This window comes from Sporocytophaga myxococcoides DSM 11118 (genome assembly GCF_000426725.1).
GTDB lineage: Bacteria > Bacteroidota > Bacteroidia > Cytophagales > Cytophagaceae > Sporocytophaga > Sporocytophaga myxococcoides.
The window spans coordinates 115,344-226,581 of sequence record NZ_KE384561.1 but is presented as its reverse complement, the minus strand read 5'-3'; the positions used below and the strand labels follow the sequence as shown (position 1 = coordinate 226,581).

Annotated in this window: 105 protein-coding genes, 1 tRNA gene and 1 pseudogene (1 of these 107 running past the window's edge); 47 read left to right on the top strand and 60 right to left on the bottom strand. The window is 35.9% G+C overall.

Translation table 11 applies throughout. The features are described 5' to 3' along the window. Nucleotides 1–1,472, top strand: a 1,472-nt coding sequence (locus tag K350_RS30345; protein WP_037577263.1) for an Ig-like domain-containing protein, incomplete at its 5' end; no start/stop codon positions are given. Nucleotides 1,473–1,661: 189 nt separating this feature from the next. Here K350_RS30345 and K350_RS0125025 read toward each other — a convergent pair. Genes K350_RS0125025 through K350_RS0125010 form a run of 4 tightly spaced genes read right to left on the bottom strand, consistent with a single transcriptional unit; the run spans nt 1,662 to nt 9,818 of the window. Continuing rightward, nucleotides 1,662–2,393, bottom strand: coding sequence for a glycosyltransferase family 2 protein (locus K350_RS0125025; protein ID WP_037577260.1), 732 nt, complete (start codon nt 2,391–2,393; stop codon nt 1,662–1,664). An 8-nt stretch (nt 2,394–2,401) separates the two neighbouring features. Further along, entirely contained in the window at nt 2,402–3,967 is a 1,566-nt protein-coding gene (locus K350_RS0125020) for a hypothetical protein (RefSeq protein ID WP_028982253.1), read from the bottom strand. A 3-nt stretch (nt 3,968–3,970) separates the two neighbouring features. Then, complete coding sequence (locus tag K350_RS0125015) at nt 3,971–5,029, bottom strand: PorP/SprF family type IX secretion system membrane protein (RefSeq protein WP_028982252.1); 1,059 nt, start codon at nt 5,027–5,029, stop codon at nt 3,971–3,973. Between the two features lie 4 nt (nt 5,030–5,033). After that, nucleotides 5,034–9,818, bottom strand: a complete 4,785-nt coding sequence (locus K350_RS0125010) for an Ig-like domain-containing protein (protein ID WP_028982251.1) — start codon at nt 9,816–9,818, stop codon at nt 5,034–5,036. 895 nt (nt 9,819–10,713) lie between these two features. Between K350_RS0125010 and K350_RS0125005 the strand changes: the two genes are divergently transcribed. Genes K350_RS0125005 through K350_RS0124995 form a run of 3 tightly spaced genes read left to right on the top strand, consistent with a single transcriptional unit; the run spans nt 10,714 to nt 13,462 of the window. Continuing rightward, nucleotides 10,714–12,372, top strand: coding sequence for a sugar phosphate nucleotidyltransferase (locus K350_RS0125005; protein ID WP_028982250.1), 1,659 nt, complete (start codon nt 10,714–10,716; stop codon nt 12,370–12,372). After that, nucleotides 12,369–12,731 carry an HAD hydrolase family protein gene (locus tag K350_RS0125000; RefSeq protein WP_028982249.1) on the top strand — a complete coding sequence of 121 codons (363 nt, stop codon included), beginning with the start codon at nt 12,369–12,371 and terminating at the stop codon, nt 12,729–12,731. The genes K350_RS0125005 and K350_RS0125000 overlap by 4 nt, the downstream gene beginning before the upstream one ends. Continuing rightward, complete coding sequence (locus K350_RS0124995; RefSeq protein WP_028982248.1) at nt 12,728–13,462, top strand: glycosyltransferase family 2 protein; 735 nt, start codon at nt 12,728–12,730, stop codon at nt 13,460–13,462. The genes K350_RS0125000 and K350_RS0124995 overlap by 4 nt, the downstream gene beginning before the upstream one ends. Here K350_RS0124995 and K350_RS0124990 read toward each other — a convergent pair. From K350_RS0124990 to K350_RS0124965, 6 genes are all read right to left on the bottom strand, one after another. After that, nucleotides 13,459–14,400 (bottom strand): alpha/beta fold hydrolase, encoded by a 942-nt coding sequence (locus K350_RS0124990; RefSeq protein ID WP_028982247.1) that lies wholly within the window; start codon nt 14,398–14,400, stop codon nt 13,459–13,461. The two genes, K350_RS0124995 and K350_RS0124990, sit on opposite strands and share 4 nt — an antisense overlap. Nucleotides 14,401–14,422: 22 nt before the next feature. Beyond that, entirely contained in the window at nt 14,423–15,031 is a 609-nt protein-coding gene (locus K350_RS30340; RefSeq protein WP_051313667.1) for an acyltransferase, read from the bottom strand. Between the two features lie 23 nt (nt 15,032–15,054). Next, complete coding sequence (locus K350_RS30335; protein ID WP_037577257.1) at nt 15,055–15,975, bottom strand: glycosyltransferase family 2 protein; 921 nt, start codon at nt 15,973–15,975, stop codon at nt 15,055–15,057. Beyond that, complete coding sequence (locus tag K350_RS0124975; RefSeq protein WP_028982246.1) at nt 15,968–17,146, bottom strand: sugar transferase; 1,179 nt, start codon at nt 17,144–17,146, stop codon at nt 15,968–15,970. Before K350_RS0124975 ends, K350_RS30335 begins: the two co-directional genes overlap by 8 nt. Before the next feature lie 10 nt (nt 17,147–17,156). Further along, nucleotides 17,157–17,543 carry a response regulator transcription factor gene (locus tag K350_RS0124970; protein WP_028982245.1) on the bottom strand — a complete coding sequence of 129 codons (387 nt, stop codon included), beginning with the start codon at nt 17,541–17,543 and terminating at the stop codon, nt 17,157–17,159. Between the two features lie 505 nt (nt 17,544–18,048). Next, nucleotides 18,049–18,786 (bottom strand): PPK2 family polyphosphate kinase, encoded by a 738-nt coding sequence (locus tag K350_RS0124965; RefSeq protein WP_028982244.1) that lies wholly within the window; start codon nt 18,784–18,786, stop codon nt 18,049–18,051. A gap of 106 nt (nt 18,787–18,892) precedes the next feature. On the opposite strand from K350_RS0124965, the gene K350_RS30330 reads away from it, so the two are divergent. Further along, complete coding sequence (locus K350_RS30330) at nt 18,893–19,267, top strand: DUF7793 family protein (RefSeq protein ID WP_037577254.1); 375 nt, start codon at nt 18,893–18,895, stop codon at nt 19,265–19,267. Nucleotides 19,268–19,270: 3 nt separating this feature from the next. Here K350_RS30330 and K350_RS0124955 read toward each other — a convergent pair whose 3' ends face one another. Both K350_RS0124955 and K350_RS0124950 read right to left on the bottom strand, forming a co-directional pair. After that, a complete protein-coding gene (locus K350_RS0124955) occupies nt 19,271–20,497 on the bottom strand; it encodes a BaiN/RdsA family NAD(P)/FAD-dependent oxidoreductase (protein ID WP_028982243.1) in 1,227 nt (408 codons plus the stop codon). A 21-nt stretch (nt 20,498–20,518) separates the two neighbouring features. Next, a complete protein-coding gene (locus K350_RS0124950; protein ID WP_028982242.1) occupies nt 20,519–22,072 on the bottom strand; it encodes a helicase HerA-like domain-containing protein in 1,554 nt (517 codons plus the stop codon). Between the two features lie 111 nt (nt 22,073–22,183). Here K350_RS0124950 and K350_RS32495 point away from each other — a divergent pair, with 111 nt between their 5' ends. Then, entirely contained in the window at nt 22,184–22,339 is a 156-nt protein-coding gene (locus K350_RS32495) for a hypothetical protein (protein WP_156027193.1), read from the top strand. A 156-nt stretch (nt 22,340–22,495) separates the two neighbouring features. Next, nucleotides 22,496–24,112, top strand: a complete 1,617-nt coding sequence (gene treF, locus K350_RS30325) for an alpha,alpha-trehalase TreF (RefSeq protein WP_051313666.1) — start codon at nt 22,496–22,498, stop codon at nt 24,110–24,112. 8 nt (nt 24,113–24,120) lie between these two features. Here the strand turns inward: treF and K350_RS0124935 are convergent, their stop codons facing one another. The 3 genes from K350_RS0124935 to K350_RS0124925 are packed head-to-tail and all read right to left on the bottom strand — an operon-like array spanning nt 24,121 to nt 26,293. Beyond that, nucleotides 24,121–24,816, bottom strand: a complete 696-nt coding sequence (locus K350_RS0124935) for an SOS response-associated peptidase (protein WP_028982241.1) — start codon at nt 24,814–24,816, stop codon at nt 24,121–24,123. A 32-nt stretch (nt 24,817–24,848) separates the two neighbouring features. After that, nucleotides 24,849–25,814, bottom strand: coding sequence for a YheT family hydrolase (locus K350_RS0124930; RefSeq protein WP_028982240.1), 966 nt, complete (start codon nt 25,812–25,814; stop codon nt 24,849–24,851). Next, nucleotides 25,814–26,293 carry a YkvA family protein gene (locus tag K350_RS0124925; protein WP_028982239.1) on the bottom strand — a complete coding sequence of 160 codons (480 nt, stop codon included), beginning with the start codon at nt 26,291–26,293 and terminating at the stop codon, nt 25,814–25,816. Before K350_RS0124925 ends, K350_RS0124930 begins: the two co-directional genes overlap by 1 nt. A 171-nt stretch (nt 26,294–26,464) precedes the next feature. On the opposite strand from K350_RS0124925, the gene hisG reads away from it, so the two are divergent. The 4 genes from hisG to K350_RS0124905 all read left to right on the top strand — a co-directional run bounded on the left by hisG (nt 26,465) and on the right by K350_RS0124905 (nt 30,118). Next, nucleotides 26,465–27,325 carry an ATP phosphoribosyltransferase gene (hisG, locus tag K350_RS0124920; protein ID WP_028982238.1) on the top strand — a complete coding sequence of 287 codons (861 nt, stop codon included), beginning with the start codon at nt 26,465–26,467 and terminating at the stop codon, nt 27,323–27,325. A gap of 3 nt (nt 27,326–27,328) precedes the next feature. Next, nucleotides 27,329–28,609, top strand: coding sequence for a histidinol dehydrogenase (gene hisD / locus K350_RS0124915; protein WP_028982237.1), 1,281 nt, complete (start codon nt 27,329–27,331; stop codon nt 28,607–28,609). 287 nt (nt 28,610–28,896) lie between these two features. Then, nucleotides 28,897–29,616, top strand: a complete 720-nt coding sequence (locus K350_RS0124910; protein WP_028982236.1) for a PA3715 family protein — start codon at nt 28,897–28,899, stop codon at nt 29,614–29,616. Further along, the gene (locus tag K350_RS0124905; RefSeq protein WP_028982235.1) at nt 29,597–30,118 is read left to right on the top strand and encodes a DUF4348 domain-containing protein; all 522 of its coding nucleotides are present in this window, start codon (nt 29,597–29,599) and stop codon (nt 30,116–30,118) included. Before K350_RS0124910 ends, K350_RS0124905 begins: the two co-directional genes overlap by 20 nt. 81 nt (nt 30,119–30,199) lie before the next feature. On the opposite strand, the gene K350_RS31715 is transcribed toward K350_RS0124905, so the two are convergent. The 4 genes and pseudogenes from K350_RS31715 to K350_RS0124895 form a co-directional block, all read right to left on the bottom strand. Next, nucleotides 30,200–31,510 carry a serine hydrolase domain-containing protein gene (locus tag K350_RS31715; protein WP_425423922.1) on the bottom strand — a complete coding sequence of 437 codons (1,311 nt, stop codon included), beginning with the start codon at nt 31,508–31,510 and terminating at the stop codon, nt 30,200–30,202. Nucleotides 31,511–31,552: 42 nt separating this feature from the next. Beyond that, nucleotides 31,553–31,750: pseudogene (locus K350_RS33150) on the bottom strand (hypothetical protein); the annotation flags it as partial. 2 nt (nt 31,751–31,752) lie between these two features. Then, on the bottom strand, nt 31,753–32,376 hold the full coding sequence (locus tag K350_RS31710) for a hypothetical protein (RefSeq protein ID WP_051313661.1): 624 nt from the start codon (nt 32,374–32,376) through the stop codon (nt 31,753–31,755). Nucleotides 32,377–32,529: 153 nt separating this feature from the next. Next, complete coding sequence (locus tag K350_RS0124895) at nt 32,530–32,955, bottom strand: globin family protein (RefSeq protein ID WP_037577248.1); 426 nt, start codon at nt 32,953–32,955, stop codon at nt 32,530–32,532. A gap of 206 nt (nt 32,956–33,161) precedes the next feature. Here K350_RS0124895 and K350_RS31705 point away from each other — a divergent pair, with 206 nt between their 5' ends. After that, a complete protein-coding gene (locus K350_RS31705; RefSeq protein ID WP_051313659.1) occupies nt 33,162–33,611 on the top strand; it encodes a helix-turn-helix domain-containing protein in 450 nt (149 codons plus the stop codon). Here K350_RS31705 and K350_RS30310 read toward each other — a convergent pair whose 3' ends face one another. Continuing rightward, a complete protein-coding gene (locus K350_RS30310) occupies nt 33,612–34,019 on the bottom strand; it encodes a globin domain-containing protein (RefSeq protein WP_051313657.1) in 408 nt (135 codons plus the stop codon). Between the two features lie 353 nt (nt 34,020–34,372). On the opposite strand from K350_RS30310, the gene K350_RS0124880 reads away from it, so the two are divergent. The 3 genes from K350_RS0124880 (at nt 34,373) to K350_RS0124870 (ending at nt 37,273) form a co-directional block, all read left to right on the top strand. Next, on the top strand, nt 34,373–35,770 hold the full coding sequence (locus K350_RS0124880; protein WP_028982233.1) for a PAS domain S-box protein: 1,398 nt from the start codon (nt 34,373–34,375) through the stop codon (nt 35,768–35,770). A 124-nt stretch (nt 35,771–35,894) separates the two neighbouring features. Then, the gene (locus tag K350_RS0124875; protein WP_211236779.1) at nt 35,895–36,836 is read left to right on the top strand and encodes an isoaspartyl peptidase/L-asparaginase family protein; all 942 of its coding nucleotides are present in this window, start codon (nt 35,895–35,897) and stop codon (nt 36,834–36,836) included. A gap of 50 nt (nt 36,837–36,886) precedes the next feature. Then, the gene (locus tag K350_RS0124870) at nt 36,887–37,273 is read left to right on the top strand and encodes an energy transducer TonB (protein ID WP_081671139.1); all 387 of its coding nucleotides are present in this window, start codon (nt 36,887–36,889) and stop codon (nt 37,271–37,273) included. Here K350_RS0124870 and K350_RS0124865 read toward each other — a convergent pair. From K350_RS0124865 to K350_RS0124845, 4 genes are all read right to left on the bottom strand, one after another. Beyond that, on the bottom strand, nt 37,235–38,227 hold the full coding sequence (locus K350_RS0124865) for a glycosyltransferase family 39 protein (RefSeq protein WP_281169288.1): 993 nt from the start codon (nt 38,225–38,227) through the stop codon (nt 37,235–37,237). The two genes, K350_RS0124870 and K350_RS0124865, sit on opposite strands and share 39 nt — an antisense overlap. A gap of 554 nt (nt 38,228–38,781) precedes the next feature. After that, a complete protein-coding gene (locus K350_RS0124855; RefSeq protein ID WP_028982229.1) occupies nt 38,782–39,426 on the bottom strand; it encodes a YdeI/OmpD-associated family protein in 645 nt (214 codons plus the stop codon). 12 nt (nt 39,427–39,438) lie between these two features. After that, nucleotides 39,439–40,323 carry a helix-turn-helix domain-containing protein gene (locus K350_RS0124850; protein WP_028982228.1) on the bottom strand — a complete coding sequence of 295 codons (885 nt, stop codon included), beginning with the start codon at nt 40,321–40,323 and terminating at the stop codon, nt 39,439–39,441. A 106-nt stretch (nt 40,324–40,429) separates the two neighbouring features. Beyond that, nucleotides 40,430–40,663: a hypothetical protein gene (locus K350_RS0124845; protein ID WP_028982227.1), complete on the bottom strand. Its 234-nt coding sequence runs from the start codon at nt 40,661–40,663 to the stop codon at nt 40,430–40,432. Nucleotides 40,664–40,957: 294 nt separating this feature from the next. Here K350_RS0124845 and hisC point away from each other — a divergent pair, with 294 nt between their 5' ends. The 6 genes from hisC to hisIE are packed head-to-tail and all read left to right on the top strand — an operon-like array spanning nt 40,958 to nt 45,844. Beyond that, entirely contained in the window at nt 40,958–42,007 is a 1,050-nt protein-coding gene (gene hisC / locus K350_RS0124840; protein WP_028982226.1) for a histidinol-phosphate transaminase, read from the top strand. Between the two features lie 24 nt (nt 42,008–42,031). Further along, nucleotides 42,032–43,132 (top strand): bifunctional histidinol-phosphatase/imidazoleglycerol-phosphate dehydratase HisB, encoded by a 1,101-nt coding sequence (gene hisB / locus K350_RS0124835; RefSeq protein ID WP_028982225.1) that lies wholly within the window; start codon nt 42,032–42,034, stop codon nt 43,130–43,132. A gap of 59 nt (nt 43,133–43,191) precedes the next feature. After that, on the top strand, nt 43,192–43,773 hold the full coding sequence (gene hisH, locus K350_RS0124830) for an imidazole glycerol phosphate synthase subunit HisH (RefSeq protein WP_028982224.1): 582 nt from the start codon (nt 43,192–43,194) through the stop codon (nt 43,771–43,773). After that, entirely contained in the window at nt 43,770–44,489 is a 720-nt protein-coding gene (hisA, locus tag K350_RS0124825) for a 1-(5-phosphoribosyl)-5-[(5-phosphoribosylamino)methylideneamino]imidazole-4-carboxamide isomerase (RefSeq protein ID WP_028982223.1), read from the top strand. The genes hisH and hisA overlap by 4 nt, the downstream gene beginning before the upstream one ends. A 1-nt stretch (nt 44,490) precedes the next feature. After that, the gene (gene hisF, locus K350_RS0124820) at nt 44,491–45,246 is read left to right on the top strand and encodes an imidazole glycerol phosphate synthase subunit HisF (protein WP_028982222.1); all 756 of its coding nucleotides are present in this window, start codon (nt 44,491–44,493) and stop codon (nt 45,244–45,246) included. Then, on the top strand, nt 45,233–45,844 hold the full coding sequence (gene hisIE, locus K350_RS0124815) for a bifunctional phosphoribosyl-AMP cyclohydrolase/phosphoribosyl-ATP diphosphatase HisIE (protein WP_028982221.1): 612 nt from the start codon (nt 45,233–45,235) through the stop codon (nt 45,842–45,844). The genes hisF and hisIE overlap by 14 nt, the downstream gene beginning before the upstream one ends. A 73-nt stretch (nt 45,845–45,917) precedes the next feature. On the opposite strand, the gene pstB is transcribed toward hisIE, so the two are convergent. The 4 genes from pstB to K350_RS0124790 form a co-directional block, all read right to left on the bottom strand. Then, nucleotides 45,918–46,721: a phosphate ABC transporter ATP-binding protein PstB gene (pstB, locus tag K350_RS0124810; protein WP_156027192.1), complete on the bottom strand. Its 804-nt coding sequence runs from the start codon at nt 46,719–46,721 to the stop codon at nt 45,918–45,920. 16 nt (nt 46,722–46,737) lie between these two features. Next, nucleotides 46,738–47,586, bottom strand: coding sequence for a phosphate ABC transporter permease PstA (pstA, locus tag K350_RS0124805; RefSeq protein WP_028982219.1), 849 nt, complete (start codon nt 47,584–47,586; stop codon nt 46,738–46,740). A 4-nt stretch (nt 47,587–47,590) separates the two neighbouring features. Further along, the gene (pstC, locus tag K350_RS0124800; protein WP_211236778.1) at nt 47,591–48,499 is read right to left on the bottom strand and encodes a phosphate ABC transporter permease subunit PstC; all 909 of its coding nucleotides are present in this window, start codon (nt 48,497–48,499) and stop codon (nt 47,591–47,593) included. A 441-nt stretch (nt 48,500–48,940) separates the two neighbouring features. After that, on the bottom strand, nt 48,941–49,864 hold the full coding sequence (locus K350_RS0124790; protein ID WP_028982217.1) for a PstS family phosphate ABC transporter substrate-binding protein: 924 nt from the start codon (nt 49,862–49,864) through the stop codon (nt 48,941–48,943). A gap of 754 nt (nt 49,865–50,618) precedes the next feature. Between K350_RS0124790 and K350_RS0124785 the strand changes: the two genes are divergently transcribed. The 3 genes from K350_RS0124785 to K350_RS30295 are packed head-to-tail and all read left to right on the top strand — an operon-like array spanning nt 50,619 to nt 51,900. Further along, a complete protein-coding gene (locus K350_RS0124785) occupies nt 50,619–50,957 on the top strand; it encodes a phage holin family protein (RefSeq protein WP_028982216.1) in 339 nt (112 codons plus the stop codon). 3 nt (nt 50,958–50,960) lie between these two features. Further along, nucleotides 50,961–51,602 (top strand): rhomboid family intramembrane serine protease, encoded by a 642-nt coding sequence (locus K350_RS30300; protein WP_051313655.1) that lies wholly within the window; start codon nt 50,961–50,963, stop codon nt 51,600–51,602. Continuing rightward, nucleotides 51,592–51,900 carry a hypothetical protein gene (locus K350_RS30295; RefSeq protein ID WP_051313654.1) on the top strand — a complete coding sequence of 103 codons (309 nt, stop codon included), beginning with the start codon at nt 51,592–51,594 and terminating at the stop codon, nt 51,898–51,900. The genes K350_RS30300 and K350_RS30295 overlap by 11 nt, the downstream gene beginning before the upstream one ends. Before the next feature lie 92 nt (nt 51,901–51,992). On the opposite strand, the gene K350_RS0124770 is transcribed toward K350_RS30295, so the two are convergent. Both K350_RS0124770 and K350_RS0124765 read right to left on the bottom strand, forming a co-directional pair. Further along, complete coding sequence (locus K350_RS0124770) at nt 51,993–53,333, bottom strand: PhoH family protein (RefSeq protein ID WP_028982215.1); 1,341 nt, start codon at nt 53,331–53,333, stop codon at nt 51,993–51,995. Nucleotides 53,334–53,432: 99 nt separating this feature from the next. Continuing rightward, nucleotides 53,433–54,086 carry a class I SAM-dependent methyltransferase gene (locus K350_RS0124765; RefSeq protein ID WP_028982214.1) on the bottom strand — a complete coding sequence of 218 codons (654 nt, stop codon included), beginning with the start codon at nt 54,084–54,086 and terminating at the stop codon, nt 53,433–53,435. A 49-nt stretch (nt 54,087–54,135) separates the two neighbouring features. On the opposite strand from K350_RS0124765, the gene K350_RS0124760 reads away from it, so the two are divergent. The 3 genes from K350_RS0124760 to K350_RS0124750 all read left to right on the top strand — a co-directional run bounded on the left by K350_RS0124760 (nt 54,136) and on the right by K350_RS0124750 (nt 56,393). Then, a complete protein-coding gene (locus tag K350_RS0124760) occupies nt 54,136–54,627 on the top strand; it encodes a YajQ family cyclic di-GMP-binding protein (RefSeq protein WP_028982213.1) in 492 nt (163 codons plus the stop codon). Between the two features lie 368 nt (nt 54,628–54,995). Then, complete coding sequence (locus tag K350_RS0124755) at nt 54,996–55,943, top strand: NAD(P)/FAD-dependent oxidoreductase (RefSeq protein ID WP_051313652.1); 948 nt, start codon at nt 54,996–54,998, stop codon at nt 55,941–55,943. 57 nt (nt 55,944–56,000) lie between these two features. Then, a complete protein-coding gene (locus K350_RS0124750; protein ID WP_028982211.1) occupies nt 56,001–56,393 on the top strand; it encodes a hypothetical protein in 393 nt (130 codons plus the stop codon). A 739-nt stretch (nt 56,394–57,132) separates the two neighbouring features. On the opposite strand, the gene trxA is transcribed toward K350_RS0124750, so the two are convergent. The 6 genes from trxA to K350_RS0124715 form a co-directional block, all read right to left on the bottom strand. Next, nucleotides 57,133–57,447: a thioredoxin gene (gene trxA / locus K350_RS0124740; RefSeq protein WP_028982209.1), complete on the bottom strand. Its 315-nt coding sequence runs from the start codon at nt 57,445–57,447 to the stop codon at nt 57,133–57,135. Nucleotides 57,448–57,518: 71 nt separating this feature from the next. After that, the gene (locus K350_RS0124735) at nt 57,519–58,709 is read right to left on the bottom strand and encodes an aspartate aminotransferase family protein (RefSeq protein ID WP_037577363.1); all 1,191 of its coding nucleotides are present in this window, start codon (nt 58,707–58,709) and stop codon (nt 57,519–57,521) included. 57 nt (nt 58,710–58,766) lie between these two features. Continuing rightward, on the bottom strand, nt 58,767–60,158 hold the full coding sequence (locus K350_RS0124730) for a vWA domain-containing protein (RefSeq protein ID WP_028982207.1): 1,392 nt from the start codon (nt 60,156–60,158) through the stop codon (nt 58,767–58,769). A 68-nt stretch (nt 60,159–60,226) separates the two neighbouring features. After that, nucleotides 60,227–60,676 (bottom strand): thioredoxin-dependent thiol peroxidase, encoded by a 450-nt coding sequence (bcp, locus tag K350_RS0124725; RefSeq protein WP_028982206.1) that lies wholly within the window; start codon nt 60,674–60,676, stop codon nt 60,227–60,229. Between the two features lie 52 nt (nt 60,677–60,728). Continuing rightward, the gene (locus K350_RS0124720) at nt 60,729–62,642 is read right to left on the bottom strand and encodes a M23 family metallopeptidase (protein ID WP_051313648.1); all 1,914 of its coding nucleotides are present in this window, start codon (nt 62,640–62,642) and stop codon (nt 60,729–60,731) included. Continuing rightward, nucleotides 62,611–63,222 (bottom strand): fumarylacetoacetate hydrolase family protein, encoded by a 612-nt coding sequence (locus tag K350_RS0124715; RefSeq protein WP_028982204.1) that lies wholly within the window; start codon nt 63,220–63,222, stop codon nt 62,611–62,613. Before K350_RS0124715 ends, K350_RS0124720 begins: the two co-directional genes overlap by 32 nt. Nucleotides 63,223–63,314: 92 nt before the next feature. Here K350_RS0124715 and K350_RS0124710 point away from each other — a divergent pair, with 92 nt between their 5' ends. Beyond that, nucleotides 63,315–64,148, top strand: a complete 834-nt coding sequence (locus K350_RS0124710) for a M48 family metallopeptidase (protein WP_245598697.1) — start codon at nt 63,315–63,317, stop codon at nt 64,146–64,148. A gap of 61 nt (nt 64,149–64,209) precedes the next feature. Here the strand turns inward: K350_RS0124710 and K350_RS0124705 are convergent, their stop codons facing one another. The 3 genes from K350_RS0124705 to K350_RS0124695 form a co-directional block, all read right to left on the bottom strand. Beyond that, nucleotides 64,210–66,615 carry a CAP domain-containing protein gene (locus tag K350_RS0124705; RefSeq protein WP_028982202.1) on the bottom strand — a complete coding sequence of 802 codons (2,406 nt, stop codon included), beginning with the start codon at nt 66,613–66,615 and terminating at the stop codon, nt 64,210–64,212. 28 nt (nt 66,616–66,643) lie between these two features. Next, the gene (locus tag K350_RS0124700) at nt 66,644–67,453 is read right to left on the bottom strand and encodes a 3'-5' exonuclease (protein ID WP_037577240.1); all 810 of its coding nucleotides are present in this window, start codon (nt 67,451–67,453) and stop codon (nt 66,644–66,646) included. A gap of 147 nt (nt 67,454–67,600) precedes the next feature. Further along, nucleotides 67,601–68,977 (bottom strand): UDP-N-acetylmuramate--L-alanine ligase, encoded by a 1,377-nt coding sequence (locus K350_RS0124695; protein ID WP_028982200.1) that lies wholly within the window; start codon nt 68,975–68,977, stop codon nt 67,601–67,603. 163 nt (nt 68,978–69,140) lie between these two features. Here K350_RS0124695 and dnaB point away from each other — a divergent pair, with 163 nt between their 5' ends. From dnaB to K350_RS0124680, 3 genes are all read left to right on the top strand, one after another. Then, nucleotides 69,141–70,718, top strand: coding sequence for a replicative DNA helicase (gene dnaB / locus K350_RS0124690; protein WP_028982199.1), 1,578 nt, complete (start codon nt 69,141–69,143; stop codon nt 70,716–70,718). A gap of 17 nt (nt 70,719–70,735) precedes the next feature. Further along, nucleotides 70,736–71,275 (top strand): hypothetical protein, encoded by a 540-nt coding sequence (locus K350_RS0124685; RefSeq protein WP_028982198.1) that lies wholly within the window; start codon nt 70,736–70,738, stop codon nt 71,273–71,275. Nucleotides 71,276–71,369: 94 nt separating this feature from the next. Beyond that, complete coding sequence (locus K350_RS0124680) at nt 71,370–72,011, top strand: class I SAM-dependent methyltransferase (protein WP_028982197.1); 642 nt, start codon at nt 71,370–71,372, stop codon at nt 72,009–72,011. 35 nt (nt 72,012–72,046) lie between these two features. On the opposite strand, the gene K350_RS0124675 is transcribed toward K350_RS0124680, so the two are convergent. After that, nucleotides 72,047–72,409 carry a hypothetical protein gene (locus K350_RS0124675; RefSeq protein WP_162144209.1) on the bottom strand — a complete coding sequence of 121 codons (363 nt, stop codon included), beginning with the start codon at nt 72,407–72,409 and terminating at the stop codon, nt 72,047–72,049. Nucleotides 72,410–72,555: 146 nt separating this feature from the next. Then, on the bottom strand, nt 72,556–72,795 hold the full coding sequence (locus tag K350_RS0124670; protein ID WP_156027190.1) for a hypothetical protein: 240 nt from the start codon (nt 72,793–72,795) through the stop codon (nt 72,556–72,558). 143 nt (nt 72,796–72,938) lie between these two features. On the opposite strand from K350_RS0124670, the gene K350_RS0124665 reads away from it, so the two are divergent. Continuing rightward, nucleotides 72,939–73,012, top strand: a tRNA-Pro gene (locus tag K350_RS0124665). A 182-nt stretch (nt 73,013–73,194) separates the two neighbouring features. Continuing rightward, nucleotides 73,195–73,650 (top strand): lipocalin family protein, encoded by a 456-nt coding sequence (locus K350_RS0124660; protein WP_028982194.1) that lies wholly within the window; start codon nt 73,195–73,197, stop codon nt 73,648–73,650. Between the two features lie 208 nt (nt 73,651–73,858). Here the strand turns inward: K350_RS0124660 and K350_RS0124655 are convergent, their stop codons facing one another. Further along, nucleotides 73,859–74,188, bottom strand: coding sequence for a tetratricopeptide repeat protein (locus K350_RS0124655; protein ID WP_028982193.1), 330 nt, complete (start codon nt 74,186–74,188; stop codon nt 73,859–73,861). Nucleotides 74,189–74,266: 78 nt separating this feature from the next. On the opposite strand from K350_RS0124655, the gene K350_RS0124650 reads away from it, so the two are divergent. From K350_RS0124650 to K350_RS0124605, 9 genes are all read left to right on the top strand, one after another. Then, nucleotides 74,267–75,004, top strand: a complete 738-nt coding sequence (locus tag K350_RS0124650) for an electron transfer flavoprotein subunit beta/FixA family protein (protein WP_028982192.1) — start codon at nt 74,267–74,269, stop codon at nt 75,002–75,004. 40 nt (nt 75,005–75,044) lie between these two features. Further along, nucleotides 75,045–76,010 (top strand): electron transfer flavoprotein subunit alpha/FixB family protein, encoded by a 966-nt coding sequence (locus K350_RS0124645; RefSeq protein ID WP_028982191.1) that lies wholly within the window; start codon nt 75,045–75,047, stop codon nt 76,008–76,010. A 6-nt stretch (nt 76,011–76,016) separates the two neighbouring features. Further along, on the top strand, nt 76,017–76,625 hold the full coding sequence (locus K350_RS0124640; protein WP_028982190.1) for a bifunctional nuclease family protein: 609 nt from the start codon (nt 76,017–76,019) through the stop codon (nt 76,623–76,625). A gap of 371 nt (nt 76,626–76,996) precedes the next feature. Continuing rightward, complete coding sequence (locus K350_RS0124635; protein WP_162144208.1) at nt 76,997–80,962, top strand: PA14 domain-containing protein; 3,966 nt, start codon at nt 76,997–76,999, stop codon at nt 80,960–80,962. 446 nt (nt 80,963–81,408) lie between these two features. After that, nucleotides 81,409–81,933 carry a hypothetical protein gene (locus K350_RS0124625; RefSeq protein ID WP_028982187.1) on the top strand — a complete coding sequence of 175 codons (525 nt, stop codon included), beginning with the start codon at nt 81,409–81,411 and terminating at the stop codon, nt 81,931–81,933. An 87-nt stretch (nt 81,934–82,020) separates the two neighbouring features. Further along, nucleotides 82,021–84,435 (top strand): TonB-dependent receptor, encoded by a 2,415-nt coding sequence (locus K350_RS0124620; protein WP_028982186.1) that lies wholly within the window; start codon nt 82,021–82,023, stop codon nt 84,433–84,435. A 54-nt stretch (nt 84,436–84,489) separates the two neighbouring features. Beyond that, nucleotides 84,490–85,356 carry a heme/hemin ABC transporter substrate-binding protein gene (locus K350_RS0124615; RefSeq protein ID WP_037577357.1) on the top strand — a complete coding sequence of 289 codons (867 nt, stop codon included), beginning with the start codon at nt 84,490–84,492 and terminating at the stop codon, nt 85,354–85,356. After that, on the top strand, nt 85,349–86,389 hold the full coding sequence (locus K350_RS0124610; protein ID WP_028982184.1) for a FecCD family ABC transporter permease: 1,041 nt from the start codon (nt 85,349–85,351) through the stop codon (nt 86,387–86,389). The genes K350_RS0124615 and K350_RS0124610 overlap by 8 nt, the downstream gene beginning before the upstream one ends. A gap of 2 nt (nt 86,390–86,391) precedes the next feature. Continuing rightward, entirely contained in the window at nt 86,392–87,171 is a 780-nt protein-coding gene (locus K350_RS0124605) for a heme ABC transporter ATP-binding protein (RefSeq protein ID WP_028982183.1), read from the top strand. A gap of 132 nt (nt 87,172–87,303) precedes the next feature. On the opposite strand, the gene K350_RS30290 is transcribed toward K350_RS0124605, so the two are convergent. Continuing rightward, nucleotides 87,304–87,576 (bottom strand): hypothetical protein, encoded by a 273-nt coding sequence (locus K350_RS30290; RefSeq protein WP_051313766.1) that lies wholly within the window; start codon nt 87,574–87,576, stop codon nt 87,304–87,306. Nucleotides 87,577–88,027: 451 nt separating this feature from the next. Then, a complete protein-coding gene (locus tag K350_RS0124595; protein WP_028982182.1) occupies nt 88,028–89,371 on the bottom strand; it encodes a sensor histidine kinase in 1,344 nt (447 codons plus the stop codon). A 79-nt stretch (nt 89,372–89,450) separates the two neighbouring features. Here K350_RS0124595 and dacB point away from each other — a divergent pair, with 79 nt between their 5' ends. Next, nucleotides 89,451–90,920, top strand: coding sequence for a D-alanyl-D-alanine carboxypeptidase/D-alanyl-D-alanine endopeptidase (gene dacB, locus K350_RS0124590; RefSeq protein WP_028982181.1), 1,470 nt, complete (start codon nt 89,451–89,453; stop codon nt 90,918–90,920). 198 nt (nt 90,921–91,118) lie between these two features. Here dacB and K350_RS0124585 read toward each other — a convergent pair whose 3' ends face one another. From K350_RS0124585 to K350_RS0124510, 16 genes are all read right to left on the bottom strand, one after another. Continuing rightward, nucleotides 91,119–92,093 (bottom strand): TerC family protein, encoded by a 975-nt coding sequence (locus K350_RS0124585; RefSeq protein WP_028982180.1) that lies wholly within the window; start codon nt 92,091–92,093, stop codon nt 91,119–91,121. Nucleotides 92,094–92,182: 89 nt separating this feature from the next. Then, complete coding sequence (locus K350_RS0124580; protein ID WP_028982179.1) at nt 92,183–92,830, bottom strand: DedA family protein; 648 nt, start codon at nt 92,828–92,830, stop codon at nt 92,183–92,185. 30 nt (nt 92,831–92,860) lie between these two features. After that, nucleotides 92,861–94,249 (bottom strand): NADH-quinone oxidoreductase subunit N, encoded by a 1,389-nt coding sequence (locus K350_RS0124575; protein ID WP_028982178.1) that lies wholly within the window; start codon nt 94,247–94,249, stop codon nt 92,861–92,863. Between the two features lie 3 nt (nt 94,250–94,252). Then, on the bottom strand, nt 94,253–95,719 hold the full coding sequence (locus tag K350_RS0124570; RefSeq protein WP_028982177.1) for a complex I subunit 4 family protein: 1,467 nt from the start codon (nt 95,717–95,719) through the stop codon (nt 94,253–94,255). A gap of 5 nt (nt 95,720–95,724) precedes the next feature. Beyond that, nucleotides 95,725–97,635, bottom strand: a complete 1,911-nt coding sequence (gene nuoL / locus K350_RS0124565) for an NADH-quinone oxidoreductase subunit L (protein WP_028982176.1) — start codon at nt 97,633–97,635, stop codon at nt 95,725–95,727. 16 nt (nt 97,636–97,651) lie between these two features. Further along, the gene (nuoK, locus tag K350_RS0124560) at nt 97,652–97,966 is read right to left on the bottom strand and encodes an NADH-quinone oxidoreductase subunit NuoK (RefSeq protein WP_028982175.1); all 315 of its coding nucleotides are present in this window, start codon (nt 97,964–97,966) and stop codon (nt 97,652–97,654) included. An 18-nt stretch (nt 97,967–97,984) separates the two neighbouring features. After that, nucleotides 97,985–98,488: an NADH-quinone oxidoreductase subunit J family protein gene (locus K350_RS0124555; protein ID WP_028982174.1), complete on the bottom strand. Its 504-nt coding sequence runs from the start codon at nt 98,486–98,488 to the stop codon at nt 97,985–97,987. Nucleotides 98,489–98,490: 2 nt separating this feature from the next. Continuing rightward, nucleotides 98,491–99,021 carry a NuoI/complex I 23 kDa subunit family protein gene (locus tag K350_RS0124550; RefSeq protein WP_028982173.1) on the bottom strand — a complete coding sequence of 177 codons (531 nt, stop codon included), beginning with the start codon at nt 99,019–99,021 and terminating at the stop codon, nt 98,491–98,493. A gap of 7 nt (nt 99,022–99,028) precedes the next feature. Continuing rightward, nucleotides 99,029–100,072 (bottom strand): NADH-quinone oxidoreductase subunit NuoH, encoded by a 1,044-nt coding sequence (nuoH, locus tag K350_RS0124545; protein WP_028982172.1) that lies wholly within the window; start codon nt 100,070–100,072, stop codon nt 99,029–99,031. Next, nucleotides 100,050–101,018, bottom strand: a complete 969-nt coding sequence (locus K350_RS0124540; RefSeq protein ID WP_028982171.1) for an NADH-quinone oxidoreductase subunit G — start codon at nt 101,016–101,018, stop codon at nt 100,050–100,052. Before K350_RS0124540 ends, nuoH begins: the two co-directional genes overlap by 23 nt. Continuing rightward, nucleotides 101,015–102,373, bottom strand: coding sequence for an NADH-quinone oxidoreductase subunit NuoF (gene nuoF, locus K350_RS0124535; protein WP_028982170.1), 1,359 nt, complete (start codon nt 102,371–102,373; stop codon nt 101,015–101,017). Before nuoF ends, K350_RS0124540 begins: the two co-directional genes overlap by 4 nt. Continuing rightward, nucleotides 102,373–102,906, bottom strand: coding sequence for an NADH-quinone oxidoreductase subunit NuoE (nuoE, locus tag K350_RS0124530; RefSeq protein WP_028982169.1), 534 nt, complete (start codon nt 102,904–102,906; stop codon nt 102,373–102,375). The genes nuoF and nuoE overlap by 1 nt, the downstream gene beginning before the upstream one ends. Before the next feature lie 100 nt (nt 102,907–103,006). Continuing rightward, a complete protein-coding gene (gene nuoD / locus K350_RS0124525) occupies nt 103,007–104,215 on the bottom strand; it encodes an NADH dehydrogenase (quinone) subunit D (protein ID WP_051313646.1) in 1,209 nt (402 codons plus the stop codon). 5 nt (nt 104,216–104,220) lie between these two features. Beyond that, nucleotides 104,221–104,724, bottom strand: coding sequence for an NADH-quinone oxidoreductase subunit C (locus K350_RS0124520; RefSeq protein ID WP_028982167.1), 504 nt, complete (start codon nt 104,722–104,724; stop codon nt 104,221–104,223). Beyond that, nucleotides 104,724–105,260, bottom strand: coding sequence for an NADH-quinone oxidoreductase subunit B (locus tag K350_RS0124515; protein WP_028982166.1), 537 nt, complete (start codon nt 105,258–105,260; stop codon nt 104,724–104,726). The genes K350_RS0124520 and K350_RS0124515 overlap by 1 nt, the downstream gene beginning before the upstream one ends. Before the next feature lie 28 nt (nt 105,261–105,288). Continuing rightward, entirely contained in the window at nt 105,289–105,669 is a 381-nt protein-coding gene (locus K350_RS0124510; RefSeq protein WP_028982165.1) for an NADH-quinone oxidoreductase subunit A, read from the bottom strand. A 286-nt stretch (nt 105,670–105,955) separates the two neighbouring features. On the opposite strand from K350_RS0124510, the gene K350_RS0124500 reads away from it, so the two are divergent. From K350_RS0124500 to K350_RS30280, 4 genes are all read left to right on the top strand, one after another. After that, nucleotides 105,956–107,347 carry a hemolysin family protein gene (locus tag K350_RS0124500; protein WP_342665066.1) on the top strand — a complete coding sequence of 464 codons (1,392 nt, stop codon included), beginning with the start codon at nt 105,956–105,958 and terminating at the stop codon, nt 107,345–107,347. Then, entirely contained in the window at nt 107,334–110,198 is a 2,865-nt protein-coding gene (locus tag K350_RS0124495; RefSeq protein WP_028982163.1) for a TolB family protein, read from the top strand. Before K350_RS0124500 ends, K350_RS0124495 begins: the two co-directional genes overlap by 14 nt. Nucleotides 110,199–110,351: 153 nt before the next feature. Further along, complete coding sequence (locus tag K350_RS30285; RefSeq protein ID WP_051313644.1) at nt 110,352–110,846, top strand: hypothetical protein; 495 nt, start codon at nt 110,352–110,354, stop codon at nt 110,844–110,846. Between the two features lie 123 nt (nt 110,847–110,969). After that, nucleotides 110,970–111,238, top strand: partial view of an MGH1-like glycoside hydrolase domain-containing protein gene (locus K350_RS30280; RefSeq protein WP_051313642.1) — the 5' end (the start) only. 2,398 nt of this gene lie beyond the right edge of the window; only the first 269 of its 2,667 coding nucleotides appear in the window; the start codon lies at nt 110,970–110,972; the stop codon falls past the right edge of the window.

Sequence of the window (111,238 nt, the reverse complement as noted above, 5' to 3'; positions counted from 1 at the left end):
CAGGTAATGTTGGTTCTTATGAGGTAACGTTAACTGCAACGGATAGCAAAGGTGGTACAGCTACTCAGCTTATTTCAATACTAGTAAATGCACCAGTTAATCATAATCCAGCGATTGTATCGGTTGCACCTCAGACAGTTACTATTCCTAACAGTCTTACAGTAGGAATTTCTGCAACAGATTCAGATGGAGATGCACTTATCTTATCTGCTAGTAATCTGCCGTCATTCGCTGTATTTACAGATAATGGAAATGGAACAGGAAGCATAGTTGTGAATCCGGTTTCAAATACTGAAGGTTTATACAATGTGACAATTACGGCAAATGATGGGAAAGGCGGCGTTGTTACAGAAGTAGTTACAATCCTGGTAAATGCTCCTGTCGTCCCTGTTAATCACAATCCCGTTATAACTCCAATAGGTGATAAGACAGTAGTTGCTCCAAATACACTTATAGTTAACATATCATCAACTGACCAGGATGGAGATGCAATCACATTATCGGTAGCTGGGTTGCCTTCATTTGCAACATTTACAGATAATTTAAATGGAAGTGGAAGTATAACTTTAACGCCAGCAGCTATTAATGCAGGAACATATACTTTCACTGTTACAGCGACAGATTCTAAAGGCGGTTCAGCAACTCAGCCAGTTTCAGTTACAGTAACAGCTCCAGTAGTTGCGGATCAGGTTCTTTACAGAGTAAATGCAGGAGGAGGAGTTATTTCAGATCCTGTATTAAGTTGGGTTGCAGATAGAAATACAACTCCATGTGCATATTTAGATTTGGCTGCTAATAATACCAATTTGGTTGCAACTGTAACTTATTCCGGAATCAATACTACAGATGCACCTTTAGCTTTATTTGGAACTTACAGATACAGCACTACATTGCCTCTTCAGTTTAATTTCCCGGTTGCAAATGGAAACTATAAAGTGAAGTTATACTTTAAGGCCAATGCTGCCAGCCTGAACAGCAGAAAAGCATCCATTGCTTTGGAAAATGTGGTAGTTGCTTCAAACATGGATTATTATGGAGAAGCCGGAGGAGATTTCCCTTTCCAGAAAACATTTGTTGTTCATGTAAGTGATGGTGTTCTTGATTTAGATTTGATCAGAGTTAGCAGTAACCCATTGATTAACGGAATTGAGATTTCATCGACAAGTGAAAATCCTCCAGTTAGATTTGCTCAATATGCATCATCATCTGAAATAAGCAATAGTCTTAATGTAAGTCTTTCTCCGAACCCTGCATCTGATATTCTAAATGTGGAGTTTAATGAGGAGATTGATGAGCCTGTTAAGATTTCATTGATCGATGAGATGGGGAAAGTTGCTTTTGAAGTTCCGGCAGAAACATATTTAATGGGATCAGTTCGATTAGATCTTTCTAACTTGACTCCAGGAATGTATCTCGTGAATGTAACAACTGAAGATGGAAAAAATAAAGTATTGAAGGTTATCAAAAAATAGATTCAGTTTTAAATCTGAATAGTGCAAAGCCCGGAAGTATAAACTTCCGGGCTTTTTGTTTTATTGTAATTTAAGATAATCCAATAGCTTTTACTGATCATTATTTAGTGTTTCTATGAAGAATTGGGAGTGGGAGAGAGAAGGGTACAAAAAAAGCCTGAATTGGATTCAGGCTTTCTATAATTTATATTAATTAATATTCAGTTTTCTCTTTAGTTCTCTGATATACTTAAAAGTCCTGATGGAGACTTTGATTCTCGTTTTTAAACTACCACCACCTTTGGCTTCTCCGAATTTTCTTGTCTTAAATACAACAGGAATTTCATATATGGTTCCATACCTGGTGGCAAAATACTGAGCATAAAGATCAAGAGAGAAGTCATAAGGAGCTTTATCCTTTAGATAGGTTGTATAGAAGTCTTTGCTGAATACTTTTGGTTGTGCTCCTATATCAACAAGCTTCACCCCTAGTTCTGCTGAGGCTATCAATTGCATCATATAAGTAAAAAATGCAGGCCCCCAGGCTCTGTTCTTTCTTTTACCTTTTACGAATGCTTTGGAATCATTGATTTGTTTAAATTTTTCATATGCTATAATTACATCAATAGGATCGGTTTGAAGGTCAGCATGTGTCCATGCTAGCACATTTCCTTTTGCAGCATTTAATCCTGATAGTATCCCCAATCCATATCCCTTATTAACATCAACTTTGACAGATCTGATCCTGGGATCATTGACTTTATTGAACTCTTCTATCAAGACTTCAGATGAATTATCTGTAGAACCATTATTTACTAATATAACTTCTATATTATGTCTGTCTTTTAAGGCTTCCTTGAATAGCTTAATAATGTGAGGAATGTTTTTTCCCTCATTGTAGCAAGGAAGTATAATTGAAAGATCTATTTCAGGTAAACTCATGAACTATATTAATTTTTCTGGTAAACTTCAATAAATGAATCGCCTTCTTTTCTTGGAGAAGGGAAGGTGTCAATCAATTTATATTTAATACGAAGTATATCTCTTGTTTTTTCAGGATAAAAATTGTCAAGCGATGGTACTTCCTCAAATAAAATAAGATCAAATTCATTATTTAAAATTCGTTGATTCACTTCATTGACTTGTTTGTCAAACATACCTATGTTTAGATGGTACCATAGGGGAAGATTTGTCACCGGTGTATATTTTAGCTCATAGGATAATGGAGTAAGTTCAGACATGTTAAGGACCTTTAAGTCTCGTCCTTTTTTTCCGAAATCCATTTTTAGAATTTTATGAAGGCCTTCAACAGTCTTTTCAGGCATAGAAACCTTTCCAAAGGATTTTAATCCCGTAAGTACCCAAGGACCACTATCTACTTTTTTCTCGTCTTTTACTCCAACAACATTTCCTTCAGATATTTTTAACATTCTTCCCGCATATTTCCAAAACATTGCTGACCACCACAGGAATACGAACAGAATGAATATCGGTAGTACAGTGGCTTTTTCGAATGCTATATTCAGATTAATATTTGTGAGAAAAAATGCAAATGCAAATGCATGAAAGTAAGTAGTTGTATCTGACGGTAGTCTGCTTGTAACTTTAGTAATTAATGTCTCTGCGATTATACCAATTATAATAAGGGTAAAGAATACAGCCTTTTTATCCTTCAGAAAAGCAGATACATCTTTAAGTTTATAAAGAATGATTATTATAAAAATAACAATATAGAATTTCTCCCAATTGGATTCACCAAGTAGTGAATTTAGAAAGTTTATGGCTTTTAATCTTGACTGATGAGGAGGTTGACCATAGTTGAACCAATATCCGAATCCGTATTTGAGAAAGGGTTTTATTACAATAAATCCTGTCAGAAAGGTTGTACCAACATAGATAAAGATTGGTACAATTTTCCTTTCGTAGAAAAGATCTAGAATAATTAATGCAAGGCAAAAGAAGAAAGCCAACCCGCCGTAGTCCTGCTTGGTAAAGAATGAAAGGAATGTAAAGATGGATGCGAAAACCAGGTAACCAATTCTGAATTTACTTTTTTCCTGAAAGATATAATGAAGTATAAATTGGATAGCAAATAATTCGAATACAAAAGCCGTATTGTTATACCATGGCCAGAAAAATATAAATGTATAAGAGAAGCAGAAAACCAGCGTGGAAAAGAGAATTACCGCAGGTTTAACGCCAAGTGTTTTTAATATAGTTCTAAATGACAGAAGTGAAAGGACATTGATTAAAAATTGTGCTTTCAACAAAGATGACAGAAACGGGCCAAAGATTTTAAAAAAGATAGTTGGGAATATAAAGAAGCCAAAACCTAAAGGCATTCCGAAGTCTTTAAATGGGACCTGTCCCAAATAAAGCCTATATGAGCCTTCCCAAGTTAGATATAAATTATCTCTGAATGGCAGCGTGAAAAATAATGGAAATATTGAAAAAGCTATGATAAAGAAAAATTCAATGAAGAAAAGTTGTCTTTCTGTAAATCTGGACTCTAACATTGTTTATATCTTGGGAATATTGAAAATTCTTTTTTTGGGTTTGAATGGTGTAACTATTAATGAAAGTTCATACGCCCCTGTTCCTCTATAGTTTCTGGTAAGCGAAGAGGAATTAAGATCATAGCTTAATCCCATCGAATAATAGTTATTACCAAAACTTACTGTAAATATAAAAGAATCCTTTATTCTATACCACATTCCGAACCTAATCTCGTTGGGGACAAGTGGTTTCGAAGCAGGTTTGTAATAAAATTTTTCGTCAAGAAGGTAATAATGAAGACTTAATCCTAAATTAATTTGTCTGAAGCGTTCTTGTAATTGAATAATTGTATTAGGAAGGATATAAACCCTGTCTTTTAATTTAGTTTCCAGACCTGCATTGATTTTATAAAGGACAGGCAGTCTTTCGTCCGAGGCTTCATATAGTCCTGATTTAGGTCTGTTAAAGTGATAAACTGACATCCCGGCAAAGGAGCTGAAGTAGGCACCTCTTCGTCCATAATTTCTTAACGGATTAAAATAATACATTATGCCTCCAGTCAGATCTGGTCTCATACTTGTATGGTTTCTAAGGTTAACATCTAAGTGGGCGTTGGGATCAATTCCTTCCGGACTATATTGGCTCCCCCACTGCAGCTGGTCATAATTAACGCTTTTTTGAATAAATCCTATCTGTGCTCCGAAAAGTACATGATGCAATGATGCGAGTGGAAGGTCGTACGATCCATTGACACTAGCTCCAACCGTTTTTAGAATTCCGTCTCCGGTTTTATCATTATTGACAGTCAGACCAATCGCTCCATATGGACTTCGTGTTTTACCAGGTCTGAAAAATGGATTTATGATGGATACTTGACTTGTAGAATAAGGAGTTCCAATATTTTTCCATTGAACTCTGTGATTCATGGAAACGGAAAATCCAGTATATGTAGCAGAAAGAGCAGGATTGAGATATAATGCTGCAGGATAAAATTGGGAAAATTGAGCATCCTGAGCTTTACTGATTCTGGTGAATAATACTGTCGCAATAAATAATATGCTTATGCTTAATTTAAATTTCATTATTCTACCTGATTAATGTAATAGTACCAGACTTTTCAACTTTGTTTCCATTATCTTCTTTTCCTTTCAAGACATAGGTATATGTGTCCATTGGGGCGTTATCTCCATCCCAACCAATATTTTTGGCCTCGGCCAAATTAGTTGTGGAGTAAAGAACTTGTCCCCATCTGCTATATATGGTAAAGCTAAAGTCTTCCGGTGCCAATTTTCCGTAAACCTTTATGACTTTATTTTCAGGATTGGTTTCATAAGGACTTAATGCATTTGGCACCCAATAGGATTCCCGTGCCTGCAAAGCGGTATCTTTCACCAGGACTTGCACCTCCTGGGATATTTCGCAACCATTTATATCGGTAAGAATTAGTACAGCTTTATAAAGTCCACCCTGAATAAAATTATGAGCCAGGAATTTTTCTTCTGATGTTGTTCCATCACTTAAAGACCATTCGAAAGCCTTTACTTGTAAAGGATTGAGATCTGATGTATTCAGAAAGTATACAGAGTCCAGGGTTGTGGTTTGTATAGTAATTCCACTGCCTGATTTAAAAGTATCTTTTCCAGATTGGATATCAAATGTCACTACTGGAGTTTCAATAACAGATATCGAAATGCTTGAGTTGCTTTCTCCTCCCTTATTATCATAGGCCGTAGCTGTAATAGTATTTGATCCTGGATCAAGATTTCTCACAGTTATTGTATATGGTGCTGATAAATCTGTGCCAATCACCTGATCATTAACAGAAAATTCAACTTTAGTAACAATACCATCTTCATCAGTTGAAGCTGCTGCCAGCTGTATATCAGAACAGTAGGAGTAAGTAGTGTTTGAGCCAGGTGAAGTGATGGTGATTACAGGTAATTTATTCGGATTGTTAATATTGATCACAACTTTATTAGAAGTGTCCCTTTTTCCAGTACCTTCTAAAACCACTGCATAAACTTCAAAATTACCTGAAGTCGAATTGCTCCAAGTATATTGATATTCGGGAGCAGGGCTTTCACCGATTTTAATATTATTTGCATAGAACTCAATTTTTACAACAGCATTATCCGGATCAGTCACATTTGCAGAAAAGTCAATGGCAGAGCCAAATTCATAAGTACTGTTTATCTCAGGTGAAATCAGAGATACAGTAACTGGTCTCTTGCCTACTGAAATTAGTATAGGAACAGATGCAACTTTGGCTCCATTATTGTCTGTTGCAAATGCTACAATCTCATAATCTCCAATTAGAGCATCGGCCCATGTAAATGAGAAGTCAGGATATGAGCGTGTTGTTGTGAGGACTCCGTTAATATAATATTCTACATTTTTTATTGAACCATCAGGATCATTAGCATTTACATTTAAAACGATTGGTTCAGAAAAGTTGAATGTTGTCCCACTGACAGGTGTAGTTATAGAAATAGAAGGAAGTTTATTACTTACTGTAATCTGAATAGTTTCAGAGTCTTCTTTGCTTAAGTTATCAGTTGCTTTAACTGTTATGTTATATGTGCCAGAGGGAAGTTTATTTAATGCAAGATTATATGGAGCAGTGGTAGCAGATCCTATAAGAGCATCATTAAGGAAAAACTCCACTTTACTGATATTTCCATCGGTATCTGCTATAGTCGTATTGATTAATACCTGATCATCTGAATCAAATGCTTGATTATTTGCAGGAGAGATGATTGTAACTACAGGAGGAGCATTGTAAATAGTTATGGTTATCGGAGCAGATGTATTAGTTTCATTGTCGTTATCTGTAGCTTTTGCTGTAATTACATAAACTCCTTCAGTTAAATTTGTCCAATTGAAAGTATATGGTAAAGACGTGCTTTCTCCAATCTTTGAACTACCATTGAATAATTCTACTAAAACAACATTTCCATCTACGTCAGTTGCATTAACTTCAAAATTAATGTCTCCTGGAGTTAATGTTTGGTTATCTACAGGATTTATAATCGTAACTTCAGGAGGAATATTGGTCGTAACATTGACTATAATCTTAATAGCCGCAGATACGTTTTGTTTTCCAAGATTGTCATAAGCAACAGCTGAAATGCTGTAAGTGCCATTCTGAACATTTTCCCATATATATGAATAAGGACCGTTTAGATCTTCTCCTAGTATAGTTGTTCCATTATAAAAAACAACCTTACTGATCGAGCCGTCAATGTCTAAAGCCTCTGCAGTGATTTCAATATCCGCATCCGTTTCATATACAGATAAGTTGGCTGGTGAAGTGATCTTTACAGTCGGAAGGTTGTTTACTACTGTAATATTAATAGTCTTCGTTGAAATAGCTCCTGCATTGTCTGTAGCCCTTGCTGTTATAGTATAGCTCCCTTCAGGAACATTATTCCAATTAATACTATATGGAACTGTATTGTCAGAGCCAAGCAGGTTGGTGTTGTTATAGAAAAACTCAACTTTAGTAACAATTCCATCTTCATCGGTAGCAGTGGCTTCCAAGGTTATATTTGGTCCTGGAGAAAACTTTGCATTGTTTAGAGGTGCAATTATATTTACAACAGGAGGAGTATTGGTAATTGAAAATTGAATTGGAAGTGATGTCGCTGTAGCACCTATATTATCAGTAGCTTTTGCAGTAATGGTGTAAGTTCCTAAAGGAATATTTTTCCAGATAAAAGAAAATGACGCAGTTGTTGATTCTCCTATTTTTGTAAGGCCATTAAAGTATTCGACTTTAGTAATAGTGCCATCTGCATCCATGGCATTAACCTTAAATTCCACATCTGAAGCAAAAGGAAAAGAACTATTATTAGTAGGAGCAACGATGCTAATGGTTGGTAAAGTATTTGTAACAGTGACTGTGATAGCAGCTTTGGAAATACCTCCATTATTGTCTGTAGCTTTAACAATGATTTTATAAGTCCCGGTAGTTAGGGGAGTCCAGGATACCTGATATGGACTTGCAATTGACGATCCTATCAGTATTGTGTCTTTATTATTTATTGTATAGTAAAATTCAACTTTAGTGACTGATCCATCGCTATCTGTTGCATTTGCTTCGATATTAATTGCTTTACCAGCGGCTGTGCTACTATTATTTAATGGTTTGGTTATAGTTATCGCAGGCAATGCATTTTTAACTACAATTGTAATTGTAGAAGAAGCAGTACTGCCTCCATTGTCTGTTGCTATTACTTTGATTGTATATGTACCTTCCATTGAGGCCGACCAGTCAATACTATAAGGGGAAGTTAGGTCTTCACCTAGTTTCGTTGTGCCATTATAGAATTCTACTTTGGATACTAAACCGTCCGGATCACTTGCATCTGCTTTTATTGATATTATAGAACCAGGTGCAAAAACAGCGTTATTCAATGGCTGCGTGATTTTCACGATAGGAGGGATGTTCCCGAATTCAAAAGCGCCTATGTCAAATGCAACACCTGAAGGTCTGGGAGCAAGATCAAAATCTTTAGTAATGCCAAATGAAGTCAAGTCTTTCCCTTTGTCAATTGCAGGGGAGATAGATTGCAGATGGATGTTATACGGAGCTGTAGCACTTATAAATTTTACATCTTCAATATTGTTAGTGAGATAATTATTGGATTCTTCGAATAAGACGACCTCACCAGCCCTCTTTAGCAGATTTCTACCAGCACCAACCTTTGCAATGATGTTATTGTACACCCTTTTTGGTCCGCCTCCTGGTCCGAAAAAATTAAAACCGTCTAATCCGGCATTAATTATTGTGTTGTTAAAGAAATTATAATAACCAACCCTTACCACAGCAGGGCCATCCCAGCACACAAAGCCATACTCCTGAGGGTTGATCACTACATTGTTAAAGATATCCTGATTACCCATAGCGTGGTTTTGGATACCATTGCCGGTACCATTTTCTATCCAGTTGTTATAGGCTTTTCCGGTGGTTCCTTCTCCAAGTAGAAGCCCTTCATTCTGCGATTCTTCATTTCGCAGACCATAATTTCTTATAATATTATTATAAACCTCACAGTCCTGATCCGTATTTTTGATCTGAATACCGTCAAATCCAGTATTCTCAGTGATATTGTTATAAACTCTTGCGCCAACGATTGAATGGGAATGTACTAAAATGGTGCATGAAGTGGAGGGATCGTTTTCACAAGGACAGGTCATAGATTTTTCCTTGTACCATCCATATCCCATATAGATACCTTCGCCTCCAGTATTGTGTATATAATTATCATGGATGATGGGGTTGTACATAGTCCATACACCTCTTTCTGCAGATCCATCACATAATGGATTTGTTTTTGCTCCAATGCCCGCAAATCCTGCAGTATCGGATGTAGGGTTCATACTTGCACCGGCTACTTCAATATAAGCAATTTCAAAATTCGTGGTGAAGTCTTTTGCATCCAGAAAAAAATTGTTTTTGTTTCTTGCTGTAACTTTAAAGCCATATTTAACAGATGGATCGCCGTTGCCAAGGAATTTAAAGTGCTTTGAGTTACGAAAAATAACACCGTATTCCCTTGTATCTATTACTGTTTGTCCTCCACAGTTTTTGATGATGATGGGCTGACTTTCAGTGCCTGCAAAATTTGATATGATAATCCCCTTGGAATATTGGATATTCTTAAAGCAGAATACATTTCCAGGTTTTATTTTTATATCAATTGCATTAATTGTCCAGGCGTTGGTTAGTGTAATTTCTACACCTCCTTTGCTTAGTACTTTACCGTTGGCTTGTAAAGTGAAATCACATCCGCAATCCTGAGCAGATAAGGAATCAAATATGCTTAGCAGAGTGCATATTAATAATATTAATGAAGCTTGAAATTTCATATTTTAAAAGTGCTATAGAAATAGGAGGATCAAACAATTGGAGCTAATTATAAACACTTCCTCTATAAAGGGTTTATATTTTTATATTTTTTATTCAATTAATTACATTGACTTAAAGATATTACTTTTGTTTTATCTTTTCAATAACAGGCTTATACGAGAATTACATTACATGTGTGAGGTTTCTGTGAAAAGTCAAATTTAATTAATTGATATTTATAAATCTGCAATTGTAATGATAAAGGATAGGTTCAAGAGTGTTACGAATTAAAAGACTGTAAATTAAAATTTTATATTTTAAAAGTTGGTAGTGTGAAAAGTAAAATTCAAAGTTAAACCATGTGTTGATGGTTAGGTAGAATCTTTTATTTGGTATATATTAATATTTAAGATCTTGGAATATTTTTTTGTTTAGTTAGTATTATTTTTTGAGAAGAGAATAGTTTAATAGCGAAACCTTTTCAACTCGATATTTTAAATATTAGAGAGTAAAAAGATGTCGGCCGTCTTTTTATTATCAATAGTTGCCTTTTAATATATCTGCATTTATATCTTACCAGTTTTAAAAAAAGAATTTAAAGTGTAAGATTTAAGCAACACTGGTTGTAACCTTTGCATATTCGGTGTTTAAAAATGCATCTCTAAAAAAATAATAAAATGAGAACTGTTTTTCATGCTTTAAAAATTGAGCTATCAGGTTAATATTTATTATGAAATTATACAGTTTTTCTACTTTTTATTTTATATTTTTACAATAAGGTATAAAGCTGGAAGCTCCCCTTACCAGCTTTATTTAGAGGTATTATTCAACCGGATTAAAGATAATGCTTCGGGACTAACTAAATCTTTTTTAGCTGTTAAATCGTTAAGACCTAGGGGATAATAAGAGTTTAATATGCAACAGAATAAAACTATCATTTTGTGTGGCGGATCTATTGATTTTTTAAATCTTCCCATCAATACAAATCAGTCACATGCAATGATACCTGTTAATGGCAAGCCCGTCATTGGCTGGATTCTCGATGATCTTCTTTCTGAAGGAATAAATGAAGTAATTATAACAAGGAAGGCAACGGATTTTCAACTTTGTGATTTTTTAATCAACTCTTATAGGAAGAGAATGAAAATTACACAAGTACCGCTTCTTTTCAATGGCAATATATTGGATTCCCTTCGCGCAGGATTAGATTTGGCGGCTACAGACGGAGAGGTAAAAGTTATCCTTGGCGATACCTTGATTTATGATTCCTATAAAGAAAAAGGGGATTATGTATATGTTCACGAAGTAAAAGAGTCTCATCGATGGTGTCTTGCAAGTATTGATAAAGAAGGAAAAATAATTGATTACATAGATAAAAAAGAGGATGTACCTGCACCTAATTTTGCATTGTGCGGATATTATAACTTTCAGAGCGGCCAATATTTGAGAAAGGTACTAGTTAAAGCGCTTTCCGATGGGAAAAAGCAACTTAGTGATGTCTTGAGATTGTATGGCGAAAAGCATAGTCTTCAGGCTATTAAAGCTAAGCATTGGTATGACTTTGGCAATATTGATAATTTGGTTTCCTCAAGACAAAGACTTCTGCAGGGGCGTTTTTTTAATTCACTGACTATTGATGGTGTATTGAATACTATTACCAAAAACAGCACTTACAACGAAAAGCTAAGAGATGAACTGAACTGGTATTTTCAGATTCCGGACGAGTTAAAGGTACTTACGCCTCGCATTATCAATCACAGTCATACAGATGAAACCATTAAGATTGTTCAGGAATACTATGGATATTCGACTTTGTCAGAGTTATTTCTGTATGCAGATATTCATATAGAAACCTGGAGATCTATTCTTAATAAATTGTTTAGTATACATGGTAAATTCAGAGAGTACAAAGGCGAGTTGAATAGATCTGATGTAAGTAAAATTTACAAAGGCAAAACCCTTGAAAGACTGGATACCCAGAAGGCGCTTAATAGTTACTGGAATAATCTTTTGTCGAAGGAATTTATTGTCTGGAATGGAAAGAAATTAATAAATGCATTTGAATTGATCGCAACATTGTCAGATGCAATTGAGGAATTGATCGATCATGCGAATATTACTGTAATTCATGGAGACTATTGCTTCTCTAACATTCTTTTTGATATTAATACACAGATTACAAGACTGATTGATCCGAGAGGAAGCTTTGGGAAGAAAGGAATTTTCGGAGATTCAAGATATGATATAGCAAAGTTAAGACACAGTATTTGCGGCCTATATGATTATATCGTATCTGATCTGTTCACAGTACAGGAAGTTAGTGAAGGTGTTTTTGAAACTGCGATTCTTGCTTCCGAAACATCTTTGAGACTAGAAAATATTTTTGATAAATTAATAGTAGAAAACGGATATAAACTGGAAGATATAAAACTCATAGAAGGACTTCTGTTTATCTCCATGCTTCCTCTTCATAAAGACAAACCTGAACGTCAGAAACTGATGTATTTAAGAGGGCTTGCTTTACTGAATGAAGTAGCCACCTTAAAAAAAGAAACTAAAATATCTGCTTTATGAGAATAGTGATAGATCTTGACGGAACTATTTGTCCGATCAAGGAAAAGGGAGAATCTTATGCTGACCTTAAGCCATTTGATGGGGCTAAAGAGAGAATTAAGGAATTGAAAGATGCCGGCCATTATATTATTATCAATACCGCAAGAAATATGGCAACCTGCGAAAGCAATGTAGGTAAGGTAATGAAAAACGTTGGTAAAATAACTCTTGATTGGTTAGAGGAGCATGGAATTGTTTATGATGAAATATTTTTCGGAAAGCCTAATGGCCATGTATACATTGACGATAGAGCTTTAAGGTTTTCAGGTTGGGATACCGTAACACAGCCTTTAATCAACGAAATTGCTAAGGAAAGATGAAAGTAATTTTACCAATGGCAGGTCGTGGTTCCCGCTTCAATGGCAGCGGGTACAATGTGCCAAAACCTTTTATCCCTGTTGAAGGTAAACCTATGTTTGCCTGGGCTATGCAAAGCATTGAAGGAATTGATTGTTCTGAATTGATTGTTATTGCTTTGAGGGAACATGAGGAAATTTATAAACTTACTGAGTTGATCTCTGAATTTGCTCCTGCTAAAACTAGTTTAGTTCTGATTAATGATGTAACCGAAGGACAGCTGTGCACAGTGCTTGCAGCAAGGGATTTAATCAATAATGATGAAGATATTCTTATCATCAGTTCTGATACCATCGTTATTTCAGAAATTGGAAAAGAAATTGGACGCAAGAGAGAAGGGTGTAAGGGGATTATCTCTGTTGCGGATATGCCTGGTGACAGATGGAGTTTTGCCAGATTAAACAAAGATGGTTTTGTTGATTTGGTTGCAGAAAAAGAAAGAATATCTGATCATGCAAGTACAGGAATCTACTATTTTTCCAGTGGAAAGGAATTTGTAGAGATGGCTGAAGAGATAGTCAACAATAAGGAAAAAACAAAAGGAGAGTATTATGTAATTCCCCTTTATCAAAAGCTGATCAACAATGGTTATAAAGTAATGATTTCTGAAGCTTCTGAAATGTGGGACTTAGGAACGCCTGAATCTTTAAATACTTTTTTAAAAACCAAAGGCGACAGGGCAGGTGGAGGTTAGTCCTTCAGAAATCCTGCTATTGCTGCATTTACAACATCAGGCTTTTCATAATTGGATATATGTCCGGCCTGATCTACTTCCTGAAAGTTTATTGAAGGAAGTATTTTTTTGTATTTTTCGCTTGCTGCTATTGGAACTACAGGGTCTTGTTTTCCCCAAATCAATAGTACTTTTTTATTTCTTTCCGCAAGTCTTTCAATAGCTGGAGTAAGATCTTCAGCTAGAATATTTGACCAAGCTGACCTGGTGTCGGCTTTTACACCTTTATATTCTGAAAGGTATTTTAAATGAGATTCATATTCAGCCAGCTTTTTTCCATCAAAAAACTCACCCATTTGCTTTTTTACACATCTCGGATACCAATATACACTAACAAGAAAATTTCCTAATACAGGATTGTCTATGTACCATCTTTTTTTACCAGGATTTACAGCGATTGGAGATATCAGGACAAGCTTTTCTGTTTTTTCCGGATACTTATCGGCAAACCCTGTCGCTATACTTCCCCCCATAGAAACCCCAATGATTTCAAAAGGTCCGGATAGCTTCAGAGAATCTGTTAATTCGTTGATCTGAGATACGAATAAATCAAGCGTCTGAGCTTCATTTACCCTGTCAGAGTACCCTCTTCCATACATATCAAATTTTAACACTCTGAAGCCCGAGTCAATAAGGGCCTTATAATTTTTCTCCCACACATAATCACCTATAACACTTCCGCCATGAAGAAGGATTATTGTTTTAGCTGTATCCGGGCCTTCCAGGTTGTATCTCGTTATTCCTTTAGATAATCTGATGAACTTACCTCCAACTCCTTTTCTCGCAGATGCATCCATTGTTTTTGTTTCCTGACTAAGAGCATAATAACTATAAACCCCTGTCAAGGAAATAATGGCTGTAAGAAAACTGAATATCAGAAATAATTTTATTTTTTTCATTTAAGAAAAAGGAGAAGTACGATTAATGGTGAAGTTTTTTGATCACCTTAGCTGGAACCCCTGCCACTACAGTATATGGAGGTACATCTTTGGTTACAACTGATCCGGCTGCTATAACAGCGCCTTCACCAACTGTAACACCTTTTAAAATCATAGATTTTGTGGCAATCCACACATTGTCGCCAATAGAAACGGACGAAGTTTTGCCATCAGAAAAATGATCAGTGGCACTGTGAAAGTCACTGTCAAGAATAAGTACATAAGGGGCAATACGGACATTTTTCCCGATTGTAACTTCACTTTTTACAGTTATATGAACTCCATTGATTCTGGAATTAGAACCTACAATAAATTTAGCTCCTTTATGCACATATATTTGAGTAGGGTTAAAGTTAGACCAGATTCTAACCTTATCTCCCAAAGAAATAAAACCTTTGTTTTTGATAATAGGCTTACCATTAGTTGAGACCATGGCGCCTATTTTATTGCAATTTCTTAAATAAAACTTAGCAGACACTAGTCTCCAGCCAGCACCTATGATTTCCTGTGTAATCTCAAGAAGAGAATTGTCTTTGTTCTTTTCTTTTAATTGTGAAAATTGGGCTCTAAGTGTACTTGCAGTTGTGGTCATATGCTGTGTTGGTTGAAGAAAATTTAGGCAATCGATTCAGTTAATTCAAAGCTTTCTGTTTCACTTACATTCAAGTGTGTCAGATTCCAGGCTAAAGCTCTGTAAAAGGCTTTCAGATGGTCAAACTCACCTTTTGATATAAACTTTACAGTATTTTTTGGGACCGATATACAAAAGAAAAATAAAAGGCTTATGAGAAGTTTTATGCCGAAGACATTTCTTCTCATAAATACCACTCGGTTTCTGTTCATGTAGTAGGTTTTAAGTATGCTGTTTTTTCCTACAGACATTGATTCCTTATGATAGATCTTGGTTACTCCGGAATAATAGATTTTGAACCCTGCTCTTTTAGCGCTTTCACACCAGTCATGTTCTTCGTAATAAAGAAAAAACAGTTCTGGCATGAGTCCAATGGTTTTTATAAGCTTCCTGGAAACAAGCAGGGCTGCACCATGTCCTAAGAAAGTTTCTCTTACGTCATTATATTGTCCGTTATCAGTTTCCATACTGCCGATTTTTCTTCCTCTTCCTGTAAAAGGATTGATAGAATAAGAACCTGCGTATTGGATGATGTTGGTCCCGAAATAGACAATTTTGGGAGTTACCATTCCGATGTTACTGTTTTTCTCCATCAATGAAACAAGAGGTTCCAGGAAATCTGGTTCGACCTCTGTGTCATTATTCAGAAAAAGAAAATATTCCCCTTTGGCCGCTTTAATACCTAAGTTATTCCCCCCTGAAAATCCAAGATTTTGTTTACTCCTGATTAGTCGAACTTCCGGATATGCAGCTATAGAAGACAGATCTTCAGAAGATGCATTATCTACCACAATAATTTCAATATTGCGGTAATGGACCTTTTTTAGAGATTCGATTAATTCACAAGTAACTTTAGCCTGGTTATAATTAATTGAAATGATTGATACTAAAGGCTGGTCAGACATTTTCTTTCTGGATTAAAGCCGGAATCGTTTTCAAAATAATTTTTATATCATTTACGAAAGAGTAGGTGAGGGCATAGTCGATATCAAGCTGAATACGTTCAGCCTCGGACATCTCGCCGGTTCCTCTTTTTGTAACCTGCCATAAACCTGTAATTCCGGCAGGAGCCAGAAAGCGGGTTGTAAACTGGTCAGTAGTAATTTTTTCAGCTTCGTATAAAGGAAGAGGACGATTACCTACAATGGACATGTCTCCTTTAAGCACATTGAATAATTGAGGTAGTTCATCAATGCTGGTATTCCTGATAAACTTTCCAACACGAGTTACTCTTGGATCATTATTTATTTTGATGAATGTGCTTCCGTTTTTAAGGATTTTATTTTTAAAATGTACCTTTTCACAAATAGCATTTCCATCCAGATAAACAATGGATTGGCAGGATATACGTTGCTCTTTGCATGAGTCGCAAAGCTCATTTTCAGATATTGGTGACGCTGCTCCCTCTTTTTTATTGTATTGATTCAGGTGAGCAATGTCCTTCAATTTATTGTCAGCTCCTGTCCCCATGGAGCGGAATTTGTAAAAGTTGAAGATCTTATATCCGGTTCCTACTCTTTTGGAACTATAGAATATTGGTCCTCTGGATTCAATAACTATAAGTAATCCCAAGATGCAGAAAAATGGGAAAAGGAAAATCAATATTGAAAGAGAAATAACAATGTCAAATATACGCTTTGCAAGCGGAATCTTATAAGCAGCAGGAATACCCGGCTGCTGCTCTATAGATTCACTAATCTCTACAGGGTTTGTAATAAGATAACGAACTCTTTTTACAAAGTTCTCTTTGTCGAAGTTTGTAGAAAAAAGTTCGTTAACACCTTGTTGATGGATTTGCTTCTTTGTCTTAATGTCAATATTATCAGCAATAAGAATAAAAGGAATATTCCTTGAAGCCTTATGCCCTCTCAGTCTTTGAAACAAATTCGTGCCTTTGGGGCTCTCAAAAGGGCCTTCCGTGACGATTGCTTCAAAACCTTCATTCTCTTCTGATATTGCATACAGAAGGCTAATACTATTGTCAAACCAACGAATATTAAATTCGTCCTGTAGTTTATCTGTTAAGCTTTGAATGAGGTCTGAGTTAGTTCCAACAAATGCGATTTTGGATTTCATTCAGTTTAAATTAAGCCAAAGCCCTTTCAGATATTCTTAAAGTGTTTGAAATTCTTAATTCAAGTTCTTCAGGATTGAATGGCTTTACAACATAATCATGAGCTCCTAATCCGAGAAATTTAACTTTTTCGGCGCTGTTGTCCATTGCAGATAGTACAATTACCGGAATATGTCTGTAAAATCCGCTGGCTTGAAGTTGTTCCATAAACTCCTGACCGCCCATTTCAGGCATATTGATGTCGGTAATAATAATATCAGGAATGTTTCCCTGTTGCATCCAATCTAATGCTTCCTTTCCATTATTCTTTTTAATCACCTCATATTTTTCATTAAAGAAATAATAGATGATTGTTAAAATGGATTTCGCATCGTCAACTGCTAGTATAGTTTTTTTCATAAAAATAGATTTTAAAAATTCCCTTTAATTTTTTTACATTTTTATTTGAAACTTTGCAAAAATTCAGATCGTATAGTGTGATTTCCCTCTACAGATCATATTATAAATTTAACTAAAAAACTGTAAGCATTAAACTCCAGAAAAGTATATTTTCCTAATTTTCTATTAAATAGAATTTTCTCCGGATAAATGTAGTGAAAATGCTGGTAAATCAAGAAAAGTTATCTATTTCCCCATAAGTGTTTTTCCTTATGTTATTTAGATTTAAATTTGTATTTTTTCAATTTTTGTTAATGTTTGTCATTGAAATATAGAATGTTGTAACTTTTAAATTTGTGCCTTAAGGGCAGCTTATAAAGTGAAATTTTTTCTTAAAATAGGATAATTTTTTATAAATTATAATATCAATTTTAAAAGAAGTTTTAATTGATGAAAACTTGTAATTCTTTGTTTTTTTATAATCTATAATTTCTTTCAAAAAAACATGAGGGGAATCCCTAAGATTTTATTTTTCCAATCCAGGATATTCCAGATTCATTCCTTCTAATGTTTCTTTTATTTTCTTCGCAACCAGATATTCCTTATACCAATTTTGATCAGAAGGTATAATATTCCATTCGGGAGCTTTACAATGTTTAAAAACTTCCTCATAGGCATCCAGATAATGATCAAATTTTTTGGCAGTCTCCCAATCTCCGTCATTGTGCTTCCAAAATTTCTTAGGATTGGTTTTTCTTTCCTTCAGTCGTTTTTTCTGTTCTTTCTTTGAAACATGCAGGTAAAATTTCAATATTACAGTGCCATTATCCTGAAGGAGTTTTTCAAAATTATTGATATGCTCAAATCTGTTTTTGAGCTCACCCTTGTCAATCCATCCTTCTACAGCGGGAACCAGCACATCTTCATAATGGGATCTATTGAAAATATATATTTGTCCTTTGGGAGGCACTGCATTGTGCACTCTCCATAAAAAGTCATAGGATAATTCTTCTTTTGTAGGTGCTTTAAATGATTTGACATCACAGCCAAGTGGATTAACCCCATGAAAAACAGTACTTACAAGTCCATCTTTTCCAGATGCGTCAAGTCCTTGGAGGATTACTAAAAGGCTATATTTTGATTGAGCGTATAATATTTTTTGAAAACCAGAGATCTCCTCTGATAATTCAGGAATGAGTTTTTTAATTTTTTCTTTTTCAAATTTTTCCGGTGCTGTAGTAGATAAAGAGAGTAATTTCTTCATTTTCTGGTTTTATTATTATAAGGATTGTAATACTAAATAAATTATTTATGGTTTACAGTAGAAAGAAATATTTTTAATGAAATTTTAAGAATAAGAAGAAATTGAGATGGAAATAGTAAGGGAGGAATATTTTCAGCTTTGGTTGGAAGATGGGGTTGTAAAGTATCGGTATCATAAAGGAATGATAATCGACATGGAAATGGCTGAAAAACTTGTGCAATACCGACTAAAATTGATAGAGGGAAAAACATATCCCGGATTTGTCGATGCCAGGGAAACAGTCTATATCTATAATGGGGCTAAAAAATACCTTGCAAGTGATATTGGATTTCTCGGAGCATCGGCTGTAGCTATTTTAATCAAAAGCCATGTTCAGAAAATACTTGGAAATACTTTTATCCTTCTTAAGCCGGCTAAGGTTCCTGTAAAGCTTTTTACAGAAGAGGATAAGGCTTTAAAGTGGCTTGAAGAATACAAGTAAAGATTATTTTTCTGCAATAGATTTTCCGGCAACAAAGCCTGTTGACCACGCAGCCTGAAAGTTGTAGCCGCCGGTAATTCCGTCTATATCCAATACCTCTCCTGCAAAAAATAGTCCTGGGCATGATTTGCTTTCCATAGTATGAATATCGATGCTGTCCAGGCTCACTCCACCACAGGTAACAAACTCTTCTTTGAATGTTGTTTTTCCTTTTACTCCGAATTCACTTCGTAACAGGTTCTCCAAAAGTTTATTCATGTTTTTCTTGGGCATATCAACCCATTTCAGACCTGTAGAAATATCAGACAACTCACATATCCTTTCCCATAGTCTTCTGGGAAGGTTAAAAAAGGGATTTCCTACAACTGTTTTTTTGGGGTGAAGTATTTTTATTTCAGACAAAGTCGATCTTAAGTTTTCTTCATTGCCGGAAATCCAGTTTACATGCGCTATAAAACGGTATGACTCCTGAGCAAGCTCTCGGGCTCCCCATGCTGAAAGTCTTAATACAGCCGGACCGCTAAGGCCCCAATGGGTGATGAGAACAGGCCCTGTTTCCTCCAGTTTAGAACCTGTAACCCTTACTTTGGCCAGAGGGACACTTATACCTTGTAAATCTCTGAAAGGTGAATCAGGAACATTGAAAGTGAATAAAGATGGGACAGGCTCTTTTATTTCATGCCCCAGGTCTTTTAACCACTGATAAGATTCTTGATTTGGATTACCTCCTGTTGCAATGAGTATTTCATCGCAGTATAGTGACTCACCTCCGAAAAGCTGTACGGAGAATCCTCCGTTTTCATTTTTTCTGATACTCTTTGTACCAAAGCCTTCCATTAATTTCACCCCCATAACACGGGCTTCTCGGATGAGGCAATCTATAATGGTTTGTGAATTATCTGATTGGGGAAATATTCTTCCGTCTTCTTCCTGTTTTAATTCTGCACCTCTCGATTCAAACCATCCAATAGTATCTTTTACGGAAAACTGTTGAAAGGTGTACTTAAGTGCTTTACCTCCTCTTGGATAACCTTTAAGAAGGAGATTTATGTCGAAGCATCCGTTGGTAACATTACATCTGCCTCCTCCGGATACTTTTACTTTGGATAAAAATTTAGTGCTCTTCTCAAGCAATGTAATTTCAGCTTCGGGATTAAACCTTGCACAGGATATAGCCCCGAAAAAGCCTGCGGCTCCACCTCCGATAACAACTACTTTTTTAGGCCTCATAACTGAATTGGTAAGTCTTAATTATCTTCTTCTCCTTGATGAGGATTTAACCCCAAGTACTCCTAATAATCCTCTTGTAAGCTCTCTGAATATCGTTCTCCCAATGTCACGGGTTATTTTACTATCCATAACCTCTTCAAGCGTGCTTTTTTCTTTTCTTCTGCTCTTTTCTTTAGTAACCTCAGCCGGTTCTTCTTCCTGATCTGATTCATTATCCTTTGAATGGATTTTTTCCGTGAGCATTTCGTAAGCACTTTTTCTGTCAATAACAGAATTATATTTTTCTACCAGCTGGGAGTTTTTTATAAGCTCATCCGTTTCGGCAGGTGAAAGAATATTCATGCGTGATTGTGGTGACCTTAGCAATACTGCAGCCAGTGGTGTTGGTGTTCCTTTTTCGCTCAGCACTGTTATCATTGCTTCTCCGATTCCTAATGAAGTAAGCAATTCTTCTGTCTTATAAAAATCAGTAAGCGGATAGTTTTCAGCAGTAAGACGAATCATTTTTCTATCATTAGCAGTGAAGGCTCTCAATGCGTGTTGTACCTTCATTCCTAGCTGTCCGAGAATAGCCTGTGGTATGTCTGAGGGATTCTGAGTACAGAAAAATATACCTACACCTTTGGATCTTATAAGCTTAATGATTGCTTCAATCTGATCAAGCAGTGCTTTACTTGCTTCATCAAATATTAAATGAGCTTCGTCAATAAAAAGGACAAGCTTAGGTTTTTCAAGGTCTCCGGCCTCAGGAAAGGTGGCATATATCTCTGCAAGCAGGCTAAGCATGAACGTGCTGAACAATTTTGGCTTGTCCTGTATGTCAGTTAAACGAATGATAGAAACAAAGCCCTTGCCATCTTTATCAAGCCTTACAAGGTCTTCAACTTCGAAGGATTTTTCTCCGAAGAACTTCTCGGCACCTTGCTGCTCAAGCTCGATAATTTTTCTCAGTATTGTTCCTGTTGAAGCAGAGGAGATAGCCCCATATTTTTTCTGAATATTTTCTTTCCCTTCATTGCCTATATGCTGAAGAACAGACTTAAAATCTTTTAGATCAAGAAGTGGAAGGCGTTCATCGTCGCAATATTTAAAGATCAGGGAAACTATTCCGCTTTGAGTATCATTAAGATCAAGGATTTTGCTGAATAATACTGGGCCAAACTCTGAAACAGTAGCTCTTAGTCTTACTCCCTTTTCACCTGAAAGACTTAGTAACTCAACCGGAAATTTTTTAGGTGTAAATGGAATGGCTATCTTTTGTTGTCTTTCTTCTATTTTTGGATTAGTCTCTCCGGCAGCTGCAATTCCGCTAAGGTCTCCTTTGATATCCATCATCAATACCGGCACACCGTGTTCTGACAGGCCTTCTGCAATTGTCTGAAGCGTTTTGGTTTTACCTGTGCCAGTGGCCCCAGCAATTAAACCATGACGGTTCATTGTTTTTAAGGGCAAAGAAACTATTGTTCCATTTACAACTTCTCCATCAAGCAAGGCTGCGCCTAACTTAATCTGTTCACCTTTAAAAGTATATCCAGCCAAAAGTTGAGCTTCAAATTGTTTCAGTCTGTCAGACATTTTTTTCCTTTTTCTGTAAAAATAACAATTATTGCCTTGCAATGGTATCTGTTTATAAAATCATTTTAACTAATTGCTGGTTTAGTGAGTTAACAAAGAAAATGCATTGGTATGAAAAGTCAGAAACCCGTGGTAAAATCCTCTAAAAGTGAAACGATTGAGGTAAGGGAAAAGAGGGATATTGATTTAATAATTAAGGAAAACGAAGAGTTGCAGAAAAGCATAAGAGAAAACAGGCTCAAGTTCTGCAAGCAATACGGGTGTTGATAAAAAGGCCTAAGACATACTCGTTTTCGTATTTTCAAATCTACATATCATGTTCTGAAAATTATGATCCTGACTTTTAGCTTTTGAAAATATACTTCAGTAGGTCTTTGGCCTGGAGTTACTTGAAATTGTACTTCTTTTATCTATAAAAAAAACATGCGCAACTGCTGGTTTTTGTCTTTTTTTATTCTACTGTTTCATAGTGTCTCCGCTCAGAAAAGTCCGGATAAAATTTATGGTGAATTGTTTGAGGTGGTGCAAATGCAACAGGTATTTGAAGACTCCAAAACATTTGTTGATTGTATACCAATATATGATCCGGATACTATTCTAAAAAACTATTATCGCGAAAAAAAATCTCTTGACTTTGATCTTAGTAAATTTGTCTCAATTCATTTTTTAAAACCATGCACGCCTTCCACCGATTATCTGAGCGATACAGCAATGTCAACCAAACAACATGTTGAAGATCTTTGGCCATTGCTTACCCGAACGCCGGATACAATTCTTAACTCTTCACTGATACCTCTTCCATTCTCTTATGTAGTGCCGGGTGGTAGATTCAGGGAAATTTATTACTGGGACAGTTATTTTACCATGTTGGGCCTGCAGGTTTCTAATGACACCCTACTTATACAAAACATGGTGTCTAACTTTTCTTTTCTAATAAAGCATGCAGGCTTTGTGCCAAATGGTAACAGATCCTATTACTTAAGCAGATCACAACCTCCTTTTTTTTCTTTAATGGTTGAATTGCTGGCAAGCCAAAAAAGCGACACGATTCTTAATTTTTATCTTCCGGATCTAGTAAAAGAATATGAGTTCTGGATGAATGGGAAAGACTCGATTACCTCTCGTAACGGCTCATATAGAAGAGTTGTAAAGCTGAATGGAAAACAAGCATTAAACAGATATTGGGATGATTTAGCAGAGCCAAGACCTGAATCTTATAGGGAAGATATTTTATTGTCATTAAACTCTGATAGGAAAAAGGAAGACCTTTTTAGAAATATAAGAGCAGCCTGTGAATCCGGCTGGGATTTTAGCAGCAGATGGCTTGATGAATCTCAAAAACTTGAGACAATTCATACAACAGATATAATTCCAGTTGATCTTAATTGCCTTCTTTTTCATTTGGAACAAACTATAGCTGAAGTTTATACAAATGCAGGGGATAATAAAAAAGCAAAACATTATCACAGCCTTGCGACTGAAAGAAAAAAGGCTATCATAAAATATTGCTGGAATAAAAAACAGAAGTTTTTCCTTGATTACGATTTTAATAAGCAAGCCAATACTTCTGTAAAATCAATGGCCGCAGGTTTTCCACTATTTTTTGAAGTATGTAATAAAAAGAAAGCCAGGCTAGTGAAAGACGAGCTTTTAAATAACTTTTTAAGCAACGGAGGTTTGTTCACAACCTTGAATAAAACGGCTCAGCAATGGGACTATTCTAATGGCTGGGCTCCTTTGCAGTATATGGTCATTAAGGGATTGTCCAATTATGGCTACTCGGCAGAAGCAACTCTAATTGCAGAAAAATGGGTAAAGCTCAATGAGGGAGTTTTTAAAATGACAGGTAAAATGCTTGAAAAATATAATGTAAAAGATCCTGAAATAAAGGGTGGAGGAGGAGAGTATCCTTTACAGGATGGATTTGGCTGGACTAACGGAGTCTTCCTGAAGCTTTCCGAACTCGTCCATAAGAATGATAAGAAGAAACCATTGAAAGCCTTCTCCATGAATAAGCGGAGAAAACTTTCAGGTTATTAATTTTTTGTTTATTCAAATAAGTTAAAACTTTCACCAGGATAGATCTTTGGAGCCATCTGGATGCACTCTGGAGTATCATACATTGCTGAATTTACAGCCCGATGTGCTTTGTAGAAACTCATCTTGTCTGAAGGATAAGGTTTTAATAGCTCAGTAACTTCATTGTCAGATAAGTCCATTTTTATCCATTCTTTTTCTAACTCTCTAGGCAAGATTACAGGCATTCTTTCATGTATTTCAGACATAAGAGAATTAGCATTGGTTGTGATGACTGTAAAGGAGTTAATGATATCCCCTTTCTTATCTTCCCATGAATCCCAAAGGCCTGCAAAGGTAAAGATTTCATCACTGGAGAGTGTGATTCTATGAGGAACTTTTGCTTTTCCTGCTTTTTTCCACTCATAAAAACCATCTGCAGGAATCAGGCAGCGGTGGCTTTTGATGATTTGTTTAAAGGGGCCTTTAGTTAAAATGGTTTCAGATCTGGCATTGATCAAGTTAGTAGAAGTAGAATCATCAAGAGACCAGTTGGGAATAAGTCCCCATTTCATGAATGAAGTTTCAGTCGGATTCCTGTTGGTAATGACCGGTAACAATTGTGTTGGCGCAGCGTTGAACCGTGGTCTGAATTCATCAGTCACTTTTATGTTAAATCGTTTTGCTAATTTTTCTATCGAGGAGGTTAGGGAGTATCTTCCGCACATAAGTTGAGGCGCTCTTTAAAAGCAACAGCAAGTTATAAATAATCAGAGATAAATTCAACGGCTCTTTTCTCAGACCAGTATATACCGCTGATTTTTTTTTCTATAAAGCCAACATGCCCACCTTGTTCAGGCATTTCAAGGAATAGATGAGGATTTTCTTCGGCTTCCCTTACCGGAAAACATTGAGGGGTTAAAAAAGGATCATTACAAGCATTTACCAGTAAGGTGGGAATTTTGATGTCTTTCAAATAAAAGAGAGAACTGCATTTTTCCCAATACTCAAAAGCATTCTTAAATCCGTGTATGGGAGCAGTATACATTTCATCAAACTCCAGAAAATTTCTTATTTTATCGAAGCCTTCAGCACTAATTACCTCTGGCATTATTCTGGATTTTTCAATAACTTTTTTTTCAAGGCTGTTCAAAAATCTTTTCATGTACACATAACTACCCCAGCCCGCAAGCTTTTTCGCGCCTGAAGCCAGGTGACATGGTACAGAAAAGTTAACACTGCAAGTGATCTGTGGTTTGATATTAGCTCCTTGTTCTCCAAGGTATTTGAGGGTAATGTTTCCACCTATGCTAAAGCCAATCAAAGCTATTTTGGAATATTTTTTCTTTCTGATTGCATGATCAATTACAAAGTCAAGATCTCCTGTTTCTCCGCTATGGTAAAACCTGTGAAGTTTGTTGATTTCTCCGCTACATCCTCTATAATTCCAGCTTAAAGTGTCATATCCAAGAGAGTTTAATAGATAAACCATTCCGAGGATATACTGAGTTTTAGAGTTTCCTTCTAGGCCATGAGAAAGGATTATCAGTGTATCGGACCCTTTAAAAGACCAATCCAGATCAAGAAAATCTTGATCTGGTGTGTCTATCCTTTCACGTTGATATTTAATTGGTTCATTCTTCCGAAATAAAGCAGGTATAATCGTTTCCAGGTGTTCCGAAAAAAGAAAATAAGGAGCTTTATACGTAGAATGAATTATTGGCATTAACCAAACAATGCTGTTTTAGAGAAATTTAGCTTTTTAGACTCATATACCTGGAATTTTTCAATTTCTTCCGAAGCATATTTCAGGAACCATGCAAATAAAACTAAATCATCAGCAAATCCCAAAAACGGTAGAAAATCAGGAAATATATCAAACGGAGAAACAAAATATAGAATCACCGCCAGTCCCAGAATTACTTTTACTTTAGGAACATCTGTATATTCGTTTAGCAATGAAGCTCTTATAAGCCTGAACATTGATTTTACTTTTCCCCACATTTCACCAAATGTTCTTTCAGCATTTTGATTAGTTGCTTTATTGTAAGCCACTGTCAGGATTTTATTCAACTCATCAGGGTTTCTGACATAGTACTTTGCTTTCTCCACAAACTTTTCATACTTAGGGGATTTTGAAATTAAGGCTCCCAGCTTGGCCTTGATCAACAATGCGTTGATCGATCTCTTTTTTCTTCTTTCCATATGATTAAAGTGTTTCTTGCCCACTAATAATTAAATAATTTTTCAAAAAAAAAGTTAAAGAAACGTTTAAAACTGTTGATATGTAGATGGTTATGTGTGTTGTAATCTTTCGGGAAAGAATAGGGCTGAACCCAGTATTTTTATTTATTTTTGCCAAAAAAAAGTCAATTTATGAGCGAGATTTTACGCCTTGCTGTGCAGAAGTCTGGAAGGCTAAGTGAGGATTCACTAAAACTTATCAAGGAATGTGGGATTGAGTTTAGCAACGGAGGAGGAAAACTAAAATCTACTGCTTCTAATTTCCCTGTTGAATTACTCTTTTTAAGAGATGATGATATTCCGGGATATGTTGCAGATGGTGTAGCAGACATTGGAATTGTTGGTGAAAACGTTTCTGTTGAAAAGAAAAAGAAAGTTGAACTTGTAGAAAAACTTGGATTTTCTCATTGCAGACTGTCTATCGGAGTACTTAAGTCTTATGACTATAAGGATGTTAGTAATCTGAATGGATTAAAAATAGCGACTTCTTATCCTAACATACTTTCAGATTTCCTTTTTGAAAATAAAGTACGTGCATCAATTCATGAAATAAGCGGTTCTGTAGAAATTGCTCCAAGCATTGGTCTTTCTGATGCTGTTTGCGATATCGTAAGTTCCGGAAGTACTCTTATAAGTAATGGATTAAAAGAAGTAGAGGTAGTATTCCGTTCTGAAGCAATACTTATTTCTTGTCCTCAGCTATCAGCTGCAAAAACTAAAATTCTGAATGACCTTTTATTCAGAATTCATGCTGTGAAGAATGCAAGAAATACAAAATACATTCTTTTAAACGCTCCAAATCATTCCATTGACAGAATTATTAGTTTACTTCCAGGGGTTAAAAGTCCGACTGTAATGCCGCTTGCAGAGGAAGGCTGGAGTTCTTTGCACTCTGTGGTGAGAGAAAATGAATTCTGGGGAGTGATAGAAAAGCTGAGAGAAGCAGGAGCAGAGGGCATACTTGTAGTACCAATTGAAAAAATTATTAAGTAATTAATGAAAATTATCAAATATCCCGAAACCACTCAGTGGAAAGATCTTTTAAAAAGACCTGTTTTTGAAACGGCCAGTCTGGAAGCAAGAGTTGTTCCTGTGCTTGAGGCTGTAAAGAAAGAGGGGGATATTGCATTAAAAAAATTTACATCTCAGTTTGACGGTGTTGATATAGCGAACATTAAGGTTTCTTCAATTGAAATAGACGAAGCAAACCTGTTGGTTGATGAAGAGTTGAAAATCGCTATACGCGCTGCCAGGCAAAACATAGAGAAGTTTCATTCTTTTCAGAAGGAGGAAACTAAAGTTGTAGAAACAACTCCAGGAGTGACTTGTTGGAGAAAATCAGTGCCTATTCAAAAAGTAGGTTTTTATATTCCTGGAGGCACCGCTCCATTATTTTCTACAATTCTGATGCTAGCTATTCCTGCTGATATTGCAGGTTGTGAGCAAAAGGTTCTGTGTACACCTCCCAATAAAGAAGGCAAAATACATCCTGCAATATTATTTACTGCTAATCTGTTAAATATTAAGAATATTTACAAAGTTGGAGGCGCTCAGGCTATTGCTGCTATGGCATATGGTACAGAGACTGTTCCTCAGGTGTATAAAATTTTTGGTCCGGGCAATCAATATGTAACTGCTGCAAAGCAGCTCGTATTTAAAGATGGAGTGGCAATAGACATGCCAGCCGGGCCTTCTGAAGTAGCTGTAGTAGCTGATGATTCTGCCAATCCTGCATTTGTTGCTTCTGATTTGCTTTCACAAGCAGAACATGGTGTTGATAGCCAGGTAATGCTTTTTACCAAGTCAGAAAAGAAAGCTATGGAAGTACTGGAAGAAGTAAAGAAACAGACAGAAGAACTTTCAAGAAAAGGTTTTGCTGAAAAGTCTCTTGAGAATAGCAAGTGTATTATATTGAAGAATGATGAAGAGATCATGCAGATGGTAAACGAGTATGCACCGGAGCACCTTATTCTTCAGACTTCCAATGCGGAAGAGCTTGCAGGTAAGGTAATCAATGCAGGTTCTGTTTTTATTGGTCATTATACACCTGAATCTGCTGGTGACTATGCTTCAGGAACCAATCATACGCTTCCTACAAATGGGTATGCAAAGGCATACTCAGGAGTTTCTGTAGATTCTTTTGTGAAGAAAATAACATTCCAGTCTATAAGTAAAGATGGTATAAAATGTCTGGGGCCTGTTATCGAGACAATGGCAGCAGCAGAAGCACTGGACGCGCATAAGAATGCGGTGTCAGTGAGATTGAAGAGTTTGTAAGGATTAAGTATTTATAAAGGGAAACCTCATGAATGGTAAGATATGCTGTTCATGAGGTTTTTTTATTGTCTGAACTGGGATGCTAAGGGATTAAAGGATAGACAGGATTTTTTTATTATAATTTTAGTTGTTTCTTAATTTCAATGGTTACTCTTTTTGACATTTTCTGATACTTAAGAAAAAAATGGGGATTGCTACATTTTTGAATGTATCTTGAGAACGAAGAAATATTTATAGCAATCGCTGCAAATGGGGTAAGCAAAAAGTCTTATTAATATAAAACCAATATGTTTCGAAAAAATCTATTTACATTTTTATTTGTATCAATAGTATACATTTCAAGCTATGCACAAAGTAAAAACTTAAAGTCTGTTTTGCTGCAGCTCAACATCAAAGAATCGGACTGTTATAAAGAGTTGGTGGTTGAAAAAACTATTCCTTATGCACCTGGAAAATCAGTTTTAATTGTGCCTAAAATAGTGGAACGAGAAGAAGATGATTATTTTCTGCTTGATAGTTACATCCTCATAATTGATAGCAATACGGGTAAAATTTTAAATAAATTTTTTGAAAAGGAAGCCTGGACTTCAGATGCAATAGTCCTGAAAGAAATCAGGATTGATTTTGCTCCGTATAAAATAAGTACCAATACTAGAGCTTTTGGAGTTAGAATAAAGTTTGAAGGTTCGAGTCGTTATAATCCTTATGTAACAGAAAGCATATCTCTGTTTGTTCCGGAAGGAAGTGTCCTTAAAAGAGTTTTAAAGAGTGCAGAAGTTTACTCATATCAGGGAGAGTATACCGATAACTGTAAGGGTGAAATCAGTGAGGAAAAGAAGGTTATAATTATCTCAGAAAACAAGACTAATAATTATAATGATTTAACTATAAAGTCTACTAGTAAGGTAACAACAATCTCAGGATCCAATGGGGATTGTAAGTACAAGGATATTCCAGGTAAGCCCATAGTTACTACACTTAAATTCAATGGAACAGAATATAAATAGATTCTATAACTTGATTAAGTTTTATGAGACTTTTACATTCGTCTATTGCTGTATCGTTGGTTCTATTGGGATGTCAACTCATAATGAAGGAACATCAAATGTAGTATCTCAACCTTTGGATTCTATTGGTAAGGTTGAAGTTTATTCAGAACCTGAACCTTACGATTTTTCAAAATTTGTTTTTGTTTCAAAAGACTTTGAATCGTTCTATGAAAAATTTCAAAGCGATTCAGTATTTCAAATATCCAGAGTAAAATTCCCAATAAAAGGCCAATATCAGGATTATGATGACCAGCATAATTGGACAAAAAAAGAATGGCCATTAATGAAATGGGATTTCAGAAAATCAGTTGAAAGTAGTGACAGTATTTCAATACAGCAAGACTCTGTTAAATTCTTTTATGGTGCCTATTGTCGTGGATGCGGCTTTTTTTTTGAGATGCAGTTTGATAAAATAAAAGGGGAGTGGTCCCTTACTTATCGGCAAGAAAATAATTATTAATCATATTCTGTAATTCCGATTCGGACAAAAAAGGGAAGCTTGTAGCTTCCCTTTCTACTAAATAACTTAACCAACTCAAAACTATTCAACAATTACTTTTTGTGTTACTTTGCCTTGTTCTGTCTCAACGTGGAGGATCAATAAGCCTTTCAATTGAGTTTGAATCTTATCGCCTGCTTTGTGAGATTCTTTGTTACCCAGAACATCGGTTACAACGATTGATTTGATATCAGAAGCATTGTTAAAGTTGATGATTCCATCTGAACTCAATGTCGGGTAAGCAATAACTTTGTTTATAGAAGATACATCCATTGTTGCATCGAAACCTTGATCTGCTGCGGTTACTGCGTACTCACGAGTACCAGAGCCTGTATTGTCAAATAAATTTATAGAAGGGTATGATGCAATCGTGCTTATACCAGCATCCATCGCCCCTCTAAGTACCCATGAGCAAGGGTCGTTTACAGGAGAGTTATTAATGATTACAGCATAGCTCACTCCATTACCTAATTCAACCAGGAATGACCTAGTGGAGCCATGGCAGCCATTATGTGCTTGCATGCTACCATTTATTATCCAACCAAATCCATAATTGCTATTATCTACTCCAGAAGTAGTTGTCATCGTTTTTTCTGTGCTTGTAGATAAAATATCTGAAGGAGATGCAGTACCATCGACTCTGTTTAAGAATTTCAATAAATCTTTAGGACGAGCCACCCAGCCGCCGAATGCTCCCCATAGTTGAAGGTTCATTTTAGTAAGAGGAGTATAAGATGCTTCACCTGCAATCGGATTTCCGTTAGATTGGCCAACAAACATGCTTGATCCGATTCCGCATTTGTCAAGAATATTTTGTCTGATAAAAGTCTCGTATTTTTGCTTGCTAACCTGCTCAATAATTCTTTCTAGTATAAAAAAATTGGTGTTTGAGTAGAAGTATTGACCACTGGTATCGTCTATAATCAGATTAGATTCTCCTAAAAGCACAGCCATAGCATCATCAGGTGTCTTGTTAGCATCCCAGAAAACACTTTCTCCATTACATTGTTTCAATCCGGAAGTATGCCATAATAAATGTCTTACCCTGATGTTGTTAAGTTTTTGTTTGCCTGCGGGAGTAGCATATTTTGATCCAAGAATGCTTCCTGGCCCGAAAACAGCGTCATCTTTAGACATCAAACCTTTTTGTATCAAGGTCATAATTCCTACAGCAGTTACTGATTTGGATATACTCATGATACGCATGCTGTGATTTGGTGCAAGTTCTTCTCCTGTAGAATTGTTGGCTGTTCCATATCCTTTTGCAAATACCAGTCTTCCGTCCTTAGTAATAGCTATAGATAAACCCGTTACGCCCTGGCTGCTTAGGTATCCATTTACAGCATTATCGATTTTGGTAATTTCTGTTCCAGACCATGCACTATTAGTCCATACGCAGTTGAATTTAGCACTGGATCCGGAAGCAAATGCATTCAGGTGTTTAGGTCTGTAACCTTGATAATAGTAATTATCAAAAGCATTTTGATAATTCAAAGAGCTGATTCCATGTCTTGCTCCCCAAAGAGGAGAAGAGACCTTTTCCCATATTGCTGCATAAAGATCAACTCCATTTTTGTTGTATCCGGTGATGTCTTTTAAAAAGTATCCCTGAGATGTATTAGTGTTAAAAGAGCTTTGGTATTAGCTGCCGTAAGGTTATGTTGAGCTAACCAAGCGCCTCCGCTGGCCACTTCCCATATAGCGGCAAAGTATTCTGTTCCGTTTACAACATATCCGCTGATATCTTTTAGACGGTATCCTTGAGCAGTATAAGTGTTGAAATTGGTTTGGTATTCCGATGCAGTCATGTTGTGCTTAGCGACCCATGCGCCTCCTGATTTTATTTCCCATATTGCTGCAAACTGAGGAACGTTGTTAACTGTATAACCGGAAATTTTGGTAAGACGATAACCTTGTGCAGCATACGTATTAAATGCAGTCTGAAATTCTGATGCAGTCATTGAATGTTGTGTTACATATGCTCCACCAGTTACTTTTTCCCAAAGTGCTATATATTTTTCTGCACCATTTGAAGTATAACCTTCTACCTGTGTAAGTCTGTACCCATTTCCTGTGTTGGTGGTGAAAGCAGATTGATATTCTGCTGGACTCATTCCATGCTTTGAAATCCATGCTTGTGCTGATACCACTCCTGGTACAAGTGTTAATGCTAAACCTGCTTTAGCTAAAAGTTTTGAAAAATTGAATGATGTTTTCATAGTAAAATTTATGTTTTTGCTTTGTTTATGTTTTTAGTTGTTAAAAATTAATTTGAATATACCTGCTTGGCAGGACGGTTAATGGTTTATTGTACACTATTGGTTAAGGGCTTTTATTTGCTTCCATGCTGTTTTTATTTTTAATGATTTAATTTATTTTTCCTGTAATATTCTGCTAGCTCCAATCATTGCTGAAGAAAGGATAGTATAGGTTTTTACCCATGATTCTTTTGTTTCTGAGTTCCATAATTCCCCCAGACCTTTTTCAAGTGTCCAAAGAAGTGCTTCTCCTACTATTTGATAATGCCGTTCTTTTACTCCATATTTTACATGCCTCCCAGCAAGTGATGCCACTTCGTCTATAATGTCATCCAGATTATGAAGTCTTTGGATGATATAATTGAGCATTTGAAATAATTTTTTGGATTGCTCCTGTAAATTCGTCTGAGCAAACATGTACCGAACCTCAGGGGCAATTTCGAAAAGGCGATTATAGAAAAGGGGACCTGCCACATCTTGAATTTTATATGCTGATTCCCAACTTTTCTTTACTAGAGATATTTGAGTGTCGTTAATCATGTTGTTAAGATTTTGTTACAAAGTTGATGTTTTGTTACTGTTTGAATGACAAAAGTCATAGTTATTGTCGTAGTGTGTTACAAAAGTGTAACAAAAATGATTAATATCAAAATTTTAGTAAAAAATATATTACAAAAAGTTATCAACAGTAAATTTTAATTCACATAGTGTAACTATTCTGTTTCAAAAAATGTATATTTGAGTATATGAAGCTTGGGGAACGTATAAAGGCGATATTTGAAGAAAAAGGTATAAAAATTACCGATTTTGCAGATCAGATTGGAACTGTAAGGCAAAATGTCTACAGGATTTTTGAGAGAGAATCTCTGGATACCGATCTTTTATACAAAATTTCTGAAGTGCTGGGGCATGACTTTTTCGCCTATTATAAAATTCCAGGAATGGCCAATGCAATAGAATTCAATGAAGATATTAGTATTAATGAGTTAGCTTTATTGAAAGATGAGTTGGAATCAGCAAAAAAAGAAATAGAGTATCTGAAAAAAATTGTCAGTATGAGGGAGGAAGAGAAGCAATTGATGGAAAGTAAATACAAAACTCAGCAGGAGCTTTCAGAAACGATAATAAAACATTTGAGAGAGAAAGAGAAAAGTTATCTCTCTCATATCCAGTCTCTAAATAAAGGTCAGAAATAATTAAACAAGAGCACCTTCCAGCATTGCGCCTTGCAATGTCAGGTATAGTTGATTCCAGGCCTGCTCGGTTTCATCATCCCACTTATCTCTCAGATTTTCAGCCAGTGCAGCTATCAAGGCTTTTTTAACAGTTTTATATGCACTATCAGGGGTTTTGTAAAATTTATGCCTCTTCCCAAGCTCTCTGGCTTCTGATAATACATAATCAAGATTATCCAGTTTGAAAGCAAAAAAAGTAATCATTGATGTGAATTTTCTTGCTTGTTCTATTGGGTCTGTAGTAAAGTATTTTTTTAAGCCTGGATCTTTATCAAAAAGAATCGTATAAAAAGACTCACCTACTGAATCTCCTGATGATATTACCTCTCCCCAGGTTGACTTAATTAAACTTATCTGATTTGAATTCATAAAAATGATTTTGCCAAATCAAATATAAGCAATTGAAAAGTACACTTTCAAGCCCTGTCTTTGATTGTTTTTGCCTGCATATCATTTACTTAAAAAATAGTTATTGACAAAAGGATTGGATTGAATCAAAAATGTGACAGGTAAATAATCTTTATGAGGATAACACGTCTAATCAAATTTACCTAAATAAAAGTATAAGCGATAAGGATTTAAAGCTTTTTCCTAACATTAAACGATGGTCAAAGTTAGTGATATATCGTTTTTTTAAAATATTAATTAGTCATGCTTGAATGCCACAGGGGATAGGTATTGACAAACGATAATGGATGGAATGGTGCTTTAAATAAAGCAAAATGGACGGTCAAGGACAATCGATAGAAACCTTTGAAATTCTAACTGCAATTCTGGATAATTCCCCTGAGAATATAATCTTGATATCTCCGGAACATAAGGTATTAGCTTTTAATAAGGTAATTAAAGATGTCTTAAAATTATATTTTGGAAGAGAAATTAAGGTGGGAGACGACTATAGAGATTTCGTAGCTCCGGGATCTAAGGAATTATATTTAAATACTTTTAATAAGTCCATCATGGGCTCGAATGAGGTTGTTATAAGCCAAACTACAGCAGAAAATACCTCATTCTGGTTTGAATTTAAAATGAATCCTGTTTATAACCAAACAGGAACTCTTCTGGGGGTAACACTAACTGCAAAAAACATTGATAAGGAAAAGCGCATTCAGATGGAGATGGAAAATCTTGCTGAGATGATTGAAGCAATTATAGAAAATGCAAGCGAATCTATACTACTGTTTGATATAAATCATAAGATCTTAATGTTTAATAAAGTAGCAAAAGATAGGCTCTTCCATTATACTGGAAAGGAAATTTACATAGGTGCAGATTTTAAGGATTATTTAAATGAATTTAATATAAAGAGTTTTTCGGCTTATTTTGAAAAAGCTCTTAAAGGACATAGTAGTAGTGCAGAACGTGATTTAAATGATGAATATTCTGTTGATCTTTGGGTACTCTCAAAAATGTTTCCGGTATACAGACGCAATGGAGAACTGTTGGGTGTTTCTCTTTTTACAATTGATATTACCGAAAGAAAACAAGCGGAGATTGCAATGGCAGAAAGTGAAGAGAAGTTCAGGAAGATATTGGAATCAGTGCCGCTGGCAATTATGATTTTGGATAAAAATTTAAAAATAAGAATTGCCAACTATGCTACAGAAGAAATTTTTGGTTACATACCTGACGAATTGGAGGGACAAAGTATTAAAACACTTGTTCCAGAGCGCTTCAAATCTTTTCATCTGCAAAATTTAAAGCAATATATTGAGAATCCGTCTTCATTTGGGTTAAGAACCAAGCGGCTTACAACAGCTCTTAAAAGGGATAATAAAGAAATAATTGCTGAAGTTAACTTTAATATTGTCCGGATAAAAAATGAAGACTTTATTCTGTTAATTATTGAAGATGTAACCGACAGGATTAAAGCCGAGCAAAAGAACCTAAATCAGTTAAGGAGATTAGAAACAATTGCCTGGCAACAGTCTCACGAGGTACGTCGACCGGTTGCAAATATCTTAGGACTAGTCAATACATTAAGAAATGAAGATCTACTGGAATTTGAAAAAGAAATGTCCCTTGATTATCTTTTTGAAATGACAGAAGAGTTAGATTCAATTATTAAAAAAATCGTCCGGCATGCCAGTGGTTCAGATCTGAAAAATGAAAAAAAGTGACTCAGGCATATTGATTTTTATTTCCCAATCAATTTCTTTCGACAATAGTTTTCATAAGTTCAAAACCTGACATATGAAAATAACCTTTTATGTTTTACTTTTATTTACTCCTGTTTTTTTAAATATGGAAACTATACAGACCGCAACATCAAAGGGGAATATCGTATTGCTTATACATGGGGGAGCTGGTAATTTTAAAGAATCTGATCTTAGTCCGGGTCAACAAAGGGTTTATGAAAAGTATCTCCATGAAGCAGTAGAAGAAGGTTATAAGATCCTTGAAGAAGGTGGCTCTTCCCTTGATGCAGTGGAAGCTGCGGTAAAGATTATGGAAGATGCTCCGGTATTTAATGCTGGTAAAGGATCGGTGTTAAATAAAGAAGGTCATGTTGAAATGGATGCTTCCATTATGTCTGGCAAAGACCTTAAAGCAGGAGCTGTCGCAATGGTGAGGCATGTTAAAAACCCGATTTCAGCAGCAAGAATGGTAATGGAAAAATCAAATCATGTTTTATTGGCAGGGAGTGGTGCCGATGAATATGCTCGATCTATTGGAATGGAAATGAAAGATGAGAGTTACTTTATTACTCCTTCTTCTCTGGAACAATGGAAAAAAGCAAATGAACGAGTTCCGGACCCTAAAGGCATTGACAAACATGGGACAGTAGGCGCAGTAGCCCTTGATCTCCATGGAAACCTTGCAGCTGCCACTTCAACTGGAGGTATCTTAAATAAACTGACCGGCAGAATAGGCGATTCACCAATAATAGGAGCAGGAACCTATGCAGACAATAATACATGTGCAGTCTCTGCCACTGGACATGGTGAATATTTTATAAGACTTACAGTAGCCCGCTCAATCGCTGCTTTGATGGAGTATAAAAAGATTTCTCTTGAACTGGCTGTCAATGAGGTTATACAAGATAGACTTTCTAAGTTAGGAGGAAATGGAGGAGTTATAGCAGTGGATAAAAACGGAAATTTTTCAATAGACCACAATACTACAGGAATGTTCAGAGCCTGGAAAACAGAAAAAAAATGCGAGGTTAGATTTTTTAAAGAGTAGTAACCACCTGTGGTTCTTAAACGTATTAATAGGGTTATAAAATAATAGATATGCTTAAAATCGTATTTACAGCCTCATTCTTAATGTTTTGTTCTCTGGTTTCATTTGGTCAGACCACGAATAAGAACTTTGCCGTCAGTCAGACAAAAGAAACTTCGTATGTAAATGGAGAGGATGATTTATATAGTTTTATCTTCAAGCATTTGAAATATTCAGAAGAAGCAAAAGCTAAAAAAATCGAAGGTGAAGTAATGGTGTCTTTTTTCGTAGAGAAAGATAGTTCCATATCGAGTATCAAAATACTTAGAGATATGGGATACGGCTGTGGAGACAGTATAAGAGCACTTTTCAAAACCATAAAGTATGTACCCGCTCAGGAGAATGGCGTTGCGGTGAGATCAAATGTGATGGTCAATATTCCTGTCAGAAGTCATTGAGGTTTTTTCTAATAATACTTTACCAAAAAGGAGCTTTCTGTTGAATACCTGATTATATATCATATACATCAATAAAGCTGAAAGGATGAAGTAATATGTCTTATTCCTTAAGTTAAATTTGCGAAGTATAAAATCAATAAGAATTGAAAAACTAATAAAAAAGAATACTATCTGAAATACATATACCCTGTAGGGTGCTAGTACCTTCATATAATAACATACAATTAATGGAATAAAGGCTGCTATTAACATCCAGGTCATCCATAGTTTTATGTTTTTATTTTTTGATTTGAAGAGTAGCCAAATGTAGCATCCAAATACAAGAAAGACTCCTATATATTTCTTGTTCCCAAAAGGAACCCTGTCTGCCATAGCTTCAAAATATTCCAAGGTATAAATTCGAAACCAATAATTGAAACCAAAATCCCATGGATGCATAGGATTTAGCCACTTAGACTCTGTGAGTGCTTCAAGCCCGGACACAGCTATAACAGGCAGATAGAGCATTAAAACTCCTGCAACGGTAATCAAATAAGCTTTTATTAAAGGGAGAATTTTCTCCAAGTTTCCTTCTCTTAAAATAATAACAAAAGAAAATACAAATAAGGAAATGAAGAAGTATAAATAGGTAGGGACTGTATAAAAGCCCAATGCTGAAAAGATGATCATGCATGTCAGGTATTCCTTCCTGTTTTGTTTAAGGTAACCTATAATACTCAATAAAGACGATAAGGCGAGCAAGCTGCAGAGCAAGTGCCCTCTGCCCACAAAAGAGTACACACATATTTCAGCGGCTGCGCCTGTCATAATCATTGCAAGTAAAGCGGTTTTAAAGTTGAAAAGCCTGTTCATGTTGAAGAAGATAATCACCTCTAATACCAGGCCTTGTATAAAAACGGGAAGCTTCATGCAGAAAGCCGGATGTGCGTAAAGCTTATATAAAAAAGATGAGATAAGATTAAATAATATGTGATTGTTGGTATCAGGATAATAAGTTATACAAACAAGAGGTCCCTGAGTTACAAAGTAATTGTAAGACCATATTTAATCAAGGTGTATACTACTTAACGTTTTGAGATTTAGAAGCCGGATTGCTACAATCACTAAAAAGAATATATAGAATATATACTTTTCCTTTGATGGGATCTTTGTAAATGAGTGTATTGTAAGTTGTAATTGATTCTTTATAAATGTAAAGAATAGCTGGATTCTGGATAATAGCTTTTTAGTGTGTATCCATAAAAAGACTAAGAATATAAAAAATGGAATTATAAAAATTGCAGAAGCTATTTTGAGTATCTCAAATCTTTTGGGCGTAAAATATATCGAACTGTATTCTTTGTCTTCAAATGAGAATTTAAATGCATCAGGCTTTAACCAGGAGGCCATTGTTTGATAATCTGTAAAAGTAATTATCGTGATTAATAAACCAGTAAGGAGAAAGAACAGGATTATGGATGCCCTGAAAGCGAGAATGTGGAACTTGTTAAGATTTGCTGTGCTCATCTCTATTGGGAAGAGATCTTAAGGAGTTTTTCTGTAGCCTGTTCAAGTCTCTTAGTTCTTGTTTCTTCCTTTTTAGCATTGATAATCCAAAGGACGAATTCTTTTTTATGAGTAAAAGAAAGATTTTCAAATGTGGCCTTAGCCACTTTATTCATATTCAATACCTGTTGTAAATCGTCGGGCACTGTAACAACTCTTTCTTCAAGATCTATGTATTGGTCTTCTTCTGAATTAGAGTGATTTGCTTTATTTTTTATTTCTTCAAAAGATTTAAATCGCATTGCTGACCACATATCATCTATAGAAATGAGGCTTACTCCTGTATACCCAGACTTATTTACCACATCCCATCCTTTATCACGTGAGATATCAGTTTTAATTTTAGATGTTCCCTTTAGATAAGCGATCCAAACCAAGCCCTTTGGTTTTATAGCATTTTTAAGACTTTCAAAATGTGTATTTAAATCGGAGCTATTAGAAGCAAATAGAAGTACAACATCTGCAGTTTGTTTTCCTGCTTTTTTCAGTTGCTCAACGTTTTCAGGAAGCGGAAGTAAAAAATCTTTGAGGTTAATAGGTTGATTGATGACTAATACTTTAAAATCTTTTTTTATTCCCAGTTTTTTGGCGATTGCATTTATTTCCATTTAGAGAAAAAGTTATTTTTTACCTGAAATATTTCTGAACTCCGCAGGGCTTTGTCCTGTAAGCTTTCTAACATACTTTGAGAAATAAGATTGATCGGAAAAGTTAAGTTGAAAAGCAATTTCAGAAACAGTCAATTCTGAGTAAATAAGAAGACGCTTTATTTCTACCAGTAATTTTTCATTTATAAGATCTGTAGAGGTTCTTCCAGTTAACTGCTTTACAGTTTCGCTTAAATGATTAGGGGTTACAGCAAGATGTTCAGCATAATCTTTTACAGAAAGATTGTATTGATATTTCTCTTCAATCAGCTGCTTGAATTTTTTTACAAGGAGTCTTCCCTTATTCATTTTATCTCCTGCACTCAGAGGATAAAGTCTTTTGCAATGAATCAGAAGTATATCGAGCAATGCTCCAATAAGATCAGGAGAGTCTTCAAAGTTTTTTTCTCTTTCTGCAATAGCTTGCACGAAAATATCACTGAATGTTTTTACTTCCTCAGTTTTATTTAGGTACAAAGGGGGAGACCCAGGAATCAGTGGGTAGAAGAAGGGTAATTCAAGAAGTTTATTCTGATCGTTTTTGTTGATGAGATAAAACTCAGATGTGAAAAGAAATATATACCCCGAAATATCTTCAGAAAGGTCGAGGTCGTGAATTTGACCAGGGGAAAGGAAGAAGATACATCCGGGCTTTATTTCGTACTCAAAGAAATCAATAGTGTGTTTTCCTGATCCTTTTGTGATAAAAAGGATTTCATAAAAGTCATGTCTGTGTGGATATTGTACTTTGAAATCTCTGTTTTTGTCAAAAATTTCTATCTGGAAATATGTGTGATGACCGCTTCTTTTAAAGCGGTCAATACTATAAACGGGTATATTATTTCCGGATGAATGCATTTCTTGGTCATAGTTCTAGACTTAACTGAAAACCTCATGGTGAAGTACTTCAGGAAAGTCGAAATCAGTATAAGGATTATTCCTTTAGAACCTCTGAGAATGCTGATTAAAGCTTCACTATGTTATTGATATCCTGAATTCTCAGCATATTCTTATGGATTCTTTCAGATTCAGCAGGGTCAATGTCAACTTCAATCAGGCAAATAGCTAATCCTGCTTCCTGAACCCTATAGTTCAGACTATTCACCATCATTCCTCTTTTACGGATTGGCAATAAAATCCTGTCAATTGTTTCTGGTGTATGTTTGCACTCGATTTGCCAGCAGAATGTTTCTTTCATGAGTTGTGTGTTAGGTTTGTATAATTCTGATTAGGCCTCAAAAGTTCCTAAATCACATTTTTTATTAAGAAGTAAAGATATTAAGTAATCCGATCAGCAACAAATTATAGCCAGATGAAAGTACAATTTTGGGATGAAGATAATGTTTTCAAGGGAGGGAAAGTCTTACAGAAAATTCGAATGTTCATAATTTTAAGTATAAAGGAGCGAAATTCGTAAATGTTTTAGTGAAAAACATTCATAATTTTAGCATAAAAAAGCTAATTTGCAACTCTTAATAAATTTAGTACTACATTGTTCAGCTTAGATAAGCTCCTTAGGGAGAACATAAAGAACGCCAAACCATATTCCTCTGCCAGAGACGAATACAAAGGAAAAGAGGGTATATTCCTTGATGCAAACGAAAATCCTTACGGATCTGCTGCTACAGGCGATTTCAACAGATATCCAGACCCACTCCAGTGGGAAATAAAAGAGATTCTCTCTAATATAAAAAGGGTAGAGCCTGAAAAGATTTTCCTGGGAAATGGCAGCGATGAACCAATTGATCTCATTATCAGGATGGTTTGCCGCCCTGGGAAAGACAATATCATCATATTACCTCCGACTTATGGTATGTATGAAGTATCTGCTGCAATTTCTGATGTTGAAATCAGGCAGGTGCCTCTTACTGAAGACTATCAGTTGAAACCAGATGAAATTCTTAAGGCAGTAGATGAGAATACCAAAATTATCTTCATTTGCTCTCCAAATAATCCGACCGGAAACATCATGAATAAAAAGGATGTGGAGAAAATTCTGAAAGGGTTTAATGGAATTGTAGTTGTAGATGAAGCATATATTGATTTTGCCCCTTCAACATCTTTCCTCAGCGGACTTGATCAGTATCCAAATCTTATAGTTCTTCAGACGCTTTCCAAAGCATGGGGAATGGCTGGCCTAAGATTAGGTATGGCATTTGCCTCAAAAGAGATCATCAGTGTATATAATAAAATCAAATATCCTTACAACATCAACATCGCTACCCAGCAATTTGTGAAAGAGGGATTAATGAATATTCTGAACAAGGAGAAAATGGTAGCGCAGATCCTTGAACAACGCGAGAAACTTGGTGAAGAATTGAAGAAACTCTCTTTTGTTTCAAAAGTGTATCCTTCAGACGCTAACTTCTTGTTGGTTAAAATGGATAAAGCTCCAAAGATATTTGAATTTTTGATCGGTAATAAAATCATTACAAGAGACAGATCCAAAGTTAGGTTGTGTGAAGACAGTATCAGAATTTCTGTAGGTACGGAAAAGGAAAATGAAGCTTTAATGAAGAAGCTTTCAGAGTGGAAGGGATAATTAAAGAGAGAGCATTAGTTTAAAATGAAGAAAAAGATTTTATTCATAGATAGGGACGGAACTATTATCGTTGAGCCGCCAGTAGACAAGCAGGTTGATTCTCTTGAAAAGCTTGAGTTCTTGCCAAAGGCGATTACAAGTCTTTCCAGAATTGCCAACGAGATGGACTATCTACTTGTCATGGTTACTAATCAGGATGGTTTAGGTACATCATCTTTTCCTGAGAACACCTTTTGGCCTGCTCAGGATAAAATGGTTAAAACACTGGAGGGAGAAGGCGTTGCATTTTATGCAGTTCATATAGACAAGTCTTTTGACCATGAAAACCTTCCGACAAGGAAGCCTGGCACTGCCATGCTTACAGAGTATTTCGGAGAAGGTTATGATCTTTCCGAATCTTTTGTAATAGGAGACAGACAGACAGATATTCAGCTTGCGAAAAATCTGGGTACAAAGGCTATTTATTTTTCATCTAATACAAATGATGAGGCTGTTTTAAGTACTGATAACTGGGATGAAATTTATTGGTTTCTGAAAAAACAGAATAGCAGAACAGCCAGCATCAGAAGAACAACTAAGGAGACAGATATAGAAATACTTCTGAACCTTGACGGAACAGGAAAAACAGAAATTCATACAGGGCTTGGTTTCTTTGACCATATGCTGGATCAGCTAGGCAAACATTCCGGAGCAGACCTTAAGGTAAAAGTTGCCGGTGATCTGCATATTGACGAGCATCATACCATCGAAGATACTGCTCTTGCTTTAGGTGAAGCTTACCTTAAAGCATTGGGAGATAAAAGAGGTATAGAACGTTATGGCTTTTTATTACCTATGGATGATGTACTGGCTCAGGTTGCAATTGATTTTTCAGGAAGGAACTGGCTGGTGTGGGAGGCTTCATTTAAAAGAGAAAAAATCGGAGATATGCCAACTGAAATGTTTTATCATTTCTTTAAATCGTTTTCTGATACTTCTAAGGCCAACATTAATATTAAAGTTGAAGGAGATAACGAGCATCATAAAATAGAAGCTATATTTAAAGCCTTCGCAAAGTCCATTAAAATGGCAGTACGCAGAGATTTTAACAATAATCAAATACCTAGTACCAAGGGGATACTTTAGAGCTTCGGTTTCGGAAATCCTCTGAAGAGGATCGGAATAGTAAACTCAAAATTAAAAAAGTGAAAGTTGCTATTATAAAATACAATGCTGGAAATACTCAGTCTGTAAGCTATGCGCTGAATAGGCTAGGGGTAGATCCTATTATCACAGATGAGCCGGAATTGCTGAAAACTGCGGATAAAGTCATTTTTCCGGGAGTTGGAGAAGCAAGTACTGCTATGGCTTATCTGAAACAAAGAAATCTTGATAAGCTTATTCCTGAGTTTAAGCAACCATTTCTTGGAATATGTCTTGGACTTCAGTTGATGTGCCAGCATAGTGAAGAGAATGATGTTGAATGTCTGAAAATATTTCCAATGAGCGTTAAGAGGTTTCCACCCAAAGACAAAGTACCTCACATGGGATGGAACTCTATTACAAATCTGAAAGACTCTTTGTTCAAAGGTGTGAATGAAGGAGAGTTTGTTTACTTTGTTCACAGCTACTATGCAGAGCTGTCGGAATATACTATAGCTCAATCCGATTATATATTGCCATTCAGTGCATCTATCCGCAAAGATAACTTCTATGCTGTTCAGTTTCACACTGAGAAAAGCGGAAATACAGGAGAAAAAATACTTAAAAACTTCCTTTCATTATGATTGAAATAATACCGGCCATTGACCTGATAGATGGAAAGTGTGTAAGACTGGTTCAAGGCGATTTTGATAAAAAAACGGAATACCATAGCAATCCGCTGGAAGTAGCTAAAAGATTTGAAGATGCCGGAATAAAGAGGCTTCACGTGGTTGACCTTGATGGCGCTCGCCAGAAAAAGGTGGTTAACCATAAAGTACTTGAAGATATTTGTTCTAATACTTCATTGCATGTTGATTTTGGCGGAGGAATTCAGTCTGAAGAAGATATAAAGATAGCTTTCAACGCTGGTGTCAAGCAGGTTACCGGAGGAAGTATTGCAATTAAGAATCCAGAACTTTTTAAAAGCTGGTTGAAAAACTATGGCGGAGAGAAGATTATTCTCGGCGCAGATGTAAAGAATAAGATGATTGCTGTGAGCGGATGGCAGGAAGTTACAGCAACTTCTTTATTTGACTTCACAGAGGAATATGCTGATTTAGGTGCAAAATATTTGTTCTGCACCGATGTGTCCAAAGATGGATTGCTTGCTGGTCCGTCATTTGAGTTATATAATGAGATCAGAAATAAATTTCCTAAACTAAGGCTGATTGCCAGCGGCGGAGTAACGACCATTGATGACATTACAAAACTGAATGAAATGGGTGTTTATGCAGCAATCATTGGAAAAGCTTATTACGAAGGAAGAATAAAACTTGAAGACCTAAAGAGGTTTTTATAAGATGCTTACAAAAAGAATTATCCCTTGTCTTGATGTAAAAGACGGGAAAACAGTTAAAGGTGTAAATTTCGAAAACCTCAGAGATGCCGGAGATCCTGTTGAACTGGGACAACTTTATGCTGAGCAGGGCGCAGATGAATTGGTATTTCTGGATATTACGGCTACTCTTGAAAAAAGAAAAACACTTGTTGAGCTTGTTAGGCGTGTAGCACAGAATGTGAACATACCTTTTACCGTAGGTGGTGGTATATCAAGTATTGAAGATGTGTCTGCAATATTGAATGCAGGAGCGGAGAAAGTTTCTATCAATTCTTCAGCAGTAAAGGATCCTGATCTTATAGACAGGCTTGCACTGGAGTTTGGCAGTCAGGCTGTAGTTGTTGCGATTGACACGAAATTATATGAAAATCAGTCAAGGGTGCATACACATGGTGGGAAGAAGCCTACAGAAATTGATACCTTTCTTTGGGCTAAAGAAGCAGAAAACAGAGGAGCGGGGGAAATTCTTCTGACTTCAATGGATCATGATGGCACCAAAGCTGGTTTTGCAGACGAGCTAACAGCAAAGCTTTCATCTTCACTTTCTATTCCGGTTATTGCTTCCGGGGGAGCAGGTTCAATGAAAGACTTTGTAAATATATTCACAGAAGGGAAGGCGGATGCAGCACTGGCTGCAAGTATTTTCCACTTTAAGGAAATATCTGTACCTGAGTTGAAACAATACCTAAAAGAACACAAAATCAATGTCAGAATTTGAGTTAAAGAATGTAGATTTTGGAAAGAATAACGGGCTGGTACCAGCTATTATTCAGGACGAGGTTACACAGAAAGTGCTTATGCTTGGCTATATGAACCAGGAAGCACTTGATAAAACATTAAAAGAAAAGAAAGTTACTTTTTTCAGCAGGACGAAAAACAGACTTTGGACAAAAGGGGAGACCTCTGGCCATTTTTTGTATCTGAAAAGTATTGCTCTTGATTGCGATCAGGATGCATTGTTGATTAAAGTCACTCCTGACGGACCTACTTGTCATACCGGAGCAGATACATGCTGGAAGGAAGAAAATCATGGTAAGATCTATTTTCTTCAGCAACTGAGTGAGGTTATCAAAAGCAGGAAAAACAATCCTGATGGAAAATCATATACAAGCTCATTATTTGCTAAAGGCACCAATAAAGTAGCACAGAAAGTTGGAGAAGAAGCAGTTGAGTTAGTGATAGAAGCTATGGATAATAACGACGAGCTATTTAAAAACGAAGCCGCAGATCTTATGTTTCACCTCCTGGTGCTTCTTGAACAAAAGAATATCGGATTGGATGAAGTGCTGGATGTCCTAATTAAAAGACATAAATAAAATCGATATAATCAGAACGAATATTAATAAGTGGAAAAGTCCCGACAAAGCATGAAAACTTCGTCGGGACTTTTTAGCTTATTATACCTTTAATATAATCTGAAGTCCTTTTGTCTTTCGGATTTTCCAGCAATTGCTCTGCCGGACCATGTTCAATAATTTCTCCCAGATACATAAATATAATGTAGTCAGCTATACGGATAGCCTGTCTGAGTATGTGGGTTACCATTACGATGGTATATCTATTCTTAAACTCTACAAATTTCTCTTCAATGTGAGCACTAGAAATGGGATCTAATGCAGATGTTGGTTCATCTCCCAGAATAATTTCCGGTTTCACGGCAAGACCTCTTGCAAGACAAAGCCTTTGTTGTTGTCCTATAGACAGTCCTGATGCGGGAGTATGGAGCCTATCTCTGACTTCGTCCCATAGACTAGCTTCCTTTAGGTAATATTCGACGATCTGATTAAGTTCTGACTTTTTCCTTGTGCCATGTATTCTTGGGCCGTATGCTACGTTGTCAAAGATTGACATTGGTAAAGGGTAGGGTCTTTGAGACAAAAGTCCCATTTTTTTCCTGATGTTAATCACATCAGCGTGAGGGTCAAATATATCTTCTCCATTTAACATTACCTTACCTGTAACTTTAGTTCCGTCAATGGAATCTATCAAACGGTTAAAGCATTTAAGTAAAGTTGTTTTTCCGCAACCTGATGGACCGATGATAGCCGTGATTTTTTTTGCTGGTAAGGTAATGTTAATATCCTTGAGGGCATGTCTGTCTCCATAGTGAACATTTAATCCCTCGACACAAATATTACCTTCGGCACAAATGTCAGTCATTAGCGGAATGAATATTTCAGTTGCCTTTTTCATCTGTCTCCTATTTAAACTAAACTTTATGTTTAGTGAATTTTTTGGTAGCTATTCGGGATAAGATACTTATTATAAGAATGATTAAGGTTAGCACCAATGCAGATGCATAGGCTCTGTCTTGAACTTCAGGGATAGGAGTACTCAACTGAAAGAAGATGGCCAGGGGCAAATTTGCGGCGGGTTGCATCAACGAAGTTGGAATTCTATCTGTAAATCCAGAAGTAAATAGCACAGAAGCGGCGTCCCCGATACTTCTTCCAAAGGAAATTAAAACAGCAGTGAGAATTCCTGGTAAAACCTGTTTACTTACCACCTTCAGAGATGTTTCAAACCTGGTTGCACCAAGTGAATAAGAGGCATCTATCAAACCCTTCGGCACCGTCATTATAACTTCATCCATAGCTCTTACCATTATAGGTATAACCATTAAAGTAAGGGTAAAAATTCCTGCAAGTAAAGAAGCTTTTAGTCCAATTAATAACATGATTGCAAATCCGAATGCACCATAAACAATCGAAGGGATTCCCCACAAAACATCCAGACAGAGACGTGTAAAATCTGCAAATCGGGAGGTTTTTGTTCTGTATATATTCAAGTAAAGGGCAACAGGAAGACTTATGAATAATCCTAGAATTGTTGAACCTCCGGCTAGGTATAAAGATCCGACAATTGCATTCAAAATTCCTCCACCTTTCCCAAGGAAGAATCCTCCTTTTGGTGTTTGAGTAATCATAGCCCAGGACAAGGATGGTAAACCCTTTCGAAGTATGCTGTAAATGATTAAAAACAGACTGACCAATACGAGTAAAGTAGATGCCTTCATCAATACTTTAAAAATCCCTTCTTCCACTTTATTAATGTTCATAGTCTTATGCAATTTTTCTTTCTATATTTTTAAGAATTCTTCTGGATATAAAGTTGAAGATCAGTACTATTACAAAAAGGATCAGGGATGCAAGCATTAAGGCAGAATCGTAAAGAGGAATAGACATCATTTCACCATAGTTATTAGCTATTAAAGCGGTAAGAGGATATCCTGGATCTAAAGGACTGATAGGAATCATAATGACATTTCCCACTACCATTAATAGCGCTAGTGTTTCTCCAAACGCTCTGGAAAGTCCCAGAACAACAGCCGAAATAACTCCTGGTGCAGCTTTTCTAAGGATTACAAATTTTACAGTTTGCCATTTTGTGGCTCCAACAGAAAGCGAAGCATTTTTTAGATCTGTTGGTATTGTTTCAAATACTTCCAGCAGAACGTGTATGATGATCGGAAAGATCATAATAGAAAGGACAATGCCTCCAGTAAGTATGGTATAGCCTGAAGAAGTAGTCCCGAATGCCGGAGCAATAAAATCTCTAACCAGGGGCACTACTTCAATAATCCCCCAGATACCGAAAATAACTGAGGGGATGCCTGCAAGAATATCTATCAATGGGTTAACAAAGGCTATAATTCTTTTATCGGCATATTCTGAAAGGTATATAGCGCAGAGAAGACAAAGTGGTACTGAAATGATAATAGCAACTGTAGTTACATAGAGTGTGCTAATAATAAACGGAAGCAGACCAAATTTCATTTTCAATGGCTGCCATTCTATGGAAAAGAATAGATGTCCTAATGAAGTTTCTTGTAAAATAGGCAAAGACTTATATATTAGTCCGATTAATATCAAAAAAAGGAGTGTGATTGAAAAGTAGGTAAGGCCTTTCATTGCCCAGAAGCTAAGTTTCTCTATCCAGAGTCGCCTATGATAAAAATCTATTTTTCCCAAGATATCCCCCTTTGGTAATGTGGTCTAGTATAATCTGATGATTTAATCTTATTTACCTTTCAGTGGAGATAAAGTTTGTCAGTACATAAGAATTTTAAATAAATTCATTTTGATAAATTTCCAGATCTAAGGCTTCTCCTATTAACTTCAGTTAATGTTTTTCCCGATTGAAAAACTCATCTTTGGAAATGCTTATATGACATGGAAGGACAGCAGTATTTTTTTCTTATTGAAAATTCTTTAACAAATCTTCTGAAAGATTTTATAATGAACAACAATCAAGCAGTTTAAAGGCAATCCAAAATGTAAAATAAATATTGAAAAGTTCCGAAGGATAAGAAATGAGCTTGCAGCCGGTCTGAATAGACAATAAAAAATTCAATTTTACTTGGTGCCTGACTCGTCAAGGTAAAAGTCAGGCAATAAAAACATTTTTCTAGCTTACTTTAGTTTTTTAATTTCCGTTTCAAGTTGATCTTTGGATAGATTTACATACCCTGCTTCTTTCACAAATTTCTGTCCGTCGGTCAGTACCCAGTTTAAAAACGCTTTTATTGTTTTTGAAGTAGGTTCTCCTTTAGTTACAAAATATAATGGACGGGCAGGAGGGTGAGGAAAAACTCCTTTGGCTATTCCTTCCATAAGTTCGCCTAATGTACCGTAAAAGTTTTCTTCCGGACTAATTCTGCCATTTCCATCAATGTCGATCGGGATGACCTGGATACCAGGAAATGGTTTGCTTGTTTTTAGATCATATACATAAGCGATGTTGTTAAATCCAATTGCAAACTTGTCTTGTTTCACAACTTGAGCAAGACCTGGGTCTCCAAATACTCCGACACCTTTTAAATCTTCCTGTTTTTTTCCAAGATATTTAGCCCATGTTTCAGGTGCACCTGCAGCATCCGAACGGGTATAAACTTTGATAGGATCCTTGGATGTTGTCCCTACAGCATCCCCCCATGTTTTTAATTTTTCCGTGATCCAGATATCTTGAAAGTTTTCTTTCGTTAGTCCTTTTTTTTGTACTTCGGCAATATTGGGATTTTTGTCATTGATGGTTGGAATTACAGCATCGATAGTTACTGCAATTCCAAAAGCCCCTCGTTCAAGTTCCACTGGATTAATTTCTCTGGAGACCATTCCTAAATCTACATTCCCTGAAATGACGTCTGCCATACCCTTTCCTGCTCCTCCGGCGGTGATGTCAATTTTAACTTCAGGATGTATTTTATTATATTCTTCAGCCCATTTTATAGCCAGAGGGTACAAGGCAAAGGCTCCAGAAATAGTTATATTATTTTCATCGTCTCCACAAGACGAAAAAAGTGCAACAATGAGAAAAAATAAAACTACCCTCTTCATAGATAATAAATTTATAAGAATTGATTACTGAAATTAATGAATGCAGATATTAATTCCAATTAGGATTTTTAGGCTTCCCTTCTCTTTAATAGATAAGTTATTTTTTTGTTCAGGATCAGCTGTTCTCTTCCTATTTCCAAATCTAGCTTTTCTTTTAAAAATTCTTTTGCTGTTTAATTTTGTAAATACAGTAAAAATGTAAGATAAATATGTTTTGTTACAATTGTAAAATGACAATATGATACTGTTTTATTTATATTTTTTGGATAGTTTATTTTTGTAAATTAGATATGTAGGTAAGTTATTAAATAAGCAATTTACAATTATAAACCACTCAAAATTTACACTTAATCAATTACTAATAATTTTAGCATTTTGATAATTTTAATTATTAATACTTTTATAATCAGTTTACATATGTTATTATTTTGAACTTTTACTTTAAATGTAAATGGAATTTAAAATTGTACTGGTATGAAATTTAATTTTTACTTATATAAGCAATAAAAAAGAATTCATTTAGTCTCGCTTGGTTTATTTTATTAGAAAAATTATATAGTTATAAATGTAAATTGAGCTGGTTTACATTTGTTTTATTCAGGAATTTATAATTGTAAATTGGTTGGAGTTACTATTAATTTGATGAAAAAATACAATTGTTAATTGAAGTACTTTTTGTGAAGTTTAACAATGAGGAATTTGAAAGTGTTCATAGAATAAGTACGATATTGCCTACAATCAAAAAGAACCAGAGATGAAGTATATATTCAAACTTTTAATTTCAGCAGCTATCATTCTTGGTGCCGCATTTCTGTTACCAGGAATTTTGATTAAGAGTTTTGGAGTTGCATTGTTGGTAATGTTTGTTCTGTCTATCTTAAATGTGATCCTTCGTCCCGTTTTAATCCTATTAACAATACCGGTTACCATCCTTACTTTAGGTCTATTTTTGCTGGTAATTAATGCCGTGATAATTCTATTGACAGATTGGATGATTGATGGGTTCGAGGTCAGGAATTTCTGGTGGGCGCTTTTATTTAGTTTGATAGTGTCGTTGGTCAATTATATAGCGGACCTCATAATCGGGGATTAATTCATGGAAGTTGAAAGAAGAAGTTTTTATCAGAGTTTTCTGTTTCCTTTTATTTACTTAATGGTACTTTGGGGAGTAAAGGTGTTTGAACTCAGGTATGGTTATGATCTGAGTAAATTTGGTATTTTTCCAAGAACGTTTATGGGGTTGACTGGGGTCGCGTTTGCACCTTTGATACATGGGGATTTTAATCATTTAATATCAAATTCGTTCCCCTTGCTCATTTTGGGAATGGCGATGTTCTTCTTTTACCGGACTATTGCTTTTGAAATTTTCCTCTGGATTTATTTCCTTCCAAATATCTGGGTATGGATTTCTGCAGTAGGTCAAGGGTATCATATCGGATCCAGTGGTATCATTTATGGTGCGGTCAGCTTCCTTTTCTTCAGTGGAATTTTTCGTAAAAATCAAAAATCGATGATTCTTGCCTTGATTATTATATTCATCTATGGTAGTTTAGTTTGGGGAATTTTTCCCTTTACGAGAGGTGTTTCCTGGGAAACTCACTTTTTCGGTAGCTTATCAGGTGGACTGGCAGCCTATTTTTACAGAAAAACAGGAGAGGAATACTTGAAAAGTAAGGAGAAGGAACCAGAAGCCCCCGGTAATGATTCTTTAATTGGGGGGGAGCACAATGAAAGTTAAAATCAAAGAAAAATCATTAATAGCGAAAATGGCTGCATGGTACATGGGGTCCAAAAATATAGCTATTGTATTCGGTAAAACTATTCATTTGCATGGTGTTAACAGAAAAGAGTTTATGTCAGTGGAGCAATGGGTGAACCATGAACTCGTACATGTGAGACAGTTTCAGCGCTATGGTTTTTTTACTTTTTTGACCATCTATGCAATAGAAAGCATGAGAAAGGGGTATTATAATAATAGGTTTGAAGTGGAGGCAAGAATAGGTGAAACTACCGGGGAAAAAATAACCATTCATTAAAATTTTAATGAATGGTTATGAAAATCAATTTGTAAAGTTGCTGAATAATCGATGCTATTGGGTGACCAACAGGTTATTGCTTTTAATGAGGATTATAACATCTCATTTGCAAGATTTGCCAACTCAGAACGCTCGCCTTTTTCCAGTGTTACGTGGGCATATAATTTATGATTTCTCAACCTGTCAATCAGGAATGACAAACCATTACTTTGGGAGTCCAGATAAGGAGTGTCAATCTGATAAATATCACCTGTGAAAATAATCTTCGTGTTTTCTCCAGCTCTCGAAATAATAGTTTTTACTTCATGTGGAGTCAGGTTCTGAGCTTCGTCCACAATAAAGCATATATTCGAAAGACTTCTTCCTCTGATATATGCCAAAGGTGTAATAACCAGCTTTTCTTTATTTACCATTTCGGTAATTCTCTGATAATCACTGTCTGTCTCGTTGAACTGATTTTGAATAAACTTCAGGTTGTCAAACAAAGGCTCCATATAAGGATTCAGTTTGCTCTTAATATCTCCCGGAAGGTATCCGATATCTTTGTTGCTTAGCGGTACAATCGGTCTTGCAAGGTAAATCTGTTTGAAGTTTTTCCTTTGTTCAAGTGTTGCAGCTAGTGCTAGAAGAGTCTTTCCTGTTCCTGCTACTCCTTGCATAGAGACAAGCTTAATATCAGGATTCATAATAGCATGAATGGCAAAAGTCTGTTCTGCATTTCGAGGCTTTATGCCGTAAACAGTCTTTTTCTCCACATGCTCAATGCGATCTTCTGATGCATTGTAATAACCCAGAACTGAGTTTTTCTCACTTTTTAATATGTAATAGTGATTTTGAATCAGCTGTTGCTTAGGAATTATAGAACTTGGGATTGATCCTTTTTCATAAATCTGATTGATATCCTCATAAGGAACGTTTTCAATATAAGTTCTTCCAGTATAGAGGCTGTCAACATCTTTGATCTTTCCTGTTGAATAATCTTCTGCAGGCAAATTCAGTGACTTGGCTTTCAACCGCAGGTTTATGTCTTTTGTAACAAGAACAACTTTTGCGTCTTTAGCCTCATGCTGTAAATTCAGCGCCGCATTCAGTATTCTGTGATCGGCTTTGTTATCATTAAAAACCCTTTCGGCGTCAAGTGTAGCTTTGCTTGATGTGTTCATCACTACTTTAAACCGGCCTTTATTGTTCCCTGGAAGCTGTATCCAGTCCTGCAACATATAAGTTCCGGAAAGGTCATCCAGGAATCTGATAAATTCTCTGGCTTCAAAGTTGATGATGTCGTTGCCTTTCTTGAAATTGTCAAGCTCCTCCAAAACAGTTATGGGAATCGCTATATCATGTTCCTGAAAATTTTTGACTGCATTGTGGTCATAAAGTATGACTGAAGTATCCAGCACAAAAATTTTTTTATCTTTTTTCGCTTTAGCCATTTTAGAAGACGATTAAAAATGAATATTAAATGCACCTCTGAAATATAAGAGATATAGATATAAAACTTTATATTATTCCTATTATTATTTAAAATATGTTTACGACCTTTTTTTAAAAATGGCTGAATAAAAAAGCTCTTTCATATAGCCTTTTTCATGTACTACTGTAAAACCAGATTGAAGTATTTCTGTTCGCAGGTCTATGAGAGTTTTGCCGCTGATAGCGGTTGTGTTTCTGAAGAAGAAGTATAACACTTTAATATACATGTTATTCATGAAGGTTCTGAAGGTTTTACCTCTGACAATCTGCAGATCGGTAAAATAAAACAAGCCTTCATCAGATAGCTTGTCACCTATAAATCTGATCCAGATTTTTAATTCAGTGAGACTAAAAAGATCCAGAAAAAAATTAGTTACAATAAGATCAAATTTTTCGTCTTCAGTAATTTTATCAAAGCTGCCTCTTCTGAATTCTACGAGACATTCGTGATTTAAATCTTTGATTTTGGCTGAGGCCTGATCAAGCATGTGCTCGGAGATATCAAGATACACAATACGTTTAACCTTGCCGGCTAAGAGAAGAGATTTCAAAAAAGTTCCGGTACCACCTCCAATAATCAAACAGCTTTTTTTCACTGGTAGGAGAGGAATCAATCCCTCCTGACTTTTTATAAAACCTTTTCCTGGAGGAATTAATAGCAGATAATCATAAATTGCAGCAAGTCGGTTAAAACCTTTTCTTTGTCTTTCCAATTTTAATTTGACCAAAACCCGATTAAATTTACATTTTAATTTTATTTCTATGCCATCTTTCGATATCGTAAGTAAAGTTGATCCGCAAACATTGGACAATGCTATCAATGTTGCAAAAAAAGAAATTCTGAACAGATATGATTTCAGAGACTCCAAAAGTACCATTGAGCTTGATAAAAAAGAAAATGTTATTAATCTGGTAAGTGAAAACTCTATGCGTATCAATGCTATGATTGATGCTATACTGACTCGTATGGTAAAGCAGGGTATTGATGGTAAATCCTTAGATATGAGTGAGGAAGAGTATGCTTCAGGAAGCATGGTCAAAAAGAACCTTAAAGTAAGAACCGGTCTTGACAAAGAGGTGTCTAAAAAGGTGGTTAAGCTAATCAAAGACTCAAAAGCAAAAGTAACTCCTGCCATTATGGATGATATGGTAAGGGTAACAGGTAAAAAAATAGATGATTTGCAGGAAATAATAGGGCTGCTAAGAAAAGAAGATCTGGGGATCCCGCTGCAATTTACCAACATGAAGTCTTAATAAAACTTTATATTAATAAAAGGCCAGACAATTAGTTTATTAAAATTGTTCTGGGCCTTTTTATATTTTTGACGTTCTGTTCAGATCAATATCTTTTACCGGTATGAGTGCTGGTCAGTCTTAATTTTTGAGTATTGAAGAACTTTAAAGTTTAGAAATTCCGGATTCCTTTTTTTAAATCTTTCTCCCCAGTTATTTCAGTTTTGCTTTGATGTTTATCATAGCTGATCGCTTTTAATTGAACATTCTTCAAGTTCTTAAATCATAATTTTACAATGATTGACCTATGGTTAAGGTGTTTTTGAATTCTCAATAACATTAAAAGAAAAGTACTTGTTGTAATAGTAGATTGTAATAAGCGCGCAGACATGAAAGTACCAAGTTCAAAATTGTATGATATTATAATTGTAGGAGGAGGGCCAGCAGGCTTAAATGCTGCATTGTTATTGGCCAGATGTTTAAGAAAGGTACTTCTATTCGATTCCGGAAAACCAAGGAATTATAAAAGCCAGGCCCTGCATGGATTTATCTCCAGAGATGGAATAAATCCTTTGGAATTGCTTCGAATTGCAAAGGAAGAGCTGAGTAACTATGATGTAGCTTTTGAAGAGGGTAGAATAGTGAAAGCTGATTTTTTTGAAAACGATGCATTTGAAGTCACTGATGAGGAAGGAAAGAAATTCTATTCCAGAAAAATTCTACTTGCAACAGGCATTGTAGATCAGCTGCCACCTATAGCTGGCATTGATCGCTTGTATGGAAGAAGTGTCCATCATTGTCCATATTGCGATGGTTGGGAAGTGAGGTTGAAACCGATTGCGGTGGTGGGAGGTAATGGCAAATCAGGTTTAGGGCTAGCAGCATCATTAACTAATTGGTCGGACGATATTGTCCTTTGTACAAATGGAAAGTCTGTAAGCAGAGAAGAAATGGAATGGATGGATATGAAGGAAATCAGAGTGGAAACCAGAAAAATCGCAAGACTTGAAGGCAGAGCCGGGCAACTGGAAAAAATTATTTTCGAAGATGGAGACTCTTTGGAACGTTTTGCTTTGTTCTTCAGCAGTGATAAATTCCAACGGTCAGATCTGGCTGAGCAACTGGGATGCAGGTTTACTGATAACGGACTTATTTATACTGATAAATATCTTCAAACTTCTGTTAAAGGAATATTCGCAGCAGGTGATGCTGCTAAAGACATGCAGCTTGCAGTTATAGCAGCTGCCGAAGGTGCAAAAGCTGCTTTGGTGATTAATAAACTATTGCAGAAAGAAGAAAAGAAATTTCACAGAGCCAAATTGTTAAGACCAATGTAGAGGAAACAATTTTTTCCAAGACGGGTTAACTTAATAAATTTTTATAAATATTCTATTATGACTGTATTGTTTGTATTTCTCGCATTCACCATAATACTGGGAATTATTTTATATGCCAATGTCAGAGCAAATAAACCCAGGCAAAACTTTGTGGTTGCCCTTCATGGCATTTTTGCCGGAATAACGTTGTGCACCCTTACTTATGTAGGGGCAGACTATATCGGTCAAGGCAATGTATTATTTAATTTTTCATATATGCTGTTCTGGATTGGTGGCATTTTGGGGGTGTTCATGCTCATGAAAGATAAGCTGTTTACTAAGGGTATTCCTACCTGGCTAGCAGGATTTCCTGCTGGGAAAGGGGGAATACCAAAATTCTTACCATTAGTACATGCGGGAATTCAAATTGTTGCTGTTATTTTACTGGTTTTGTTTGTTATGGGAAAATAATAACATTCACCAAAATATATAATTATAAAAGCCAGAGGTTAAAAATTTAATCTCTGGCTTTTTTATCATCTTTCATATTACAAATTTCATAACTAAAGAGAAAAAAGAGAGCCAGAGCGTGGAATCTATGCTAGAAACTTGAATATTATATCACTCCTGAATATCCGATTATTTCCTCTCTTAAATATTACTAAGATAACCATTTTCAATAGAGAAGGAATCAGGGTGAAGCCCTGTATGGATATTCATAAAAAAAGCGAAGATCTTCTTCGCTTTGTACTTTGCTAGCATCTTATTTTAGCTATTCATCAAAGAAAGCACCTTTCTTTTATGAATATTAAAAAAAGATTCCCAGTCGCTGAGTAGACATTGGTTAAAATTTATACTATGGTTTTCTAACTCACTTCTAAATTCCTCCCAGCTCAGGTTGTACCAACCACTTATTCTTTCATTGAATTTACTAATCCCAAAGTCAATGTATAAAACTTTGTAAAATTGGGTCAATGCTAGAGCGAGCTCCGTGTTATTTATTTCATTCACTAATTCTATCTCCATCGTTTTTTTCTTTACTCAACCATTACAGTTAAAACCCGCTGACATGCAGCATTGTTTTGATAATGAAAATTTAATTTGAGTTATAAAGAAAAACCGGTTTTTACACAGAAAGAGATATGCTTATTGTATCAAGAAAAGATCCATCGACGATGGGTTCACTTTGTCCAATAGATCTTTTAAATCTTTAAAGATTTATAGTGAGCATCCTTAATAGTTCAGGTTTTGGTATAAGTCCGGACTGTCTCCATTTTATCTGTCCTTTATGAAATAATATTAATGTTGGAATCCCTGAAATTTTATAAGCTGTGGAAACTGCAGGATTCTTTTCAACATCTACTTTAATAACCTTAATTTTTTCAGACATTTCATCAGCAACCTCTGCAATCATAGGTGCCATTGCCTGACATGGTCCGCACCAGTCTGCATAGAAGTCAACTAATACCGGTTTGTCTGAATTGCTTATTAGATCTGCAAAATTAAGTTTAGTCTTTGTTTCCATAAATCTTTTTGTTTCCTCTTATTAATTCAACAGTATCAAATATGATTTGTTTCCAGTGGCCCTGGCATTCGTTAGCGATTTTGAATCTCATCCATTGATTCCAGTATAAGGGAACAGGAAACTTTTATTTCTTCTTCACTTATTACCAATGGCGGTGCTATTCTCATTGCATTATCACAAAAAAGGAACCAGTCAGTGAGTACTCCCTTCATGATTGCTTTATCAATGGTCTTTTTAAGAATTTCAAAAGATTCCATCTCAACGGCCATCATTAGTCCTTTATGTCTCACAGAGTGGATCAAAGGATGTTGCAGTAGTTTAGTAAAGAGTTTTTCTTTTTCTGGTACCTGTTCTGCTAGCTTTTCTTCGTGTATTACATTTATTGTTGCCAGGGCAGCAGCACAAGATACTGGGTGGCCTCCGAAAGTAGTAATATGACCCAGCACTGGATTTAAAGACAGTACTTTCATTAGTTCTTTAGGAGCTATAAAGGCCCCAATAGGCATACCTCCTCCCATGCCTTTAGCACATACCAAAATGTCCGGAACTACCTCAAAATTTTCAAATCCCCAAAAGGTACCTGTTCGACCAAAGCCTGCTTGTATTTCATCAGCAATAAGAAGGGTTCCTGTTTCACTACATCGATGCCGAAGTTTTTTAAGAAAGTTATTTTCAGGGATTCTGACACCTGCTTCCCCTTGAATACTTTCTACTATCACAGCAGCGGTATTGGTGGAGATGAATTCAAGATCTTCTTCTTTATTAAAATTAAGGTGTCTTATTCCTGGCATCAAAGGTCGAAATGCTTGTTTAAAATATTCATTACCATTTAATGCAAGTGAACCAGTAGTACTTCCATGATAAGCATTTTTAAAAGAGATAATTTCATATCTCCCTGTAACTCTTTTTGCTAGTTTAACGGCACCTTCAACAGCTTCACTACCGGAGTTTACAAGATAGACATTGTCTAGTCCGGGAGGAAGGGTTTGGACCAAAGCTTCGGCAAGTTTTACCTGGGGAGATTGAATAAATTCTCCATAAACCATAAGATGAAGGTATTTGTCGAGCTGATCTTTAATAGCCTGAATGACTTTTGGATGTCTGTGACCAACATTGCTTACACCGATCCCAGAGATCAGGTCGATATATGCTTTTCCATTTTTATCAAACATATTTACACCTTCCGCTTTTTCTATTTCCAGCATCAAAGGGGCATCAGAGGTCTGAGCAAGGTATTGAAGAAATAAATGCCTTTGAGAAATCATGCTTAAATTTACTAAGCATAAGGCTAAAATAATAATAAGCTTGAGTAGGGAATACTATTTGTTGTTGTACAATCTCAGAGTGGTAGTAGCTCCGGAGCGTATGGAAAAGTTTTGAACATCAGTAAAGTTTGCCCCATTACTTTTCTTCGTTCTGAAGATAAGTTTATAATTGCCAGGTTGCATTGTAAGCATGGTTCTGCTGGTTTCATTTTCCAGATTATGAATAAGCACCTGTTCTCCATTAGGTTTTATCTCATAAATACTGCCATAGCCAACCAACTGGTCGATGATGTTTAGTGAACCAGGTTGGACAATATCCAACACTGTTGTTTCGCTTTGTTTGATCTTAACATCGTTAAAAATAGTTCTTGGCAATGTAAGCACTTCAATATCATAGGTTCCTACCAGGTACTTTTCTTTAATGCCCGCATTCTGAATGTTTAATGTTTCGGATTTTTTGCTTTCTCTTACAACAGCTTTCAGTGGTTTGTATTCTCTTGAATTTTCCCTTATATATAAGGAGCCCTGAGGTGCTTTAATCGTAATAATATTTTCTTTACCTCCTACGAGGCCGATATTTTTTTTCTCAACCTTAGGAATGGTGTTCACAACGAGATCATAAGTAAGAATAGCATCTACTTTAAGTTTATCCGGTTCTCCTTTGGCGTCAAGATAATGTACGAAATCATAAACGGGTTCTTGAGTTACGGAATTAAAAAAGGTAATATTAACATTAGTCTCTGTTGGTTTATTATCGCTATCCAGAATTTTTACTCGCACAGATGTTTCTGATAATGTCTGATGAAGAATCAGATTCATCATGTTTTTGAATTTATTTTCATTAATAGCATTAAAGTATTGGCCCATACATTCAAATGCCTTATCCCAGCTTACATCGTTTCCTATCCCTATAATAAATGGTTTAAGAAAGATCTTTCTTTTTTGTAGTTCTCTGGAAAGGTCGCAGGGGTCGCCTCCGCACGATTCAATGCCGTCTGTAAGAAGTATGATAACGTTTCTGGAATTTTTATCTATGGGAAAATCAGAAGCTGCTTCTTTAAGACTGTGAGCAATAAGTGTAGTTCCTTTAGGCTCTATGTTTTTAATTCTCAACTTTATTGCTTCATGATTTCCAGGGCGGAACGGAACTTCGAGTTTAGTGTCCTTGCAGTTGTTATACCTTTTATCCCATTCATGGCCATACACTCTAAGACCAATTTCGAGATAGGGAATATTTTTAAGGGAGTCTACCAGTTCACAAAGCGTTTTTTTAGCAACTGTCATCCTGGTGCTGCGTTCCCATTTGTCAGACATACTGCCAGATGCGTCCAGTATGAATAGTATACGGGTAACAGGGGGAGTTTTTTCTACTTTGGTCTGACAAAAAGTTTGCTGAACGTAAAGTAGAAATACGACTAGCGAATAGATGTAATTTTTATACTTCACCTTTTATCTAAATAAAAAAGGAGCAGTTTTCTACTCCTTTCTTAAAAACCCTATAAAAGGCTCATTGTTTATTTTAATATCTGTTCAGTATGGTTTTCTGTCGTCACCTTGGTGATAATTTCTTCAATTACACCATTTTCGTCTATTATAAAAGTAGTCCTGACAGTGCCCATATAAGTTTTACCAAAATTGGTTTTTTCTTGCCATACTCCATATTGTTCATTGATGATTTTATCCGGATCCGCAATCAATGTAAATGGCAAATTGTATTTCTTAATAAACTTCTGATGCGATTTTTCATCATCACTGCTTACACCTAGTACCACGTAATTGGCTTTCAGCAGCGCTTCATAATTATCTCTCAGGTTGCAAGCCTGAGCTGTGCAACCAGGCGTATCATCCTTAGGGTAAAAATAAAGAACAACTTTCTTCCCTTTATAATCAGATAGCTTCACTACTTTTCCATCCTGATCTTTGCCTTCGAATAGGGGAGCTTTGTCTCCAGTATTTAATGTCATAAAAGTTTGATAAGTTTTTGAAGCATCAATATCTTAAAACTAATACCCTAAATCAAGGAATATTGGTCGAAAATGTACTGATGTTTCCTGCCTGATCTTTTACTTCTAATTTAAATGCCCCTTTGAGCGGAACGGTTTTATCATATCGTTCAGACCACAATAAATTTCTCTTGTGATCATAGTTCATCAGAATCCATTCTCCGTTTAATGTAGCCCTAAACGATTCGATTCCCGATTTATAATCCCCGATTGAAAACTTTATACAATTCCCTGATACCCCCAAACTTTTAATAGTTGGCTTGATTGAATCTTCTACAATTACAAACTTTCCAAAGCTTTTGGTTTTAAAAGCAATAGTGTTTTCATTCCAGCATCCTTTTTCATGCTGTTGGCCGCGCATCTTGTTTTTTATATTTACATAAGAACACCCTCTGTCTATTGCTTCTGGGTGGGCTGCTTCATATGCAACATCTATACCGTTGAAAAGAGGTGTAGAATAATGTCCGAGTATAAATGATTCTTTACCCTCAAAAGTTGTATCAATATTAGTTTGCAGATAAAGTGTGTCGAAAATGGCATCAGCAGGAATTTTTACAGTCATATTACCTTTTCTGATAGTCTTTTCCTGTCCTGGTGGAATGCAAGCAATAAAATTAAAATTGAGATTTTTATTATCTAAAATTACTGAATCAGGCAGACCTTTTCTTAAATCATACAGATAAATAGCCTGTCCGCTTTTAAAGTAATCCGGAGTAAGGGTGAATAATCCCTTTGAGGTATAAAGCTTAGCAGATGCATTATTGCTTGCTTTACCTCTTATTTTTAAGACATTTTCCGAAACTTCAAAATCACAGGTTGCTTTTGAATTTGGAACAATTGTTCCTTTGGTAGGCTCAGCTGATTGAATATTGAATGCAAGTTTTGAAATGTTATCATAACTGTCTTCAATTTCAATTTCTATTTTATGGTTCTGACCATCTGAAAGATTGAGAAGACCTTTACCAAGACTTCTGTTGTAAGTACTAAGCTTATCGCCATCGCTGATATAACATTTCTGAAATTTAACACCTCTTTCAAGAAGAGCTTCATAGTCCATGTGAACATTGATATATCTGTTTTCATGAAAACCGAAAGTAGACAGATCATGGTCAAATATTATTTTACCGTCAGCGTATACTCTGATGTATTTAACACCATAGGAGTTCGCTGTTCCATTCATTTTGTCAAATACTTTAACCTGAAGACCCACATTGCCCCAGGCGTTTATTTTTGAAGGAATTGTATAATTAGTCCCAACTTTTGTCGCTTTAAATTCAAACCTCCCGAATTCCTGGTTTACTCTTGATTTGTCATCAGTGGCAACGAGCGCTATTTTATCAAAAGAAGGAGCTATGTTGTCTTTCAATTCTGTGAACTTAAAATCTAAAGGGTTGAGAAGATTTTCCTTAACATCTCTGATTTCATAGTGGAGATGAGGACCTCCTGAACTACCTGAATTTCCTGATAAAGCAATGATTTCCCCCTTTTTAATAGGAAGTTTACCTTCTGTCGGATTAAAGTCTACTTCAAATTGCTGATTCTCATATTGATACTGGCGCACAAAGTCTCCGATTTCCTTATTAAACTTATCCAAATGTGCATAAACAGTAACCAGACCATTAGGGTGAGTGATATAGACGGTATTTCCATATCCGAAAGAAGAGACTTTTAATCTGGACACATATCCATCGGCAGATGCATAAACAGGAAGCCCGATTCTCATATCAGTCTTTACATCAAGTCCACCATGAAAGTGGTTAGGACGTAATTCCCCCATATTTCCGGCAAGAAAATTTTGTTGGCCGGGTTTTATCGGAAACAGAAAGTAGCCGACAGGAACTTGGGTTTGGGAAAAAGAGGTAAGAGGTAAAATAACCAATAAGTATTTTATCAGCTTATTTAACTTCGAAATCAATAAATTTTTCATTTTCAATAAAGCCTTCTAATCTGTCGCCAATCTTAACAGGACCAACTCCTGCAGGAGTACCGGTATAGATAATATCTCCCTGTTTTAAAGTTATGAATTTTGATATATAACTGATGATTGCATCAAAATTATGTATCATTTGTCCGGAATTTCCAGACTGTTTTAGTTCTCCATTTTGTACTAATGAAAAGCTGAGATTATTCAGATCTTTAAAATTTGTTTTCTGAACAAATTCAGAGATGGGAGCGCTTCCATTAAAACCTTTGGCAAGAGTCCATGGAAGGCCTCCAGCCTTAGCTTTATCCTGAATATCTCTGGCTGTAAAGTCAATGCCAAGACCAATTTCCTGATAATACTTGTGAGCAAACTTCTCTTCAATATTCTTTCCTTCTTTTGAAATCTTAATTACTAACTCAACTTCAAAATGGATGTTATTGCTGAAGTCAGGATAATAGAATGGCGAATTATTTCGGAGTAATGCAGTATCGGGCTTTAAAAATATTACAGGCGCTTCAGGCTGCTCATTTTTTAGTTCCTTAATATGATCTGCATAGTTTCTCCCTATTGCAAGAATTTTCATATAAAATTTTGGCGCAAAAATAGCATAAAATCTCAATGCAAGTGTGTTGAAAACAATACTTTTCCCTAAATGGTTTCTAATATAGGACCAAAATGAAGATGAGATTGATGAAGATGTTGAACAAAGGGAAGTTGATACTATTGTCATTGGCCATTGCCATAGGCTGCAGCAAGGTTCCTGTGACAGGAAGGAAACAATTGGATATTGTTCCTAATTCGCAAGTGCTCGCCCTTGCAAAGTCTGAGTACAATGAGTTTTTAAAAACTAATAAGGTCGTTAATAATACCTCTCAGGCAGAGGAGGTAGAAAAGGTAGGACGGAATATTGCGAATGCTGTAGAGGCTTATCTGAAGAAAGAAAAGCAGACAAAACTGCTTGAAGGTTATAATTGGCAGTTTAATTTGGTGGAAGATCCACAAATCAACGCCTGGTGTATGCCTGGAGGTAAGGTTGTAGTTTTTACTGGTATTATGCCCATCACTCAATCTGAAGCCGGACTTGCGACAGTTATGGGGCATGAGATCGCACACGCTGTTGCAAGGCATGGTAATGAAAGGATGAGCCAAGGGTTAACTGCTCAACTTGGAGGTGTTGCATTGGATGTTGCTTTGAGTAGTAAGCCAGATCAAACCAGGAATTTGTTTATGGCAGCTTATGGAGTTGGAGCGAATGTAGGAATCTTACTTCCCTACAGCCGATTGCAGGAATCAGAAGCTGACCGTATAGGATTGATATTTATGTCAATGGCTGGATATGATCCAGCAGAAGCTATAAACTTTTGGGAAAGGATGGAAAAAGCTAGTCAGGGAGGGGAACCACCGGAATTTCTTTCTACTCACCCAAGTCATAAGACCAGAATTGAAGAACTGAAAAAACAACTTCCTGAAGCGCTTAAATATTATAACCAAGCAGTTAGTAAAAGATAGACTGAATTAATGCCAAAAGCTTCCGTATGGAAGCTTTGGCATTAATTTTAGATTAAATATTTTATTGTTTTAGGTTACAAGCCTTGCAAAAATATACTTTTAGTTCTTCTTCTTTAAAAAGCATAAAGTTAACTTTGTCATAACCGAAAAGGCTGCAGAACCTTTGTGAGTTCATGTCTTTTGCTTTAAGAAAGTAAGATTCAAATTCCTTTTTTTCAAAAAGATCAGGTCTTGTAATTGATATAGCCAGAAAGTTAAATAGCATATCTTCTGAATATTCACCTTTTTGCATAATTGGGAATAAAATTTCAAGTGCCCAGGCTGCACGGCCGTTTTCTGCAAAAAACTTTGCTACAGTAAGCAAATCATCAGAACTTAACTCAGTTGTTTTATAGTATTTTTTAACCAGGTTAATGGCGTCGTCTCTATATTTGAATTTCTTATTGGTAAGAAAATAAGGAGAAATAAGAATTTGAAAGTTGAGGTATAATTTATTGACCAACTTCTTATCAATTTTAGTATTGTAGAGGGCTTTTATATTTTTCATAAAGCCTTCAGGTGACTGAAGATAAGCTGAATCTGCAGCCCAGGCTTTTAAAGAGAGATCGCAGATATTGTATTTGATAAATACATTAGTAGGGTCCAATGCAGAAGTCTGATTTAACTCACCTATATAATCAAATTTTTGACCAAGTTCCTGCCTGAATAGAATCTGGTTGTTGATCAATTGGGCAAATTCTTTTGTCTTAGGAGGATTTAATGAAGTTAATAAATCTGCTGAAAGCTCTTTATTACTAATAGCATCAAATATAGCTGTCTGGAGTGTTGTGGCTACTGCAACATCTTTTTTAGCTAATGCATTCTGGTAATGAATAGCCAGGGAATCTTTATTTCTTGTCAGATCTATCCGTTCAACGATTTTAAGAAACAGAATAGCCTTGCGTTCTCTTGCAAGAAGAAATTCCATAGCTTTGGAAAGACTATCTTTCTGAAGTGCTTCTTTTATCTTTTCTTTACTTAATGTAGTAAGGTAATTGAACGGGGTATTTTTAACATCACGGTAAAACTGGTCCCAGTTTTCCTGAGCTTTTATGACTTTTTTTATGGTATCATTGAGCTGAAAGGACTGCAATACCTGGATGATGCTTTCAGCCCTGCTTTTCTGTAATTCCTGATTTCTTTCAGTGCTACCTTCAATAGATGAATAGGCAAGAACAACAACCTCAGTTATATTATATTTATTTAAATTGAGAGAGTCATAAAATGGTCGGATATCATTTTCTGAATAAACAGACTTGTCTTTCTCAAATGGTATAGTAAATTTTAAATTCTTCTTTTTGGTGATCTCTGATTTTAAAAGGGTATCAACAAAAACCTCGGTAGAAATAATAGATCTGCTGGAAGGAAGCTTGGGATAATCCACGTAATAAGTACACAGGTGATTGTCTTTAATGACTATCAGGTTGCACACATATTCATCGTTCTTTAGTTCCCCTGGAATATCACCAAGGTATGCATACAAGGCATTTGAGGAAGCTTTAGAGTTGGATTTTAAAAGTTCTTTTAACGTAACCGGAACAAGCATGATGCCATCGAAAGCAAAGGATCTGTGTACAATATTTCCGCTTGAGCAAGGGAATTGGCTTCTGAGAACTATATCTACAGAAAAGGAAAATTCACCTTCCGTTTCAGGAAATGTTTTGTTGAAAAGCCCCAGATCACTAAAGGAATAATAAACCTTTCCATTTTCTACGATTATCTTATTCTCTATGTAATCCGGAATTTTATTAAAATCTCCTACACATTTTCCGCATACAACTTCATTAGAAGGCTCTATGCCGAAAGCATTTTCAATATTTATTTTTTTAGAAGGATAAAAGATCTTTTTGTCTTTGGTCTTTATTGACGATGGAAAATTATATGCCATAGGTCCAAAGACCTGAGCTATATAAATACATTTCTTTTCAGGAATAATTCCTATTCCTATTCCTGTGGCAGAAAATTCACGGTTTAAAACGTTCACCGAATTACTGGATGTATTCAGACTAGACCGTACAAAGGCAAATGCAGCGCTTTCGTAGGTGTTTATTTTCATCGGTTCCTTTTCTTTATAAACAGTAAAAGGCCGGTCTGTGTAAATGACATCAACGTTTTCAGCTACTTTCTCATGAGTGCCTTTATAACTTTCAACCCTTTGTTCTACTGTTGCCATAGCAGGATTGTCCTGATTATGAACAAGGTTGTCTACTTTTTTGATGTATTTCGCCTGATTAATGGCAGCAGCTGTTAATATCGAGTCTTTGACAAAAGGGGAGAGGCCAAGAGAATCACGTACCTCATTGAGTTTAAGGTAGATTTTCTGGGTAAGAAGTTTATCGTCAAAATTATTAAAATCAATCGGTGTTTGAGCAAATAGTCCTCTGAAAGAAAGTAATAATATTAAAAATGAAAAAGTGATCAGTCTCATATTTTACCTCAAACCTTATATGCTTTTACTAAACTTTGTGATTAAATTTTCTAAGTTTTATTTCTGTAAGTTTCTTCTTGGTGCTTAAAGCAAAGTCGCCTTTCATCATCCAATCATAGTATGAAGGGTCTTTTTGCAAGACATCTGTAACCTTCATGTTCTTATATTTCCCAAAGTTAAATACTTCCTCACCTTTGTCATTAAGAACCATTCGACCGGCAAGATCTACAAATTGAGAAGCTGTCAGGTCATGCAGTGCATTCATGTCGTTTTTAACAGGAATGAATTCTTTGCCATCACCATCTTTAATTGTGCAGCCTTCATATTTTAAAATCTGAGCTTTAAGTACTTCGAAAGTGGCAATTGTATCGGCTTCAGCACTATGAGCACCTTCAAGATCTTTATTGCAATAGTACTTATATGCGGCAGAAAGGTTACGTGGTTCCATTAAATGATAGATTCTTTGTGCATCTACCATCTTTCTATTGGTAATATCGAAATCAACCCCAGCTCTTAAAAACTCCTCTACAAGAACAGGAACATCAAAACGAAGGATATTAAACCCGGCAAGGTCACAGCCCTGAAGCATTGAGGCAAACTGAGCCGCTACACTTTTAAAGGTAGGTTTATCTTTTACATCTTCATCATATATACCATGAATGAGGCTGGATTCCAGAGGTATAGGTATTGTGGGGTTTATTCTGGTGGTTTTAATGATCTGCTCATTATTAGGCATTACCTTTAGTACTGATATTTCGACTATTCTGTCGTTGGTAATGTTTGTACCTGTTGTTTCAAGGTCAAAAAAAGCGAGAGGTTTTTTTAGATTTAGCCCCATTGATGTTTTACTGAAAATTGATAACTGGTTCTGATTTTCCACAGTGAAAACTGAAGTTAATGATTCCTCTTTCAGTAAATAACCATGTTAAATATTTGACTAAAATAATAAAGCAATTGAAAGTTTCCAATTGCTTTATTATTAAAATTATTGCTTTACTATCTCTTTGGCTAGTTTCTTCAGATCAAAGCCTCCAAAGTTTCCTGAGCTCATTAGTAAGAGGTTTTTACCTTTCCAATTGGTGTTTAAGATAAATTCCTTTAATGATTGATTTTCAGTGAATACTTTTAACTTTTCATTATTAAAAGCTTTAATTACATCTTCAGGTGAAATTGGATCAAGCTTTTTATGTTCAAGTGTTTGAGGATTAAAGTATACAACAGGTAAGTCCGCCGACTTAAATGTGTCTTTGTATTGTCCTAAAAACTCCTTGTTTAAGGAACTGAAAGTATGCAATTCTAGAATAGCTACCAGTTCGTTATCAGGGAATTGCTTTTTCACAGCTGCAGTTGAAGCCTTTAGCTTGGACGGTGCATGAGCAAAGTCTTTAAATACAGTAGTATCATTTGTTTTTTCAAGCACTTCCAATCTGTCTGCTGCCCCTTTAAAACTTTGAATAGCTTCATAGAACATATCGTCTGTTATTCCAAGTTTAGAAAGCACTGTTTTCGCTCCACTTAGATTGCGCATGTTATGCTTTCCGAAAACCTGCACCGGAATTTTTTTATTATGATCCAGCAAATAAGTCTGACCATTGATAATATCATGCTTATGAGCAGTATATGCTATTCCTTGAACGTCTTCTCTTTCTTTTCTGCAGATTACAGAAACAAGATCGTCATTCTCACAGAAAATCAATGTAGCCCCTTTAGGAGATGAATTAGCAAAAAGATCAAACTGCTTAACATATTCATCATATGTAGGATATACGTTAATGTGGTCCCACGCTATTCCGCTCATTAAGCCTATATGATGATGGTAATGAAGGAATTTAGGAGTTTTATCAATTGATGAAGATAAATACTCGTCACCTTCAATAATAATAATAGGAGCGTCATCAGTTAATTTTACCATCAGATCAAATCCTTCAATCTGAGCTCCAACCAGATAGTCGAACTTCCTGTTGAAGTGTTTCAGAACGTGAAGAATTATGGAAGTAATGGTGGTTTTACCATGGCTTCCTGCTATCACTATTCTCTGTTTGTCTATCGACTGCTGGTAAACATATTCAGGATAGGAATAGATTTTTAATCCAAGTTCCTGAGCTTTTATTAATTCGGGATTGTCCTTGCTTGCATGCATGCCAAGAATGACAGCATCTAATTCAGTAGAAATTTTTTCAGGAAACCAGCCAATTTTTTCAGGAAGTATTCCTGCTTTTTCAAGTCTGGTTCTGGAAGGTTCAAAAATTTCATCATCTGATCCTGTTACTATTAAACCTTTTTGATGCAAAGCGAGGGCGAGATTATGCATTGCGCTGCCTCCGATTGCAATAAAATGGACTTTTTGCCTTTTGGGGTTCATCAATTCCTGTTTTGGGACTGCAAAATTAAAATAAATTAAGAGAGCAACAAACTGTTCTACGGAATATGACTTTTCCTGTGAATAACTATGAGGATAATTTAATGGAAAATAAAATTGCTCTAGCCCTGAAGTTTTACTGACTTATTATATTTTTGTTGACAATATGGATTCAGAAAAATCGGTAAGAAAACCTTCAGGTAAGAGTAAATTAACACAAACTGGTCTTATTCAGTCATTAGGGAAGATGCCTCCTCAGGCATCAGAACTCGAACAGGCTGTTTTAGGGGCGTTAATGATTGAAAAGGAAGCCTTAACCATTGTAATAGATATTTTAAAGCCAGAAAGCTTTTACCACGAAAAACATCAGAAAATATATGCCTGTATATTGGAACTTTTTGATGAATCTGAACCGGTTGATATTTTAACAGTTACCCAAAAGCTTAGAACCAAGGGGGAACTGGAATTTGCAGGTGGAGCATATTATGTAACTGAACTAACTACGCGGGTCAGTTCTGCTGCCAATATTGAAACCCATGCCCGTATCATTTCTGAACAGGCTATAAAAAGAGAGCTTATTTCCATAGCTTCTGAAATACAAAGAGAAGCTTTTGAAGATACTACAGACGTTTTTGAATTACTGAATAGAACAGAACAGGCTCTTTATCAGGTTTCTGAAGCTAATATCAGGAAAAACTATGCTGAAATGAGGGCTATTTTGAGAGAAGCCCTAGATGAGCTTGTTTCAAGAAGAAATCAGGAAAATGCACTTACCGGAGTACCAAGTGGATTTACAGATCTTGACAGAATTACATCAGGTTGGCAAAAAAGTGACCTTATCATCCTGGCTGCCCGTCCTGGTATGGGTAAAACGGCATTCGTAGTATCAGCAATGAGAAATGCTGCAGTTGATTTTAAGAAGGGGGTTGCAATTTTTTCTCTTGAGATGTCTGCTGTTCAGTTGGTTAATAGGTTGATTTCTGCTGAAGCAGAGCTAGATAGCGAAAAAATTAAAAAGGGAAATCTGGAAGAATATGAGTGGCAGCAGTTGCATCATAAAATCAGAAAATTGGATTCTGCCCCTATATTTATAGATGATACTCCAGGTCTTTCAATCAGAGAGCTTCGTACTAAATGTCGAAGGTTGAAAGCAAAGAACGATATCCAAATGGTTATCATAGACTACCTTCAGCTTATGACCGCTGAGGGCGGAAAAGGCGGGCCGGGAAACAGGGAGCAGGAAATTTCGCAGATATCTAGGGCTTTGAAAAACCTTGCAAAAGAAATAAGTGTACCTGTAATTGCACTTTCTCAGCTAAGCCGGGCCGTGGAAACCAGAGGGGGAGATAAGAAGCCTCAGCTATCAGACTTAAGGGAATCCGGAGCTATTGAGCAGGATGCTGATATGGTGGTATTCCTTTATCGTCCTGAATACTATAAGATTGATGAGGATGAGATGGGTAATTCATTAAAAGGTATGGGAGAGGTAATTATCGCCAAGCACAGAAACGGTAGTCTTGATAGTGTTTTTCTTAAGTTTATTGGGAAATACACCAAATTTGCCGATCTTGAAAAATCGTCATTCGGAGGCGGAGGTGGCGGAGGTTCCAGTCCTATTGAAGATAATTACAATCCTAATAACTTTGATGCCGGAGGAGCGAAGACTTTCAGTAGTAAAATTAATGACTTCGGAAAACAAAACAGCCAGGAAGGTGGTAATGACGATGATTCGGTTCCTTTTTAAATAATAATACAAGGTCCATGAAATTTATATCCCATCAGGAAATAAACCCCGTCATTTGTGGATATTACATTCACCCGTTGGACCTTCAAATTCCAAAAGATAAAGAGTTGTTTGTTAAAATTATTAAATGTCTCTTCAAGCCGGGCGATGAAATTTATTTCATCGCATATGGAAGAGAAAATAAGGATTTTGACTTTGATTTAATTCGGGAGCAATTCTACGAATTTGGAGATATTAAAGAAGTGGAGCTGGAAAGGGTGGACGATATAGCTTGTTTGTGCAGGATTCCTTATGAAAAAGAAAGGCATCGTTTAATTTTTGCGCTTTGGTCATTTTTTAAATCACTTCGTTTTTTTAATCCATTGCCAGATCTGGATTGGAATACATTTTCCTCTTATGACTGCAATTTATTTGAATCAGATCCTGAAGGTAGAAAAATGTTTGCTTTTAACTTTATGAATTATCTTTGCATTAAAGGCTCGGGTGGCGAAAGTTTGATGATCAATTATAAAAAGGAATATGCTCTTCCTGATATCCATCAATTAATAGGAATTTGAATTTACGATACTTACAATAGCCTTCATTAATTTACTTTAGAATTTGGTTATCTTAGCCAATATTATAAATTTAATATTTTTCATTTTCTGAATCATGTACTCAAACAAGGAACTTTCACAAAAACTTAAAGCCAATCTTCCTCGGACGAATTTTATTGACACATTGAAGATTGCCTATAGGCCATACATCTGTCCTTTCGATGAATTATTAATGTTAATTGAAAAAGATAAGAAAGTCTTTGATATAGGATGTGGATCAGGAATGTTTTTGACCCTTGTAGCTGAATATAATAGTCCTTCAAAAATTGGGGGAATCGAAATTGCTGAAGGGTTAGTCAAAAACGCTATTGATCTTTTAAAGCCCTATAAAGTGCCATTCTTTATAAGTAAATTCGATGGAATAAACTTACCGGAAGAGATTAGGGAGTATGATTATATATTTTTGATTGATGTATTTCATCATGTACCAAAGGCAAACCAGAGGGAGTTTGTGAAAAGGATTTATAATATGATGAAGCCAGGAGCTAAACTTATTTTCAAAGATATTGATGCTTCAAAAAAAGTTCTGGTTTTGTTTAATAAACTTCATGATCTGGTTCTTTCAAAGGAAATTGGAAATGAGATAGGAGCTGCTGAAGCCAAAAGCCTTCTTGAAACTAATGGATTTAAAATCAAAAGCTCGAAATATATTAGAACATTGTGGTATCCTCACTATTTAATCATTTCCGAAAAATAAACCGTTTCTTTATAAGATTTCAATTTAAGGCATTGCTACTCCTTCTTTGTATAAGAAGAAATCTGTTGCATAAGATAAGAATAGAGTTCCTTTATTTCTGAAGGTGCATCCTTGCTGCCGCTTCCCCATACATATCTGTATGTTTTGCCATCTTTCTCAATTTCTACAAAATGAAAAAGATTTCCAGGTTTATTATATTTTAATGATTCAACCTTTACTTTTTTAAGCTCTTTATTAATACTCTTAATATCATTTTTATTCAGTGTCCCGATTTTTTCCTGAGACTTACTCTCATGAAAGCCTTCTGTGGAGTAGATTTCACCATCTTCAGTAAAGCCATAAGTTTTTTCCATACCAGTAAATCCGCCGCCACTGCCAAATTCCACTGAGTTATACATTAGCTTTTTTGAACCTGAACAGGCAAATGAGCAAAGTAAAAGCGAGGAAATTATAATTCTGGTAAATGTCATAACTAACAATCGATTTTTAAAAATTTAAAATTCTGGTTAAAAATAAAAAATGCCTGATTAAACAGGCATTAAAATTACTTATATTTTTTCTTGAATTGCTTTTCTTGTTTAGCGAGCTTACTTTTTTTCTTTTCAAGCTTTATTTGTTCGCTATACATTTCATCCTGGTTTCTTAGTTTTTTACGCTCTCTTTTCAGTTTCTTAACTTCTTTTCCAGGACCAGCAAGGCTGATGTGATTGTCAGCAGCCATAAGTGAAGATGCAGAAGATAGAGAAATCATTGCAGCTGCCGCCATTACAAACAGTTTTTTCATAGCTTTTAATTTTTGATGAATAATCATTAATTGTTGGATACTAGACTAAACCGGCAATCAAAAAAAATAGTTCATCTCTGAAATTTCTGTTGGCAGGTTACTCTTTTGTTCGGTGATATTTTTATCTATCTTTGCAGAATATTCGGGGTGTAGCGCAGCCTGGTAGCGTACTTGTATGGGGTGCAAGGGGTCGTGGGTTCAAATCCCGCCACCCCGACGAATAACCACCTGAATAAGGTGGTTTACTTTTTTTATAGAAATTAGGGAGGTGTGTCTGCCCAATTGGAAATATTTTAATGGACTGGGAGGACTTGATTTTTCAATGTTAAGAAATGCTTCAAAAATGAAGAAATCATAATTGTTATATATACTTTAATGAAACCTTTATATTAAAAAAACATGAAAAACTTCCTTGTATTACTCGTATTGTCTTTAAGTTTCACCTCATGCAAAAAGGATAAGTCTGATTCTGTACCTCAACCTCAAGTTACCTATGAAGAACTTCTTGCTGGCAAAGTCCATAATTATTGGGATATTTCAAAAATAACTGTGGATGGTCAAGAAGATGATGTTAACTGGGCATGTATGAAAGACAATGTTTGGGTATTCAATAGAAATGCGGAGTTTTTGGAACTGTGTATAGGCCTTAAATGTGAATCTCTCGAACTTCCTAGCTATAGAGGGGCATGGAATTTTAGTTCTGATAAAAAAGTTCTTAATGTAACAGAAGATAATTGGAGTTATAGTTACAAATTAATAAAGTTAACTGATTCGGAATTGATAGTTTCTTATTATGACGACGACAAGCACTTGATAGAATTTACATTAAACAAGATTGAATCACAAAGTAATTAATATATAATCACAGAAAATTATTCTTATAGTTATAATTAATAAAATTTACTGATTCTGAATTGATATTTTCTTATTATGTGGATCAGACTTTGGTAGAAATTACGTTTGAAAAGAAAGAATAAAAAAAAAACAATATTTTCACCGAATCAAATTTCTCCCGACACGAATATTATTGAGGTGAGCCGGTCATTTTAGTCCGGCTATTTTTTTAATCTTCTGAAATTTCATCCAGAAACTGATTGTACGCAGATCTCAATTCCTGATTAGCTTTCATATCTTTTGCTTTGAGGGTAATTTCCAAACCTTTTTTATAAACCTCTTCAGCCTTTTCAAGTTGTCCTAATTTAAAGAATAGGTTTGCCGCATGATAATAAGTGCCTGTGTAATCTTCATAATTATTCAGAAGAATGGAAAAATAATCCACTGATTTTTGAACATCACTTTTGAGGTACTCTGTCGCTAATGCATATATGGTAAATGGATCGTTTGGGTCTTCCTTATAATATTGCAAGAGTAATTCAAGTCTTGAATTATTCATTAATTTTTATTTTTATTAGTGAAATATGTAACTTCATCGCAAATTTATAGTTTATTAGAAGGAATTAAACATATTTTTATGAAGATATTAGTTTGTATCAGTAACGTTCCGGACACCACCTCCAAAATCTCATTCACAGATAACAATACAAAATTAAATACTTCCGGTATCCAATTTATAATTGGACCATATGATGAATATGCGCTTTCAAGAGCTATTGAGCTGAAGGAAGCTGCCGGAGGAACTGTTACAGTATTGAATGTTGGTGAAGCCGATACAGAGCCTACTATAAGAAAAGCTTTGGCAATAGGAGCAGACGATGCCATCAGGATTAATGCATTTCCTAAAGATGCATTCTATGTTGCAAGTCAGATAGCTGCAGTTGCTAAATCTGAAAATTACGATTTAATACTGATGGGCAGAGAATCTATTGATTATAACAGTGGTCTTGTTCACGGTATCGTAGGAGAGTTGCTTGGAATTCCTTCTGTATCTCCAGTTATGAAGCTGGACATAGAAGGTGGAAAGGCTGTAATGTCCAGGGAAATTGAAGGGGGAAAAGAAATTGTTGAAGCCTCTCTTCCTTTGGTTGCTGGTTGCCAGGAGCCTATCGCAGAATGGAAAATTCCAAATATGAGAGGTATTATGTCTGCAAGAACGAAACCATTGAAAGTTGTTGAACCTGCTGATATAACTGATAACATAAAGTTGCTGAATTATGAATTGCCCGCTCCTAAAGGTGCTTGCAAAATGATTGATGCATCAACTCCTGAAAAGCTTTTTGATTTGCTAAAAAACGAAGCGAAAGTTCTTTAATTAATTAATCTAATTTTTAAATCATTAACTAAATTTATATATGTCAGTTTTAGTTTTTGTAGAAGGTGCTGGTGGAGAGATAAAAAAATCTTCTCTTGAGGCTGTAGGTTACGCTTCGGCGCTTGCCAAAAAAATCAATACTCAGGCTGTTGCATTAGTCATTGGAAAATATTCCGATGATCAAATAAATTCTCTGGGTAAATACGGTGCATCAAAGGTATTATCTTGTAAAAACGATAAGCTTTCTCAGCCCTTACCAATGCCTTATGCTTCTGTCATAGCTGAAGCAGCAAAAAAGGAAAATGCTGATACGATCATCCTTTCAAGATCTTCTGTAGTAGATGCTATTGCTTCGAGGTTAGCGCTCAAGCTTGGAGCAGGGATTGTAACTAATGTAGTTGATCTTCCTGACCTTTCTTCCGGATTTAAAGTTAAAAAATCTATTTATACAGGTAAAGCATTTGCTTTCTATGATTTAACATCACCTAAGAAAGTAATAACCATATCGAAAAACGCATTTTCAGCAGTAGAGGGCAATGGCTCTGCTACAGTTGAGGCTTTTGATCCTCAATTATCTGATAGCGATTATAAAGTACAGATTAAGGAAACTCAAAAGGCAACCGGTGATGTTTTATTAACTGAAGCTGATATAGTTGTATCCGGTGGCAGAGGCTTGAAAGGTCCTGAAAACTGGAATCTGGTAATAGACCTTGCAAAAGCTTTGGGAGCGGCAACAGGCTGTTCTAAACCAGTATCTGATCTTGATTGGAGACCTCACCATGAACATGTTGGTCAAACAGGTGTAAAGGTAAGTCCAAATTTGTATATTGCATTAGGAATCTCGGGAGCAATTCAGCATCTTGCAGGTGTGAATTCCTCAAAAGTGATCGTCGTGGTTAACAAAGATCCTGAAGCGCCGTTTTTTAAAGCAGCAGATTATGGTATTGTTGGCGATGTTTTCGAGGTAGTGCCTAAATTAATTGAAGCTGCCAAGGCATTAAAATAAAAAAAAGTGGATAAGATCAAGTTAGAAATATTAGGTCTCTCTTCGAGCCAGTCTCAATCTGGCTCTTTTGCATTAGTATTAGGTGAAGAAAGTGGTAACAGACGGTTACCTATTATAATCGGTATGTTTGAAGCACAAGCGATCGCCATAGAAATCGAAAAAATTGTGCCCAACAGACCAATGACGCATGATCTCTTTAAATCGTTTGCGCTCGGATTCAATTTCACAGTTGATGAAATTGTAATCTCAGATTTAAAAGAAGGGGTTTTCTTTGCTAAAATAGTTTGTACGGATGGTATTAAATCAATTGAGATAGATGCCAGACCTTCTGATGCTATTGCCATAGGCTTACGATTCGAAGTTCCTATCTATACTTATGAAAATATTCTTTCGGAAGCTGGTATCGTGCTAAGCGATCTTAGCGAAGAAGAAGCTGGTGTAAAACCTGAAAAAGAAAAGAAGGAAGAAACCAAAAAAGCAGAACCGAAAAACCTTTCTGATCAAATCAAAGATACCTCATCTGATCAACTAAAGGTTATGCTTGACGAGGCTTTAATGAAAGAAGATTACGAAAAAGCAGCTCGCATTCGAGACGAGTTAAATAAAAGAAATTAACAAGAACCGGAGAAGCCCTCCGGTTTTTTATTTTTAAATGTTCGATATCATTAAAATTTTCATATCATATTAGGCCTTAATACTAGCCTTATTTTTTAATCCTAATTTTTCTTAGAGGAAGTCCTCTGCTTGATTTTGTAATATCACTTCCCTTACGACAAAGGACCTTCAATTTAACTTTAAATCATTTTTTAGATTATAGCTTCTTGTTTTAATAAACAGCTAATGAAAGTTGTGGGTAACTTGATTCGATTTTAGCCCCTTTGATCTAAATTTTAGATCTCAGTAAAATATCCTAATATATCTTTGTATAATTATAAATTGTTTACTTTCCACTATTCAATTTGGTAGTATTAAACATGATAGATAATATGAAATCAACTCTACAAAAACTTCTGCTTATCTTTTTCCTTGTTGTGTTGTCTTCCAATTATTGTTTTTCTCAACATAAAGAAGAGGAAAATGAAGAAATGCCTGAATATATGGAAATGCGAAAACCTAATTTCCATAAAATACAAAAAAGAGCTAATCGATATTTCAGACGCAAGAAGCTCAGAGAAATAGATGATGAATTTTCCAGAGATTCATTTGCTTCCGAAAATGTAGTGGGAGGAAGGGAAGAAGACAACGAATACCATAGATATAAAAGATGGGAATGGTTTTGGAGAGATAGAGTTAATCCGGATGGCAGTTTTCCTGATCCTTTAAAAGCATTTGAAGTATACAAACAGATGCAAATTCATAAGCGTTCAAAGAATGCGACCGCCCAGTGGACAAGCATTGGTATGAAAACTAATAGCGGAGGCTACTGGGGCTTAGGACAGGCAAGGTCTGTAGCTGTGTTTCCCGGTAATCCAAGTATATACTACCTCACGACTGTTGGTGGTGGTATATGGAAAACTACGAATGGTGGCATATCCTATACTCCGGTAGGTGATGGTTTACCTCAACTATTTTGTGGAACTGTGCTTGTCGATAATCAAGATGCCAATATAGTCTATGTAAATATTGGTGGAACAGGAGAGTGGTGGCTTCCAGGGTTGGGTGTTTATAAATCTATAGATGGCGGTCTTACATGGGCTGCTACTGGTCTGACAGGCACGAGGGCAAATGGCATTAATGTAAAGAAAATGGCAATAAGCCCTTCCAATTCGCAAGTAATTTTAGCAGCAACAAATAAAGGTCTTCACAGAACAACCAATGGCGGTGCTACCTGGACTGCTGTCAGGACAGGAGAACATGGAGATGTTGTATTTCGCCCAGGTGATGGAAATACGATATATGCAGCATCTGATGATTATTATAATGGCAGTGATATCTTCCGTTCTGTTGACGGTGGTGCTACATGGACAAAGGTAACCAGTTTGGGGAAAACCAAAACAAGAATTTGGATCGGAGTTTCCGCTTCTGACAAGGAATTTGTAGCTGCTGTTTTTAAGACAGAAGGCTCTACAAAAGACTTGTATGTTTCAAATGACAGAGGTAATTCTTTTACTTACAAATCGAATACAATGCCAGATGCAGATATCTTTTATGTCTCCCAGTTAAATAAAAATATAATGTATGGTGCAGCGGTAACTATGAAACAATCCAAGGATGGTGGAAATACCTGGACCGAAATTACTAACTGGTGCTGTGGTAATGATGCGGTAAGAACGGAAGTGCATGCAGATTTTCATGGTGCCACCCATAATCCTTCGAATCTTGCTGAATTATTTTTTTGTAATGATGGAGGTGTATATAAATTTAATGAATCAACTAAGAAATGGACGGACCTCTCCAATGGTTTGGTTATAACGATGTACTATCGTATCTCTTCAGCTCAAACCAATAATTTAATGGTCTCCGGTGCCACGCAAGACAATGGTGGAAATGCCAGACTTGCAAATGGAAATTGGAGAAATACTTCAGGAGGTGATGCTACCATGTGTATTATTGATCCAACCAATGAAAATATTCAATATTCATCCTATATCAATGGTGATGGTATTGTGAAAACTACTAATGCATGGAATAATACCGTTGCACTGGCTGATGCTCTAAGAAAGGCCGGGGCTGTTGGTGGGGATTGGGCTACACCATTTGCAATTGATCTTACCAATCCTCTTAATCTTGTTGCAGGTTATCAGGATGTTCTACGAAGTACTAATCGCGGTGATTCCTGGACTAAAATAAGTAATAACCTCACGGGGGGAGCAAACTTGCAACACATTACAATCGCTCCCAATGATGGTAAAACAATATATACCTCTAACGGAAATAATTTTTATAGAACCTTTGATACAGGAGCTAACTGGACAAAAAAAGCTAGTCCTGCCGGAGATATAACAAGAATCACCGTGAGTCCAACTGATGCTAAGACTGTTTATATTACTACTAATGGAGGGAATGGTAAACGCGTTTTCAAGTCAATCAATGGTGGGGACAGCTGGACAAATATTACCCTCAATTTTCCTAATGATGTAAATGCAATTTGTATTGCCTATGAAAAAGGTACAAATGAAGGATTATATGTAGGTTCACCAATTGGGGTATTTTATAAAAATGCATCATTAAGTCAGTGGATCTATCATGGACAAGGGCTTCCTAATACAGAGGTCAATGATATCAGTATTGCATATGGAGCAAAGAAAGTAAGAGCAGGAACATGGGGAAGAGGAGTATGGGAGTGTGATCTTTATTCAGATGTAAAGGTGTACCGCGAACCTGAAAACCCGCTTAATGTAGTAAGTGGGCTAAACTTTGATTATTATCAGAAAGGTTATGATATGCTTCCGGATTTTTCTCAGGAAACACCTCTTTGGAAGGGGGGAGTAATAGGAGCTTTTAATACATCCTTTACGCATACTCCGGATAGTTTTGCAGTAAAATACTATGGTTATATTGATGTACCCGCAGATGGAGAATATACATTCTATACAAATTCAGATGATGGAACAAAACTGTACATAGGAAATCAACTGATTGTTGTAAATGATGGTATGCATGGTATGACTGAGCAATCAGGAAGTATTCTCCTTAAAAAAGGCAAGCATGCTATGTCACTTGAATATTTTGAGAGAAATAATGGGGATGGGCTTGAAGTAAGTTATAGTGGTCCTGGAATATCAAAGCAGATCATTCCATCTAGTGCTCTTTACATGCCTTCGCTGCGTGATCCTGAAAATCCAGCAGGCTTTGCAGTTAATGGATTAGATTACAAATATTATATAGGCTCTTACACTACTTTGCCTGATTTTAATTCCCTCGTTGTAAATAAATCTGGCTGTATCAATCAGTTTGATATAAGCATACCACAAAGAGCAACATCCAATTTAGCAGTCAAATATGTGGGATATATTGATATTCCTATAGATGGCATTTATACATTTTATTTAAGTTCTGATGACGGATCAAAATTGTATATAGGAAGTACCTCTGTCATTACCAATGATGGAATCCACGGTATGATTGAAGTTCAGGGAAGCATAGGTCTTAAAAAAGGAAAGCATGCTATTGCTTTAGAGTATTTCCAGGGGACAGGTGGTATTGGACTTGAAGTGAGTTGTTCAGGCCCTATGCTGACAAAGAGAATAATTCCTGCATCAGCATTATATAGAATTGTGCCTCTTAGAACCCCAGAAAATCCGGTCTCTGTGATGAATGGAGTGAACTATAATCTTTATCCTGACTATGGAGGAAACGTAATTCCGGATTTTACAACACTAGGAAATCCATCTCAAACAGACCATATAAATCAAATTAATCTGAACATAAGTGGCTTACCAGCGGATCATTATGCAATAAGATATACTGGATTTATAGAAGTTCCAGAAGATGGAGAATATACATTCTATATAAGCAGTGATGATGGGAGTAGATTTTTTATCGGTAATACAATGGTTGCCAATAATGATGGTTTGCATGTGGCCACAGAGCAAAGTGGTTATATTGGATTAAAAAAAGGCGTTCACGAATTTACTGTAGAGTATTTTGAATATGACAATGGTCAGATAATCACAGTGAGTTATGAGTCATCGAAAATAACTAAAACAGTAATACCTCCTTCAGCATTATATGCAGATGTTATTATAACTTCATTAGCAAAACTAAACAAAAAAGGAAATGTTGAAGTATTCCCCAGTCCGTTTACTGACAAGCTGAATGTAAAATCACAAAACCAGATTCAATCTGTAAAGCTTATAAGTAATGATGGTAAAACTGTTGAAGATGCTACTGTGATTTCTTCTCCATTTCAATATTCAATTTCTGTCCCAGAAGAACTTCCATCCGGAGTTTATTTTGTTGAGGTTGAAACGAATGAAGAGCTGAATACAATTAAAGTTCTGAAAAAATAATGATGCTCCCCTAATTACTTATAAGACTTAATAAGTGATTAGGGGATTTTATTTTAAGAAGAGTTTTTCAAAACTCAAAGGTGAGAACTCTTCGTTTTCAGAATTGCTCGGATATTATTATTTGAAAAAAATAGAAGATTTGAAGCTGGAGTTGGTGCCCAATTAGTAAGCATCACATGAAAAATAGAAAACCTTACTTTAGACTGCCAGTTTGAATATTGGCTTAGAGAATAATTTTTTTTTGAAATGTTATAATTTTCAATGTTGACTATATCTTTCATTATCAGCTGATGTCTTTGAACTCTTCATTTGTTCCACAGGAGTATAAATCCTAATGTAACTTTTGTTACCATTCTAATTTTATAAAATCTTTTACTTTGGGATACTGTGATTAGAACCAATAGGTAATTAGGGGATTTTGTTTTAAAACAGTTTTTCAAAACTCAATGGTGAGAGCTCTTTTCATATCCGTTATTCTATTTTCTTTTTCGTTTGCCGAATTAGTCGGATATCTGTATTGGGAAAACAGAAGATTTGAAGCCAAAGAAGCCGCATTCGCTATAGTTCAAAGTAATGCTGAATCATTGGTAAGCATTGCTATAGAAAAAAATGATCTTACCTTAGACTGGAATAAGTCAAAAGAATTTTTACATAATGGAATGCTGTATGATGTTGTCTCATCAAAGGTTAGTAATGACAGTATTATGTTTTTGTGTTTTCAGGATACAAATGAAACCTGGATTGAAAGAGAAGTTGAAAAGTATATTAATAACTTCTTTGGAAAGTCAGGGCATAAGAAAAAGCATAATTTTAATGGTAAATATGGTGCTAAAAAGTTTATACAGCTTTTTGATATTGAATTGGAGGATAGATTTTTTTTAAAACACTATAAGTTTAATATTGACTATATCTTTCATTATCAGATGATGATTATGAATGCTCCATTCGTTCCCCCGGAGTTAAAATCCTAATAATGTATCTTTTATTTATATGTACCTCTATAAAAGATATTATTTGTAACATCAATCATTTTCTTAAAAATTAAACATTACTCAATAATGAAAAGATTTCTACTCATAAATCTTTTCCTTTGGGCTACTATTTCTATGTCTTTAGGACAAGAGATGTTAAAAGGAAAAGTAATAGACAAACAAACTAAGTCTCCTTTATCCGGAGCAAATATTTTTGTTAAAGGTCAAACTGCAACTATGACAGATGAGCAGGGGCAATTTGAAATTACTTGTATGGATTCTCTTAAAATTACTGCTTCATATATAGGTTATGAAGACTATCATTTATATGTAGTTAGTTGCCGAGAAGTCCTTATTGAGCTGGTTCAGTCAGCTTCACATTTGGAAGAAATTGAAATTTCAGCAACTTCTAATGCTAATAAAGCCATTCTGAATCAACCTCAATCTATAGTTAAATTAAATGAAACAGAGTTGAAAAGGGGAACAGGTCTATTCCTGGATGATGCTATAAACACAAATGTTCCGGGAGTATATATGGAACGAAGAACAGTATCTGCAGGTCAACAATTCAATATACGTGGATATGGCAACGGAGCAAGGGGTACTAATGGAATCAATAGTAATTTTGATACTCAGGGTTCCAAAGTATATCTTAATAATATTCCCATAACAGATGCAGAAGGGATTACCCTTATGGATGATATTGACTTTGGATCAGTGAGCAATGTGGAAGTTATAAAAGGACCTTCCGGGTCTATATATGGATTAGCGATTGCAGGAGTGGTAAACCTTCAAACCAGAAAGGCGGAGAAAGGAAAAACATCTGTCAGTCAGAATGCTATGTTGGGAAGCTATGGGTTGCAGCGGTATACTACTTCTTTGGAAATTGGAGGGGAAAAATCTTCTTTATTGATCAATTATGGCAAGCAAAAATCGGATGGCTTCATGGCGCACTCTGCTTCTCATAAGGATTTTGTTAATGTAATGGGAGATTTTAATCTAAATGCAAGACAGGCAATAACCACGTACTTCGGATATAGCAATAGTTATGATGAAAGAGGAGGAGAGCTTACTATCGCTCAATATAGAAACAAAGATTATTCCGGTAATCCGGCTTATATTAAAAACAATGCTCATTCCGAAATAATAAGCTTCCGAGCTGGCATCGGACATACCTATAAGATAAACAGAAATATCACAAATAATACAGCAGTATTTGGCTCGGGGCTAAATAGCAATGCGAGTTCAGCTGGAGGCTGGACAGATAAAAGGCCGGTTAATTATGGTCTCCGTTCTACATTTGATACCAGATTTTCTCTTGGAAGTAAATTCAGTTTATCAGGAATTACCGGAATTGAATTTCAAAGCCAGCAAGCTCAGACCATCGGTTATGGAATGGTTGCAGATAGTTTTAATCTGAAGGGGTATAACATTATAGGAGCGCAAAGAAGCAATCAGTCAACAGTAACTTCTAATTCATCCATATTTTCAGAATGGACATTGACTTTACCACATGATGTATCATTCACCGCGGGCCTTGGCTGGAGCTCCATGAATATAGGACTGGATGACAGAAATTATCTTGCTTCAAATAATAATCCGTCAAATACAAAAGTGAAACATGTTCCGACCAGATACAAAACTTCATATACAGACATGGTTTCTCCAAGGTTTGCTGTTAATAAAGTCTTTAGCAAACAACTTTCTGTTTATGCATCCTTTAGTAAAGGGTATAAGGCTCCTGTTAGTTCTTATTTTTACATACCAACAACTGGAGAGTTAAATCTTGGATTGAAACCTGAAATAGGAACCCAATATGAAATTGGTTCTAAAGGAAATTTACTTGAAGAAAGATTACAGTTCCAAGTAGCTGCTTTTAACACTGTATTTTCCAATAAAATGACAACTGTTGCTGTTCAAAACCCGGCAAACACAGCTACTCTATACACTTATCTTGTAAATAGCGGAAGTCTTAACAACAAAGGACTTGAAGTTGCGCTTATGTACACTGTATATAGGTCAAAGAATAATACCTTTACTTCAATCCGGCCGTTTGCTAATTTTACTTATTCTCATTTCAGATATGATAATATAAAATATCAATCTGTTGCAAAAAACAAAGCTAATAAGGATAGCCTGGTAACTGTTGACTATAGCGGAAATGCAGTGGCTGGAGTTCCTCCTGTTACTTTAAATGCTGGAATAGATTTTCTTACAAAATATGGAGTTTATGGGAATATAAATTATTCATACAGAGATCAGATGCCTTTTACTTCGGATGGAAAAAATAAAACTTCCGGCTATAGCCTGCTTAATGCTAAAGTAGGATATCAACATAAGTTTTTCGACCATCTGAATGTTGGAGTCTATTTTGGAGCTAATAATATTACAAGTACTCAGTATTATTATATGGTTTTTCTCAATCAATTACCTGACGCTTATCTTCCAGCCCCATATAAAATCAATTACTTTGGAGGACTGAACCTTAATTATTCATTCTGATAAACACAAGACGAGGCATTCTATTTAGGAATGCCTCTATTAATGATAAAGAATATGAAGCAACTGATTTTACCAGTTATAGTTTTGTTAAGTTTTTGTTCCTGTGGCCGTTTTGGTAATGAAGCAAAAACAGAAGGTAAACAAGAGCGTATTGTTTGCATTGCTAAACAATATAATGAGATAATTTATGCATTGGGAGCTCAGGATAACCTCGTAGCTGTGGATGTTTCAAGTACATTTCCTTCTGAAATAAAAGGCCTTCCAACTGTAGGATACCACCGTGCATTAAGTGCGGAAGGAATGATTGCAGCTCAGCCAACATTAATTATTCATGATAATAATGTTGGTCCGGATCATGTGATGTCTCAGATGGAAAAACTTCAGATTCCCATGAAAACTTTTTCAAAAGCCAAAGATATTGATGAAACAAAAACTTTGATAAAAGAGATAGGCACTTACTTTCATAAGGAAATTCAGGCTGATTCCCTCTGTAGAAAAATTGACAGCGACTTGAAAGCTGCTCTGAAGAATGAAAAACCTGTTGTGGATACCCCCAATGTTGTTATTATTCACTATGGAAGAGCTTCGAATGTTTACCTAGTAATGACCAAACTAAGCAACGCTGCTCAATTGGTTACTTGGGCTGGGGGAAGAATACCTATAACAGGAGAAAAAGGTATGCAGAATATTTCGGCGGAAATTATAGCTGATGCAAATCCTGATATTATTCTGCTTACTGACTTCGGATACGACCGTCTAGGTACTCCCGAGAAGATCAAAGAACTTCCAGGTATTGCAACTACTAAGGCTGCAAAAAACAATAAAATATATAGATTTGAAGAGCATGATTTAGTTTATTTTGGTCCTCGAACTGGTGAAAATGTTCTAAAAATGAAAAAGTTAATTCAATCTGATGAATAGATTTGATCAGCAACACAGACCTGTATTTTTATTTCTGCTTTTAATTCTATTCATGCTTGCAATGACCTCTGTAAGGTTTGGAGCAGTGAATATCTCATGGATAGAAATCTTAAGTTCAATTCAAAAGTGGATCAGATCAGAAGAAGCAACACTTAGTTTGAGGGAAAATATATTTCTTCATATAAGATTTCCAAGGGCAATTCTCTGTGTTGTTACAGGGGCATCTCTGGCGATTGCCGGAGTATTGATGCAGGCGTTATTTCGTAATCCTATTGTTGAACCAGGACTTATTGGTACTTCAAGCGGTGCCGCTTTTGGTGCAGCATTATATTTAGTACTTGGATCATCAATGGAAATCAATGCCGGAGAATGGACCTTGTCCATAGCAGCTTGTATAGGAGGCATCATCGCAACACTTTTGGTAATGATGTTTTCCAATTCGAATGAAACAGCTAAATCATCTGTAATCGTTTTATTACTAACCGGTATCGCAATTAACTCTTTGTTTATGAGTGGAGTCGGTTTTTTATCATATATAGCAAGGGATCCACAGGCAAGGTCTGTTACATTTTGGAATCTGGGAACTCTATCGGGTGCGAGTTGGAGTGCAGTTTGGGTTGTTAGTACTATTAGTGGATTATGTTTTTTTATAGCTCTTCGCTATTCAAAAGCATTGAATGCTCTAATGTTAGGTGAAGAAGATGCCTCAATGCTGGGCGCAAACATCACGATCCTGAAGAAAAATGTAATGGCCTTGAATGTCCTGCTGGTAGCAGTAACTACTGCCTTTGTCGGAGTCATCGGTTTTGTCGGATTAATTGCTCCTCATCTTATCAGAATTCTGATAGGGTCAGATAACAGGTATCTCATAATTGGCAGTGCAATGATGGGGGCAATTTTACTTACAAGTGCAGACCTTATTTCCAGACTTTTACTTGCCCCGGCCGAACTGCCAATAGGGGTAGTTACTTCATTTGTTGGAGTTCCTATTTTTTTATATCTGTTAAAAAAGAGAAATCAATACTTCTTCTGATTATGTTGAAAGTCCATAATGTAAGCTACGAAGCAGGAGGTAAAAAAATTTTACAGGATGTTTCTTTAAGTCTGGAATCGGGAAAACTGAACTTGATATTAGGTCCTAATGGTGCAGGTAAGTCTACTTTAGTTAAGATATTTTCAGGACTTATCAAGCCAACAACAGGAGAAGTAAGTATTGGAAATCAAGCAGTGAAGACTTATAGCAACAATGATCTTGCAAAAGTAAGAGCAGTTTTGTCTCAGCAAACAGAGTTGCCTTTTTCTTTAAAAGTAGAGGAAGTGGTATTGATGGGAAGGTATCCACATTTTCATAGCAAAGCTACAAAGAAGGACTTTCAAGTTTGCGAAGAGCTTATGAAGTTCTTTGAGGTTTATGAATTGGTAGGAAGAGACTATCATACCTTAAGTGGGGGTGAAAAACAGAGAGTACAGTTTGCACGGGTAATGTCTCAGATCGACTTATTGTCTGAAGATTCTTCAGTAAAATACCTTATTCTGGATGAGCCACTTACCTATCTCGACATTTATTATCAATGGCATTTTATGACAAAGCTCCGTGAGATATTGAGACCGAATCTAGTAATTGTAGGAGTAGTACACGATCTAAACTTAGCAGCTCAGTTCGCCGACAATCTGATATTATTGAAGAATGGAAAGATAGTAATGCAGGGGCCACCGGAAGTTGCAGTTACGAGTGAAACTCTGTTTGACCTGTATAGGGTGAAGGTAAGAGTTAAACATCAGGATGACGCTCCAATGCAGTTAATTTTTACTTAATAAGGAGAAGTTAATTTAAGATCTCTTCAGGTGAGATATTAAAAGTAAAAGTGTATTTAGTAAATGTATACAGGGATAAAATAAAAAAGACATCATTTCTGATGTCTTTTTATTTCTTAAAGATTAAGCTCCTTATTGTTTTGCAGCTGCTTTCTTAGCTGCAGTCTTCTTAGAAGCTGCTTTCTTAGAAGCTGTTTTTTTAGAAGCTACTTTCTTAGAAGCTGCTTTTTTAGAAGCTACTTTCTTAGAAGCTGCTTTCTTAGATGCTACTTTCTTAGATGCTGCTTTCTTAGATGCTACTTTTTTAGAAGCTGCTTTCTTAGAAGCTGCTTTTTTAGAAGCGGCTTTCTTAGAAGCGGCTTTCTTTGCTACTTTTTTAGCAGCGGCTTTAACTACTTTTTTCACTTTTTTTAGGGTTTTGGTGTCTACTGATTTTAAAACTTCTTCAAGTGATTTGAGGAACCCGTCCTCTATGATCTTGAAAAGTTCTTTGTTACTATATTTTGACATTAGTTATATAGTCTAAGTAAAAAATAAAATAACAGTTTCTTATTACTTTATTGTATTTATACTTAAAAATAATAAAAAAGTTTTTTTTTTTACAAATATATAGCAAGATACTTTTTAAAAAAAATAATTTTTCTATCTATAAGATTACTCATCAAGTGAAAATTTTTGACTTGAATACTTAAATATTTTTTTAAATATTTTTTTTGTTGCCCTTCTGTGTTCCTTTGATATCAATGTCTTCAGAGTATCTAATGTTTGAGTGTAATCATAGAGTTTATCTCATCATAACCTCTATATCTATCAAATAAAAAAAAGTTAAAGCTTGAAAAAAAAATGTGTAGTAATATCAACTCTGAGGTAATTTTATGATGGCTCTTGTTCCTTCATCTAGTTTACTTGTCAGAATCAATTCACCAGACAATCTCTGAATAGCTACTTTTGCAAGGTATAAACCCATACCAGTTCCAACAGAGTAGTCTGATCCTTTATAAAACATTTCGAATGCTCTTTCCATTTTATTTTCAGCAATTCCAAGTCCATTGTCTATTACTTCAAATTCAATAGCAGAGATGTCTTTACTTATCTTAAGCTCAACTATTGGTTGTTGTCTGGTCTTCTTTTGAAATACAAATGCATTCAGCAACAAATGCTTTAATGCGATTCTGAACACTCGAACATCGGTAATAAAGTTTGGAAGTGTATCGGGAACTGATAGTTGAACATTGTCATACAATACAGGTACTTGTTTCCTGATTTCATTTTTTAATTCGGAAATAAGCAGGTGAAGGTCTGTCGCTTCCTTAATTATTGGGGTAGCCTGAACCCTTGATAACTCAAGAAGAGTAGTAATTAATGCTTCTAGCTTATCAGAACATGTGCGGATCATGTTTAAAAAAGGAATGAATGCACTGTCTTTCAACTCATCTGCAGCGATATCAAGTACACCATTCAAACTTGTAAGAGGTCCTTTGAAGTCATGTGAGACTTTATATATGAAGTTATTTATATCCTCTTCTTTCTTCTTTAGCTCGTTCTCCTTTAAAGAACTATTTGCTTGAGGCAATAGCGTGATAATATTATAATCAGATAGAGAAAGCATGGATACTATATAATCATTGTCCTGTCCATTGAGCTTTAGTTGAAGTGGAATTGGAAAACAATTCCCAGCGGAAAAGATAGCTTCATGGATAAAATTACCATCTTTATCTATTAATACTTCTTTTAAGTCCATTCCTATTATTGTTCCGGACAATGCAGGATTTACCTTATCAAATGCTTTGTTGTATGAGGTAATCTTAAGAGATGGATCAGTTATGATGGTAGGATAAATGTATTCCTGAATTTTATTCTGAAGCTCTGTAGTGGTAAAATCTTGTCTTATCAGACCACTAAGTGAAAAGGATTTTTCATTATCGTTTGAGGTGACTGTCCATTCAATCTCAAGTATGCCTTTGTTATTTTTATGTTTGAGGATTATAACAGAAGGATCATTTTTTTCAACTATAGATAGAAAGGAAGTAAAAAGTTTAGCATATTTATCCAGACATGAACTAAAGAAGTTTGAAGATGATTGGGTCTCGTCTTCCAACAATATAGTTCTGCATGCTTCATCAACCTTTAGAAATGTTCCGTTGATGTCTATCAGGCAAGAGAGCCTAGTCTGTTCTATATGTCCGTAAGATTTTTCCATATGCAGTAAAAAGGGAAACTCTTCAGTCTTTAACTTGTTTAGTAAATATTTGAATTAACTCAATTAATCGTTAAGATAAATGATTGCCAGAATATTTCCAGTATTAACAATTGGTTTGTTTTTAATTTTAAACCACGCATCAGGTCAGGGCGCATTGACCGAGTTGAAGAAACTATCTGAGACAAAGGATTTGAAGAGGGGGAGTATTTCTTTTTATGCTCATGAATTATCTACATCAAAAACGATTCTCAATTACAATGGTACTAAACTCTTGATACCCGCATCTAATCAAAAATTGCTAACGACAGCTGCTGCATTAAGTCTCCTTGGACCTGACTATACATTTAAAACTTATCTTGAATACGATGGCCATATTAGTAATAAAGGAGTCCTTGATGGCAACATTTATATTAGAGGAGAAGGTGATCCAACATTTGGTAGTGGTAGGATTTCTGCATCAGAAGCATGGAGTGAAGTTCTGAATAAAATTTGTAAAATATTATCTGAGGCAGGTATCAAACAGATCAATGGTGGTATAATTGGTGATGCATCCTGGTTTGAATATAATTCTATTCCTGATTATTGGATATGGACAGATATTGGCAATTATTATGGTACAGGTGCCTATGGGGTAAATGTAAATGAGAATACTTATAAGCTTATTCTAAAACCAGGAAAAGCAATTGGTGATTCTGTTGAAGTTTTGGGAACGGATCCGGTTATTCCTAACATTCAATTTCTCAATTCTCTTAAAACAGCCGCAGAAGGTACCGGCGATAACGGTTACATTTATGGAGCACCCTTTACCAGTCTTAGGACAGTATCGGGGACAATACCCAAAGGGGGAAATTTTTCAATTAAAGGATCAATGCCCGATCCAGCGTATTTTGTGGCTTCTGGAATTAAGGAAGCTTTATTTAAAAATAATATTGAAGTAACTCAACCTGCCAGATCTATATATACTTTTAATGGCCAGGCAATAGCAGAACGAAAGGTTGTACACACATTTACCTCTTCTCCTTTGCGAGATATCATAAAGGAAACCAATGTTAATAGTCTGAATCTTTATGCTGAATCACTATTAAAGATGATCGGTAAAAAGTTATATAATGAAGGTTCTACTAAGGCTGGAATAAAGGCATTGCAGGAGTTTTGGAATTCAAAGGGATTAGATCCGTCTTCAATTGTTGTTATCGATGGGAGCGGACTTTCTACATTCAATTGGGTATGTTCTGAAGCATTCAGTCAGGCACTTTTGCAAATGAGCAAAGAAAAGTATTATGCTGATTTTTATAACTCACTTCCTGTTTCTGGTGGGAGCGGTACTTTAAAAAAAGTAGGAAAAGGTACTAAGTTGGAAAATAATATGCGGGCCAAAAGTGGTAGTATGAAAAGGGTACTTTGTTATTCAGGTTATATCAAAAATCCTGAAACCGGAAAGGAATATTCATTTTCGGTGATGGTCAATAATTTTGAATGCACAGCCTCAGCTTTGATACCCAAACTTGAAAAAATTCTTTTATTGCTTCAGGCAGGGCAATTTAATTAATCTTGAGACGGAATGAATGATTCTATAATCTCAAAGAGACTAATGAGAATAAAAGATTCTTGGATATACTTTTATAAAGGAATATTAGAGAAGAATAAGGATAGAGACCCAAGCCAAGAAACATTATTCAGATCTTAAATTAATATCTATATAATGTGAAATAACTTCTGAGAAACTAAAAGCTATAAAACTGGTGGCTTACTTATTTTCTTTAGCTTCAACAGATTCATCTTTAGGTTCTTCATCATTCTGGTCCTCATCTTTTTTGGGGAACCAAATTGAAAAAAGAATTGAAAGAGTCAGTATTCCTGCAACTATCATCAGGGCATACTTCATTTCTATTTCAAACCATCCACCAGAATCCCCGACAAGCTTTATGCCTATAAAAACTAAAATCAATGACAGTCCATAATTGATATAATGGAAAAGCTGCATTATTCCTGCAAGGGCGAAGTAGAGGGATCTTAATCCAAGTAATGCAAAAACGTTAGAGGTATAAACAATGAAAGGATCTTTACTTACTGCAAGGATTGCAGGAATTGAATCAACAGCAAATACAACATCAGTTGTTTCTACCACAAGGACTACAATGAATAAAGGAGTTGCAAATAATTGCCCGTTTATTCTCGTAAAGAAATCGCTTCCATGATAATTCTTGGTAACTCTCAAGAATTTGTTAACCAAAAGTATAATAGGATTTTTTTCCGGATTGATCTCTTCATCTTTTTCAAGCGCCATTTTAGCACCTGTAAAAATTAAAAATCCCCCAAGAATGAATCCCATCCAGTGAAACTGATTAATCAGAGAAACTCCGACAACTATAAAAAATGCTCTAAGTACTAGCGCTCCAATGATTCCCCAAAACAAAACTTTTCTCTGATATTCAGACGGAACTCTGAAATAGTTAAATATCAGCATAAATACGAAGAGATTGTCGACACTTAAAGATTCCTCTAGTAAATAGCCAGTGAGAAATTCAAATGCTGCGTTTTTACCTTTCCAGAAATAAACGAATATATTAAATGCAATTGCAAGTCCAATCCAGAATGCAGACCACCACAAAGCAGATTTAACAGTTACAGTCTCAGTTTTTCTATTCAGAACAAAAAGGTCCAGAATCAGAAGGCCCAGTACAAAAACATTAAAGATTATCCAAAAATAAATGTTCTCCATTAAGTCGTTTGGTCAGCAAATACCCTAATAAAATCCAATAAAATTAACCAAAAGAACAGACATTGAAAGTAAAATAATTAAAAATTTTTTCAGACCTGTTCGTTTGCTTTCTTAACTTTTCTTCTTTCTGTAAGGTAGGTTTTTATAACAGGAATCCAAGTGATGACTACGATTCCTCCAATGAATAATTCTAGATGTTCTTTTATTTGAGGAAACATTATACCTAAAAAATAACCTAATAAAAGCATTGAAAAGACCCAAAGTATTCCACCTATAATATTATAGGTGAGAAATTTTTTGAAGTCAAATTTTACAACTCCTGCGAAAATGGGTGCGAAAGTTCTTATAATAGGTAAAAATCTTCCCATTACTAATGCCAATCCTCCATATTTAATAAAGAAGGCTTCGGCAGCCATTACATATTTCTTTTTAAATAGGAGAGTATCTTTTCTGGAAAGTAGTGCTTCTCCCATTTTTTTTCCAAAGGCATATCCTGCCAGATTACCAAGTACTGCAGCTAGTGATATGGTTCCTAAGAGTAGGAGAATAGAGGTGTTCAAAATACCTGTGGCACAGAATATTCCTGTTGTAAAAAGAAGTGTGTCACCTGGTAAAAAAAAACCAAAAAACAACCCGTTTTCTATAAAAACAACTAACAGGATTAAAGTTACACCTCCAAACAGAATCAGTTTCTCGGGATCGATCAATTGCTGAAAGAGGTGTACAATAGAATCCATGTATAAAACTATTTAATTAAACTTCTGTCTTTAGGTTAAAGACTTTATAGCATCAATAAACAGGCCAGGAGTAACTCCAAGTAGAATTATTAAGCAGCCAATTAATACTAATACAGCTTTATTAATAACAGAAAGTTGTATTGATTCTGTTTCAGATTCTCCAGAATACATTGAAATAATAACTCTGAAGTAATAGTAAACGCTTATTAAAGAGCCTAGTACAGCTACAATTACCAATCCTAAATATCCTTGTTGCAGAACCGCTGAGAACAGATAAAATTTAGCAAAGAATCCAATTGCAGGAGGAATACCTGCTAAAGAAAGCATAGAAATTACCATGATTACAGCAAGTAATGGATGAGATTTGCCTAAACCACTGAATGCTTCGAAAGAATCATTGCCTTTTAATTTAACTACATAATGAAGAACCGCAAAAGCACAAAGTGTTGATAGTGCATATGAGGACGTATAAAGTACTAATGCGTCCTGACTTTCGTAGTTTTGAAGAAGTATAGTCATTAACATGTAACCTGCCTGAGCAATACCAGAGTATGCAAGCATCCTTTTTACGCTGATCTGATACACTGCAAGAATATTTCCTGTTAAAATCGTAAAGATAATAATCACAGAAAGCGTAGATCCCCAATGCGGAAGCAGTGGGGTAAATGATGTATTGAATAATCTGTAAAAAGCGGCAAATGCTGCAGTTTTTACAATAGTTGCCATGAAAGCAGTAATAACAAGTGGTGATCCTTCATAAACATCTGGCGTCCAGAAGTGGAATGGAACTGCAGAAACCTTGAATGCAAGACCAATCATCACCATAAATATACCTGTATAAAATAAGATTGATACAGAATCTGAATTATTGGAAGCTATAAGTGCAATTTCGTGGATATTGAATGTTCCAGTTGCACCATATAAAAGAGCAATTCCAAATAATAATATACCTGAAGCAAAAGCACCCATTATAAAGTACTTTAAAGAAGCTTCATTTGAAGACAGTTCATGTTTTCTACTACCAGCCAAGATAAACATTGGAATTGAAAGAATTTCGATTCCAAGGAAAAGCATAGCAAGGTGGGTAAATGATACGAGTACAATTGTTCCGGTTAGAGCAAACATTATCAGTGAGTAATGATCTGCCTGATTGAATTCATTTGAATCATACTGATCTTTTGAGATAAAAAACCAAACAAGAGCCATCAGTATAATTAGCCCGGAAAATACTCCCGCATAATGATCAAATACAACCATATTCGGAAAATACTGATATGCAGAAGTTAGCTCAGACAAGTTTACACAAAATACACCTGTAAGGCCAAGAACTAAAATTGTCCAAAGATATTTTCTGAATCCGAATATCTCGGATAACATTGAAACGATGCCAAGTAATGCTGTTAGAATTAATGTTTTCATCGGTTATTTCAAACTTAAAGATGCCCCTGTTCCTTTGATTAATGCTTTAACTGCTGGTTCCGAAATTTCAAGGAATGTTTCAGGGTAAATCCCCATCCAGAATATTAAAATGATTATTGGTATTAATACCAGTTTTTCGCTTGTAAACAGATCAGCAAATCCTGAAGTTAAGTTGTTGGTTTCTCCCAACATGATCTTCTGGAAGCTTGATAACATATAAACTGCACCCAGAATTACAGAAACTCCGGCCACTGCAGCTATCCACGGATTGTACTGGAATATTCCAACGAATAGAAGGAACTCACCAGGAAAACCTCCTGTAAATGGCAGTGCTATACTGCTGAAAAGCAAAATGATAAACGTAACAGTAAAGAAGGGGGCAACATTTCTTATTCCACCTAAAGAAGATAGTTCAAGCGTTTTGGTTCTGTCAAATAGAACATCAATTACAAAGAACAATCCCACTACATTGATACCGTGAGAAAGCATTTGAATGATACCTCCCTGAAGACTTTCTTCTCCAAGAGTAAATATTCCTGCTGCAATTAAACCAACGTGTGCGATTGAAACATAAGCAATCAGTCTCTTGAAGTCTTTTTGCTTAATTGCTATGATCGAAGCATAGATAATTCCAATCACGCTAAGAATAATCGCCGGCATTCCATATGTGTGAGCTGCTTCTGGTACAAGTGGAAGTATCCATCTTATAACTCCGTAGATACCCATCTTTAGCATGATTCCAGAAAGAAGCATAGTACCCTGAGCAGGTGTTACAGTATAGGTGTCAGGCTGCCAAGTATGAAAAGGGAAGATCGGCATCTTGATAGCAAATGCCAGGAAGAATGCAAAGAACACAAGCGCCTGGTCTGTTGAACTTAATGTGCTTCCAACTGCGTAGAATTGATTAATGTCGAACGAACCGTTTGGGGTCTGAAGATACAGATAAATGATCGCAACAAGCATTAATAGACTGCCTGCTAGAGTATAAACGAAGAACTTGAAAGTGATTTTTTTTCTGTTTTCGCCTCCCCAGATCAATGCGATGAAATAGATTGGAATAAGTGCCAACTCCCAGAACACATAGAACAAAAACGCATCACGGGCAACAAATACTCCTACAAGTGCTGACTGCATGATTAATACAAGTCCATAGAAGTAGTTGCTGTTAGCAAATGTTCTTCTGAAAGAAGAAAGGATAATTAAAGGAATAAGAAAGGTGGTAAGCATTACAAGAAGTATGCTGATTCCATCCATTCCTACACTGAATGAAATTCCCATTGATTTAACCCATGGCACTGAAGTACTATAAGCTAAAGTTTCCTGAGGATTAAATTGTAAGAGTAAAACCAGAGAATAAGCAAATTCAGCTAGTGCAGCTGTAAATGCAAATTGTTTTGCCCTGTTGTCAGGAAGCAGGAATGAAATTAAGCCTGCTACTAACGGAAGAAAAATTAATATACTGGTTTCCATTAAAACTAGATAATCGTGTTAAAGAACAATATTAATATGATGCCAATAACCATAGCAAACATGTAGAAACTGATGCTACCGTTTTGTAGAAATCTTAAGCCGGCGCTTCCTCTATCAATTCCCTTACCCCAGGCATTTACAAAGTTGTCAATAATTTTTATCTCAAACACTTTGTAGAATATATCTCCAAGCCAGTAAAGTGGTTTTACTACCAGGGTTCTGTAGATTTCGTCAATATAGTATTTGTTGTATAGTACTTTGTGAGGAGCGGAAAGATCTGATCCCTCTGGAGATGGAACTGCTTTTTTAGAAATGTAAACTATTGCAGCAATTATAATTACCAATAAAACTGCTCCAACTGAAATTCCCATTAGCATTAATTCTGTCGAATGACTTAATGCGTGTTCCGTATGTTGATTAATCGGAGCTATTACTGGACTTAAGAAAGATTTCAGGAAGTTATGACCTCCAAGAACTTCTGGAACACCTACAAAACCTCCAATTACTGAAAGCACTGCAAGTACCATCAATGGAATAGTCATGATAAGTGGAGATTCATGTAAATGAGATTTCTGGTGGTCTGTTCCTCTGAATGATCCGAAGAAGGTCAAGAAAACCAGACGGAACATATAGAATGTAGTCATCAATGCACCTAAAACTCCAAGCACCCATAGAATAGGGGAGTGTTCGTAAGCATGAGCCAGAATTTCATCTTTAGAGAAGAAACCAGCAAATGGGGGGATACCTGCAATAGCAACTGTTCCTATGATAAACGTAGCGAAGGTAATCGGAAGTTTTTTCCAAAGACCACCCATGCTTCTGATATCTTGTTCGCCACTCATTGCGTGAATTACACTACCAGCACCAAGGAAAAGAAGTGCCTTAAAGAAAGCATGTGTAGCTACGTGGAATATCGCTGTTGAATAGGCTCCCATTCCAAGAGCGAAGAACATATATCCTAACTGACTTACTGTAGAATAAGCAAGTACTTTTTTGATATCGTTTTGAACCAGACCGATTGTTGCTGCAAAAAGAGCAGTTGTAAGTCCGATAATTTCAATTACTTCTAAAGTGAATGGCGCTAAAGAGAAAAGTACATTAGATCTTACAATCATGTAAATACCTGCTGTAACCATGGTTGCTGCGTGAATAAGTGCAGAAACAGGTGTCGGACCTGCCATCGCATCAGGTAGCCAGGTATAAAGTGGAATTTGTGCGCTTTTACCGGTTGCTCCGAGGAATAATAGCAATGTAATTGCTATCAGTACAGGTTGAGCAACACCTGGTTTGAAGATAGTTTGGGCCTGCTCGAAAACAACACTATACTCAAGGCTTCCGAATGTAACGATGATCAAAAGCATTCCTAAAAGGAAGCCAAGGTCACCTATACGGTTCATAATGAATGCTTTTTTCGCAGCGTTGTTATAATCATTGTTTTTAAACCAGAATCCTATTAATAGATAAGAGCAAAGTCCTACACCTTCCCATCCTGCAAATAGAACAAGGAAGTTGGAGCCCATCACAAGGATTAACATGGAGAAAACGAATAGATTCAGGTAAGCGAAGTACCTTGCAAAACCTTCGTCATGAGACATGTATCCGGCAGAATACAAATGAATTAAGAAACCAACTCCTGTGATGATTGTCATCATCGTAACAGAAAGAGGATCTATAAGAAATGAAAGCTTAATATCAAGCGAACCTGCTGAAATCCAGTTGAAATATGTAAGGGTTTCGGATTGAATGCTTCCATTTAATACATTGATCAAAAGGGAAAGCACAATAAGGAAGGATCCAAGGATACTTCCGCAACCAATAATACCTACAAGGGCTTTGTTTAACTTTTTATTAGCTAAACCAATTATCAAAAATCCAATAAGAGGTAAAACAGGTATTAACCAGGCTAATTGTAACATCTTTTATCTATTTATTCTACCACTTTAATTTATTCAGAGAATTTATATCTACCGATCCTGTATTTCTGTATATCATTACAAGGATTGCCAGACCGACCGTAACTTCAGCCGCGGCAACTGCCATGATAAAGAAAACGAATACCTGTCCTGAGGCATCATTATGAAATACAGAAAATGCTACAAGCAAAAGGTTTATAGCATTCAGCATCAGCTCGATGGACATAAAAATGATAATGATATTCCTTCTTACAAGGACACCCATGACGCCTATCGCAAAAAGGATGCTTGCAAGAACAAGGTAGTTATTAACTGTGTTTGATAAAACTTGCATGATCTGCTATTTCAAATATTAATGATCTTTAAGATTCTTTTTTCCTAACATCACAGCTCCGATCATTGCAGAAAGGAATAGTGCGGATGAAACTTCAAATGGAAGCAAATATTCACTGAAAAGGATTTTTCCCAGGTTTTTAACTGAACCCATGTCTGCATTTATTGCTTGACTTGCTTCTGATTGATTAAGGCCTTTTACAGCTCCCAACAATACAATCAGTAATAGTCCTCCGGAAATAGCACCTGCTATTTTAGGTAGCATAGTTTTGCCGGTTTCGCTAGTCTTGTTGAGGTTTAAAAGCATGATTACAAAGAGGAACAATACCATGATTGCTCCTGCATAAACTATGATATGCACAATGAAAAGAAATTGTGCATTCAATAGAACATAATGCCCTGCTATAGAAAAGAAAGTCAATATCAGAAATAATACACTATACACTGGGTTTTTAGAAAATATGACCGCCAATGCAGCACCTATCGATATGATAGACAAAATCAAAAATACCAACTGATCCATTGTTACTTTTTGTAAGGTTTATAAGTTTTAGGATGTGCACTTGTTCCTACTGGTTGAACAAGTTTATCTTTTCCGAAAATAAAGTTCGATCTGTCAAAGTTTGCTGGTGCAAGCTCTTCTGTAAGATATACAGCATCCTTAGGACAAGCTTCTTCACAAAGACCGCAGAAAATACATCTAAGCATATTTATTTCGTATGTCTTGGCATATTTTTCTTCACGATACAGATGTTCCTCACCTTTTTTTCTTTCAGCAGCAACTATAGAAATAGCTTCAGCAGGACATGCTACGGCGCATAGACCACAAGCAGTGCAGTTTTCTCTGCCTTGCTCATCTCTTTTCAGAATGTGTTTGCCTCTGTAAACCTTACTGAACTCTCTTTTTTGTTCAGGATATTGAATGGTTGGTTTTCTTTTAAAGAAGTGCTTGATGGTGATCAACATACCACCAAGTATTGCCGGGAGATACATTTTCTCCGTCAATGTCATTTCTTTCTTAACTACAACCTTTGATCTGTTAGATAAAGAGTGCATAACTGATTTATTTTAATACAACGATTAAAAGACCTGTAATAATTATGTTGATCAATGCCAATGGTATAAGCATTTTCCAGCCCATTCTCATCAATTGATCGTATCTGAATCTCGGAAGTGTCCACCTTACCCACATGAAAAGGAATATGAACATAACTATTTTCGCGAAAAGGAATGTTGTTCCTAGGATTGTTACCAGATTATGAGATAACCCTAACTGATCCATGAACGGGAAGTTATATCCTCCGAAATAAAGCGAGCTCATAATCGCAGAAGATATGAACATATTGGTATACTCAGCGAAAAGGAAGAATCCAAGTTTCATACTGCTATACTCTGTGTGATAACCTCCGACAAGCTCGTTTTCAGATTCCGGAAGGTCAAATGGAGTTCTGTTACACTCAGCAAAGGCACAAATCATAAAGATTAAGAAGCCTAGTGGCTGATAAATGATGTTCCAGGAAGCTCCTGAAATACCAAATATTGAACCATTCTGTTGTTGTACGATTTCGCCAAGACTTAATGTCCCAGTTGTCATTACAAGAGCTATGATAGATAAGCCCATTGCAATCTCATAACTGATCATCTGTGAGCTAGCTCTCAATGCTCCAAGAAGAGAGAATTTGTTGTTCGAAGCCCATCCTCCGATCATGATTCCATAAACTCCAATGGAAACCACTGCAAATACATAAAGGATACCGATGTTAAGGTCAGTGATTTGCAGGCTAATGACTCTGTCAAATAGTTCAAGTGAATTACCCCAAGGAATTACAGCACTTGTCATTAATGCTGTCGTCATTGATACTGATGGACCTAAAATAAATAAGGCCTTATCTGCATGCGCAGGTATAAACTCTTCTTTTAAAAAGAATTTTACTCCGTCCGCAAGAGGTTGAAGAATACCAAAAATTCCGGCTCTGTTGGGGCCTAGTCTGTCCTGAATAAATGCAGCTACTTTTCTTTCAGCATATGTGCTGTATAGCGCAAATAAAAGTGTAATGCCGAAGACGGCTACAATTAATACTATCTTATCTATCAGAAATATTTCCATAACCTATGTTCTTCGGTGCATCTACTTTTATTCCCTGTAAATATTTGTTTTGAGCCTGAACAGAATTTCTCTGAATAGGAGCAGGTCCTTCTACAGTCCAGTCGCTGGCTAATTTTTTATCAAATCTACAATCGTTGCAAATGAAATCTTCTACTTCTCCGTACTGATCTTTTCTTCCTGTTACTCTGAAAACTTCATCACCTTTCATCCAGACGGTGGTCTTTCCACAGCATTTATCGCAATTACGATGAGCGTACATTGGTTTTACAAACCAAACCCTGCTTTTGAAGCGGAAGGTTTTATCTGTAAGAGCTCCAACCGGGCAAACATCGATTACGTTACCTGAAAAATCATTTTCGATTACGTTTTGAATGTAAGTACCGATTTCGGCAGCATCTCCTCTGTTAAGAACACCGTGAACACGCTCATTAGTGATTTGATTAGCAGTGAAGACACATCTGTAGCAAAGAATGCATCTTGTCATGTGCAATTGTATCTTGCTACCGATATCTATTTTATCAAAAGATCTTCTTTCCTCTTCGTATCTGGTCTTCGCAGAACCATGCTCAAATGCAAGATCCTGTAAGTGACATTCACCTGCCTGATCACAAATTGGGCAATCAAGAGGGTGGTTTATTAATAAAAATTCTACTACACCTTTTCTAGCTTCAAGAACTTCAGGAGAAGTGATGTTTTGTACAACCATACCGTCCTGAACAGGAGTGGAGCAAGATGCAACCAGTTTCGGCATTGGTCTTGGATCTTTAGCAGAACCCGCAGATACTTTTACAAGACAAGTTCTGCATTTTCCTCCTGAACCTTTAAGTTTAGAGTAATAACACATGGCAGGAGGTACAAGATCGCCTCCAATTTGTCTGGCAGCATTCAGGATCGTTGTTCCTGGTTCTACCTCTGTTTCAACACCATCTATAGTTACCTTAATCATTGTAATACAGTATTTAATTCTCTTTTATAATCCACACTATGTGCAAATGGACTATGTGCTACTTTTTCAGGAAATTTAACATGGTATTCAAACTCCTCTCTGAAGTGTCTGATGTGACTTGCTACGGGCCATGCTGCAGCGTCTCCAAGTGGGCAAATGGTATTTCCTTCAATTTTTTTAGCAATGTCAACCAAAAGGTCGATATCACTCATTGATCCATGTCCGTGTTCTAACCTATGCAACACTTTTTCCATCCAGCCTGTACCTTCTCTGCATGGGCTGCACTGACCACAAGACTCATGGTGATAAAATCTTGTAAAGTTCCAAAGGTTTCTAACTATACAAGTGGTTTCATCCATCGCGATAAATCCACCTGAACCAAGCATGGAACCGCTTGCAAAACCTCCTTCAGAAAGTGATTCGTAACTCATTAATCTAGCTACACCTTCTTTGGTTTTATAGAACAGTTCTGCTGGTAAAATTGGTACAGAAGAACCACCTGGCACAACAGCTTTAAGTGTATGTCCTGCTCTTATTCCACCACAATACTCGTCAGAATTTAGGAATTCGTCAACTGGAAGCCCCAATTCGATTTCATAAACTCCTGGTTTATTCATATGTCCGCAAGCAGAGATCAGTTTTGTTCCTGTAGATCTGCCCACGCCAATTTTAGCATATTCATCACCACCCATATTAATGATAGGAACAACTGTTGCCAGTGTTTCCACATTGTTTACCACTGTAGGGCAGTTGTATAGTCCTGATATAGCAGGGAAAGGAGGTTTCATTCTCGGATTTCCTCTTTTTCCTTCCAGAGACTCTATCAAAGCAGTTTCTTCACCGCAGATATAAGCACCACCACCTGGCTGTACATAAATTTCAAGATCGTATCCTGAACCAAGGATGTTTTTTCCAAGGAAACCATTGTGTTTAGCTTCTGCAATGGCATTCTCAAGAATATCCACAATCCATCTGTATTCACCGCGGATGTATATATAAGTGGTATTTGAACCTAAGGAATAACTGGAAACAATTAAGCCTTCAATAAGAAGGTGAGGAATGTATTCCATTAAAAATCTATCCTTGAATGTACCTGGCTCGCTTTCGTCAGCATTACACACAAGGTATCTAGGCTTATCAGATTTTCTGTCCAGGAAACTCCATTTCATACCAGTAGGGAAACCGGCGCCACCACGTCCTCTTAGTCCTGATTTCTTCACTTCTTCCATCACGTCGTCAGGAGACATGGTTTTCAGAGCTTTTTCAACTGAACGGTAACCGCCATTTGCTCTGTAAACGTTAAAGGATTTAACTCCCGGAACGTTTATGTTTTCTAATAATAATTTCCTGGCCATTAGATCTCGTATTTATTATCAGGATTAAAATCTTCTTGTCCTAGTCTTGCAATAATTTTGTCCATCTTTTCTTCTGTAAGATGTTCATAATAGAACTTACCGATCTGAGCCATGGGAGCGTATCCGCAAGCGCCAAGACACTCAACAGCTTTCAAAGAGAACTTATTATCAGTAGTTGTTTCACCTACTTTTATACCCAGTTTCTTTTCAGTATATTCTATAATCTGGTCGGCTCTGTTATGCATACAAGGACCTGTTCTGCAGAACTCAATTAGGCATTTGCCTACAGGTTTCAGGTTAAACATTGTGTAGAATGTAGCAACCTCGTAAACCTCGATAGGCTTAATGTTTAGCAGAGTGGCCACATAATCCATTACAGGAACTGAAAGCCATCCGTCAAACTCTCTTTGCGCAAGATGGAGAATAGGAAGTAATGCAGATTTTTGTCTGCTCTCAGGATATCTGGAAATGATCTCCTGAGCCTTTTTCAGCTTTTCTTCTGAAAATTTGATTTCTGATTGTACTGTTCCCATTTTATTTGCTGTAGGCACATAGTTTTTGTCCGAAGGAAAACCGTACAAAAACTTTTTACTCAGTTTATATTAAACTCAAATTTATTAAATCTTATTGAAATTAAGCATCCATTTCACCTGCGATCAGGTTAAGGCTACTCATAGTCATGACAGCATCAGAGATTGTTGCTCCTTTGATCATTTCACCGTAAGCCTGATAGTAAACGAAGCCAGGTCTTCTGAAGTGCAGTCTGTAAGGCATTCTACCTCCGTCGCTGATCAGATAAAATCCAAGCTCTCCGTTTGCACCTTCAATGCTATGATAAATTTCGCCTTTAGGTACTTCAATTTCTCCCATCACTATTTTGAAGTGATAGATTAGTGCTTCCATGTTGGAATATACTTCTTCTTTTGGAGGAAGATAGATATCAGGAACTTCTGCATGATAAGGGCCTGCAGGTAGTTTCTCCAGTGCCTGACGAATGATGCTTAGGCTTTGCCAAACTTCTTCGCTTCTTACCATAAAACGGTCGTAAGTATCACCGTTTGTTCCAATTGGTATTTCAAAGTCAAAATCCTGATACGAAGAGTATGGGTTCATTACTCTCACGTCATAATCAACGCCGGCAGCTCTCAAATTAGGGCCTGTAAATCCGTAATTTAATGCTCTTTCGGCAGAAATAGCTCCCACACCGATGGTTCTGTCCATGAAAATTCTGTTACGATTGAACAGACTTTCCATTTCTTTCCATACTATTGGGAATTCATCAAGTAAGGTTTTTATTTTAGCAAAGGCAGCAGGAGTGAAATCTCTTTCCAAACCTCCGATACGACCAATGTTTGTAGTAAGTCTAGCTCCACAGATCTCTTCAAAAATCTCGTATATTTTCTCCCTTTGTTGCATTACATAAAGGAAGCCTGAATAAGCACCGGAGTCCACTCCAAGAATACTGTTGCAGATCAGGTGATCAGCTATTCTTGAAAGCTCCATGATGATTACTCTTAGGTATTCAACTCTTTTCGGTACTTCAACACCAATTAATTTCTCAACAGTCATATGCCAGCCCATATTGTTGATAGGAGCAGAGCAATAGTTAAGACGATCGGTGAGGGGAGTAATCTGATAGAAGGGTCTTCTTTCAGCCAGTTTTTCGAAAGCACGGTGGATGTAACCAATTGTAGATTCAGAATCAACAATTTTTTCTCCATCCATCTTAAGAATATTCTGAAATACACCGTGAGTTGCGGGGTGAGTAGGCCCAAGATTCAGTGTAGTCAGTTCACTCTGGTCGGTAACTTGAGTATTAGTGTTGTTAGGTTGTGTAAGCATAACTGTTATCTGCCAAACAAGGAATCGTCTTTATCCGTTCTCGTTGAATCTTCTAATGCATATTCTTTTCTCAAAGGGAAATAGCCAAGATCATCAACATTTAAAATTCTTTTCAGATTTGGATGTCCTTTAAACTGGATACCAAAAAAGTCATAAGTTTCTCTTTCCATCCAGTTTGCACCTGAAAAAACCGGAGTTGCAGAATCAATTACAGGATCATTTTTTGGAAAAAATGCCTTTAATCTGATTCTTATATTTTTAGGTAAGTTATGCAAATGATAAACAGCCCCTAGAACTTCTTCCGGTGCTGTGAAATGAACTCCTGTAATATCGGTTAGAAACTGGAATTCAAGTTCCTGATCGTTGTATAGAAATCTCAAAATGTCGAGAAGGGATTCTCGCTTAATTGTAAAGGTAAGTAAATTGTATGGTTCTTCTACCTTAAGGATGGCGTCGCCGAACTTCTCAGTAAGTTTTTCCTGTATCCTCTGGTGGGTTAGTTCTTCCATTATTCTATTCCGTAAGAAGCCAGTAATTGTTTGTATTCAGGAGTATTTCTTCTGTTGAGTGGTTCATTTTCCACCAACTCCTGTATTTTCATAAGTCCGTCAAGTATCTGTTCTGGTCTTGGAGGGCATCCTGGAACATAAACGTCAACCGGGATAATTTTATCTATTCCTTGCAGTACACTGTAAGTATCAAATATTCCACCGCTTGAAGCACATGCCCCAACAGCCATTACCCATTTCGGTTCCGCCATTTGTTCATATACCTGGCGTACGATAGGTCCCATTTTTTTAGCGATTGTACCCATCACCATCAGAAGATCTGCCTGTCTTGGAGAAAAGCTAGGTCTTTCAGCTCCGAATCTTGCAATGTCGTAGTGAGAGCCCATAGTAGCCATAAATTCAATACCGCAACAAGAAGTTGCAAATGGTAAAGGCCATACAGAATGCTTTCTGGCAAGGCCAACAGCTTTGTCTAAGCTTGTAGCAAAGAAGCCTGGTCCGTCAAAACCGGCAGGTGGATGAACTATATTTGCCATAATTTAGAATGATTCTAATGTTGATAATTTAATCCCATTCAAGGGCACCTTTCTTTATTATATAGACGAAGCCTATAATAAATGCACCCATGAAAAGTAACATTTCAAGAAATCCGTCGATTCCCTCTTTTGCAAATTCTTTAAAATTTACAGCCCAAGGGTAGAAGAAGATTACTTCAACATCGAACAGAACGAAGAGTGTAGCAACCAGAAAATATTTGATAGAGAATTGCATTCTGGCGTTGCCGACAGAGTCAATTCCACTCTCAAATGTTTCGGTTTTATGTTTGGTAGTTATTTTGGGACCAAGAATGTAGCTGGCTAGAAGACTGACGCTGACGAACCCAGCGGCTACCAGAAATTGAATTGCAATTGGGAAATAAGGACTGGATAATATTTCTTCCTTCATACTTCTTTTTTAATTGGTTTTAATTTCATTTTGTCGAATGAAATTGTAATTCTTAAAGGACAGATTGTAACTAGTAACGAGATTTTGTTGATGTTTATGAAAAAAACAAGATCCAGAATAGTTTTATTCTTCATAAAATACAGCGTAAAATTATACAATTTCTTCTACAAAAAAACATTTTGCACAAATTTTTGGCACACCTCCTATTACAGGAAATAATCCTAAATAGTTTCAGAGAATAAATAATTCACGAATTTATTCTGGGATAATTTATATATACATATTTTTGTATTCCGACTTCCTTAAATCAGGAGAGTTGCCAGAGAATGGGTATGTACTAAATATCATTCTCTATTCATTTATGCTATTAGATGTTTTCTATACCTTATTACTTGTTTTTTTAAACGGTTTTTTCGTCGCCGCAGAGTTTGCAATTGTTAAAGTCCGGTCTTCTCAATTGGAAGTAAAGGCTGCCGGCGGAGATAAAACGGCGGACCTTTCCTTAAATATTCTCAAAAACCTCGATGGTTATCTTTCTGCCACTCAACTTGGAATTACCCTTGCAAGTCTTGGTCTTGGTTGGATTGGAGAAAGCGTTGTTACAAGAATTATTCTAAATATAATAGAATACCTGGGACTAGAACCTAACGTAGATCTGGCCCATAAAATTGCCCTTCCGATTGCATTTGCTATTATTACTGTTTTACATATTGTATTCGGGGAACTTGCTCCTAAATCAATAGCAATTCAAAAACCGGAAGAAACCACATTATCGTTAGCTTATCCTTTAAGGTTTTTTTATATCGTATTTAAACCTCTAATCTGGGTTTTAAATGGGTTTGCATCGCTGATTTTAAGAATATTAGGCATTAACATGTCCGATATCCATGAGATTCACTCTGCGGAGGAACTTCAATTGATTCTGGATCAGGGAAAAGTTTCTGGTGCAATACAGCCAAGTGCTCATGAGCTGATTAAAAATGTGTTCAGCTTTAACCTGATTACTGCCAGACAAATAATGGTACCAAGGACAAGTATCAATGCAATTGATGAGGATACTTCTCCTGAAGAGATTCTGGATAAAGTTATTAATGAGGGCTATTCCAGGATGCCTGTTTATAGGGAAACTATAGATAATATCATTGGGCTTGTGTATACTAAAGACCTGCTGAAAATGATGAACAAAAAAGAAGATATAAATCTTCAGAGTGTAATAAATCCACCTTATTTTGTTCCTCAAACAAAGAAGATCAGTGAACTTTTAAAAGAACTGCAGGAAAAACATCTCCATATGGCAATAGTTACTGATGAGTTTGGAGGTGTTGCAGGTATTGTAACTATTGAGGATATTCTGGAAGAACTTGTTGGGGAAATTCAGGATGAGCATGATGAAGAAGCTCCTTTTGTAGAAAAAACAAATGAAGAAGAATTTGTTGTGAATGCCCTTTCTACAATAGAAGATGTGAATGAATACCTTCCTATTCCTTTGCCAAAGAGTGGAGATTATGACACAGTTGCAGGGCTTGTAAATAAGGTCTTTGGAAGGATTCCGGAGCTGAATGAAAAGATTAAATTTGAAAGATACGAAATTACAATTTTGAAAAAATCCAAACAGAGTGTATTAGTAGTTAAAATGAATCTTCAAGAGGAGGAAACTGAAGACAATGAAGAAAAATAACGCATTCCGGAGAATCGTTATACTTTTATTTTTTTACTTAACAATAATTTTTAATGCTGCCTATTCTCAATATGTAGAAACGGGGCAGGATCCTTCTCATCTCAGGTGGAAACAAATAGTTACCAAGGATTTTCAAATCATATATCCTGTAGAAATTGAAGAGGAGGCTATACGAACTTCCCGTTCCCTGGAGAAGGTCTATCTCTATGTTTCTTATACATTGAATCATGAACCTAAAAAAATCTCTGTAATTCTCCATCCTCAGTCAAGTGTATCCAATGCATTTGTAGTATGGGCTCCTAAGAGGGCTGAATTTTATACTATTCCTGACCAGGATATCTATCCGCAAAACTGGATAGATCAACTGGCATTGCATGAATTCCGACACGTTGTACAACTTGATAAACTCAATCAGGGACTTACAAAGATTTTATATTTCTTGCTTGGCCAGCAAGCAATAGGGGCTGTTGCTGGTCTTTATCTGCCGCTCTGGTTTTTGGAAGGTGATGCAGTGGTCACAGAAACAGCTTTGTCTCATACTGGTCGAGGCAGGCTACCTGAATTTACTATGCCTCTGCGATCACAGGTACTTCAAAGAAAGATTTATAGTTATGAAAAAGCATATTTCGGTTCTTACCGTGACTTTGTACCTAATTACTATTATCTAGGGTACCAGCTTGTTGGGTATACAAGAAACAAATATTCTCCTTCTGTATGGAGTAAGTCGGTCGATAATGCTGCCAGAAGGGCTTATAACCCTATGCCCTTTAATCAAGGAATTAAAAGAACTACGGGATTATCTAAATGGAAACTTTATGATTCATGTATGTATTTTTTACGTGATCAATGGAGGTTTCAAAAAGATTCAACCATATTGTCAGGCAATCTGGATACAATACAGTTTAATGACACAAAAACTTTTACAAATTATCGTTTTCCTCAATACTTGTCTGATGGAAAGATTGTAGCTCTAAAGTCTGGTCTTGGAGATATTCAACAATATGTGTTAATAAAGCCTGGAAATAAAGAGAAAACTATATTTGTACCAGGTTATTTTAATCCTCAGATACTTTCTGCATCTCATAATAAAATTGTTTGGGCTGAATATGGATTTGACAAAAGATGGAGTAACAGAATTTATTCCAATCTTATAGTTTTTAATGCCGATAAAAGAAGTAATAAAAGGATAAAACTCACTCGAAGGAAACATCTCTTTGCTCCAGCTTTCTCAAAGGATGGAAGTATGATTGCAGCTGTAGAAGCAAAGCAATATGGGAAGTATTGTGTTTCCATTTTTGAAGCCCAATCTGGTAAATTAATCAAGGAGATTTATCATCCGGAAAATGATTATCCAATAATGCCTGCATGGAACAATGATGGGAGTAAGCTCTATGCAATTATGCTGGATGATGATGGCAAAAGGATTGATGAAATTTCAATCAGTACATCTGAATTCAAAACAGTTTTTAGATCTGGCTATAAAGATATATCGCAGCCTCTGGTGTCTTCTAATCATATTTTTTTCAGAAGTGTATATTCGGGTATTGATAACATTTACGCCTTTCGTTTAAATGATTCTTCGGTGTTTCAGGTGACATCTGTAAGTTATGGAGCCTTTGATCCTTGCTTAAATAGTACTCAGGATACTCTATTGTTTTCAAGCTATACAGCAAATGGATATCAGATTTCTAGTATGCCTTTAGACACTACAACTTGGATAAGTTTGAGCGATGTCAAAGATCAATCAGTAAAACTTTATCCTGAATTAGTAAAGCAGGAATTAGGTATTCCTCTGCCTGTTCTCAATCCAGACTCAGCTGCAGAAGAATCAATAATTAAAAAATATAGAAAAGGCACACATCTATTCTATCTGCATAGCTGGGCACCACTATACATCAATGCCAATACTTATGAAGTAAATTCGGGTGTGACATTATTTTCCCAGAACAAACTAAGCACAGCTATCAGTAAGTTAGCGTATTTGTATAACTATAGTGATAGGACTGGTACTGCAGAAGGTTCATTTGTTTATAAAGGTTGGTTTCCTGTCTGGTCCATCGCAGCTTCAAGAGGACAAAGACTCGGGCTGGATACTACGGGTAATGATGCAGTATTTAAATTTCAGGAGGATAAACTTGCTTTATCAGTATCTGTACCATTGAATTTGACAAGAGGTAAATATGGTCAGGTAATCACATCGACAATCTATAATTACACATCGAACTATTACAGGAATAGTGAAACACCTGATTATTTTAAGACAGGGGTAAAAAATATTTTTGAGTATGACCTAAGGGGATCCAGATATCTAAAGATGGCCCCTAGAGACCTATTACCAAAGTGGGGACAATCATTCAGATTGAACTATAGGCAATCACCATTTGGTAAATTTGACTATGGTAATTCCTTTGTAGGCCAGGCAGCCTTGTTATTCCCTGGGATATTGAAACATCATAGCATTAGAATTGATATTGGCAGGCAAATAAATGAGAATGGAAGTTATATTTTCTCCAATTATCTTTTATATCCCAGAGGTTATTTTAGCCAGGTTAACCAGAAGTTTTCAAGAATAATCTCAGAATACAGACTACCACTTTGTTATCCCGATTGGAAGGTCGGGCCAGTTCTTTATTTAAAGAGAATAAAAGCTTTATTATTTTATGATTACGGGGAAGGGAAATATAAAGGAAATTCAAGATACTATAACTCCACAGGAGTTGAATTAACCGGAGATATGCATTTATTTAATTTTGTAGCGCCAATCGAATTAGGTGCCAGAGGAATTTACTTCCCGGATGATCAGAGTGTCAGTGTCGAATTTTTATTTAATATAAATTTTTCAGCTCTTTAGATTAATTATTTGATTTTTAGGTTTTTGAAAATTGTTCGTAATTATTATTAAATTTTTTATGATTTTTTTTATATTTTTTCTGTGACTTTTTCAATAAAAAATAGTAATTATACATACAATTAATTCTTTCAATTAAAATCGTTTTTTTGCCACATGCACAAATTTTCTGTTAGATTGATCGTATTGGTAGTTTTACCTTTTCTTTTTTCATTCAGAAATTCAGAAGTAATAACTGGGGAAAAATTAACAGCAGCAGATACTTCAGCTTTATTTGTTTGCACTGTCGATGACAAACCAATGGTGATTAAAAATTTTAATGCTTATATGAGAACTGTGACCGGTGGTTATCGTCAATTATCATTGAGCAATGACAGATTCAGTAAATTTTTCCTTATAAAGCCCGAAGTAACTGAAATAAAACTAGGGTCAAATGCATTAAAGCAGGTTGTCATACATTATACCGATCCTGCTAATTTAAATCTGTACAAGCCTCATTCAGGTGTATTAAGAATTAAAGTACTTGACGAGAATAAAAAAGTACTTTCCGGTGAATTTGAAATGGAGCTGACTTGTAAAAATAATCCTTCCAAAAAGATTAAGATCAAAAACGGTAAATTGATCAATATTCCCATAGTATACCTGCAATAACAGATATAGGCAAATAGTAGCCGGATTCATTATTTTCTTACAATTTATCATCTGCCCTCCATACATAATCGTATCAGGAGTATTAAAATCTTTTTTTATATTTAAAGAAAAATGTTTTGAGGGATGACAAATTTTGAAAAAGAGAGAGTAAATATTACAAGAAGTAACCGCGGTTGGAAAAAATGGGGACCTTATTTATCCGAAAGACAATGGGGAACAGTAAGAGAAGATTATAGCCCTTTTGGTTCAGCGTGGGAGTATTTTTCATTTGATCAGTCACGTCACAGAGCATACAGATGGGGAGAGGACGGGATATCCGGAATTTGTGATTATAAACAGCTTCTCTGTTTTTCAGTCGCAATGTGGAACGAAAAAGACCCGTTCATCAAGGA

Excerpts from the sequence above, each read along its gene's own strand:
- K350_RS32495 (WP_156027193.1), top strand. The coding sequence starts at position 22,184 with ATGAAAAGTCAGAAACCCGTGGTAAAATCCTCTAAAAGTGAAACGATT.
- K350_RS0124685 (WP_028982198.1), top strand. The coding sequence starts at position 70,736 with ATGAAATTTATATCCCATCAGGAAATAAACCCCGTCATTTGTGGATAT.
- K350_RS0124720 (WP_051313648.1), bottom strand. The coding sequence starts at position 62,642 with ATGAAAAATTTATTGATTTCGAAGTTAAATAAGCTGATAAAATACTTA.
- nuoH (WP_028982172.1), bottom strand. The coding sequence starts at position 100,072 with ATGGAAATATTTCTGATAGATAAGATAGTATTAATTGTAGCCGTCTTC.
- pstB (WP_156027192.1), bottom strand. The coding sequence starts at position 46,721 with ATGAAAAAGGCAACTGAAATATTCATTCCGCTAATGACTGACATTTGT.
- K350_RS0124770 (WP_028982215.1), bottom strand. The coding sequence starts at position 53,333 with ATGGCTAAAGCGAAAAAAGATAAAAAAATTTTTGTGCTGGATACTTCA.
- K350_RS0124990 (WP_028982247.1), bottom strand. The coding sequence starts at position 14,400 with ATGAAAAAAATAAAATTATTTCTGATATTCAGTTTTCTTACAGCCATT.
- hisF (WP_028982222.1), top strand. The coding sequence starts at position 44,491 with ATGCTTACAAAAAGAATTATCCCTTGTCTTGATGTAAAAGACGGGAAA.
- nuoF (WP_028982170.1), bottom strand. The coding sequence starts at position 102,373 with ATGGCCAGGAAATTATTATTAGAAAACATAAACGTTCCGGGAGTTAAA.
- K350_RS0124855 (WP_028982229.1), bottom strand. The coding sequence starts at position 39,426 with ATGGAAATAAATGCAATCGCCAAAAAACTGGGAATAAAAAAAGATTTT.
- K350_RS0124670 (WP_156027190.1), bottom strand. The coding sequence starts at position 72,795 with ATGAAAAAACTGTTTGTAATGGCGGCAGCTGCAATGATTTCTCTATCT.
- K350_RS0124570 (WP_028982177.1), bottom strand. The coding sequence starts at position 95,719 with ATGGAAACCAGTATATTAATTTTTCTTCCGTTAGTAGCAGGCTTAATT.
- K350_RS0124790 (WP_028982217.1), bottom strand. The coding sequence starts at position 49,864 with ATGAAGAGGGTAGTTTTATTTTTTCTCATTGTTGCACTTTTTTCGTCT.
- K350_RS0124680 (WP_028982197.1), top strand. The coding sequence starts at position 71,370 with ATGTACTCAAACAAGGAACTTTCACAAAAACTTAAAGCCAATCTTCCT.
- K350_RS0124660 (WP_028982194.1), top strand. The coding sequence starts at position 73,195 with ATGAAAAACTTCCTTGTATTACTCGTATTGTCTTTAAGTTTCACCTCA.
- K350_RS0124615 (WP_037577357.1), top strand. The coding sequence starts at position 84,490 with ATGAAGCAACTGATTTTACCAGTTATAGTTTTGTTAAGTTTTTGTTCC.
- K350_RS0124845 (WP_028982227.1), bottom strand. The coding sequence starts at position 40,663 with ATGAAAGAAACATTCTGCTGGCAAATCGAGTGCAAACATACACCAGAA.
- K350_RS0124605 (WP_028982183.1), top strand. The coding sequence starts at position 86,392 with ATGTTGAAAGTCCATAATGTAAGCTACGAAGCAGGAGGTAAAAAAATT.
- dacB (WP_028982181.1), top strand. The coding sequence starts at position 89,451 with ATGATTGCCAGAATATTTCCAGTATTAACAATTGGTTTGTTTTTAATT.
- hisG (WP_028982238.1), top strand. The coding sequence starts at position 26,465 with ATGAGCGAGATTTTACGCCTTGCTGTGCAGAAGTCTGGAAGGCTAAGT.
- K350_RS0124695 (WP_028982200.1), bottom strand. The coding sequence starts at position 68,977 with ATGAACCCCAAAAGGCAAAAAGTCCATTTTATTGCAATCGGAGGCAGC.
- K350_RS0125015 (WP_028982252.1), bottom strand. The coding sequence starts at position 5,029 with ATGAAATTTAAATTAAGCATAAGCATATTATTTATTGCGACAGTATTA.
- hisD (WP_028982237.1), top strand. The coding sequence starts at position 27,329 with ATGAAAATTATCAAATATCCCGAAACCACTCAGTGGAAAGATCTTTTA.
- nuoL (WP_028982176.1), bottom strand. The coding sequence starts at position 97,635 with ATGTTACAATTAGCCTGGTTAATACCTGTTTTACCTCTTATTGGATTT.
- K350_RS0125005 (WP_028982250.1), top strand. The coding sequence starts at position 10,714 with ATGCAACAGAATAAAACTATCATTTTGTGTGGCGGATCTATTGATTTT.
- K350_RS0124580 (WP_028982179.1), bottom strand. The coding sequence starts at position 92,830 with ATGGATTCTATTGTACACCTCTTTCAGCAATTGATCGATCCCGAGAAA.
- K350_RS0124750 (WP_028982211.1), top strand. The coding sequence starts at position 56,001 with ATGACTGTATTGTTTGTATTTCTCGCATTCACCATAATACTGGGAATT.
- K350_RS30300 (WP_051313655.1), top strand. The coding sequence starts at position 50,961 with ATGGAAGTTGAAAGAAGAAGTTTTTATCAGAGTTTTCTGTTTCCTTTT.
- treF (WP_051313666.1), top strand. The coding sequence starts at position 22,496 with ATGCGCAACTGCTGGTTTTTGTCTTTTTTTATTCTACTGTTTCATAGT.
- K350_RS0124645 (WP_028982191.1), top strand. The coding sequence starts at position 75,045 with ATGTCAGTTTTAGTTTTTGTAGAAGGTGCTGGTGGAGAGATAAAAAAA.
- K350_RS0124850 (WP_028982228.1), bottom strand. The coding sequence starts at position 40,323 with ATGCATTCATCCGGAAATAATATACCCGTTTATAGTATTGACCGCTTT.
- K350_RS0124965 (WP_028982244.1), bottom strand. The coding sequence starts at position 18,786 with ATGAAGAAATTACTCTCTTTATCTACTACAGCACCGGAAAAATTTGAA.
- hisB (WP_028982225.1), top strand. The coding sequence starts at position 42,032 with ATGAAGAAAAAGATTTTATTCATAGATAGGGACGGAACTATTATCGTT.
- K350_RS0124955 (WP_028982243.1), bottom strand. The coding sequence starts at position 20,497 with ATGAGGCCTAAAAAAGTAGTTGTTATCGGAGGTGGAGCCGCAGGCTTT.
- K350_RS0124705 (WP_028982202.1), bottom strand. The coding sequence starts at position 66,615 with ATGAGACTGATCACTTTTTCATTTTTAATATTATTACTTTCTTTCAGA.
- K350_RS0124875 (WP_211236779.1), top strand. The coding sequence starts at position 35,895 with ATGGAAACTATACAGACCGCAACATCAAAGGGGAATATCGTATTGCTT.
- K350_RS0124755 (WP_051313652.1), top strand. The coding sequence starts at position 54,996 with ATGAAAGTACCAAGTTCAAAATTGTATGATATTATAATTGTAGGAGGA.
- K350_RS0124950 (WP_028982242.1), bottom strand. The coding sequence starts at position 22,072 with ATGTCTGACAGACTGAAACAATTTGAAGCTCAACTTTTGGCTGGATAT.
- K350_RS0124700 (WP_037577240.1), bottom strand. The coding sequence starts at position 67,453 with ATGGGGCTAAATCTAAAAAAACCTCTCGCTTTTTTTGACCTTGAAACA.
- trxA (WP_028982209.1), bottom strand. The coding sequence starts at position 57,447 with ATGGAAACAAAGACTAAACTTAATTTTGCAGATCTAATAAGCAATTCA.
- K350_RS30310 (WP_051313657.1), bottom strand. The coding sequence starts at position 34,019 with ATGAATTCAAATCAGATAAGTTTAATTAAGTCAACCTGGGGAGAGGTA.
- K350_RS0124970 (WP_028982245.1), bottom strand. The coding sequence starts at position 17,543 with ATGAAAAAAACTATACTAGCAGTTGACGATGCGAAATCCATTTTAACA.
- K350_RS30285 (WP_051313644.1), top strand. The coding sequence starts at position 110,352 with ATGCACAAATTTTCTGTTAGATTGATCGTATTGGTAGTTTTACCTTTT.
- K350_RS0124975 (WP_028982246.1), bottom strand. The coding sequence starts at position 17,146 with ATGAAATCCAAAATCGCATTTGTTGGAACTAACTCAGACCTCATTCAA.
- K350_RS0124905 (WP_028982235.1), top strand. The coding sequence starts at position 29,597 with ATGGAACAGAATATAAATAGATTCTATAACTTGATTAAGTTTTATGAG.
- K350_RS0124575 (WP_028982178.1), bottom strand. The coding sequence starts at position 94,249 with ATGAAAACATTAATTCTAACAGCATTACTTGGCATCGTTTCAATGTTA.
- K350_RS0124595 (WP_028982182.1), bottom strand. The coding sequence starts at position 89,371 with ATGGAAAAATCTTACGGACATATAGAACAGACTAGGCTCTCTTGCCTG.
- K350_RS0125025 (WP_037577260.1), bottom strand. The coding sequence starts at position 2,393 with ATGAGTTTACCTGAAATAGATCTTTCAATTATACTTCCTTGCTACAAT.
- K350_RS31705 (WP_051313659.1), top strand. The coding sequence starts at position 33,162 with ATGAAGCTTGGGGAACGTATAAAGGCGATATTTGAAGAAAAAGGTATA.
- K350_RS0124910 (WP_028982236.1), top strand. The coding sequence starts at position 28,897 with ATGTTTCGAAAAAATCTATTTACATTTTTATTTGTATCAATAGTATAC.
- K350_RS0124785 (WP_028982216.1), top strand. The coding sequence starts at position 50,619 with ATGAAGTATATATTCAAACTTTTAATTTCAGCAGCTATCATTCTTGGT.
- K350_RS0124555 (WP_028982174.1), bottom strand. The coding sequence starts at position 98,488 with ATGGATCAGTTGGTATTTTTGATTTTGTCTATCATATCGATAGGTGCT.
- K350_RS0124610 (WP_028982184.1), top strand. The coding sequence starts at position 85,349 with ATGAATAGATTTGATCAGCAACACAGACCTGTATTTTTATTTCTGCTT.
- K350_RS0125000 (WP_028982249.1), top strand. The coding sequence starts at position 12,369 with ATGAGAATAGTGATAGATCTTGACGGAACTATTTGTCCGATCAAGGAA.
- bcp (WP_028982206.1), bottom strand. The coding sequence starts at position 60,676 with ATGACATTAAATACTGGAGACAAAGCTCCCCTATTCGAAGGCAAAGAT.
- K350_RS0124935 (WP_028982241.1), bottom strand. The coding sequence starts at position 24,816 with ATGTGCGGAAGATACTCCCTAACCTCCTCGATAGAAAAATTAGCAAAA.
- K350_RS0124585 (WP_028982180.1), bottom strand. The coding sequence starts at position 92,093 with ATGGAGAACATTTATTTTTGGATAATCTTTAATGTTTTTGTACTGGGC.
- K350_RS0124550 (WP_028982173.1), bottom strand. The coding sequence starts at position 99,021 with ATGCACTCTTTATCTAACAGATCAAAGGTTGTAGTTAAGAAAGAAATG.
- K350_RS0124715 (WP_028982204.1), bottom strand. The coding sequence starts at position 63,222 with ATGAAAATTCTTGCAATAGGGAGAAACTATGCAGATCATATTAAGGAA.
- K350_RS0124520 (WP_028982167.1), bottom strand. The coding sequence starts at position 104,724 with ATGGAAGAACTAACCCACCAGAGGATACAGGAAAAACTTACTGAGAAG.
- K350_RS30335 (WP_037577257.1), bottom strand. The coding sequence starts at position 15,975 with ATGTCTGACCAGCCTTTAGTATCAATCATTTCAATTAATTATAACCAG.
- K350_RS0124620 (WP_028982186.1), top strand. The coding sequence starts at position 82,021 with ATGAAAAGATTTCTACTCATAAATCTTTTCCTTTGGGCTACTATTTCT.
- K350_RS0125010 (WP_028982251.1), bottom strand. The coding sequence starts at position 9,818 with ATGAAATTTCAAGCTTCATTAATATTATTAATATGCACTCTGCTAAGC.
- pstA (WP_028982219.1), bottom strand. The coding sequence starts at position 47,586 with ATGAACATTAATAAAGTGGAAGAAGGGATTTTTAAAGTATTGATGAAG.
- nuoD (WP_051313646.1), bottom strand. The coding sequence starts at position 104,215 with ATGCTTACACAACCTAACAACACTAATACTCAAGTTACCGACCAGAGT.
- nuoK (WP_028982175.1), bottom strand. The coding sequence starts at position 97,966 with ATGCAAGTTTTATCAAACACAGTTAATAACTACCTTGTTCTTGCAAGC.
- K350_RS0124880 (WP_028982233.1), top strand. The coding sequence starts at position 34,373 with ATGGACGGTCAAGGACAATCGATAGAAACCTTTGAAATTCTAACTGCA.
- K350_RS0124760 (WP_028982213.1), top strand. The coding sequence starts at position 54,136 with ATGCCATCTTTCGATATCGTAAGTAAAGTTGATCCGCAAACATTGGAC.
- K350_RS0124675 (WP_162144209.1), bottom strand. The coding sequence starts at position 72,409 with ATGTATAACTCAGTGGAATTTGGCAGTGGCGGCGGATTTACTGGTATG.
- K350_RS31710 (WP_051313661.1), bottom strand. The coding sequence starts at position 32,376 with ATGAAAACATCATTCAATTTTTCAAAACTTTTAGCTAAAGCAGGTTTA.
- hisIE (WP_028982221.1), top strand. The coding sequence starts at position 45,233 with ATGTCAGAATTTGAGTTAAAGAATGTAGATTTTGGAAAGAATAACGGG.
- K350_RS0124510 (WP_028982165.1), bottom strand. The coding sequence starts at position 105,669 with ATGAAGGAAGAAATATTATCCAGTCCTTATTTCCCAATTGCAATTCAA.
- K350_RS0124995 (WP_028982248.1), top strand. The coding sequence starts at position 12,728 with ATGAAAGTAATTTTACCAATGGCAGGTCGTGGTTCCCGCTTCAATGGC.
- K350_RS0124635 (WP_162144208.1), top strand. The coding sequence starts at position 76,997 with ATGAAATCAACTCTACAAAAACTTCTGCTTATCTTTTTCCTTGTTGTG.
- K350_RS0124930 (WP_028982240.1), bottom strand. The coding sequence starts at position 25,814 with ATGCCAATAATTCATTCTACGTATAAAGCTCCTTATTTTCTTTTTTCG.
- K350_RS0124650 (WP_028982192.1), top strand. The coding sequence starts at position 74,267 with ATGAAGATATTAGTTTGTATCAGTAACGTTCCGGACACCACCTCCAAA.
- K350_RS30340 (WP_051313667.1), bottom strand. The coding sequence starts at position 15,031 with ATGACCACAACTGCAAGTACACTTAGAGCCCAATTTTCACAATTAAAA.
- K350_RS0124925 (WP_028982239.1), bottom strand. The coding sequence starts at position 26,293 with ATGGAAAGAAGAAAAAAGAGATCGATCAACGCATTGTTGATCAAGGCC.
- K350_RS0124515 (WP_028982166.1), bottom strand. The coding sequence starts at position 105,260 with ATGGCAAATATAGTTCATCCACCTGCCGGTTTTGACGGACCAGGCTTC.
- K350_RS0124495 (WP_028982163.1), top strand. The coding sequence starts at position 107,334 with ATGAAGAAAAATAACGCATTCCGGAGAATCGTTATACTTTTATTTTTT.
- dnaB (WP_028982199.1), top strand. The coding sequence starts at position 69,141 with ATGGATTCAGAAAAATCGGTAAGAAAACCTTCAGGTAAGAGTAAATTA.
- K350_RS0124870 (WP_081671139.1), top strand. The coding sequence starts at position 36,887 with ATGCTTAAAATCGTATTTACAGCCTCATTCTTAATGTTTTGTTCTCTG.
- K350_RS30295 (WP_051313654.1), top strand. The coding sequence starts at position 51,592 with ATGAAAGTTAAAATCAAAGAAAAATCATTAATAGCGAAAATGGCTGCA.
- K350_RS0124625 (WP_028982187.1), top strand. The coding sequence starts at position 81,409 with ATGGTGAGAGCTCTTTTCATATCCGTTATTCTATTTTCTTTTTCGTTT.
- nuoE (WP_028982169.1), bottom strand. The coding sequence starts at position 102,906 with ATGGGAACAGTACAATCAGAAATCAAATTTTCAGAAGAAAAGCTGAAA.
- K350_RS30330 (WP_037577254.1), top strand. The coding sequence starts at position 18,893 with ATGGAAATAGTAAGGGAGGAATATTTTCAGCTTTGGTTGGAAGATGGG.
- K350_RS0124710 (WP_245598697.1), top strand. The coding sequence starts at position 63,315 with ATGAAGATGAGATTGATGAAGATGTTGAACAAAGGGAAGTTGATACTA.
- K350_RS0125020 (WP_028982253.1), bottom strand. The coding sequence starts at position 3,967 with ATGTTAGAGTCCAGATTTACAGAAAGACAACTTTTCTTCATTGAATTT.
- K350_RS0124895 (WP_037577248.1), bottom strand. The coding sequence starts at position 32,955 with ATGATTAACGACACTCAAATATCTCTAGTAAAGAAAAGTTGGGAATCA.
- K350_RS0124655 (WP_028982193.1), bottom strand. The coding sequence starts at position 74,188 with ATGAATAATTCAAGACTTGAATTACTCTTGCAATATTATAAGGAAGAC.
- hisA (WP_028982223.1), top strand. The coding sequence starts at position 43,770 with ATGATTGAAATAATACCGGCCATTGACCTGATAGATGGAAAGTGTGTA.
- K350_RS0124540 (WP_028982171.1), bottom strand. The coding sequence starts at position 101,018 with ATGATTAAGGTAACTATAGATGGTGTTGAAACAGAGGTAGAACCAGGA.